Here is a 115,050-nt window from a genome sequence, read left to right as displayed (position 1 = left end):
CAAGGTCACCGGCGCCAAGTGCGTCGACACCACACCGGTGACGCCCGGCGACCCGGAGTTCCCGTACGTCGGGAAGTACATCAACACGCTCAGCCTGGCCCAGGTGCGCTCGCTCGACTGCGGCTCCAAGACGCTGTCGGACAAGCCCGGTCAGCTCGCCGTCCCCGGTGCCCGGATGCCGCTGCTGCGTGAGGTCTTCGCGCTGGTCAACCGCTACCGGGCGAAGGACGTGAAGCTCAACGTCGAGACCAAGGTCGAGGCTGGCGCGCCGACCGAGACCGCCCCCCGTGAGCAGTTCGTCCGGGTCACCGCGGCCGAGATCCGCGCCGCCGGGCTGCTCAAGCAGGTCACCATCCAGAGCTTCGACTGGGGCGCGCTGATGCGCATGCGTCAGGTCGAGCCGAAACTGCCGCTGGTCGCCCTGACCAACTACGACTTCCTGCAGACCGGGCAGCCGGGTAAGTCGCCGTGGCTGGGCGGGCTGGACATCGACGACTTCGGCGGCGACCCGATCACGGCGATCCGCAGCTTCGGCGCGAGCGCCTTCTCGCCGGTGCACGGGATGCCGCAGAACGGCACTGTCACCGACCCGGGCTACAAGCCGTACGTCACGAAGGAGATGGTCGCCCGGGCGCACCGCTACGGGATAAAGGTGATCCCGTGGACGGTCGACGACGTGCCGACCATGACCAAGCTGATCGACGACGGTGTGGACGGCATGATCACCGACTACCCCGACCGGTTGCGCGGCCTGTTGGCGCAGCGCGGTTACCGGCTGCCGAAGGCGTACACAGCGCCGTTCGACATCCAGGCACACCGGGGCGGTCGGGCCACCCGACCGGAGAACACACTGCCGGCGTTCGCGAACGCGCTGTCGAACCGGGCCATCTCCACCCTGGAGCTGGACACCAACGTGACCGCCGACGGCAAGCTGGTGGTGCTGCACGACCGCACCGTGAACGGGTCGCACTGCGTCGACACCGCCCCGGTGCGCCCGGGAGACCGGAAGTTCCCGTACGTGGGCAAGTCGGTGCACGAGTTGACACTGGCGCAGCTCAAGACCGTTGACTGCGGCACGAAGACGCTGCCCGAGCTGCCCGCCCAGGTGCCCGCGCCCGGTGCCCGGATCCCGACGCTGGACGAGGTCTTCGCCCTGGTGAAGGCGAGTGGCCGCACCGACATCGGAATGAACATCGAGACGAAGATCAGCCCGGTGGTGAACGACACCGAGCCGTACCGCAGCTTCACCCGCAAGCTCGTCGACGCGATCCAGCGGGCCGGCTTCACCAGCCGGGCCACCATCCAGTCGTTCGACTGGCGCACCATCACGTACGCCCGGCAGCTCGACCGGCGGATCGGCACTGTCGGCCTGGTCTGGCAGTACGGTCCGGCCGAGTGCGCGACCCTCGCCGACGAGTGCTCGCTCGAGGCGGTCTACGGCAACCCGTCGGTGAAGAGCCCGTGGACCGGTGGACTGGACTGGTGGAAGTACCAGGACCTGGGCAAGCTGACCCGGGCCGCGGGCGCTGGCACGGTCTCCGCCAACTGGCAGGTGCACGACCCGAAGCAGGGCACTGTCGCCTCGACCGACTGGTACCTGCGGGAGAACCCGGCGTACTTCCACGGACCGGACGTTCGGACCCTGCAGACGCGCTACGACCTGAAGGTGATCCCGTACACCGTGGATGACGCGACGGTCATGCAGCGGGTCATCGACCTGGGCGTCGACGGCATCATCACCGACGACCCGGACCTTCTGGTGAGCGTGGCGACCCGCAACGGCCTGCGCTGACCCGTCGACCACCCGATCGCCGGCCGGACTTTTCCGGCCGGCGATCGGTGTTACCTGCTGCCGGGCCTCGGGTAGTCGGGGGTTGTCCCCGCCACGAAAGCGAACCGTGCCGTGGCCGAAACGCGGTAGCGGGGCGAGGGAATGCAGGTACGACTCATCGCATCCTGAGGAGGACCAGATGAGCACGCAGGCTGCTTCCACCCGGCCGATGAACCGGCCCATGAACGACCCGCAGAACCCCGCGTCGATGCGGGACATGCAGACCCAGCAGATGCCGGTCATGCATGACGGGCGCCGCAACGACATGCAGGCACCCGGTACGGAGACCAAGCAGGCGTTCAAGACCACCGAGTTCTGGATCTACCTGATCGCGGTGGCCGCCGTACTGGGCGCGTCGCAGGTCGTCGGTAAGAACTCCGCTGGGGTGGACATCTTCCGGGCCGACAACGCCTGGTTCCTGATCACCCTGCTGACGCTTGGCTACCTCGGTAGCCGTGGCCTCTCGAAGGCTGGCAGCAACTGGCGCAGCGGCGAGGAGCGCAAGGCCCGACACTGACGTTGACAGTGCACAGTGGCCTCCGGGAGATCCTCCCGGAGGCCACTGTGGTGTCTGTAGCGGTTACTCGTCGCCACCGAAGTCGCCGAAGTCGCCCTCGAACGATTCCTCGATCATCTCGCCGGCGATCATGCCGCCGGCGACACCCAGCGCGGCGCCGGCCACCATGCCGCCCATGCCGTGCCCACGGCTGTGACCGTGGCCGTGGCTCGGGCCGTACTGGGAGCGCAGGCTGCCATAGCGGGAGGTGGTTTCGCGCAGCCAGCCGTCGACGACCTGCGCCCAGTCCACCCGGTCAATGTCGGTGTGCGACACCTGGTAGCGACCGAACGCGTCGTGCCCGGCGCTGAGGAACCCGCCGCGCTTGTCGCACTCCAGGATGACCTCCACACCGCGCTGGCTGGTCACGAAGGTCAGCTCGACCTCCCGGATGGTGCTCGCGTACTGCGGGGAGGCGAAGAACTCGATCTCCTGGTAGAACGGCAGCGTCTGCTGCACGCCCCGGATGTGACCACGCTCCAGGTCGGCGTGCTTGAACCGGAAGCCGAGCCGCTGGAACGCCTCCAGGATCCGCTCGTGCACCGGCAGCGGGTGCACCGCCACCTGGTCCAGGTCGCTCTTGTCGACCGCTCGGGCGATCGCCAGCTCGGTGCGCAGACCCATCGTCATACCGTGCAGGCGCTGGCCGTACACGTCGGTGATCGGGGTCTCCCACGGCACCGGCAACTGGAACGGGATCGAGAGCTGCTGCTTCGGGGCGAGCACGAGCGACCCACTGACCGCCATGCGGTGGAACTCCATGGTGCCCGCGTACTCGGTGTCGTGTCCCTCGACCTCGACCCGGGTGACCAGGCCGATCACCACCTGCTCGATGGCTGCCTGAGCGTCACCGCCAACGAGGTTGACCTGCCCGTCGAGGGTCAGGCCGGGCCGGGTGTTGGGGTTGGTCAGCACGGTGTCCACGCTGGGACCGCCCACACCGAACGCGCTCAACATCTTCTTGAAGACCATCGGAACTCCTGTGCGACGCCGACCGCTCCAGGCTGGAGTCGGACGTTGACTCGAACGGCACCCTATCCAGCACCCCTGTGAGATGGCTGTGAAGCGCCAACGTCGTCGTGCCGCGCCGGCGCCCGAGCTCGTCGACGTCGGCCCTTCCAGCCCAGCCTGTCCTCCTCCCGTTCTGGGTCAGCGGAAGGGCGGGTGTCCGTCGGCAGCCTTTGGAGCTGATGTCGCAAACGATTCAGGCGTTCGACCCTCCGAACCGCAGCCTTCCGCGATCTTGCACTTTCTGTCCCGACTTAAGGGGCGATCCACGCATCTCGGCAACCGAAACCGCAAGATCGCCGCAGGGAGCGCGGGGACGCGCGGGGCGCGGGGGGCTCAGTCGGGTTCCACGATCACCAGTTCGCCGACCTGTTCGCCGATCGTGGTGCGTGCCTCCGGCGGCAGCCCACGGTCGGTGATCAGCACGTCGGCGGCCTCCAGTGGGGCGATGGTGGCGATGCCGATCGTCTCCCACTTGGTGTGGTCGGCGAGCACCACGAGCCTGCGGGCCGCGCCGATGAGGCAGCGGTTGACGCCGGCCTCCAGCAGGTTGGGCGTGGTGAACCCGGTCCGTGGGCTGAGGCCGTGCACACCGAGGAACAGCAGGTCGACGTTGAGCGCGCTGATCGCCGCCTCGGCCACCGGCCCGGTCAACGCGTCCGACGGGGTGCGGATGCCACCTGTCAACACGACGGTCTGGTCGGCGCGCGGGTTCTGGTAGAGCGCGTCGGCCACCGGGATCGAGTTGGTCACGACGGTCAGCCCGCGTACGTCGGAGAGCAGCGTGGCCAGCGCGGCGGTGGTGGTGCCGGCGGAGAGCGCGATGGCCATCCCCGGCTCGACCATCGTCGCGGCCCGAACGGCGATGGCGCGCTTCTCCGCCTGCTGGCGGATCGACTTCGCGGCGAAGCCGGGTTCCTCGGCCGAACCGGGCCCGGCGAGGGTCGCGCCGCCGTGCACCTTGTCGACCAGGCCGCGTTCGGCCAACACCTCCAGGTCGCGCCGGATCGTCATGTCGGACACGCCGAATCGGCTGACCAGATGACTCACCCGCACCCCGCCGCGTTGGCGGATCAGATCGAGGATGGCGGTCTGCCGCTGCTGGGCGAGCATGTGGGGAACCTCCTTCGCGCCGTGGCCGTCGTCAGAATCAGGTCCGATCCTCACGGACCACCGCCACCTCACCGGCCGGCAGCGCCAGCTCGCCGGCGCAGTGTCCTCCGGTCAACAGTTCGACGCCGCGCGCCGGCAGGCGTACCTCGGTGTCGGTGTGGTTGATCGCGAACAGCCAGGTCCGGTCGCCGTCACGGCGGCGGACCACCTCCACCCCGGACGGCGCCGACGCCGCCGGGCGAACGTCGGCCTCGGCGAGCAGCCGGGCCACCAGTCGGTCGGTGGCCGGCTCGTCCAGCCGGGTGCCGACATACCAGGCGGCACCGTCGCCCAGCCGGTGCCGGGTGAGTGCCGGCACGCCCGGCAGGGGCCCATCGGTGTACGACGCGAGCACCTCGGCGTCGTCGGCGTGCACCCACTCGGTCCACACGTCGGCGGCGCTGCCGTCGTCGAGGTGGACCTGCTCGCCCTCGCGCAGCGGGAAGAACTCCTCGGTCCGAACGCCGAGCAACTCCCGGAACGCGCCCGGGTAGCCGCCCAACCGGATGTGGTCGTCGGCGTCGACGATGCCGCTGAAGTAGGTGACCGCCGCCGTGCCACCGGCCTCGACGTAGCGGTGCAGCGCGGCGACGTCGTCGTCCCGGACCAGGTAGAGGGTCGGCACGAGGACCAGCCGGTAGCCGCTGAGGTCGGTCGACGGGTGGACGACGTCGGCGGTCACGCCGGCCCGCCAGAGCGAGCCGTACAGGGCGTTCAGTCGGTCGGCGTAGGTGACGTCGACGCTGGGGTGCGAATCCAACTCGACACCCCACCACGCCTCCCAGTCGAACAGGATCGCCACGTCGGCGTCCACCCGGCTGCCGCGTACCTCCGCGAGGGCCTTGAGGTCCGCGCCGAGCTGGCAGATCTCGCGGAACACCTTGGTGTCCGGCCCGGCGTGCGGCACCAGCGCGGAGTGGAACTTCTCCGCGCCGGCACGGGAGGCACGCCACTGGAAGAAGAGCACCCCGTCGGCGCCGCGGGCGACGTGCGCGAGGCTGTTGCGGCGCAGTTGACCGGGCAGCTTGGCCACGTTGCGCGGCTGCCATTGGACGGCGCTGGTGGAGTGCTCCATCAGCAGCCACGGATCGCCGCCGGCGACGCCCCGAGTGTGGTCGGCGGCGAGCGACAGACCGAGGTGCGCCTGCGGGTCGGCCGCGGTCAGGTAGTGATCGTTGGAGACCAGGTCCACATCGTCGGCCCAGGACTGGTAGTCCATGTGCTTGACGTCCATGCCGATCATGAAGTTGGTGGTGATCGGCTGGTGGACCAGCGCCTTCAGGACCTCGCGCTCGGCGCGCAGTTGGGCGCGCAGCTCGTCGGAGGAGAAGCGCAGGAAGTCGAGCTGCTGGGTGGGGTTGGCGAAGGCCGTCACGGTGCGCGGCGGGTTGATCTCGGCCCAGTCGCCGTAGCGCTGACTCCAGAACGCGGTGCCCCAGGCGTCGTTGAGCCGGTCCAGGTCGCCGTAGCGCTCCCGCAGCCAGCCACGGAACGCCTCGGCGCTGACGTCGCAGTAGCAGTGCGCGTTGTGGCAGCCCAGCTCATTGGAGACGTGCCACATGACCACGGCGGGGTGCTCGGCGTACCGGCTGGCGACCGCGCGCACCAGCTCCAGCGACCGCTTGCGGAACACCGGTGAGCTGGGGCAGTACGCCTGTCGTCCACCCGGCCAGAGGATCGTGCCGTCGGCCCGGCGGGGCAGCATCTCCGGGTGCGCGCGGGCCAACCACGGCGGTGGGCTGGCCGTGGCGGTGGCCAGGTCGACCTGGATGCCGCCGTCGTGCAGCAGGTCCAACACCCGGTCCAGCCAACCGAACTCGAACCGCCCCGGGGTGGGTTCCAGCAACGCCCAGGAGAAGATGCCGACGGAGACCAGGTTGACCCCGGCCTGGCGCATCAGGTCGACGTCCTCGGACCAGGTTTCCTCGGGCCACTGCTCGGGGTTGTAGTCGCCGCCGAAATAGATGCTGTCACCCTGCCATCGCCGCATGACAGCTGAGGGTGCACCCGCCGGACCGCGAAAGTCAACAGGTTCCAACATCGCGCTTCTTTCCAACGTTTACCAGGTAACGGCCGTGTCACGACTGGGTTATCAGAGGCGAACTGCCCTCTTGACAGCGCCCGACCGCAGGGTAGCTTGAGGCCCCAATGGCCGTTCGTGTTCGCCAATGTGGATTCTCGGTGGATCTCAATGTGTGATCACGACGCTGGACCTGCCTTCACCACCCCTGAGGCCCTTGGGCGTAGCTCCTTCTCATTCGCAGGAGGCACAGATGTCCCGTCCCCAATCCCAAGCCGAGTACCTGGCTCGGCTCGTACCGCCCTCAGTCGCCGGCATCAACCGACGATCGTTGCTGGCCGGCGCGGCCGGTACGGGCGCGCTGCTCGGCACCGGCCTGCTCGCCGGCTGCGGCGACGACTCCGGCTCCGGGGGGTCCAGCAAGGACGTGTCGCTCGGCTCGAACCAGTCGGACCCGAAGCCGAAGGACGTCCTGGTCAAGGTCACCGACGGCTTCAAGACCTCGTCCGGCGTGCAGGTGGCGGTCAATACGGTCGACCACAACACGTTCCAGGAGAACATCAACAATTACCTGCAGGGCAAACCGGACGACGTGTTCACCTGGTTCGCCGGCTACCGGATGCGCTTCTTCGCGCAAAAGGGCCTGGCCAGCGACATCAGTGACGTGTGGAGCAAGCTCTCCGGCTACTCCGACGCCTTCAAGAAGGCATCCACCGGCGACGACGGCAAACAGTACTTCGTACCGGCGTCCTACTACCCCTGGGCGATGTTCTACCGCAAGTCGGTCTGGCAGCAGTACGGCTACCAGGTGCCCACCACCCTGGACCAGCTCACCGCTCTCGGCGCGCAGATGAAGAGGGACGGCCTCATCCCCATCGCCTTCGCCGACAAGGACGGCTGGCCGGCGATGGGCACCTTCGACATCCTCAACCTGCGCATCAACGGCTACCAGTTCCACGTCGACCTGATGGCCGGCAAGGAGGCCTGGACCTCCGACAAGGTCAAGAAGGTCTTCGACACCTGGGCCGGCCTACTCCCCCTGCACCAGCCCGACAGCCTCGGCCGCACCTGGCAGGAGGCCGCGCAGTCGTTGCAGCAGAAGAAGAGCGGCATGTACATGCTCGGCCTCTTCGTCGGTCAGCAGTTCAGCAACGAGGAGCAGAGCGACCTCGACTTCTTCACCTTCCCCGAGATCGACCCGGCCATCGGCGCCAAGGCGCTGGACGCTCCGATCGACGGCTACATGATGGCCCGCAAGCCCAAGAACGAGGACAACGCGCGCAAACTGCTGGAGTACTTCGGCGGCAAGGACGCCGGCGACATCACCGTCAAGAACGACCCGGCCACCCTGGTCGCCAACACCAGCGCGGACGTCAGCGGCTACACCGCCCTGCAGAAGAAGGCCGCCGAACTGGTCGGGTCGGCCACCGAGATCGCCCAGTTCCTCGACCGGGACACCCGGCCGGACTTCGCCTCCACGGTGATGATCCCGGCGATCCAGCAGTTCATCAAGAGCCCCAAGGACATCGACGGCCTGACCTCGTCCATCGAGAACCAGAAGAAGTCGATCTTCACTGACTGACGGCGGAAGGGGGAGGACATCGTGTCCGACCTGCCCCTGATCCAAGCGGATCGCGCCGTGCCGCCGCCGGCCACGACCACCTCCACCGGTGGTCGTCGTCGGCGGCTACGGCTCCTGTCCCGCACCGACCGCGTGGTCATCACGCTGATGGTGCTCGTCCCGCTGCTGCTCGTCACCGGGTTCGTCTGGATGCCGGCGGCGGCCACCGTGCTGCTCTCCGGCACGAACTGGGACGGCATCGGCCCCCTCAACGAGATCGAGTTCGTCGGCGCTCGCAACTACAGCGACGTGGTGAACATCTACCCGCCGTTCGTGCCGGCGGTCCAGCACAACCTGCTCTGGCTGGCGGCGCTGTTCGTGGTCGCCACCCCGTTCGGCATGTTCCTGGCCGTGCTGTTGGACAAGGAGTTGCGCGGCAGCCGCTTCTACCAGACCGCGCTCTACCTGCCGGTGGTGCTCTCGCTGGCGCTGATCGGCTTCGTCTGGCAGCTGCTCTACTCCCGGGACCAAGGGCTGATCAACGCCGTCTTCGGCAGCAGCATCGACTGGTACGGCGACTCGAACGTCAACATCTGGGCGGTGATGGTCGCCTCCGGGTGGCGACACGTCGGGTACATCATGCTGCTCTACCTGGCCGGCCTGAAGGGCGTCGATCCGTCGCTGCGCGAGGCCGCCGCGGTCGACGGCGCCTCGGAGAGCCGGGCGTTCTTCCGGGTCGTGTTCCCGGTCATGCGGCCCATCAACATCATCGTGCTGGTGGTGACAGTGATCGAGTCGCTGCGCGCGTTCGACCTGGTTTGGGTAGTCAACAAGGGCCGCAACGGGCTGGAGCTGATCTCCGCGCTGGTCACCCAGAACGTGGTGGGTGAGGCGAGCCGGATCGGCTTCGGCTCGGCACTGGCAACGATCATGCTGGTCGTCTCGCTGGTCTTCATCACCATCTACCTGGCGACCGTGATGAGGGAGAACCGGGAATGAGGGTGGACACTCCGGTTCGTCGGCGCAAGCTGACCCCGTTACGGATCCTGCTGCACGGCTTCCTCATCGTCGTCTCGCTGGCCTGGCTCTTCCCGATCGCCTGGGCGGTGCTGACCTCCCTGCGCTCGTACGACTACACCGCAGCGAACGGCTACGTCTCGTTCGGCGGCTGGACCTTCGACAACTACGTCACCGCCTGGCGGACGGCGGAGTTCGGGCAGCACTTCCTCAACTCGGTGTACATCACCGTGCCGGCGGTGCTGCTGACCCTCTTCCTCGCCTCCTGCGTGGCGTTCGTCATCGCCCGGTTCAGTTGGAAGCTCAACCTCGTCCTGCTCGGGATCTTCACAGCGGCCAACCTGCTGCCCCAGCAGGCGCTGCTCATCCCGCTGTTCCGGCTGTTCACCGAGGTACCGCTGCCGGAGTTCATGAGTGACTCGGAGCTGCTCTACGACAGCTACTGGGGCCTGATCCTGATCAACGTGGCCTTCCAGTGCGGCTTCTGTGTCTTCGTGCTCAGCAACTACATGAAGGCGCTGCCCCGTGACCTGTACGAGGCGGCGATGGTCGACGGGGCGAGCATCTGGCGACAGTACTGGCAGGTCACCATGCCGCTGTGCCGGCCGGCCCTGGCCGCGCTGGCGACGTTGGAGGTGACCTGGATCTACAACGAGTTCTTCTGGGCCACCGTCCTCATGCGTACCGGCGACAAGTTCCCGGTGACCAGTTCGCTCAACAACCTGCGCGGTGAGTTCTTCACCGACAACAACCTGGTCTCGGCGGGCAGCGTGCTCGTCGCGATCCCCACCCTGGTGATCTTCTTTATGCTCCAGCGGCACTTCGTTCGGGGCCTGACCTTGGGAGCCTCCAAAGGATGACCATCCTGCACCTGCGCCGCGCGCGGACCAGCCTGGTGCTCGACGCGCGCGGCCCGGGGCTGCCCCGGGTCGTGCACTGGGGTGGCGACGTCGGCGACCTCGACGACGACGGCCTGCGCCAGCTCACCGACGCGACAGTACCGCCGGTGGTGCCGAGCAGCTTCGACGAGCCGACAGTGCTGTCAGTGCTGCCGGAGGCGAGCGCCGGCTGGAGTGGACGGCCCGGCCTGGCCGGGCACCGCGACGGGGCCGACTGGTCCACGGCGTTCCGGTTGGACGGTCTCGACGTCGACCAGCCCGCCGACGGTCCGGCGCGGGTGACCGTCCGGGCGTCGGACCCGGCCGCCGCGCTGACAGTGACCATCGAGATCACGCTCGACCCGTACGGCCTGCTGACCGTTCGGCACCGCCTGCGTAACGACGGCGACAGCGCGTACGAGCTGCGGGAGCTGACGCCGGTGCTGCCGGTGCCGGCGGTCGCCACCGAACTGCTCGATCTGACCGGCCGGTGGTGTCGGGAACGGTCCCCGCAGCGGCACCCGTGGCAGCACGGCGCCTGGGTCCGCGAGGGCCGGCACGGCCGCACCGGGCACGACGCCACTCTGCTGCTGGTGGCCGGCACCGCCGGGTTCGGCTTCGGCCACGGCGAGGTCTGGGCGGTGCACACCGCCTGGAGCGGCGACCACGTCACCTTCGCCGAACGTCGACCCACCGGCGAGTCCACCCTCGGTGGCGGCGAGCTGCTGGCCCCCGGCGAGATCCGGCTCGGCCCCGGCGAGTCGTACGAGTCTCCCCTGCTCTACGCGGTCTGGTCCGACGCCGGGCTGGACGGGCTCAGCGACGTGCTGCACACCCACCTGCGGGCCCGCCCCGGGCATCCGCGCTCCCCCCGCCCGGTGACCCTCAACGTCTGGGAGGCGGTCTACTTCGACCACGACCTGGACCGGCTGCGGGCGCTCGCCGACCGGGCCGCGCAGATCGGCGTGGAGCGGTTCGTGCTCGACGACGGCTGGTTCCGGGGCCGGCGCGACGACACCGCCGGGCTCGGCGACTGGTACGTCGACGACGGCGTCTGGCCGGACGGCCTGCAACCGCTGATCGAGCACGTCACCGGCCAGGGCCTCCAGTTCGGCCTCTGGGTCGAGCCGGAGATGGTCAACCCCGACTCGGACGTGTTCCGCGCGCACCCCGACTGGGTGCTCGCCGTGCCGGGGCGGCTACCGCCGGCCTGGCGTCACCAGCAGGTGCTCGACCTGGGCCGCCCCGAGGCGTACGACTACGTGCTGGAACGTCTCGACACGCTGCTCACCGACCACCCCGGCATCCGGTACCTCAAGTGGGACCAGAACCGCGACCTCACCGAGGCCGGACACCATGGCCGCCCCGGGGTGCATGGGCAGACAGTGGCGGTCTACCGGCTGTTCGACGAGCTGCGCGGTCGGCACCCGGGTGTGGAGATCGAGAGCTGCTCGTCCGGCGGGGCCCGGGTGGACCTGGCCATCCTGGCGCGCACCGACCGGGTCTGGGCCAGCGACTGCAACGACGCCCTGGAGCGGCTCAGCATCCAGCGCTGGACGGGGCTGTTGCTGCCACCGGAGCTGATCGGCACCCACGTCGGTCCGGAGCGCTCGCACACCACCAACCGCGTACACGACCTGGGTTTCCGGGCGGCGACGGCGCTCTTCGGCCACCACGGCATCGAGTGGGACATCGCGTCGATCAGCGCCGCCGAGCAGACCGAGCTGGCCGCCTGGGTGGCGCTGCACAAGCGGCTTCGCCCGCTGCTGCACGCTGGTCGGGTGGTCCGGGTCGACCACCCGGACCCGGCCGTCTGGGCGCACGGCGTGGTCGATCACGACAACACCCGAGCGGTGTACGCGGTGGCCCGGCTGGCCACCTCGGTGACGCAGGTGCCCGGCGCGGTGCGGCTGCCCGGCCTCGACCCGGGCCGGCGGTACCGGGTGCGATCGGTGTCGGGCGTACCGGCCCCGGCGAGCATCGGCCTGTCCCCGCCCACCTGGCTGGCGGGTGGTCTCACCCTCAGCGGGGCGGCGCTGGCCCGCGTGGGTGTGCAGCTGCCCGCGCTGCACCCGGAGCAGAGCCTGGTGCTGGAGGTCGACGCCGTCGACTGAAAAGATTCTGGAGAATCCTCGGCCGGGGTGTCGAGAACGGCCGGGCCTGCTTCTACCTCACTGTGAGAGCACCGACGACGGTGCGCAGGCGTGAGGAGCCAACCATGAAGTACATGCTGCTGATGCAGTTCAGCGCCACCGGGACCGACTTCCCGAGCATCGACACCTGGACCCAGGACGAGGTCCGGGCGCACGTCGCGTTCATGGGCGAGGTCAACGCCAAGCTCACCGCCGCCGGCGAGTGGGTCGACGGGCAGGGCCTCGGCGGCCCGCAGCAGGCCCGGATCGTCCGCGCCGGTGAGGGCGGGGCGCCGGTGGTCACCGAGGGGCCGTTCGCCGAGACGAAGGAGTTCCTGGCCGGCTTCTGGATCGTCGACTGCGAGAGCCCGCAGCGGGCCGTGGAGCTGGCCGCGCAGATCTCCACGGCGCCCGGCCCCGGCGGCCGACCGCTGAACATGCCGATCGAGGTGCACCCGGTGATGTCCGCCCCGGCACAGGAGCTGTGAGGGCTGAACACCGATCCCCGCATCGAGGACCTGCTGCGCGAGTTGGCGCCGCAGGTCCTCGGCGTGCTCAGCCGTCGCTTCGGTGACTTCGCCACAGCGGAGGACGCTGTGCAGGAGGCACTGCTGGGCGCCGCCACCCAGTGGCCGACCGAGGGGCTACCGGCGAACCCCCGTGGCTGGCTGATCCAGGTCGGCTACCGACGGATGATCGAGCTGGTCCGTGGTGAGCAGGCCAGACGCCGCCGGGAGGACCTGGTCGCCCGCCAGGATCCGGACGACCAGCGGTACGCGTCGGCCCCGGACGAGGAGTTGACCGCCGAGCGGGACGACACGCTGGTCCTGCTCTTCCTCTGCTGCCACCCGGCGCTCGTACCGACGGCGGCGGTGGCACTGACCCTGCGCGCCGTCGGTGGGTTGAGCACCGCCGAGATCGCCCGCGCGTTCCTGGTACCCGAGGCGACGATGGCGCAGCGGATCAGCCGGGCCAAGCAGCGCATCCGGGCGTCCGGGCTGCCGTTCCGGATGCCCGAGCCGGCGGAGCGGGCGGACCGGTTGGTCGCCGTACGACAGGTGCTCTACCTGGTCTTCACCGAGGGACACACCAGCACCACCGGCCCGGACCTGCGCCGCGTCGACCTCGCGGCGGAGGCGATCCGGCTGACCCGCGCGCTGCACACGCTGCTGCCGAACGACAGCGAATCGGCCGGACTGCTGGCGTTGATGCTGCTCACCGAGGCACGCGGGCCGGCGCGGACCGGGCCCTCCGGTGAGCTGATCTCACTGGCCGATCAGGACCGCAGCCGCTGGGACGCGACGGCGATCGCCGAGGGCGTCGCCCTGGTCACCCGGGCCCTGCCACGCGGGCCGGTCGGTCCGTACCAGATACAGGCCGCCATCGCCGCCCTGCACGACGAGGCACCGAGCACCGAGCAGACCGACTGGTCGCAGATCCTGGCGCTCTACGAGGTGCTGGAACGCCTGGTCGGCAGCCCGGTGGTGGCCCTCAACCGGGCCGTGGCGACGGCCATGGTGCACGGACCAGCCGCCGGCCTGGCCGCCCTCGACGCGTTGGCCCACAACCCGCAGTTGGCCGGACACCACCGGCTGACCGCCGCCCGCGCCCACCTGCACGAGATGGCCGGTGACCAGGCCCAGGCGATCGTCGACTACCGCGTCGCCGCCGCCCGCACGAGCAGCCGCCCCGAGCAGCTCTACCTGACCATGCGAGCTGCCCGACTGGCCGCCGAGCCCGTAGATCTCCCGTGACAAAGAGATCAACTGGTAGTCCCGCGCGGCGCGACCCCGGCAGCTTCGCCCGCCATAGCGGGCAATCTTGGACACTTTCCGTCAGCGCGGAACGGAAAGTGTCCAAGATCTACCCTGCCAGCCCCACTCCGACGCCTCTACCGGGGCGACCGCGCGCGGAACCGGCGGCACGGCCGAGGGCGGCGGTACTGCCCGCAGCGGCGGCGCGCGTGTGTCGGTGGGTGGTGGGTGGGTGTGTGTGTGTTCTGGGCCCTTTGGAGCTGATGCTGTAAACGATTCATCCACCAGGCCGGGTGCCGGGCGCGGAGCGCGGAGCGCGGGGCGCGGGGCGCGGAGCGCGGGGCGCGGGGCGCGGGGCGCGGGGCGCGGGGCGCGGGGCCAATCCGATGACGAAGTCTGATTCGTCGATGGGGATCTGCGTCGTTGGCGAAGGCTGATCCGTCGCCACGACCGATTCGTTTGTGACATCAGCTCCAAAGGCGTTCTGTGACAGAGGCCGAGGTCGTACGGACGCCACTTGACGGCCGCAGGGACGCCGCGCGACGGGTCGACTCGACGTCGATCGGACGTGGGCGGGCCGGCCGGGCGGGGGCAGCGCCGGCACTAGCCTGTGTGGCGACGGGCTTCATCGACCACGAAGGACCGAGGGGACGCATGGCGTACGTGCTGCTGGGGATCGCCATCCTCGCCGAGGTGGTGGCTACCAGCCTGATCAAGAGCACCGCCGGCTTCAGTCGGCTCTGGCCGACGGTGGCGTGTCTCGGCGGCTATGCGCTGGCGTTCCTCCTGCTGGCCCAGGCCGTCAAGGAGATCCCCGTGGGGGTGGCGTACGCGCTCTGGTCGGGTCTGGGCACCGCGGCCATCGTGGCGATCGGGGCGGTGTTCCTGGGTGAGTCGGTGGGGCTCGCCAAGCTCACCGGCATCGCACTGATCATCGCCGGGGTGGTCATCGTGAACCTGGCCGGGGAGCACTGAGCACTACGGTCTCCGGTGGCCGGGTCTGGCGCGGACCCGGCCACCGGTCCGACGGTCAGCTCGCCGTGCAGCTCACCACCGGCGGGCTGTTGGTGCCGGTCCAACTGCCGAGGAAGCCGAAGCTGGCGCTGGCGCCGGCGGCCAGCCGTCCGTTGTAGTCCGTGTTGCGGGCGGTCACCGTGGTTCCGCTGCTGGTGAGGGCCACATTCCAGGACTGGGTGACGCGCTGGCCGTTGGCGAAGGTCCACCCGGCGGTCCAGCCGGTGATCGCCCTCGCGCCGGCGGTCACCCGTACCTCACCCTGGAAGCCACCCTGCCACTGGTTGGTCACCGTGTACGTCGCCGTGCAGCCACCGTTCGGCGGAGGCGTCGTCGGTGGCGGCGTGGTCGGCGGTGGGGTCGTCGGCGGGGGCGTCGTCGGGGGTGGCGTGGTCGGCGGTGGGGTGCCGCCGAAGACGCTGGCCTCGCGGGCGGTCTGCCGGATGCCGTTGACTCCGTTGAAGAGGCGCTGTCCCCAGTCGGTCAAGCTCGCCGGATTGAAGTTGGTGGCCAGGTCGAGATACTCGACGCCGCCGCCGTTGCCGCTCCACGACCAGCCCAGCCAGCCGATCCCGTTGGCCTGGCTGTACGCGAGGATGGCGTCCTCGTCCGGGTTGCCGTCGGAGTGGTTGAAGCCGAACTCACCGACCACGATGGGTAGCCCGGCAGCGCGGAACCGGCCCAGATAGTCGCTGATCTCCGCGGCGGTGTCGAACACCCCGTACATGTGGATGGAGAACACGGTGTTGCGGGCCGGGTCCGCGGCGAAGACCGACGCGGCGTTGTCGCGCATGGTGAACGACCAGTCCTGCCCCCAGTTCGGCGCGTCCACCATGATCGTGTGGGTCAGTCCGCCGGCCCGCAGGCGCTTGATGGCATTGGCGCTGTCGGTGGCCCACGAGGCGTAGTTCTGGTTGCCGTATGGCTCGTTGCCGATGTTGACGATGACGTACCTCTCCTGGCCGGCGAGGACGTCGGCGAGGCTGAGCCAGTAGTCGACGGCGCGGTCGAGGGTGATCGCGCCGCTCTGCTCGCCGTACCCGGTGGTGTCGTGCACCTCCAGCACGCAGATCAGCCGGTTGGCCTTGCAGAGCGAGATGACGTTGGCGACGTCGGCGTTGGTGTTGCGGGTCCACCGGTCGCCGCTGGACAGCACCACCCGCACGGTGTTCGCGCCGAGCGCCTTCACGTCGGCGAACGAACTGGTCTGCTGCGGGTACCAGGTGTGCGCGTGGTTGACGCCGCGCATGATGAATTCGGCACCATTGGCGTCGTACAACTTGCCGCCTGCGACGGAGAAACCAGCCGCGGCGTGCGCCGGCTGGCCGAACGCCAGCACTGTGACGAGCAACGCGAGCAGTGTCGCGCCGGCGGCGGAGAGTCGAGTCTTCATGGCCTTCCTCAGGGAGGACCCCCGGTGCCCGACAGGGGTGGGGACGTGACAGGGGAAGGCGGCTGCAGCCCGGCAGCCGCGCGCGGCTCCCGGCGCAGGCATCAGCGTAGGACGATGGATTGGTCCTCGCAACCGGTTCAGTTGACGGGCCCGCGGCCCGGACAGCCGTAACGGCCCACGCGGACGCGGGCCGTCACGGGGCGGTCATCCCCACCACAGGATGTGTCGCCATGCCCGGCTCTTAACCGGTTAAGAGCGACGGTAGGCAGGAGGCTGGGATCCGTCAAGCACGAGGACAGCCGAACCGGACGGGAGGGTTGACCGGCGTGCACCGGGGTATCCCGGGAACGATCCGTCAGCGAGAGGGGATACCAGGATGGTCAGCGTCGGCTACACCCTGATGAGCGAGCAGGCCGGGCCCAAGCAACTGGTGGACCATGCGGTACGCGCCGAGGCGGCTGGCTTCGACCAACTGGTGATGTCCGACCACTACTACCCCTGGCTGGACTCCCAGGGCCACTCCCCGTACGCCTGGTCGGTGCTCGGCGCGGTCGCCCACGCCACCTCCCGCGCGGAGCTGATGTCGTTCGTGACCTGCCCGATCCGCCGCTACCACCCGGCCGTGGTCGCGCAGAAGGCCAGCACCATCGGCGCGCTCTCGGACGGCCGTTTCACCCTCGGCCTGGGCGCCGGGGAGAACCTGAACGAGCACGTGGTCGGCGGCTGGCCGCACGTCCAGCAGCGGCACGAGATGTTCGAGGAGGCGTTGCAGATCATCCGGCCGTTGCTCAACGGGGAGACGCTGACCTTCTCCGGCAACCACTTCGACGTGCCCGACGCCTACGTCTGGGACCGCCCGGAACGGCCGGTGCCGATGGCCATCGCCGCGTCCGGTCGACAGTCCGCGACGCTGGCCGCCGAGTACGGCAACGGCCTCATCTCCACCGAACCCGACCGGCACATCATCGAGATGTACGACGACGCCGGGGGCGCCGGCCAGCCCCGCTACGGCCAGGTGGCCATCTGCTACGGCCCCGACGAGGCGGAGTGCCGCAAGATCGTGCATGACCAGTTCCGCTGGTTCGGAATGGGTTGGAAGGTCAATGCCGACCTGCCCGGTCCGGATTCCTTCGCCGCCGCCACCCAGTTCGTCCGCGAGGAGGACGTCGCCGAGGGAATCTCCTGCGGTCCGGACGTGGACGCGCACGTCGAGGCGTTCCGCACGTTCGTCGACGCCGGCTTCACCCACGTGGCGATCATCCAGGTGGGTGGGGAGAGCCAGCCGATGTTCCTGGACTGGGCGCAGGAGCAACTGCTGCCCCGGCTGCGCGAGCTGTGAACCGAGGTGCGGCACCTCGACCGCCCGGGTCGACAGGCCGCAGCGCCGTCGGCGGTTTCGGGCCGGCCGAGCTGCGGCTCGCCATGGCCGCTCCCCGGGCGGCCGGCGGGCTGACCAGCGAGTGGCGGGTCGTCGACGGACTGCGCACCCACACCCGCCGCAGCGCCGACCCGGGGACCGGGGCGCCACCCGTGGTGCTCGTGCACGGCCTGGCGGTCTCGCACCGCTATCTCACCCCGCTGGCCGTCGCGCTCGCCGCCACCCATCAGGTGTACGTGCCGGACCTGCCCGGCTTCGGGCTCAGCGAACACCCCCAGGGCGCGTACGACGTCCGCCGGCACGCCGACCACCTGGCCGCCTGGCTGGCCGCGTACCAGTTGCCGCCGGTCTGCCTGCTGGGGCACTCGTTCGGCGCGGAGGTGGCCGCCGCGGTCGCCGCGACCCACCCCGACGCCGTACGCGCGCTGGTGCTGGCCGGGCCGACCAGCGACCCGGCGGCCCGGTCCCGACGGGACCAGTTCGGTCGTTGGCTGGTGGACAGCCTGCGCGAGGCGCCGCTACAGGCCCCGATCCTGGTGCGGGACGTCTGGAACGCCAGGCCCTGGCGGGTCCTCGCCACGCTGTCGCACTCGGTGCGCAACGCCATCGAGGCGGACCTCGTCCGGGTCAGCGCGCCGACCGTCGTCGTGACCGGCGACCGCGACCCGGTCGTGCCGCAACGGTGGCGGGACGAAGCGACGCGGCTGGTGCCGAAGGCGGCCCTGGTGGTCGTTCCCGGTGCCGCGCACAACGTGGTCACTACCACCCCGACGGCCGTCGCGGACGTGATCCGGCACCTGCTCGCCCCTCATCCCGCACTCACGGACAGGTGAACGTCATGCGCTTCGGCAACACGGAGATCCGCCCGCTCGGCGGGGGCCTCGGCTGCCTCCTGATGATCCTCTTCTCGATCGTGGCGTCGGTGGTGCTGACCATCCTGCTGAATCTGGTGCTCTGAGCCCCGCACGTCTCAACGGCGCAGGCCCAGGCCTTCGAGCACCTCCCGGACAGCCAGCCGGGCCGGGTCGAGCACCGAACGGCGGGCCCAGCGGGCCGCAGGCGCGACGGTGGCCCGCCACAGCCAGCGCAAGCCTCGCCCGAGTGGGCGCAGCAGTAGCCGGTGAAGCAGTCGCAGCACCCGTCCGGCCGTCCGCCACGCGCCGACCACCGCGGCGGCGACCAGCCGACCGACAGGCGTGAGCACAGCGCCCACCCAGTACAGCGGCCACAGGACCAGGTACTTGGCCAGCCAGATCAGCACGCGCCCCAGAACCACGAGGGCCGGGCGCAGCCCATGACGGGTCAACCAGACCAGCACGGGCCAGATCACCATGCGGGCGACCCACACCAGTGGGAGCCACAGCAGATGCCGGACGCACCAGACCAGCGGAAGCCAGACCAGCCGGTGCAGCACCCAGGCCAGCGGGGCCAGCAGCCAGCGGCGCAGGAACCGGCCCGTCGGGCGGAACAGGTACCGGTGCAGCAGTCGGCCGGCAGCCACGATCAGCTCCCAGAGCAGGCGTACCGGCAGCACCACGACCAGCGCCACACCACGCGCGACGGCCGCGACGAGCGGAGGCGCGACGGCGGCCGGCCGCGCCGTGCCCGAGACCGTTGAGTCGGCGGCCGAGCGAGCCCTCGCCGACGCGACCCGGTGATCGTTCGGCGGACCGGGCAGCGGTGAACGGAGGGTGCGGCGGTCGGTCACTGTGGCACGGTAATCGATGCGCGCCACGGCCCTGGGTGGCACCGGCAGCGCGAGCCGACGGATGGCGTCAGCCGGGAGACAACTCCAGCGTGGCGAGCAGCGGATAGTGGTCGGAGGCGGTGGCCGCCGCGCCGTCGCGGATCACGCGACAGCCGTGCGTGCGCCGCGCCACCGCCGGGCTGCCGAGCAGGTAGTCGAGCCTCATCCCGGCGAACTCGGCCCCGCCGAGCCGGGTGGGCACGGTGTGGCCGGCGGCCTCCGGTGCGCCGACGTTGCCCGCCGGCCAGAGGTCGACGAGGCCGGCCGCGAGCAGCCGGGCGATAGCGCGGGTGTCCACGGCGCCGCCGGAGCGACGCAGGTGCCGCCGCCGGTAGAGGGTGGGCATGCCGGCCAGCCGGGCGGTGTGGTCGACGGTCGGGTCGAGCGAGTTGAGGTCACCGGTGACCAGCGTCAGCTGCCCCCGGTCGCGGCGCATCGCGGCGACCAACCAGTCGACCTCCATCCGCCGCCGACCCCCGGAGTACGGGTAGAGGTGGGTCCCCAGCACCGTGAACGGGCCGGCGGACGTGGCCACCACGACGCGGGCGGCGGCGTGGTGGAACGGGCGGCGCACCGACCCCGCGTCGACGACCCGGTACGGGGGCCGGACCAGCACTGCCACCGGCTGCCCGAAGCAGGACCGGGCCAGGTGAGGAATCATCCCCACCCGGCCCGCCACGCTGGCCATCAGCCCGTCCCGGTCGAAGCCGCGCAACTCCTGCAGGGCCAGCACGTCCGGTGCCTGATCGTCGACGAGCTGGACCACCTGATCCAGCCGGTCGAGGCCGCCGCGATCCCGGCCGCCGGTGCGGATGTTCCAGGTCATCACCCGCAGCACGACGGCGACGCCTAGTCGGCTCGGCCGGCCCGCGCCAGCTCGTCGTCGAGGCTGTCCACGTCCTCCGACTCGATGGCCGGTCGGTTGCCTTCCTTCAGGTCCTCGTTGGGGCGGATCACCAGGTAGAGCAACCCGATCCAGAGCGCGGAGAGCAGGATCGCGCCCATGAAGTCGGTCGGGTGGTGCATCCCCCGGTACATCCGGGAGGTGGCCACCCCGACCGGCATGAGCACTGCCAGCCCCACGAAGATCCAACGCCACCACCGGTCGGTACGCGGGAACACGACGAGGGTGATCGCCAGCCAGACGCAGATCGTGGCCGCGATGTGCCCGGACGGGAACGACGAGGTGGGCATCTGCCCGTCCAGGTTCTCCACCGGCGGACGCGGCCTGTCGATCGCGCGGGCCGACGCGAGGAAGAGGGTCAACTCCCCCACCATCGCCAGCGCCACGAAGAGCACCGGGCGCCAGCGCCGCCACACCGCCAGCACCAGCGGGCAGAACACCAGCGAGATCAGCAGGATGGCGTGGGTGTCACCGAACTTGCTCCACCACCAGCTCACGTCGGTCAGCACCTCGGTGTGCCGCTCGGCGAACCACTGCGGCACCCTCGTGTCGAGGGTGTCGAAGAAGGTGCCCTTGGCGTGGTAGCTGACGTACGTGCCGAAGCCGTACAGCGCCCCGAACACGATCACCCAGCCGACCAGCAGCTCGGCCACCGCCGAGCGGGGATGGGCCAGCACGTGTTCCTCGGCCGGGGCGGGGGCGATGTCGTGCCCCGCCTCCGGCTCCAGGCCCTCGGTCAGCGGCGGCACCGGCCGCCCCCGCTCCCGGCGCCACAGTCGGAAGGCGTACGCGGTGACGCCCAGCCAGGCGGCCCCGAGCAGCCAGGCGGCCAGCACGTCGGAGACGAAGTGCACGCCCAGCGCGATCCGGGTCAGCCCGACCAGTGCCACCAGCACACCGACGCCGACGATGGCCGGCTTACGCCAGCGGGGCGCCATCGCCGGCAGGAACACCAGCAGCAGCGCTCCGTACGCGACGAACGAGCCGAGCGCGTGCCCGCTCGGGAAGCTGTTGCCGGGCGCGCTGGCGATCGGCACGTCCACGACCGGGCGGAGCCGGCCGACAAGCGTCTTCAGTGATGGGTCGAGGATCAGGCCACCGACCCCCGTGATGATCAGGTAGACGGCGAGTCGGGGCTGCCGCCGGATCAGCAGCCCGACCACGGCGATCGTGACCAGCCAGATGAGGATCGGCCGGCCGCCCAGGTCCGTGACCGCCTGGAGCACTGTGACCAGCGCGTGGTGCGGGGCGACGAGCCCGTTGAACCACTCGGCGAGCCCGTGGTCGACATCCTGCAACGGGCTCCACCGCACCCGGACGAGCAACAACAGCAGCCCGAAGGCCACCCCGGCACCGGTGACGGCCACCAGACCGGCAATGCTCCGTTCGGCGAAATGACCGATCGGACGGTGCGCCACCTCTTTGACCGCGGTCACCCCGCACCTCCCTTGTCGACTCTGGCGAGGCGCTTTACCCGATCCGCGTCCGTCGTACACGCCGGTGCCGCTAGAGCGCCGACATGTCCCCGGTGTCGTACAGCTCGGCGCGGTCCGGGTCGGGCTCCCACAGATCCGGTTGGGCGGGCTCCCGCGCACCGATGCGCAGCGCCTCCAGTTGGGCGGCGAAGGACAGCCCGCCGAAGAGCGCCATCCCGGTCAGGTTGGCCCAGAGCAGCAGCGCCATCATGCCGGTCAGGGCGCCGTAGGTCTGCCCGAAACCGTCGCTGAACCGCACGTACGCGGCGAGCAGCAGGCTGGCCAGCCACCACAGCGCCGTGGCGATGCCGGCGCCGAACAGCAGCCAGGACAGGCCGGGCTGGTTGCGGCGCGGCGCGTGTCGGAACAGCACGGCGACGGCGACGACGGTCAGCCCGAGGCTCAGCGGGAAGCGGATCACGTCCCAGATGCCGTTGGCGAGTTCGCCCCACTCGTAGTGTTCGCGGACCGAGTCGCCCATCGCGCCGCCGCCGACCAGGATCAGGAAGCCGGCGAGCGCGGGCAGGCCGGCGGTGACGGCCAGCACGGCGGCCCGGAGGTACTTGCGCAGCGCCGGGCGGTCCCGTTCGACGCCGTAGATGCGGTTGGCGCCCCGCTCGATCTGGGCCATCGTGGTGGTGAGCGCGAACAGGCCGGTGAGCAGACCGAGGGTGAGCGCCAGCTCCCCCGCGTCCTCGACGCGTTCGCCATCGCCGAGCAGCTCGCCGACCATCTGCGAACTCTGGCCGGGGGTGAGCGCCAGGACGGTGTCGGCGACCACCCGGCCGCCCTCCTCGACGCCCAGCTCGCTGATCAGGCCGGTGAGGGCGATCAGGAACGGCACCACGGCGAGGCAGAGTTGCAGCGCGAAGGCCCGGGAGTGGCTGAACCCGTCGCCGTAGCGGAACCGGATGAACGCGTCCCGCAGCAGGTGCCAGCCACCCTGCCCGCGCAGTGTGTGCCAGGCGTCGTCGGCGGACAGCTCCTCGTCGGCCATCAGCCGGGTCTCCGGCACGATCCGGGTACTACTCACTGCGGGCTTCCTCGATCAGCTGCTCGCCCCGCTCCCCGGCACCTTGCGCGTCGACGGCCAGGTCGGGGGCGTCCTCGGGCTGGGGGACGCAGAGCCAGAGCGCCTGCGGCCGAACCTCGGCCCGCAACTGCCGGCCCGGGGAGATCAGGTCGCCGTCCAACTCCCGAGGTTGCGCCCGGTTGCTGGTGACCACCACCCGCCGGCCCCGGAAGATCTCGAGCTGCGGCACCTGGCCGCTGCGGCGGATCACCGCCCAGCCGAGCGCGAGCCAGTGCCGCAGGTTGCGCGGGGTGAGCACGGCGACGTCGAGCCAGCCGTCGTCCGGCTCGGCCTCGGTCAGCAGGGTCACGCCGCCCTGCAGCCGGCCGACGTTGGCGATCAGGACCGAACGGGCCCGACGGCGCACCGGCGGCCGGTCGTCGATGCGGATCTGCACCCGCATCGGCCGGTCCCGGAGGTGGCGGGCGGCACCCATCACGTACGCGGGCCAGCCGATGCGGGCCTTGGTGGTCTCGTTGGTGGCTTCGAGCATCTGGGCGTCGAAGCCCATGCCGGCCATCACCGTGAAGTACTTGTCCTCGACAGCGCCGACGTCGAGCAGTCGTCGGCCGCGTTCGACGGCGACCTGCAACCCGGCGGCCAGGTCGGTGGAGAGCCCCAGGTTGGCGGCGAGCAGGTTGCCGGTGCCCTGCGGCAGCACGGCGAGGGCCACGTCGGTGCCGACCAACCCGCTGACGCAGGACATCACGGTGCCGTCGCCCCCGCAGGCGAAGACCAGGTCGACGCCGTCCTTGACGGCCTTCTCGGTCTGGCCGCGACCCGGATCGTCGACTGTCGTCTCGTACCACTGCGGCGCGGGCCAGCCGGCCGCGGTCAGGGCGTCGTCGACGGTCCGGCGCAACTCGTCGAGATCGTCGACCTTGACCGGGTTGACCACCACAGCGGAGCGCAACCCGCCGTCGCCGCCCGAGGGCCGCCTGTCCTGTCCAGCATCCACGGCGCCAGTGTGCAGCACCCGGACGCCTTCAGCGACCCGGCGACCGACGCGCGTCGGAAGTGCCACAGACAGGTTTCAACCCGGCCTCGCCCGTCAGGCCGCCGCCCGCAGGGCGAGCTCCACCCGTCGGCGCAGATCATCGAGGTCGACCCCGGACTCGGTGAGCACCAACGCGCCGAGCCCGTTGCCCTCCCTGAGCACCCCGAGCAGGATGTGCTCGGTGCCGATGTGGCGGTGGCGCAGGCGCAGGGCCTCCCGCAGGGACAGCTCCAGCGCCTTCTTCGAGCGGGGCGAGAACGGCCCGCCGAGGTACCGCTTCCGCCCCCAGCGGCGGCGTGGCGCCGGCACCGCCTCCCGTAGCGCGTCCGGGCCGAAGGACTGCTCGATGCGGGCCACGATCGCGGCCAGGTCGATGCCGATCTCCCGCAGCGCCGCGGCGTCCGCGTCGCCGAGGCCCGCGCCGCCGGTGACGGTGTGCCGGCGTACGCGTTCGCGCAGGTCGTCGGCGCGTACGCCAGCGTCGGCGAGCACCCGGCTGGCCAGCCCGGCGTCGTCGGCGAGCAGGGCGAGCAGGAGGTGCTCGGTGCCGACCGGCCGCTGGCCCTCGACCCGCGCCTCCTCCAGTGCCCGTTTCACCACGTCGCGCGCCCGGTCGGTGAACCGTTCGAACATCACGCCTCCCAGGATGAGTTGACCGCCGGTCGCCCGGCGTGCTTCTTGTGCACTGCCTGCCGGCTGACCTCGAGCGTGTCGGCGATCTCCTGCCAGGACCAGCCCTGTCGTCGGGCGTTGTCGACCTGGACCACCTCGAGCCGCTCAAGGAGCCGGCGTAGCGCGCGGACGGCACGCAACCCGACCCGGGGGTCGGTGCTGCCGGCTGCCGCCGCGAGTTCTGTCGCCTGACTCATGCCGTCAACATACGTTGACAACTGGTGGCTTGTCAACCCTGGTTGACGAGCGCCGGACGCGGCGGATCGGACCCGCCACCGGGCACATCCGACTACCCTCGGTCAGGGACAGCTTGGTCGTGCCGGGCGCGACGCCCGGGAGGTGATATCGGATGGCCGCACCCGCCGACGCAGCGGTGCTGGTCGGCCTCGGGTCGGAACTCGACCTCCCGGTCGTCGAACAGGCCGCGCAGGAGGCCGCCGGACACGGCCGGCCACTGCACCTGCTGCACACCTTCGACTGGCGCGCGGCCTTCGCCGCGGACACCGTCGCCGCACCCCGGGACCAGGCCGAAAAACTGATCACCCGCGCCGCACAACTCGCCCACCAGACCGAGCCGGGGCTGACCGTACGCGGGGAGATCGTCGAGAGCGCGATGCTGCCCACCCTCATCCGCCGCTCGGAGGGCACCTTCCTGCTCGCCGTCGGCGACAGCGGCATGGCGGGCAGCGGTCAGTGTGTTCCGGCCGAGACGACCGCCGTGCAGTTGGCCGCACGCGCCGGCTGCCCCCTGTTGGTGGTCCGACGTGAACCGCCGCCGCAGGGCCCGGTGTTGGTGGGCGTGGACGGCTCGCCCAGCTCACACCTCGCCCTGCAATGGGCCGTGCGGTGCGCGGCCCGCCGGGGCGCCCGACTGCTGGCGCTGCGGGTCGTGGAGTACGACGAGGACACCGACGCGGTCGCCGAGCAGCTCACCGAAGCACTGGCCCGGCACACCGGCCGCGACAACACGGTGCCGACCGAGTGCCGGGTGGTACGCGGCGACCCCGCCGACGTGCTGATCGACACGTCCCGCAACGCGCAGGTGGCGCTGGTCGCCGCCCGCGGCGACGAACCGGGCCGGGCCATGCTGGGCGCCGTCGCCCAGTCCCTGCTCTACCACTCCCCGGCCCCGGTGGTCGTCGTCCGCGGCCTGGCCGAGGCGCCGCTGACCGGGCCCGGCGCCGACCCGGAGCCGGACCAACGGCCCTGACCCGGGGCGTGCGCAGCGGCCAGGCTGGACGCCGGACGCCCCATTCCTACCCGCGAGAGGCAGCATGATGGAGACCGCTCTCGACGTGCACCACGCCCTCACCGACGACGAGCTGCGCCGGCTGGACGCCTACTGGCGCGCCGCGAACTACCTCACCGTCGGGCAGATCTACCTGCTGGACAATCCGCTGCTGCGCGAGCCGCTGACCCCCGACGACATCAAACCCCGGCTGCTCGGGCACTGGGGCACCAGCCCCGGCCTGAACCTGATCTACGCCCACCTCAACCGGGTGATCGTGGCGCGCGACCTCAACGCCATGCTGGTCACCGGCCCCGGCCACGGCGGACCGGCCATCGTGGCCAACACCTGGCTGGAGGGCACCTGGTCGGAGCGCTACCACGACGTGGCCCGCGACGAGGCCGGGATGTCCCGGCTCTTCCGCCAGTTCTCCTTCCCGGGCGGCATCCCCAGCCATGTCGCGGCGGACGTGCCGGGCTCGATTCACGAGGGCGGCGAACTCGGGTACGCGTTGAGCCACGCCTACGGCGCCGCGTTCGACCACCCGGACCTGTTGGTGGCCTGCGTGATCGGCGACGGCGAGGCGGAGACCGGGCCGCTGGCCGGCAGTTGGCTCTCCGACGTCTTCCTCAACCCGGCGCGCGACGGCGCGGTGCTGCCCATCCTGCACCTCAACGGCTACAAGATCGCCAACCCGACAGTGCTGTCCCGGATCCCCGAGGCCGACCTGCTCGACCTCATGCGCGGATCGGGCTACCAGCCGTACGTGGTGGCCGGTGACGAGCCCGCCCGGGTACACCGGGCCCTCGCCGCGACGCTGGACCGTGTGCTGGGTGAGATCGTCGAGATCCAGCGGAGGGCACGCTCCGGAGGCGACGTCGAACGTCCCCGCTGGCCGATGATCATTCTGCGGACGCCGAAGGGCTGGACCGGCCCGCGTGAGGTCGACGGCACCCAGGTGGAGGGCACCTACCGCGCCCACCAGGTGCCCCTGTCGGGCGTACGCGACAACCCGGCGCACCGAGCCGAGCTGGAGCGCTGGCTGCGCAGCTACCGGCCGGAGGAGCTGTTCGACGCGACCGGCGCGCCGGTGGAGGAGCTGCTGACGCTTCCGCCGCGCGGTGACCGGCGGATGAGCGCCAACCCGGTCACCAACGGCGGCGTGGTGCTGCGCGACCTGACCCTGCCGGACTTCCGCGACTACGGCGTGGAGGTTCCCGAACCGGGTACGCCGATCGCCGGCGCGACAGGGGTGCTCGGCCCCTGGATCCGCGACGTCATCAGCGCCAACCCCCAGACGTTCCGGCTGTTCGGCCCGGACGAGGTCGCGTCCAACCGACTGGGTGCGGCGTTCGAGGTGACCGACCGGGCCTGGGTGGCCGCCACGGTGCCAGGCGACGACCACCTCTCCCCCGACGGGCGGGTCATGGAGGTGCTCTCCGAGCACCTGTGCCAGGGCTGGCTGGAGGGCTACCTGCTGACCGGTCGGCACGGCGTGTTCACCAGTTACGAGGCGTTCATCCACATCGTCGACTCGATGCTCAACCAGCACGCCAAGTGGCTGAAGGTGACCCGGGCCATCCCCTGGCGGCAGCCGATCGCCTCGCTGAACTACCTGCTCTCCAGCCACGTCTGGCGGCAGGACCACAACGGCTTCTCCCACCAGGACCCGGGCTTCATCGACCACGTCGTCAACAAGAAGGCCGAGGTGGTGCGGGTCTATCTGCCGCCGGACGCCAACACGCTGCTCGCCACGATGGACCACTGCCTGCGCAGCCGGCACTACATCAACGTGGTGGTGGCCGGTAAGCAGGCCGCCCCGAACTGGCTGACGATGACCGAGGCGATCCAGCACACCCGGCGTGGCCTGGGCATCTGGGAATGGGCCAGCAACGACGGCGGCACCGAACCGGACGTGGTGCTCGCCTGCTGCGGGGACGTGCCCACCCTGGAGACGTTGGCCGCCGTCGAGCTGCTGCGCCAGAACCTGCCGACCTTGAAGGTGCGCCTGGTCAACGTGGTCGACCTGATGCGACTCCAGCCGGACACCGAGCATCCGCACGGGCTGACCGACAACGAGTTCGACACCATCTTCACCCAGGAACGGCCGATCATCTTCGCGTACCACGGTTACCCATGGTTGATCCACCGACTCACCTACCGCCGCACCAACCACGAGAACCTGCACGTGCGCGGTTACAAGGAGGAGGGCACCACGACCACTCCGTTCGACATGGTGATGCTCAACGACCTGGACCGCTTCCACCTCGTCATCGACGTCGTCGACCGGGTGCCCGGGCTGGCCGCCAGCGCCGCGCACCTGCGCCAACGAATGGTCGACGCCCGACAGGCGGCCCGCGACTACACCCGCGAGTACGGCGAGGACGACCCACAGGTCGCCGAATGGCGCTGGGTCCGCGAAACCGACCCGACCACCCCCTGAAGGAGGACGACGTGCGCGACGCGGAGATCCTGGTCGGCTACGACGGCTCCACCGACGCCTCGGTGGCTTTGAACTGGGCCATGGAGGAGGCGCGGCACAGCGGCCAGCCGGTGCGGCTGGCGTACGTCTTCGAATGGCTGACAGTGGCCAGTTGGGTCGGTCCGGGCGTGGCCCCCGGCGTGTGGCCGGACGACACCGCCCGCCGGCAGGTCGAGGACCTGGTCCGCAGGGCCGCGGCGGACGCCACCGCGGCGAACCCCGGGCTGACCATTACCGGCGAGGTGTACGACGGACCGCCCGCGCTGGTGTTGCAGGAACGCTCGGCGGACGCCGGGATGCTGGTGCTCGGCAGCCGGGGTCACGGCGGGTTCGGCGGCCTGCTCGCCGGGTCGACGGCGGTGTCGGTCGCCGCGCACGCCCACTGCCCGGTCGTGGTGGTCCGGGACGGGGCCGACAGCGCCGTGACCGACACGTCGGGCCGCCCGGTGGCGGTCGGGGTGGACGGCTCGGAGCCTTCGCTGGTGGCGCTCGGCTTCGCTGCCGAACGGGCGGCGCAGCGGCAGCTGCCGCTGCGCGTCCTGCACGCCTGGACACCGGGCCCCGGCGGGGCGGCCGGGGTGCCCGACGAGCGGGCCGGCGTGGAGCAGGCGCTGGAGCCGTGGCGGCGGACGTTCCCCGGACTGGCGGTGACCGTCGACCTGGAGTCGACCAACCCGGCGGCGATGCTGATCGAGGCGAGCCGGGACGCGCGGCTGGTAGTGGTCGGCAGCCGCGGCCGGGGTGGGCTGGCTGGAATGCTGCTCGGCTCGGTCAGTCAGCAACTCATCCAGCACGCCCACTGCCCGGTCGCTGTGGTCCGCGAACGCTGATCACGACGTGCCCTTCGGCCGACGGCGGCGTCGGTCAGGCGGCGAGCACGGCGGCCTCCACGGTCGGGTCCAGCCCGATCGAGCTGCGCTGCGGTCGTCCGGCGCGCGGGGGAACCGCACCGACCTCGCGCAGCCAGCGCCAGGTGTCGCCGACGGTCTCGGTCACCGGCCGGCAGGTCAACCCGGCGGCCAGTGCCCGGGTCACGTCCTGCTCCAACAACCCCCGGTACGGGTGCCCGCGCGGCAGCCAGATCGGCAGGTCGCTCCACGGCTGCACCCCGGCGGCGAGGATCGACGCCGGATCGGTCCACCGCAGCCGGGCGTCCGAGCCGATGGCGACCACGCACGCGTCGAGCAGCTCGCCCATCGTGGTCTGCGCCGGAGGACCGACGGCGTTGAACGTGCCGCCCACCCGCCGGGCGCCCGCGTCGAGCATCCACCCCGCCAGGTCGCGGACGTCGACGTACTGCACCGGCAGGTCGGCCGGCGCGGGGGCGAGCACGTCCCCGCCCCGCTCGATGCGCCGTAGCCACCAGGGCAGCCGGCCGATGTCCTCGCCCGGGCCCAGGATCAGGCCGGCCCGGGCGATCAGCGCACGGCGACCGAACACCTCCCGCACGGCGCGCTCGGCACCGGCCTTGAGCTGCGGGTAGTCGCCGTCGACGGCGCCCGGGTCGGCGTCCACCACCGGGGAGTCCTCATGCAACCCCGCCTTGGCATGGTCGGTGTAGACCGAGCCGCTCGACACGTACACGTAGTGGCCGACCGCGTCGACGAGGGCGCGGGCGGCGTCGCCGGCGGCCCGCGGCGCACCGTCCCAGGTGTCCACAGCGACGTCCCACTCGCCGCCGGCCAGCGCGGCCAGGCCGTCCGGCGCGGTGCGGTCACCCCGCAACCGGTGCACGCCGGACGGCACCGTGCCGTGGAGCCCTCGGTTGAACACCGTCACCGACCAGCCGCGGCGCACGGCCTCGGCGACAGCGGCCCCGCCCACGAAGCCCGTACCGCCCAGCACCAGCAGTCTCATGCGCTCCACAGTGCCGGCGTCGACCGGGCAAGGGCACCCCTGTTCACCGGCAGCGGATCTGCTCGTGGCAGAACCTCACGATCGTGCCGCCATTCACCTGTTGCCCGTCGCCGGTCCGGCCAGCACGCTCCTGCGGCGCAGCAGCGCCGCTCGCGCCCGACGGGCCGCCCGCAGGTTCAGGGCCGCCACCGCGCCGAGCAGGAGCACAACGCCCAGCAGCGCCGGCTCCAGTTCGTGACGCAGCAGGCTGATGATCAGCGCGCCACCGCTGAATGCCAGCCAGGCCCCGACGCCGAGCCAGCCGGCGACCACCCGGTCCCGGGCGAACAACGGAGTCCGTCGGGTCACGGCCCAACCACCGAACACCGCCCAGCACAAGCCGATCACCACCAGGACGGCGAAGGCCACGTTGGTACGCGTCGGCAACCCGGGCTCGGTCGCCCAGAGCAGCCCGATCAGGGCGCTCGCGGTGAGACCGGTGAAGGCCAGTGCCAGATAGCCGACCCGCCTGCGCAGCGACAACGGCGCGTCCAGTCGCGCCAGCACCTCTTCCGGAGTCATGCCTCGTACCCCTTCCGCACCAGTTCGTGGCGCAACAACCTGCGGGCCCGGTTGAGCCGCGACTTGACAGTGCCGACGGGTATGCCGCAGATCTGCGCGCAGGCGTCCAGCGGCTGATCCTCCAGGTGGAACAGCAGCAGCACCTCCCGTTCCCGGGCGGGAAGCGCCGCCAACGCCCCGGCCAGCGTCTCCCGGTTGACGACCTCCTCCGCCTCGTCGGCGCCCGGCAGGTCGTCGATCGGTTCGGGTTCCGGGTGGGCGTACGCGTCCCGCAACCGGTTCATCACCGCCCGACGGGCGATGATGAACAGCCACGGGGTGAACCGGTCCGGCTGACGCAACTTCGGCAGCCCCTTGAAGACCGCCAACCAGATCTCCTGCACCACATCGTCGTCGGACCCACCGAGCATCCGCCCGACGTACCGCTCGACCGCCGGATGCCAGCCCTGCACCAACTCGGCGAACGCCTCCCGTTCACCCAACTGGCAGCGGACCACCAGCAACTCATCGCTCATCGGCCCTCCTTCGCCTGTTCAGTCGGCGTCAGAGCCCGGCAGGTTCACGACCCGCCACAGCGAAAACCGGCTCCCGGCGGGTGGAGGTCGCGGCGGTAGACCCTCGTCCAGAATGCAGGAAAGCCACCCCGGGCATGGTCAACGGAGGCGCCGATTGCGAAACTGCTTCAATCTGCATCAGCACAACCCGGACGGAGCAGGGAATGTCCAGCACACCGCTGTCCCTGCCGCAGCCAACCGCGCGGGCACCAGAGTTCGGCCGGGACGCGCTCATCGTCTGCGAGAACCTGGTGCGGATCTACCAGACCGGTTCGATCGAGGTGCAAGCACTGCAGGGCCTGGACCTGGCCGTGGAGAGCGGTGAGCTGGTCGCCGTCGTCGGTGCCTCCGGATCGGGCAAGTCGACACTGCTCTCCATCCTGGCCGGCATCGACGCCCCCACCGCCGGACGGGTCCGGGTCGACAGGTGGAACCTGCTGGCGATGTCCCGCGCGGACCGGGTCGACTACCGGCGGCACACCGTCGGGTTCGTACGGCAACAGACGGCGAGCAACCTGATCCCCTACCTGACCGCACGCGAGATGGTGGACCTGCCGATGACGGCTGCCCGTACCGCGAAGCAGGAGCGCCGGGAACGCGCGGCCGAGCTGCTGGACAGCCTCGGTGTCGCCGACTGCGCCGATCGCCGCCCCGGGCAACTCTCCGGAGGGCAGCAGATGCGGGTCGCGATCGCCGTGGCGCTGGCCAACCAACCGCGGGTCCTGCTCGCCGACGAGCCCACCGGCGAGCTGGACGCCGCCACGTCCGCGGAGGTCTTCGGCGTGCTGCGGGACGTCAACCGGCGCTACGGCGTCACAGTGGTCGTGGTGACCCACGATCCGGAGGTCAGCGGCCAGGTCGAACGGACCGTCGCGATCCGGGACGGACGCACCAGCAGCGAGGTGCTGCGCCGCACCACCACCGACGCGGAGGGCGACACGCACACGATCGCCGAGGAGTACGCCGTGATGGACCGGGCCGGGCGGGTCCAGGTGCCCCGCGAGTTCCGCGAGGCGCTGGCGCTGACCCGACGCGTCCGGCTGGCCCTGGAACCCGACCACATCACGATCCACCCCGACTCGGGAAGCGGCGAATGAGCAGCGAGCCACTGCTGAGCGTGCGCGACGTACACCGGCGCTTCCGCACCGGGCCGACAGTCGTACACGCCCTGAACGGCGTGTCGTTCGACGTGGCCGCCGGTTCGATGGTGGCGCTCGTCGGCCGGTCCGGCTCGGGCAAGACCACCCTGCTCAACGTCATCGGCGGCCTGGACCGCCCGGACGCCGGCACCGTGCGGGTCGACGGCACCGACGTCACGGCGCTCGACGAGGATGGCCTGTCCCGGCTGCGGCGGGAGAAGGTGTCGTACGTCTTCCAGAGCTTCGGGTTGATCCCGGTGCTGTCGGCCGCGGAGAACGTCGCGGCCCCGCTGCGGATGGCCCGCGTCGCCCCGGCCGAGCGTGACCGGCGGGTCGAGTTGCTGCTGGAGCTGATCGGCCTGGCCGACCACGCCGGGCAGCGGCCGGCCGAGCTGTCCGGCGGCCAGCAGCAGCGGGTGGCGATCGCCCGCGCGCTGGCCGCCTCGCCCCAGCTTCTGCTCGCCGACGAGCCCACCGGGCAACTGGACGCCGAGACAGGTCTGTCGGTGATGGCCCTGCTACGCGGGATAGTGGAATCCGAGGGCGTCACCGTACTGGTGTCGACGCACGACGCGGTGATGATGGCCCTGGCCGACAGGGTGATCCGTATCCACGACGGGCACCTCGACGAACAGGCGGCCGGGCAGTCGCACGCGCCAGTGCCAGACGCCGGGTGACGCGACGATGAGGCTGGTCAGCCGGCGCGCCCGCGCGCAGTGGCCGTTGCTGGCAGCCCTCCTCGGGGTCGTCACGATCGGCGCGACCCTGTTGGGTACCTGCACCCTGTTGGTCACCCACACCGCCGAGCGGGCGTTGGAGGTCGCCCTGGCCCGCGCCGCCCCCGCCGCCGTCGACGTGACCGTCTACACCGGCACCGTCGAGGGCCGGGACACGTCGTCCGTCGCCGCCGACACCCGCACCGTGGTGGCCTCCACGCTCGCACCGTTTCCGGTGACGACAAGCGCGCGGGCGTCGACGGTGCTGCGGGCGCTGCCGCCCGCGCTCGCCGCCGGCACCACAGTGCCGGCCCAGGCGTACCTGTCGGGGCTGGACGACCTGCCGACCCGAGCCGAGTTGGTCACCGGGCGCTGGCCACAGCACCCTGGCGACGCGGTGCTGTTGGAGTCCACCGCACAACTGCTCGGCCTCACCCCCGGTCACCGGGTACGCCTCGGCGCCGAGCTGGCCCACGCGCCCGTCCCGGCCGTCGACGTGGTCGTCGTCGGTGTGGTGCGCCCGCTGCCGGGCCGCGGCTGGGACCGCGACCCGCTGGCAGCGGCCGGCTCCGCCACCGGCTACCGGGACGGCCGCTTCCAACAGCCGGTCAACGCCTACGGCCCTTTCCTCGTCGACCTCGCCGACCTGGTCACCACCGGCGCCACGGTCGACCGGCTGGAGGTCACCGCCCATCCGGACCTGTCCGACAGCAACCGCCACGACCTGGAGACCGTGGCTGGGGCCGTCGGCAGTGCCGACGGCCGGCTGGCGGGCACCCTCGGCGAGCGCGTCCGGCTCGCACGTGTCGCCTCCGAACTGCCACTGACCCTGCGGGCCGCCGACGACCAACGGCACGTCACCGCCGCCGTCGTGCTGGCCATCGCCGTCCTCGGCGGTGTCCTGGCCGCGACGGCACTCGTCCTCGCCGGCCGTCTGACCACTGGCATACGCGCCGACGAGACCGCCCTGCGGTCCGCCCTGGGCACCAGCCGTCGCCAACTCGCCGCCACCGCGACACTCGAGGCCGGGCTCGTCGCCGCCGTCGCCGCCGCGATCGCGATACCGGCCTCGTCGGCCCTGCACGCCGGCCTGACCCACCTGCCGCCGCTGGACGGCGCCGGCCTGACCGTCCGGCCGGCGATCGCCGGTGCCCAGGTCCTCGCGGTCGCCGGTGGCGCGCTGGTGCTCGCCGCCGTACTCGTCGTCCTGGCGATCCGGCCCGTCCCGACAGCCGGCGACCAGCGAACCCGCCGCGAACTGCTGGCCCGATCCGGCGCCGACCTGATGCTCGCGGTGTTCGCCGCCGCCGGATGGTGGCAGCTGTACGCGCAGTCCGCCGCCGCCAGCCCACGCGCCGACGCGGTCCGGGTGCTCGCGCCGGCGCTGCTGCTCATCGCAGGCGCCGCCCTGGCTCTCCGGGTGGTACTGCCCGCCCTTCGCGGCGCCGACCGGCTGGCGTACCGCGCCCGAGGGCTGGCACTTCCGCTGGCGGTCTCCGAGGCCGCCCGCCGGCCACAGGCGGTCGCCGCCGGACTGCTCGTCGGACTGGCCTGCGCGGCCGGAACCTTCGGTCTCGCCTTCGACGACACGTGGCACCAGTCGCAGCGCGACCAGGCCGCGCTCGCCGTCGGCACCGACCTGGCCCTCACCCTCAGCACGGCGCCGGTGGCCGGAGACGGCGCGATCGTCAGCGCGGCCACCGCGGGGGCCGTGAGTCCGGCCCTCGACCGTGGCACCGCCGTCGGTCAGTGGCTCGGCAACGCCGGCGACGCGCCGCGCCTGGTCGCCGTCGACACCACCCGCGCCGACGCGCTGCTACGCGGGCGGCTGGACAACGACAGCGGATGGGCGGACGTGGGCGCCACGCTGGCACCACGCACCCGGGTCAACGGCTTCGCCGTTCCGGCTGGCGCCCCACTCGTCCTGACCGGGACCGCCGCCGGCGACATTCCGCTCGTCGTGACGCCCCGGCTGATGCTGCAGGACGCCACCGGCCTCCGCACGTCCTGCACCGGTCCCGCCGTACCGCTCGACGGCCAGGAGTTCCGGCTGCCCGCCTGCGCGACGGCTGACGGGCTGCGCCTCGTCGCGGTCGCCCTGCCGGTCACCGCCGACGCGGTCGGCGGACCCGTCGCCGTCGCCGTCACACTCACAGTGCCGCCCGCCGGGTCGGCCGAGAGGCCCACTGACGGATCGGATTGGACCGCCACGTCCGCGCCGCCGGTCCCGAGCAGGTTGAGCGACCCGACCGTCACGGTGTCCGCCACCCCGACGGGGACCACGCTGCGGATGGCCGCGACCGTCGACCTCGGCGGCGCCGAGGACGCCGCCCGGACCCTCGTCGCCACCGCCTTCCCGAACCCGGGCCCGGTGCCCGTCGCCGTCTCCGCCCGCTTCGCCAGCGAGGTCGGCGCCGAGAACGGCAGCAAGCTCAGCGTCACCGTCGGCATCACCCCCGTCCCGGTCGTCGTCACCGAGGTCGTGCCGACCGTGCCGTCCGCCCCCGGCGCCGTCGCCGTCCTGGCCGACCTGGACACGCTGTCGCGCGCACGTGCCGTCACCGGCGACCTGACGTTCCCGGTCGACGCCTGGTGGGTCGGCCACCCGGCCGGCCCCGATGCCGCCGAGCGGGCCGCCGCCCTGCACCTGGGCACCGTCGCGACCCGTGAGGCGGAGACCGCCCGCCTCACCGGCGGCCCGCTGCTCGCCGGGCTGCCGGCGGCACTCCGCCTCATCGTCCCGGCCGCGGCCCTGCTCCTGCTCGCCGGTGTCGTCCTGCACGTCACCTGTGACCTCCAGGTCCGCGCCGTCGAGGTGACGCGACTGCGCGGCCTGGGGATGACCCGGCGCGGCATCCGGGCCGTGCTGCTCGGCCAGCACGCCGGCGTTCTGCTGCCCCTGCTCGTGGCGGGCGCGGCCGTCGGCGCGCTCGCCACCCGCGTCGTCGCTCCCCTGCTCGTGCGCTCCGAAACCGGTGCCGCGCCCGTCCCGGCCACCCAGCCACACTGGCCGTGGCCAGCCGAGGCCGCACTGCTCGCCGTACTGCTGGCCGGATGCATGCTGGTGGTCGCCATCGTGGTCACCGTCCAGGTCCGCCGGGCCGACGCCGCGCACCTGCGGGTGGCCCCGTGAACCGGTGGCTGACCCGCTGGCGGCCGGCGCTGCACTGGCCCAGCATCCGTGGCCGTGGCCGTACCGACGCCGGACCGTTGCTGCTCACCGCCGCCGTCATCGCAGCCGTCGCGCTGCTCGCCGGGGCCGCGCCGCCGCTGCTGCGCGCCGCCGCCGACAACGCCGTCCAGGACACGGTCCGCCGCGCCGGCAGCGACTCGAACGTCCTCGTACACGCCAACTGGGAACGCGACGACGGGCCGACCGGCGGGCGAGTCCGGATGCCCAGCCTCGCCGAGGCCCTCGACAACTTCCGCGCCCGGGCGACATCCGCGCTCGGGCCCGATCTCGATGCCGCGTTGCTCCCGCCCCTCGCCACTGCCAACGGCCCGATCCTCGACATCACCGGCGGCAGCGCGCCGCGTACCTTCCAGTTCACCTACCTGGCCGGCGACAACGGCGGCCCGGACGTGACCTGGATCGCCGGCAGCCCACCCGGCCCCGCCGTCTCCGACCAGTACGTCGAAATCCCCTACGACGGGCCGCCCTGGCCGGTGCAGGTCGGCCTCTCCGAGGCGGACGCCGCCGCACTCGACCTCGGTCCCGGCGATCGAATTCCGCTCAAGGACGGCCGGGGTCGCGACAAGGACGTCCGGATCAGCGGGATCTACCGACCCACGGACGGCGACGACCCAGCCTGGCGGCTCGCCCCGGCGCTCCTGCGCCCCGTGCCCGGCGCCGACGGCGTGGGGACCACCCGGTTCGCCGGCCTCCTGTCGCGAGAGTCGTTACCGGACGCCCGGCTCGCCGTCGACGAGGACCAACTGCGGCGCACCATCCACTTCGCCCCCGTTCCCGACGCGCTCACCTGGGACGCCACCGCGGCGCTCGCCAGCCAGGTGGTCAAGCTCAAGGCGACCTCCGGCTCGTCGAGCGACCGCGAGCAATCCCTGAAGTGGGAATCGCAGCTCGACGCCGCCCTACGCGAGGCAAGTGCCCGCAACAGCGCCGCTTCCACACAGGCCGCCGTCCTGCTCGCCGGCGTACTGACCGCCACGGTGCTGGTCCTGCTGCTCGCCGCCGACCTGCTGGTCCGCCGCCGTACCCCGGTGCTGAGCGCCGCCCGGCAGCGCGGGGCGGCGCTACCCGACCTCGGTGCGGAACTGATCATCGAGTCCACAGTGGTGTCAGTGTCGGCCGCCGCCGTCGGGCTCGCGCTCGCCCGCGCGGCCGCCCCGGGCGTCTCCTGGACCTGGGCCGTTCCCGTGGTCCTGGCCGGTGTTGTCGCCGGGCCGGCGTTCGGCACCCTCGCCGCCGCCCGCGCCAGCCGTGACCGGCGCCAACCCGCCAACCCGGCCGCTCGGCGCTGGATCCGGGCCACGGGCCAGTTGCGCCGCACCGCAGCGGAGGCCGCCGTCCTGATCGCCGCGGTCGCCGCCTTCGTCACACTGCACCAGCGCGGGCTCCTGCCCCTGGCCTCCGACGGAGACAACGGCGAGCTGACCGGTGACCTCATCCTGCCGATCAGTGCCCTCGCCTTGGGCGCGCTCGTCGGCGCGCTCGTCCTGCTCCGGCTGCTGCCCCTCGGGGCGCGGTTCTCGCTCCGACAGGCCCTACGCTCGCGCCGCCCGCTGGCCGTGTTCAGTGCCGCCCAGGCGGCCACAACGGCCGGGCGCGCGCTGCCGCTGCTGGTTCTGGTCAGCACCACGGCACTCGCGTCGTTCGCGCTCATCCTCGGCGCCACAGTCACCCGAGGCCTGACCGACGGCGCGTGGAGCACCGTCGGCGCCGACGCCCGCCTCGACGTCGGCGCCGACGCCGAGGCCGCCACGCCCGCGCTCGCCGAGCGCATCGCCGCCGCACCCGGGGTAGGGCACGTCGTCGTCGCGCAGGTGACCGACTCCGCACGCCTCTTCACCGAGTCGACGCTGCTCACCCCACGCCTGGTCGTCGTGGACACCGCGGCGTTCCAGCGCCTGCTGGCCACCACTCCGCTGCCCGACGCGCCGGCGCTGGCCCGGCTCACGGCACCCGGTCCTGGCCCCGGGGAGGTCCCAGCGCTGGTCCGCTCGACTGACGGCGGTCTGCGCACCGGCACGCGGCTGCAGCTGCCCCGGGACGGCGCCCCGGCGATCCGTCTCGCCGCCGTCGGTACCGCACCCTCCGTCGGCGGCGTCGACGACGTCGTCGTCGTGGACGCGGCGACCCTCGCCGTCGCCGGGCTGCCCGCCGTTCCCAATACCGTCTGGGTCACCGGCCCCGGCGCGGCGCGGGCCGTGTCGAACACCGGAATCGCCTCCGACGTCGTGCTGCGTGCGGACGTCCTGCGGGCGCAGCGGGTGGCTCCGCTGACGGCGGGGCTGGTACGGCTGGCGTGGACGGTCGCCGCGGTGCTGCTGGCGCTGGGTCTGCTCGGCCTCACGCTCTCCGCCGCCGCCGGTGCGTCGCAACGGTGGCAGACCCTGACCCGGCTGCGGACCCTCGGCCTGCGGCCACGCGACGCCCGCTGGGTCGCCGCCGGAGAACTGCTGCCGCCGGTAGTGGTCACCGCGGTGTGTGGCCCGCTACTCGGGGCCCTGCTCGCACGTCTGACGCTCGGCCCGCTCGACCTGCGGCTGCTCACCGGCCAGGCCGCCGACCCGACGGCTGTCCTGCCGTGGTGGTTGCTGGGTCTGGTGAGCGTGGCACTGCTGGCGACGGCCGCCACCGTCGTACCTGTCGAGTCGGCGCTGCGGCGACGCGACAGGCTGAGCGAGGTACTTCGCGCCGGCGAGTGACCGAGGGTCTCCCGGTGCGGGAAGCAGAAACGGCGAGACCCGTTACCGGAGATCCGGTAACGGGTCATCTGATCCACTTGCAGAGATGGTGGGCGATACTGGGTTTGAACCAGTGACCTCTTCCGTGTCAGGGAAGCGCGCTCCCACTGCGCCAATCGCCCGTGGCGGCCCCGTGGGGCGCATCGCGAGCGGACGACGGGATTCGAACCCGCGACCCTCACCTTGGCAAGGTGATGCGCTACCAGCTGCGCTACGTCCGCACGTCTCCGGCAAGCGCCGGTGACAGGTGAACTCTACCCGATGCCAAGATCGCTTGGAACGGCACCCTGACTGGTCGCGGTTGCGCTGGTCCCCGCCGGGGTACTGAAGGGCTCGACAGCGCACCACACCCCCTTAAGGAGGCTGTCGTGGGTATCGGCACCAGCATCTTCCTGATCGCGCTCGGCGCGATCCTCACCTTCGCACTGGACGCGAGCGTCGGCGGCATCAACCTCGACGTGGTCGGCTGGATCCTGATGGGCGCCGGCGTGCTCGGCCTGATCATGACCACGCTGATCTGGGGTCGCCGCCGCCAGGTCGTCACCACCACCGAGCAGCCGGTGGAGTACCGCCAGGTCGAGGAGCGGCGGGACATCGCCCCGCCGCTGTGACCCGGCCAGACCCACAGCTGGCGGAGCCGCCAGACCACAGTGATTCCGGGCCGGCCGCCTCGCCGAAGGCGGCCGGCCTCTCGCGCCCGTGACCCCGCACGCACCAGACGCCGGGTAGGCGTCGCCGCCGCCGGTGAGTGGACCATCGTGCTCCGGCGTTGCCGGCGGAATCAGAACTCGATGACCAACCGGCCGCGTACCCCTCCGGCTTCCAGGAGCTGATGCGCGCGCGCCGCCTCCTGCGGCGGGAACCGGCCGGCGACCCGCAGCGTCAGCGCACCCTCCTCGGCGAGTCGCCGAAGCAGGTCGAGTTTGTCGCGGCGCCCGTCGTACTCGTGCACGTACGCGGACACCATGTCGATCCTCCGCTGGTCGGCCTGCGCCCGCAGCACCGGATCGGGCCCGCCGCGCAGCAGCGCCACGGCACCACCCTCGCGCACGGCGGGCAGCAACGCGCCACCGAGCAACGCGGTGTCGACAGCGGCGTCCACCCCGTCCGGGGCATGCTCCCGGAAGCGGTCGGCGACACCCGGGCCTCGGGTCACCGTCACGTCGGCGCCGAGCGCCGCTACCAGTTCGGCGTCATTCGGCGCCGCGTCGGCAAACACTCGGTGACCGGCGGCCTTGGCGAGCTGAACCGCGTACCCGCCGACGGCACCGGCCGCGCCGGTCACCGCGAGGGTGCTGCCGGGCGGCAGCCGCAACTGGTCCAGGGCATGCAGGGCGGTCAACCCGTTCAACGGCAGCGTGGCCGCCTCGGCGAGTGACATGCCGGCCGGAGCGGGCACCACCCAGGACTCCGGGAGCACGACCCATTCCGCGTATCCGCCGCCGGCCGCCCGGGTCGGGTTGACCATGGCCATCACCGGGTCACCCGGGGCGAGTGCGCCACTGGTGCCGGAACCCACCTCGTCGATGGTGCCGGCGATGTCCTGGCCGGGCAGCAGCGGGTCGCTGCCGCGCAGTCGCACCGGCGTCATACCGGCCCGGATCAGGGTGTCCGCCGGGTTGACCGACGCGGCGCGTACCCGGATGCGGACCTCGCCCGGGCCCGCGTGCGGCGTCGGGAGCTCGACAACCCGCAGCACCTCGGGCCCGCCGTAGCGCAGCAGTCCGACCGTTCTCATGCTCGACTCCTCATTCGGGTGAACGGCCGACCACCGTGTCCGGCGGTCAGTTCAGGCAGGTGAGCGCGACCTCGGCGTAACGCGTCAGCGCCGCCCGGTCCGGGTTGATGGCACCCATCACCCGCAGGCCCTGGAGGCTGGTGACCAGGAAGCCGGCCAGGTCGGTGGCGCTGCGGTCGGTGGTGATCTGCCCCCGCAGCTGCGCCTCGGCGAGCAGGTCGTAGAGCGCCAACTCCAGGGACTGGGTGGTCGAGCGAAGCCGCTCGGCGACCCGCACGTCCTGGTGCGCCCGTTCCATCGACGCCCCGACGATGAGGCAGGAGAGGTGCCGGCCGTCGCCGGTGATGTCGTCCACCGTGCCGATGAACACCTCACGGATGACCGCCCGCGCGTCGTTGCCCGAGCGCAGCAGATCGACCATCGGTGTGGCGTAGCGCTGCCGGTACAGGTCGAGCACCGCCAGGTAGAGGCCGTCCTTGCTGCCGAACGCCGCGTAGATCGAGCCGCTGCCCAGGCCGGTCGCCTCGGAGAGGTCCCGCATGGAGGTGCCCTCGTAGCCCTTGCTCCGGAACACGTCCATGGCAGCGTCGACTGCGGCGTCGAGGTCGAACTCACGGGTGCGGGCCATGGCTGAACGCTACCCGCTATCTGGAACGATCGACAAAGTACCGCCGGTCACAGCCGCCGCTCCGAGAGCCGTTTCCGCTGGCCGAAGGGTGTGCCGGCCCGCGTTACGATCCAGATCATGGAGCCTCTCGACACGGTGCTGGCCGCGCACCGGGCGTACCTGCTCGGTTGGAACATCGGTGTCGCGGGGGGTCCGGACCTTCCGACCTACCGCAGTGACGTGCCGCACGCACCCCTCAACGGTGTGCTGCGGGTGGTCGGGCGCACACCACGGGACGCGCTCGTCGCAGCCCGGAAGCGCCTGCACGGCGTACCCCGCATCTGGTGGGTCGGCCCGGACAGCGACGCCGGCACCGCGGACGGCCTGGTCTCCCTCGGCGCGGTGCAGGTCGCCCGCATGCCGATCATGACCGTGCGAATCGGGGCGGTGGCCGAGGTGCCGACTCCCGCCGGCATGCAGATCGCCGAGACGACCGACCTCGCCGCGTTCGTCCCGGCCTATGCCAGGGTGTCCGGAATCCCGGCGGACGGTGTGGCGGCGACGATCGAACGGGAGAAGGCGTTCACCGGCGACGGCACCGTGCTGCGCCTGGCCGGTCGCCTCGATGACGGCCGGATCGTCGCGACGGCCGTCGCCTGGATCAGCCATGGTCTGGTCACCCTCTACTTCGTCGGCACCCAGCCAGAGCAGCGCCGCAGGGGCATCGGAGCGGCCATGACCAGGGCGGCGCTCGATCTGGCTGCCGAGCGGGGCGCCCGCACCGCCGCCCTCACCTCGTCGGCCGTCGGCGAGTCGGTCTACCACGGCCTCGGCTTCCGGCCGGTGGGCGAGTTCCGCCTGTTGACCTTCTGAAAGCGAACGAACGACCCGGCGAGCCCGAGTGGATCACGGGGTGGCCGCCCGCCGGAAACCATTGACTACGGGGTTCAGACAGCGTTGTCTTCTACTGGCGCCTGGGGAGGTACGACAGTGATCGACGATGTGTCCCTCGTGTTCTGTGTGACCGCCGACGTGTCGGTGCGCGAGCGGATGGTGCGGCGCCTGGACGGACTCGGCACCCTGGTGATCTGCACCGACCTCGCGGAGTTGCAGGCGATGATCGCCGGGCCGGTCATCAGCGGGCCGGCGAGGCTCCCCACCACCGCGTCCGCCCCCGCTCCAGCCGCTGCCGCAGCCGCTCCAGCCGTCGGCGTGGCCGGCCAGATCAACCTCGGTGACCTCACCATCGACCCGCTCGACCATCGGGTGACGTGGCGCGGACAACCGCTGGCCCTGACGCGACTCGAGCGCAACCTGCTCACCCAACTCGCCACCGCACCGGTCGGAGTCTGGACCTACCAGCGGCTCTTCGAATCGGTCTGGGGCTGCGCGTTCCTCGGCGACACGTCGATCCTGCACTCGGCCGTGAAGCGGTTACGTCGCAAACTGCACGCCGTCGACGACGCACTGCGCGTGCACACCGTGCGAGGCATCGGCTACCGGCTCAGCGTCGACTGATGGCCTGGGGCCTCCGACGCGTTCCGGTGAAACCTCCGACCTTCATCCACCAGGCGGGGATCTCCGGACCGGGACGGTTGTTCGACGACCGACCCGCCTGTTCGAGTTCCTGTCCGAGCGATGCCTTGACCAGCCCGGACAGGACTGTCCTGTTCGGAACAACGGCGAGCCCTTCCCAGCGCCCGGCCTAGCTCGTGACGATCCCTCTGATCCCCTGACGGGTTGGGCAGAACGCCCGTTGCCCTCTCGGGGACCACTCTCGAGGGAGGCACCCGTATGGGACGCACGCCGTTGGCAGCCCGGACCACTGTGGCGCGCGGCGCCGGCTGGCGCCGACTCCTGGCGACGCTGACGGCGTCGGTCGTCCTCCTGTCCACCGCCGCCCTGATTCACGCGACTCCCACCCAGGCAGACCCGAAGGCACCACCACCGGCGCCCGACTCCCCGGCGGCCGACCCGTCGGAGGTGGCCCCCGGCAAACGCGCCGCACTCCTGGGGCCGCGGTGGCGGACCTCGAAAGACCGGGCCTGGGTCACTTCCGGGGACGCGGACGGGCTGCACGTCCTGGTGGCCGACGCGCGGGAGGGCTACCGCTGGCGCACGGCGGCGACCTTGTCCGAGCCGGGCTTCGACACCGACAGGTGGATCGGGAACGCGTGCGTGACCGGCTCCGGCCGGCGTCTCGTCGTGGCCTACGCGCCACGCACCTTCACCAACGAGGCGGCGCTGTTCGACCGGGGGGCGTTCACGGCGGTGGTCGACCTGACCACAGGGGCGGTGGTGAAGCTGCCGGTGCTGTCGTCGCTTGCCTACTTCAGCCCGGCCTGCGGGGTCGACGAGAGCGCCGTACTGACCCAGGCGCGTACGGCCGACCAACCCGGAGACACCGCCACCCGGACGCGGCTGATCCGGGTGAACGCGGCCAGTGGGAGGACCGACACGCCACTGACCCTGGATGGTCAGGTGACCTCCGCCGTTCCGATGGCCAACGGGCAGATCGTCGCGGTCGACGCCAATCGGCTGATCCGCATCGACGGCACGGGTAGACGGGTCGCGGTCGCCGGCACGAGCGGGGTGCCGTTCCGGCTGGTCGCGGGTTCGGACGGGGGTGTGTCCTTCCTCGACCGCGAGGGCGACGTCGCTTCGGTCCGGCGGGTGGGCGCCACCACCGTGACCCGGGCCAGAGCCGGTCAGCGCCGTCCCGCAGGACCAGTGCACACCGTCGCGAGGGGCAGGCTCACCGAGATCGACCTGGCGCCGGGAGCCGGTGGGCGCACGTTCGTCACAGGTGCGGCACGGCGCCCCGACGATGCGGGCCCCACAGGCCCGGTGCGGCTACTGCCCGTACCGAAGGGCGCCGAGCTGTCCACCCTCGGTGGGGCTGCCACCATCACCAACTCCTGGACCCCCGAACACGGTGGTGACAGTTCGGCAGCCCGTACGGTCGGGTTGACCCTGTCCTTCACCTCCACCGGCAAACAGGCCGCGTTCACAGTGGACCCCGGCACCGACCGGACCGCGGCCGCCGGCCGGGACATGCACCCGTCACTGGTCGCGGGAAAACCAGCAAACGCTCGCAAGTCGTCCACGACCACCGCGGCCGGCTCCCCGAGCAATCCGGTCGAGGAGGAGCGGACCTGCTCGGTACCGCGTAACGATCCACGCAACCAGGCGCTCCAGCCCAAGCCACGCCAGGTGGAGTGGGCGGCTAACCAGGCGGTGAAGAACGCACTCACTGTCGCGCGGCCGGCGAACTGGAAGAGCCTCGGCATGCCCGCGTACACGCCGCAGGGGCTGTTCCCACCGGTGCCGCTCGACGGCGGGGGCGCCGTACCCGCGCAGATCCTGCTGGGCATCGCCGCCCAGGAGTCCAACACCTGGCAGGCGTCCAGCAACACCGCCCCGGGCGTCACCGGCAATCCCCTGATCGGCAACTTCTACGGCCGCCAGGTCTACGACGACGACGCCGGGAACGACTGGGACGTCGACTTCGCCGAGGCCGACTGCGGGTACGGGGTCATGCAGGTCACCGACCGGATGCGGCGGGCAGGTCGGGAACGACCTGGTGACGGGCCCGCCCTGCCGTACGAGACGCAGCGCGCCGTCGCGTTGGACTTCGCCGCCAACATCGCCGCCGGGATGACAATCGTTCAGGAGAAGTGGAACGAAACCCGGCGAGCCGGTCTGATCATCCACGGCGGCCAGGCGCATTTCCTGGAGAACTGGTTCTTCGCGTTGTGGGCGTACAACTCGGGGTTCCACCCACAGAGCACTGCCGCCCAGAACAACGGCGCCTGGGGAGTGGGGTGGATCAACAACCCGGCGAACCCGATCTACCCGGCGAACCGGCTGCCGTTCATGGACTCGACGGCGGCCGACGCCTCCAACCCACAGCGATGGCCCTACCAGGAGAAGGTGCTGGGCTTCGCGGCTCGCCCCAACGAGGTGCTGGAGGCCCCGAACGTCCTCGTCGCGCAGTTCCGCCCGGCGCAGTGGAACGGGGGTCCCGTCGCCGGTCCGGTGAACCGACGCGGGGTCAAGCCGCCGGTCAACCTGTTCTGCGATGCCACGAACAACTGCGAGCCCGGCGCGCAGCACGAACCGACCGCGCCCGGCCTCGAAGAGCAACCGCCGGGGCCGTGCGCCCACCGCAACGCCGCCGGCCAGTTCGACCTGAAGTGTTGGTACAACAAGGCGGTCAGCTGGAAGCCGAACTGCCTCGACACCTGCGGCTACGAGTTCATCCGGTTCGACGAGGGATACGCCTACCAGGAGGACGGCACCTCCTACCCGCCACGGTGCACCCGTGACGGTCTACCCACCGGCGCGTTGGTCATCGACGACGTCCCGGCCGACGTCCCCGCCATCCGCCCCAACTGTCCCGGTACGGGTCCCCAGGCCGGCACCTTCACGCTGAACTTCGCGATGGACACCGCAGGGTTGTTCCCCTCGAAGGTGGACTTCCACCAGTTGGGTAGTGGCTTCGGCGGCCACTTCTGGATGGCGCACACCCGGCACCGGGACATGCGCGACGGCAAGCAGAAGGTCTCCGGCACCTGGGCACTCAGCCAGCCGATCCACGGCTGGACCCGGGTCATGGTCCACCTGCCTCAGCAGGGTGCGTGGACCCGGCAGGCCGACTATGTCATCGACCTCGGGAACGGGCAGACCCGTCACCGGGTGGTGAATCAGGCGGTCCAGGCACTCACCTGGGTCGACCTCGGGGTATTCCCGCTCGCCGGCGATGCCCGGGTACGGCTGAGCACCGAAACCGTCGACGGTGACGGTGAGGACGCGGTGGCCTTCGACGCGGTCGCTTTCGTGCCCACCACGAAGCCGTTGGCCAACTACGTGGCGATGGGTGACTCCTACTCGTCCGGTGAGGGCGTCGCACCGTACTTCACCAACAGTGACTACAAGCGTTCCAACGGCGACGTGAACGACTGCCACCGCTCTCGGACCGGGGCCTTTCCCACCCAGGTGAAGCTGCCCGGCCACACCAAGACGATCGCGCAACAGGCCGCCGAGGGCACTGCCTCGTTCGGCTTCATCGCCTGCTCCGGCGCGATCTCACCGGAGGTCAGTCTCGACGCCGCCAACGACCCGCCCGCATCCAGCGACGTCGCTGGGCACACGGTGTGGGGTGACGTCGGTGGCACGTGGGGGCGCAAGTCGCAGAAGAGCGGCGAGGTCATCCAGGTCGACCAGGGGTGGCTCGACGTCGACACCACCCTCGTGACGCTCACCATCGGAGGAAACGACGCCCGGTTCGCCGAGGTCATGCGCAGCTGCATCGCATCCCAGGACTCCTGCTACTCGCCGTCGCACAAGCTCACCCGAGGCAACGGCAAGGTCGATCCCGAAGCACTGCGGGTCTACGGGAAGAAGATCATCCGGGATTGGCTGGGAGAACACCTCGAAGCCACCTACCGGGCCGTCGCCGCCAAGGCCCCCAACGCGCAGATCCTCGTCCTCGGATATCCGCAACTCTTCCCCGACAAGCCCGCCTCGAGCGGCTGCATCGGCATCGAGAAGACCTCCCTGCACTTCCTCAACACCCTCGGCGACCTGCTCAACATCGCCATTGCGAACACCGTCGAGAAGGTACGGCAGGACGGCGTGAACATCCGATTCCTCAACTCGACCCAGACCTGGCGGGAGGGCGTGGCCCACTGGGCGTGCTCCTTCATGACCATCGAGTGGAGCAACGGCGTCATCGCCACTGCCTCCCCGGGCAGTGGCCAGGAGGTGCCGGGCAGGGGCAGCTTCCATCCCACCGCGGAGGGACAACAGCAACTCGCGGCGATCGTCAACAAGCAACTGAACGGTGTGAGTACGGCGGCGACCGTGAAGCAGCGGATCCTCGACTACGTCGCCACCCGGACACCGAAAAACGGACGTTGGGTGGTCAGCGACGCGCAGGCGCTGCACGCCGCCGAGACGTGCCTACGACTCAGCGCCCACGGAGGAGTCGTCGGCGACCCGTGCATGGATCTTCCCCTGATCTTTCCCACGACCGGAAACGCAGCCGGCGCAGCCGAGAATGATCTCGACGCACTCGTCGCCAACCCGCCCTGGGTTCACCTCAACTTCGTCAGCAACACCGAGATGGAAAAGGTGCAGAGCCGGGACTGGATGGACTCCGCGCCATATGCCCAGAGCGCCTGCCCGGATCCGCGTGTGCCCACCGGCCACCAGTGCGACGAGTATCCCTTCTACTCCAGCGCGCTCGCCGCCGCATGGGACTTCATCGAGGGCGAAACGTCACCCAGCTCGACGAAACTCAAGATGATCCCGGCGCCGGAGAACAGAGCCGAGGGCAGCGCGTTGCGGTGGTTCTACCCGACCTGCGGCATACCGACCGGAACATATGTCGGCTCCGCGAACGGTGGCCAACCACTGACGGTCGGCGGCGGCTATCTGACCATCCCGATCGTCACCGACCCGCCCTCCCAGGCGCCGTTCACCTTCTACGTCTGCTGATCAACCAGCCAGAGGAGAGAATCATGCTCAAAACGGTCCGAAGAGTCGTGGCGGTGCTCACGCTCGTGATCACCACGGTGATCACCGGGCTGACGGTGATGGCGCCTCCCGCCTCCGCAGCCGAGTGGGATCCGACGATGCCATCAGAGTGGCGCCGGCGTGCGCTCTTCGCCGGAGGCATTCCGTCGAACCTGCGCCTGGACGTGCAGTACGGGGGCGGACATGGAACGCCTGTTCACCTGTGGTCTTCCAGTAACGCACCGACCCAGGTCTGGGTGGAGGAGGCAGCCGACCAGGGCGGCTTCTACCTGCATCCCGGATTCAACCGTTGGCTCTGCCTCGACTTCGACGGCGACCGGGCGGCCGGAGCAACCCTCAAGGTCAACAACTGCAACGGCTCCGCGTCCCAACGCTGGCACGAGGGTTTCCAGTACGACCACGCCTTCGGCCTGGTCACGCACAGCGACAACCAGTACTGCGTCGATGTCCCGACCAGTAACTTTTCGAGCGGGCAGATCCTGCAGATCTGGGGCTGCAACCAGACCAACGCTCAGCGGATCTATCACGCTGGCTGTTACGAGGATAGCTGCCTGGGACGTAACCCGGAGACCATGGGGTGCGGGCTCGTCTCGCAGGTTCGAGTCGACTTCACTGTCAACAGCAGTCGGGTCACCCTGCACTACTCATCTACCTGCAATTCCAATTGGGGTCGGATGACAGCCGGCCAGGGAATCAATATTGGCAGAAAGGTCCTGATACAGCGGTACTGGCACCGCGTCATCCAAGACCAGTTCTCATCGGATTACCTCCTCGGAGGTCAAACCGGATTTACCTCGATGTACGGCCGGGGTCTTGGCTGGACATTCTCGGTGTGCTTCGACGACACGCATAACGGCGGGCCACTCGAGTGCAGCGGGCTGGTGCGATGAGCCTCCGGGCCGGATAATCCGGATGGCCGGACGCCCGGTCGGGACGAAACCGTCTCGATCGGGCGTCTACTGGCTCTCGACACAAGGCCACACAAACGGAACGGCTCGTTACCGGACTTCCGGTAACGAGCCGTTCACCTGCTGGTGGGCGATACTGGGTTTGAACCAGTGACCTCTTCCGTGTCAAGGAAGCGCGCTCCCACTGCGCCAATCGCCCGTGCTTGTTGCCGAGGTGGGGACGGGATTTGAACCCGCGTACACGGCTTTGCAGGCCGTTGCCTCGCCTCTCGGCCACCCCACCGAGGTTGCCCCCGTCATACGTGGCGGCAGCTCCGAGCGGACGACGGGATTCGAACCCGCGACCCTCACCTTGGCAAGGTGATGCGCTACCAGCTGCGCTACGTCCGCACGCCCCCCGGACGTTCCCGGGTGACGGATGAGAACTTTAGCCGAGTAGGTGTTTGACTGCCAACTCGGGGTCGCCTCGGCGCGTCAGGGGTGGCCGGGGCTGGAGCGGAGTCACTCTCGGCCGGCTTCCTAGGGGGCTGGCCTGATGGCTGAATCCAGCACGGACCGTCACACTCCGACATTCCTCGGCAATGATCGTCATCATCGCGTCGCATGTCCGACCATCGACGTCTCCGCCACCCGGCATCGGGCAGCGGACCTCGATGAACACTCTCCGTGGAACGACAGACGACACCCGAAAGAAGTGTCCGGCTTCCGACTGTCACCGCGCGGATCGGCGCGTGGTGGTAACTGTTCGTGTTCACTCGGATGGGCTACGGTAACGGTCGTGACGAGACGTGCGGCCGAGATCCGCCTGGATGCCCTGCTGCGCACCGCCTGCGACGTGATCGTGGAGCGCGGTCTGGCCAACACCCGGACAGCGGACGTGGCGAATGCCGCGGGCGTGAGTCAGGCGTTGGTTTTCTACCACTTCGCCACCAAGGAGCGGCTGCTCGCGCAGGCCTTCGCGTACGCGGTCGAGCAGGATCTGGCCCGACTCGACGCGGTGACCCGCTCCTCGGCCACACCGCTGACCAAGCTCCGCCGGATCCTCAAGCTCTACACCCCGGCTGGGCGGGCGACCTCCTGGTCCATGTGGATCGACGGCTGGTCGGAGTCGCTGCGTACGCCCGAGTTGGAGAAGGTCTCCCGGCGGCTCGACCTGCGCTGGCGGCAGGACCTGGCCGCGGTGATCACCGCAGGGGTGACCGACGGCACCTTCCAGTGCGCCGACCCCGACGGGGCCGCCTGGCGGATCAGCGCGGTGATGGACGGCCTCGCCGTCCAACTCGCCGTGCACGACCGGGTGATCTCCCGCCGCCAGTTCGGCGAGTGGGTCCGGCTGGTCACCTCCCGAGAGCTCGGCCTGGACCCGGCCGACCTGGACTGAGCTGGGCAACCCAGCAGCGATCCCCCGCACCGGGCCGGGCAAAACGGACTCAGTCCGCCCCGTCGACCGGAACAATCGGCAGCATGGACCTCCTGGAGGCGTACCGCCGGAGCCTGGCCGAATTCATCGACCGGGTGGATCAGATCGAGCCCGGCCAGTGGTCCGATCCGACACCCTGCTCGGACTGGGACGTCCGCACGCTCGTGAACCACGTGGTGACCGAGGACCGGTGGAGCGTTCCGCTGCTCGCCGGCCGGACCATCGACGAGGTCGGCGACCGGCTCGACGGTGACCAACTCGGCGCCGACCCGATCGCGACGGCCCGGGAGGCCGCCGCGCAGGCCGAGATAGCCGCCACCCACCCCGGCACCATCGATCGCACAGTGCACCTCTCCGCGGGCGACACCCCGGCCACCGAGTACCTGCGGCAACTCCTCGCCGAGCACCTCGTGCACGGCTGGGACGTGGCGGTGGCCATCGGCGCACAGCCCCGGCTCGACCCGGACGCGGTGCACGCCGCCGCCCAGTGGTTCGCCGGTCAGATCGACGCCTACCGGCGCAACAAGCTGGTCCACACCGGCGTACGGGTGCCCGACGACGCCGACGAGCAGGACCACCTGCTGGCCGCGTTCGGCCGCGACCCCGACTGGGCGCCGAGCGACTGAGCGAATCTCCGATCTGTTGGTGCGATAGCGGCTCGGGACCTTGCCGCGACCTCGGGAGACTGATATCCACAGATGCGCATGCGTCACCGCGCATCTGTGGTCGGCGACTGGCCGACCACCTCGCTCCCACGAGGAGGTCCCGTGCCACAACCGGAGTGGTCACCCCCGATGAGCCGGCCTCGACGCCGGCTCATCGCCATCCTGGCGACGACGGCGACGGTCGCCGCGCTGCTCCCCACCGGCGTGAGCACCGCGGCCCCCACCGGCGGCGCGGCGTCCGCCGAGCGCCGGTCCGGGCCGTTCGCCGAGGGCCACGCGCCCGCCGACGCCGACAACCGCACCGGTACGGCGGCACCCGACGCCCGCCAACGCGGCCTGGCCCGCGCCGTCGACCCCGACGTCCGGTGGAACCGGCTCGGCACCCCGCAGGCGCTCGGCCCCGGCCGTACCCCGCTGGCCAGCGGGCTGCCCGCCGACCCGGAGGCCGCCGCCCGCGCCTACCTGGCCGCCAACCACCACCTGTTCGGCATGGACGCCGCCACGGTGGCCAGCATGGAACGGGTGCTGGTCCGGCCGATCGGCAACGGCACAGTGGTCACCCTCCGGCAACACTTCGGCGACCTGCCCGCCGGGCCGGACGGCCTCGTCACCCTCGCGGTCGCCGACGGCGCGGTGCTGTCGGTCAACTCCTCGCTGGCCCGCGACACCGGCACGCCGGCGCCGGCCACCCGCACCGCCGAGCAGGCGTACGCCGCCGCGCTCGCCGACGCCAAACTGACCGCCGACGCGGTGGCCAGCCACACCATCCGGTCGGTGGCCGTGCCCACCCCGCTGGACGGGCCACGGGCCGCCTACGAGGTGACCATGATCGGCGCGGACACCGAGCACCCGGCCGCGTTCACCAGCTACGTGGATGGCAGCACCGGGCAGGTGCTGGTCCGCGAGGACCTCGTCGACTTCGACTCCGACAACCCGAGCTGGGCGGTCTTCCCGGCCACCCCGCCCCGCGACCTCGGCCCCGGGCAGGACCCCCGGGTGCGCTGGTGCGGCGACCCGACCCCCGGCTGCCAGGCCGCCTTCCGCGACCCGGCCACCGGCCAACCGTGGGACGTCGACGCGGCCACCGGCACGCCGACCTTCACCTCGCGCGGCAACTCGGCCAACACCGTGTTGTCCTGGGGTGCCGGCACCCCGGTCGTGCCGGCGCCCACCAGCCCGGAACGCCACTATGAGTACCCGTTCACCGACCAGTGGCACCAGGCCCGGTGCAACCCGGGGGTGTTCACCTCCGCACAGCGCAACGACGCGGACGCGTCGATCGCCAACCTCTTCGCCATGCACAACCGGATGCACGACTGGTCGTACCAGCTGGGCTTCACCGAGTCGGCGTGGAACCTCCAGGCGGTCAACCTCACGCCGTCCGGCCTGGGCGGTGACGCCGAGCAGGGCCGCGCCCAGCAGGGCGCGCTGACCGGCAACCGGAACAACGCCAACCAGGGCACTCCGCGCGACGGGCTGCCGCCGACCACCAACATGTACCTCTGGCAGCCGCAGGCCGGCGGGCCGTACCCGCCGTGCGTGGACGGCGACTACGACATGACGGTGATCGGTCACGAGTACACCCACGCGATCACCAACCGGATGATCGCCGGCCCGGACAGCGGGATCAGCGGCCACCAGGGCGGGGCGATGGGTGAGTCCTGGGGCGACCTGCTCGCCGCCGAGTACCTCTTCCAGCACGGACTGCGCGCGCCCGGTGAGACGCCCTTCATCACCGGCGGCTACGTCACCGGCAACCTGGTCAGCGGCATCCGCAACTACGACCTGAGCCGCAGCCCGCTCAACTACTCCGACATCGGCTACAACACCGCCGGCCCGGCCGTGCACGCCGACGGGGAGATCTGGGGCGCCACCAACTTCCGGGTCCGCTCCGCCCTGGTGAAGCGGTACGGCCTCGGCACCCCGCAACGGCAGCTCGACTGCGCGTCGGGCACTGTCGCGGCGAATCAGTGCCCGGGAAACCGGCGCTGGTCCCAGCTGGTCTTCGACTCGTTCCTGCTCCAGGCCGCCAGCCAGGTCAGCATGCTCGACATGCGCGACAACATGCTCACCGCCGACCTGCTCCGTTTCGGCGGCGCGAACCAGGACCTGATCTGGGCCGAGTTCGCGCGCTCCGGCATGGGCCGGGACGCCGCCACCAACGGTGCCGGCGACACCGACCCGACGCCGAGTTTCGCCTCACCGAGCGGCGGCAACGCGACGCTCACCCTGCGCCCGCGCGGGGACAGCGCCGAAGCGCCGATCCGGTTGTACGTGGGGGCGTACGAGGCACGGGCCGTGCCGGTGGCCGACACCGATCCGGCGACGCCGATCCCGGACACCGTGGAGATGGTGGCCGGCACGTACGACCTGCTCGCCGTGGCCCCCGGGTTCGGGCACCAGCGGCTCAGCGTGGTGGCCAAGTCCGGTCAGGACGGATACGTCGACCTGCGGTTGAGCCGCAACCTCGCCTCCGCCGCGTCCGGCGCCACAGTCACCGGCGACGGTGTCAACCTGGACCGGGTCGTCGACGACACCGAGGCGACGAACTGGGCGTCCCTGGACGGGGTCGCCGGCCGGCAGCTCACGGTGGCGCTGCCGGGCGACGCCCCGCAGACGGTCAAGCGGGTGAACGTCAGCGCGATGCTGCGCCCGGCCATCACCGGCGACCCCGACACCGGCGCCCAGAACGCGCTCACTGCCCTGCGCTCGTTCGCGGTGTCCGCCTGCAACGCGACGACCACCGACTGCGCGGATGCGACGCGCTGGCAGCGGATCTACACCAGTGCGGGGGACGCGTTCCCCGGCGGGGCGTACCGGGCGTACAGCCGCGACATCAACCTCCGGACGTTCGCGGTACCCACCACCCTCGCCACCCACCTGCGCCTCGAGGTGCTGGCGAGCCAGTGCACCGGAGGCCCGCACTACGCGGGAGAGCAGGACGACGACCCGGCCACGACGACGGACTGCGCGACCGCCAGCCCGGCCCGGAGCCAGGTCAGGATCGCCGAGTTCCAGGCGTTCTCGAAGTGACACAGTGGGGCCGGCGGGTGTCCGCCGGCCCCACTGCCCTCGATCAGCGGTGCGCTCGGCGCCAGGGATCGGCGGCGGCCGGGCGCTCCCAGCGCCGGTCCACCGGGGGGTCGTCGGCCTCGTCGGTGTCCCCGGCCACGGCCCGGGTCAGGTGCCGCAGCCGCAGCAACAGCCCCACCCCGAGGAAGAGCAGCAGCCCGCCGAGCAGGAAGGCGAGCTGCACCACGCCGAACGCGCCGGACTGCGCGACCGGGCGGTTGGCAGCCGGTGGCGCGGCGTCGGCCGGCTGCTCCGCGAGCGTCTCCTCCGTCGCCGTACTCTCGCCCTCGGCCGGAGCGCTAGCGGATTCGGTGGGCTCCGGCGGGGTCGCCGTCGGCTTCGGCTTGCTGGTCGGGGCGCCGCCCACCCCCACCACCGAGCGGGTGGCGGTCTGCCGGGCCAGCAGGCGAAGGTTGGCGTCGTACGCCTCGGCCGCGAGGGTGACCCGCCCCTGGGTGACGTCCTCGGCGAAGGCCACCCGGTAGCGGGCCGTGACAGTGCGGCCGGGGCAGAGCGTTCCCGGGTCGAGCTGCCGGTCGGTCAACCGGGCCACGTCACCCTCGGTACGGATCTCCAGCGGAAAGTCGCCGTTCTCCTCCACCCGATCCATCTTCACCTGGTCGAGCCGGAGGCCGCCCTGCACGGTGAGCACCATCGACCAGCGCACCTTCGCGCACCTGGCACGCCGATCCGTCTGGGAGACCACAGCGGAGATCGTCCGCACCTGCTCACCGGCGGTGAACCGACCCGGCAGGCCGCTCATCTCGGTGGTGAAGGCCGCCTGTGCCGGGGCGGCCACCGCCAGCTCCACCCCGCTCAGACAGGCCAGCACCACCCCTGCCCTCAGCGCATACCGCCACACCGTCACCACCGCCGTCCGCCGTTCGGTCGCCTCCACCCCGCAACGCTAGAAGCGGGGCACCGCGCCGACCAGACGGGTGTGTTCGCACCGGACGGCAAGGACGGGGTGGGTTTTCACCGCCCGTGGTGAACCGGTCACCGCTCCCCCGCGACACGCCGGGAGTCGGGCCGCTGGGAGAATCACACCGTGTCCGAGCTCTCCAGCACGTTCGTCCGGCTGCACGCCCGGCTGGCCCCGGTCCCCTTCGTTCCCGAGGTGCTGCTGCACCAGGCGGACGAGCCGATCGGCCTGTGGGAGCTGACCGAGGGCGAGTTCTCCACCGACCGGCCGCCGCCGTTCTGGGCGTTCGCCTGGGCCGGTGGGCAAGCCCTCGCCCGTCACGTCACCGACCACCCGGAGCTGGTAGCCGGCCGGCGGGTGCTCGACCTCGCCTCCGGCTCCGGCCTGGTGGCCATCGCCGCCGCCCGCGCCGGCGCGGCGTCCGTGCGGGCCGTCGAGGTGGACGAACTGGCGGTGGCGGCCGTCGCCCTCAACGCCGAGGCCAACGGGGTACGCGTCGACGCCGAGTTCGGCGACATCCTCGACGGCGACGCCGGGGACGCCGAGGTGGTGCTCGCCGGGGACGTCTTCTACAGCGAGGCGATGGCCCGCCGGGTCCTGCGGTTCCTGTTGCGCGCCGCCCGGGCCGGCGCGCCGGCGCTGGTCGGTGACCCCGGCCGGGCGTTCCTGCCCCGGGACCGCTTCGACGAGGTGGCCGGGTACGACGTGCCGGTGCCGGAGGCGCTGGAGAGTGTGCGGGTGAAGCGCACCACCGTCTGGCGGCTGCGAGCCGGGCTGCCGGGGGCCTCCGGCTAGCGTGTCCGGGTGCTGTTCCGCAGCTGGGCGCAGGTGGCCGACCCCGCATGGCCGGACGTGGCCCGGGTGCCGGACCACGTCGGCGGCACCCACCTGGTCGTGACCCGGCACGCGCTGGTCCGCCAGGTCCTCGCCGACCCGGTCACCTACCGGCCGGACAACGCGCTGGACGCGGTGACACCGATGCCGGTGACCGCGCTGCGGGTGCTCGCCGGGCACCGGTTCCGGTTGCCGCCGACCCTGGCGAACAACTCGGGCGTCAGCCATCCGCAGATCCGGGCGATCGTCGCGGAGGCGTTGCACCCGGCCCGGGTGGCCGCGCAGCGGCAGTGGCTCACCGCACTGGTCCGCGACCGGGTCACCCGGATCGGCGCCGCGCTCGACGCCGGCGAACCGGTCGACCTGTACGCGGACCTCGCCGCCGACCTGCCGCTGCTGGTGCTGGCCCGGCTTGTCGAGTTGCCGGACGCGCCGGTCGGCGCGGTCAAGGAGTTCGCCCGCGCCGCGCTGGAGTTGTTCTGGGCACCCCTGGACGCCGACCGGCAGGTGGCGCTCGCCGCCGAGGTCGGCCGGTTCCACCGGGTACTGCGGGACTTCGCGGCCACCGGTGGCGGTCTGGCCGCTGAGTTGCGCGCGGCCGGGCACCCGCCGGACGTGGTGGTCGGCGCGCTCTTCTTCCTGTTGGTCGCCGGGCAGGAGACCACCTCGCAGTTCCTCACCCTGCTCCTGCACCGGCTGGCCGGCGAGCCAGTGGTCCGGGCCGGCCTGCGTAGCGGCGAGGTAGCGGTGGCCGACGTGGTGGAGGAGGGGTTGCGGCTGGAACCACCGATCGTCACCTGGCGGCGGGTGGCGACGACGGAGAGCACGCTGGGCGGCACACGGGTGCCGGCGGGCAGCAGTCTCGTGCTGTGGCTGGGCCGCGCCGGTCGGGACCCGGCGGTGGTGGAGTCGCCCGACGAGTTCCGTCCGGGTCAGCGTGGATCGCGCCGGCACCTGGCGTTCGGGGCGGGGGCGCACCGCTGCGTCGGGGACGTGCTGGCCCGAATGGAGGCGGCCGTGGTGGTGGCCGAGGCCGCGCCGCTGCTGGACGGGGTGACGGTGCTCCGTCCGCCCTGGTGCCCGGACAATCTCACCTTCCGGATGCCGGACGCGTTCGTGGTCCGCCGCTCCCCCGGGGTCACCGGATCCTGACATCCGCTCGGTATGTTTCCGGGCGTGTCAGCCATCCCCACCCGTCGGATCCCTGCCGTCGTAACGCTTCTGGCCCTGCTGGCGTTGACTGCCTGCACAGTCGGTCCCAGCCACCCGGCGCACGCTCGGCAGGTCACGGCGGCCCAGCCGACTCCGTCCGCCTCGGCACCCACCCCCTCGGCCTCGCCGTCCCCGACCGCGAAACCCGCGTTCAAGAGCCTGGCCTGGTACGTGTCCCAGGTGCCGACGTTTCCCGAGGCCCCGCAGCCGCAACCGGTGGCGCTGCCCACTACCGGTTCGGCGGCGTTCTGGCACCGACTGCCGACCGACCAGAAGGTCGCCTTCATCACCATCGACGACGGTGGGCTGGCCCGCCCGCCGGGGGTGATCGACTTCATCTGGGAGGCGCGTATCCCGGTGACGATGTTCCTCAACTCGCCGGCGGCGGCGGAGCACACCGACTACTTCCGGCAGATCGAGGCGGTGGGCGGGGTCGTGGAGAACCACACCATCTCGCACAACTCGCTGGCCGGCCGGTCGTACGACTACCAGAAGCAGGAGATCTGCGGCGCCGCCGACAAGCTGGAGGGGCTGTTCGGCAAGCGGCCCACCCTGTTCCGGCCACCGTTCGGCGAGCATGACAGCACCACGCTGAAGGCCGCGCACGACTGCGGCGCGAAGGCGGTCTTCCACTGGACCGAAACCGTCCACGAGGGGAAGGTGCGCTACCAGACCCCGGAAAAGGTGGTCCAACCCGGCGATGTGCTACTGATGCACTTTCGCCCGGCGCTGATGGACGACCTCCTCGCGGCACTGAAGGCGATTCACCGGGCCGGGCTCACCCCGGCACTGCTGGAGCAGTACGTACGGTGATCGGCCCGTCGCCGACCTGACGAAAGTCAGGGGCGGGTGGTGCCGTTCGGGCGCGGCGGGGCGCCCGGCCGCTCGCCTAGCGTCAGCACATGATCACATTACGTGGGTTGACGAAACGGTTCGGCCCGACAGTCGCTGTCGACGCGTTGACAGTCGACATCGCGCCCGGCCGGGTCACCGGCTTCCTCGGCCCCAACGGCGCCGGCAAGTCCACCACCATGCGGATGATCCTCGGGCTGGACCGTCCCACCGCCGGGCAGGCTCTGGTGGGCGGGCGCGCGTACCGGGAGCTGCGCCGACCGCTGCACGAGGTGGGCGCGCTGCTCGACGCCCGGGCCATCCACCCGGCCCGGTCCGGCCGGGCGCACCTGCGTGCCATGGCGCACAGCAACGGCATCCCGGCCCGCCGGGTCGACGAGGTGCTGGACACCGTCGGGCTGGACGGACGGGCCGCCGGCAAGCCCGGCCGGGCCCTCTCCCTCGGCATGGGTCAACGACTCGGCATCGCCGGGGCGCTGCTCGGCGACCCGCCGGTGCTGATGTTCGACGAGCCGGTGAACGGCCTCGACCCGGACGGGGTGCGCTGGGTGCGGCAGCTGACGCGCTCACTGGCCGACGAGGGGCGGACGGTCTTCGTCTCCAGCCACCTGATGAGCGAGATGCAGCTCACCGCCGACCAGCTCGTGGTGATCGGCCGGGGACGACTGCTCGCCGACTCGCCGATCGGCGAGGTGATCGCCCGCAGCACGGTAGCGGTCCGGGTCCGCAGCCCGTACCCGGACGGGCTGGCCGCGCTCGCCGCGCGCCTCACCGCCGCCGGGGCGAGCGTCGAGAGCGCCGACCGCGACGCGCTGACCGTCACCGGCGCCACCGCCGACCAGGTCGGCGACCTGGCACACGAACTGGGGGTACGCCTGCACGAGCTGAGCGCGCACGCCGCGTCGTTGGAGCAGGCGTTCATGGAGTTGACCGCCGACAGCGTCGAGTACGCCGGCGGTCCGACCGAGGGTGGGCAACGATGAGCACGCAGACCGACGCGGGCACCCGCCCCGCCAGCACGCCGGCCGCTGGTGCGTCGGCCACCTTCCGGGGGGCTGTCGCCGCCGAGTGGACCAAGCTCTCCTCGGTGCGGAGCACCTGGTGGACGGCACTGGCCGGGCTGCTGGTGATGTTCGCGAGCGCCGGCCAACTGGCCATCTACGTCGCCAACGACAACACGAACGACGACCCGACCGACGACCGGGGGATCGTCACCGTCGGCAGCGTGCTGATCGACTCGGTCGAGCTGACCCAGTACGTGGTGCTGGCGCTGGGCCTGCTGGCGATCACCGCCGAGTTCACCAGTGGCACCATCCGCACGACGTTGCAGTGCACCCCGTCGCGCGGTCGGGTGCTGCTGGCCAAGGCCGCGGTCGCCGGTGCGGTCACCTTCGCGCTCGGGCTGGTGCTCGGCGGCGTCGGCGCCCTGGTCGCCCGACCGGTGCTCGGCGAGTGGGGCAGCGCCCCCGCCGCCGACACGATCGGCGACATCGTGGCGGTGGCGACCTACCTGGCGCTGATCGGCGTGCTCGCCCTGGGTCTCGGCGCCGCGCTGCGCAGCGCGGTGCTCACGCTCACAGTGCTTCTCGCCACCCTGATGATCGTGCCGCTGTCCCTCCAGGAGCCGGACATCGACGTGTTGAACCGCATCGCCGACGTGTTCCCCGGTGTGGCCGGCGGGCACTTCCTGGCCGGCGACACCGAGCCGTACCCGCCAGTGGTCGGGCTGCTCCTGCTCGCCGGATGGGCGGGCGCCGCGCTGCTGCTGGGCCGGGCCGCCCTGCGCCGCCGCGACGCGTAGGGCCGGCGAGCTGGGCGGGGGCCGACCGGTCCCCGCTCAGCCGTCGACCAGCCCCGCCTCGTACGCCAGGATCGCCGCCTGCACCCGGTTGCGTACGTCCAGCCGGGTGAAGATGCTGGTCAGGTAGCTCTTCACCGTGCCCTCCACGAGGTGCAGCCGGCGGGCGATCTCGGCGTTGGAGAGGCCCGCCCCGACCAGGGCCAGCACCTCCCGTTCCCGCTCGGTCAGCCCGGCGGCACGTTCCCGGGCGGCGGGTCGGCGGGCCAGCCGGTCGGCCCCCAGCTCGATCACCCGGCGGGCCACCCTCGGCGAGAGGTACGCCCCGCCGTCGGCGACGGCGTGCACACCGGCGATCAGCTCACGCGGGTCGCCGGCCTTGAGCAGGAACCCGCTGGCACCGTGCCCGAGCGCCCGGGCCACGTGGTCGTCCTCGCCGAACGTGGTCAGCATGATCGTCGCGGTGTTCGGCACGACCCGGCGGATCTCGGCGGCGGCAGCCAACCCGTCCAGCCGCGGCATCCGGATGTCCAGCAGCGCGACCCTGGGTCGGTGGGCCCGGACCAGCTCCACCGCCGCGTGCCCGTCGCCGGCCTCGGCGACCACCTCGATGCCGGGATCACTGGCGAGGATGGCCCGGACACCGGCCCGGATCATCGCCTCGTCGTCGGCCAGCACCACCCGGATCGGCGGTGCCCCGGTCGTGTCGGTGTCCACTACGCGATCCACTCCTTGCTGACCAGTCGGCCGTCGGTGAAGCAGAGCCGCCAGGTCGGTGCGGCGAGGGGGAAGTTGCCGTCGGTGTAGTACTCGCAGCCGGCCCGGTCGAGAGGTGTCGGGCGTTCCAACTGCCGCCGGGGCAGCCCGACCAGCTCGGACCGGGCCGCGCCGACGCGCATCTGGTCGAAGGTGGCCCGGTCCAGCACCGTCCCGGCGGTCGCCACCGGGTAGTAGACGAACGAGAGCACCAGGGCGAAACCGACCGGGGCGACGAGCGCCACCAGCAGGCTGCGCCGAACCCGCCGCCGGGCGTCGTGCAGCCGCCGCTCGGCGTCCACCGGCCGCTCCGCCGGACCCTGTCGCTCGTCGGACCATGGCGTCGGCCCGGCCTCGACCACCGACCCGATCGCCTCGGGCGGCGGTGCGGTGGCCGGCAACACCGCCCGTACCGCGAACCCGCCGTCGGCCCGGTGGCCGGCGTCGAGCGTCCCGCCGGCGAGGCGGACCCGCTCGGCGAGGGCGAGCAGCCCACTGCCCTGCGACGGCGGAGCGGGCAGCGGCCCGGCCGGCGGAGCGTCGTTGACGACTGTCACCTCGACCCGGTCACCGTCGCGGGCGAGGCGCACGTCGACCGGGGCGCCCGGCGCGTACCGGGCCGCGTTGGTCAGCGCCTCCCGGACGATCCGGTGCGCCGCGTGACCGGTCATCGCCGGCAGGTCCGCGACCGCCGGGGCGGCGTCCAGCCGTACCGCCATGCCGGCCTCCCGGGCCCCGTCGACGAGGTCCGCCACGGTCTCCCCGCTCGGACGCAGCGACGCGCCAGCCTCCTCGCGGAGCACCCCGATGATCTCGTGCAGTCGCTCGGTGGCGGCGGAGACGCTGGCCCGCAACTCCCCCGCCGCGGCCCGGTGCCTGTCGTCCAGGTCGGCGGCGACCTCCAGGGCGGCGGCGCGCAACGCGATCAGGCTGAGGTCGTGACCGAGCGAGTCGTGCATCTCCCCGGCGATCCGGGCCCGCTCCCGCAGCCGGATCCGCTCGGCGGCACCCCGCTGCTCGCGGGTCAGCGCGTCGACGTGCCGGCGACCGGCGTCGGTCAACTCCTGCTGCTGGCGCCGGTACCGGCCGACCAACCAGGGGAACACGGCGGCGAAGAGCAGCACCGAGGCGAGCAGGAACCAGGTCGCCGCGCCGGCGCCGAGCAACCCCAGGTTGAGCGCCGTGCCACCGGCCGTGATCAGCACGAAGACCATGATCGCCGGACCCACCGTGGCGCTGCGCCGCCCGGCGAGATAACTGAAGACCGGAATGGCGAACACGAAGTTGCCATCGACCAACGACCCGAGCACCGCCAGCACCAGGGCGACCAACGGCTGACGTCGACTCGCCGCCACCGCCACACCGAGCAGCAGCAGCTTGCCGACCAACAGCGGCAACGTGTACCGCGTATAGGGCGGGCTGGCCTCGGCGTAGCCGACCGGGGCGGCCACCACCGCAAAGAGCAGCACGTCCAGCAGCAGGTGACGCCGCCGGTGCAGCCAAGCCGACGGCGGGGAGTCGAGGATCCGCACGGCGGTCAGGCTACCCACGCCCGACCTGGGCGGACACCGACGAAAGTCAGGTGTTCAGCCGCTCTCCTCGGCCCAGACCCGCCAGTCGTCCAGCACGCCGTGCAGGGCCGGGGTGAGCCAACCCGGCGCGGAACGCCGGAACACCCCCGGATCCATCGCGCCGGCGCCATCGGGCAACGCGCCGAGCAGGTTCGGCACCAGATCGGTGAGGTTCGTCCAGTGCACCAGCTCCGGCCGGGCCGGCCAGGCACCGATCACCACACCGGCCGGCACCGCCCTACGGTCCAGCGCCTCCAGAGTCAACGCCGTGTGGTTGAGCGTGCCCAACCCGGCGCGGGCGACCACCACCGCTGGCGCGCCGAGCGACACCGCCAGGTCGGCCATCGTCCACGGCTCCCCCGACGGTCGCAGCCCCATCGGAACCAGCAACCCGCCCGCGCCCTCGATCAGCACGAGGTCGTGCTTGTCGGCCTCCGCGCGGACGGCGTCCACCGCCGCGTACAACTCCAGCGGCGGCAGGTCGGCGACCCGCGCGGCGGCCAACGGGGCGAGCGGATCCGGGTAGCTGGCCAGGGTCCGACCGGTCAGCGGCGCAGCCAGCCGGTTGACAGCGTCCACGTCGCCGGGCTCACCGCCCGCCGTACCGGTCTGACCCGGTTTGACCACCGCCACCCGCAGCCCGGCGGCCTGCGCGGCGGCCGCGATCGCCGCGGTCACCACCGTCTTGCCGACCTCGGTATCCGTCCCGGTGACCAGCACCGACCCCGCCCACCCGGTCATAGCGGCACCTCGGTTCGCGACTGCGGGGCTCGCAAACCCGGCTCACTCCTCGCGCTCACGGCGCCACCTCGGTTCGCGACTGCGGGGCTCGCAAACCCGGCTCACTCCTCGCGCTCACGGCGCCACCTCGGTTCGCGACTGCGGGGCTCGCAAACCCGGCTCACTCCTCGCGCTCACGGCGCCACCTCGGTTCGCGACTGCGGGGCTCGCAAACCCGGCTCACTCCTCGCGCTCACGGCGCAGAGTCCACTATGACGTCCAGCGCCCGCTCGAACGCCGCCCGCGGCACCCCCGCGCTCACAGTGAGGCGCAGGCGGGACCGGCCGTCCGGGGTGGACGGTGGCCGGAAACAGCCCACCGCGACGCCCCGGTCCCGGCAGTCCGCGGCCCAGGCGGTCGCCGCCTCCGGCCCCGGGGCGGTCACCGAGATCACCGCCGCGTCCGGGGCGGAGACGGTCAGCCCGGCCGCGCGCAGTCGACCGACCGCCAGTCCCACCCGGTCGGAGAGTTCGACGCGCAGGTCGTTGCCGGCCTGGGCGAGCCGCAGCGCCGCGTGCACACCGGCGGCGACCGCCGGCGGCAGTGCCGTGTCGAAGATGAACGTGCGACCGGTCTCGACCAGATGTCTGACGAACTCGGCCGGGCCGGCGACGACGCCACCCGCGCCACCGAGCGCCTTGGACAGGGTGGCGGTGACCACCACGTCCGGCTCGCCGGCCAGCCCGACGGCCGCCACCGCGCCCGCGCCGGCCGGGCCGGTCAGGCCCAGCGCGTGCGCGTCGTCGACCAGCAGCAGCGCGCCGTGACGGCGGGCCACCGCGTGCAACCGAGCCAGTGGGGCGAGATCACCGTCGACCGAGAAGACCGACTCGGTCACCACCACCGCCGGGCGGCCGGGAGCGGCCGCGAGCGCGGCGGCCACCGCGTCGACGTCGGCGTGCGGCGTGACCACCGTCTCCGCACCGGAGATGCGGCAGCCGTCGATCAGCGACGCGTGGTTGTGCGCGTCGGAGACGAGCAGCGTCCGAGGTTGGACGAGCGCCCGCAGCGCGCCGAGGTTGGCCAGGTAGCCGGAGGAGAAGACCAGGGCGCCGTCGGTGCCCAGCCACCGGGCCAGATCGTCCTCCAGCAGCCGGTGCGCGTCGGTGGAGCCGCGAACCAGTCGCGAGCCGGTAGCCCCCAGCCCGTACGCCGACAGGGCCGTCGTGGCCGCGGCGATGACGTCCGGGTGGGTGGCCAGGCCGAGGTAGTCGTTGCCGGCCAGATCGGTCATCTGATCGTCGGCCGGACGCGGATGCAGTCGCCGGGTGAGCCCGGCCTTCGCCCGCAGCTCCGCGCGGCGGTCGAGCGCCGCCAGCCAGTCCGCCACCGTCACCCTCCCCCGCTGTGCGTGCCGGTCAGCCCGACACCCGCCGGGCGAAATTACCACCCGCCGCCACCAGCCCGACGATTCCACTCGGTGCGAGGTGCCGACCGGGCCGCCAGGTCATTCCGGCTGATCGAGGGCTCTCGCACAGGCCTAGTAGGGTACGAGCCATGCCAGAGATCCTCGACCAGGCCCGGACCCAGGTCCTGGGTGACGGTGTCGGCCTCGATCAGGCCGGCATCCTCGCCGTGCTGAACCTGCCCGACGAGCACCTGCCCGCCGCCCTCCAGCTCGCTCACGACGTGCGGATGCGCTGGTGCGGCCCGGAGGTCGAGGTCGAGGGAATCGTCTCGCTCAAGACCGGCGGGTGCCCGGAAGACTGCCACTTCTGCTCGCAGTCGGGCCTGTTCACCTCGCCCGTGCGCTCGGTCTGGCTGGACATCCCGTCGCTGGTCGAGGCGGCGAAGCAGACCGCAGCGACCGGGGCGACCGAGTTCTGCATCGTCGCCGCGGTCCGCGGTCCGGACGCCCGGCTGATGAAGCAGATGCGCGAGGGCGTCGCCGCCATCAAGGCGGCTGTCGACATCCAGGTCGCCGCGTCGCTGGGCATGCTCAGCAAGGAGCAGGTCGACGACCTGGTCGACATGGGTGTGCACCGCTACAACCACAATCTGGAGACCTGCAAGTCGTACTTCCCCAACGTGGTCACCACGCACTCGTGGGAGGAGCGCTGGGAGACGCTGCGGATGGTGCGCGACTCCGGCATGGAGGTGTGCTGCGGCGGCATCCTCGGCCTCGGTGAGACCATCGAGCAGCGGGCCGAGTTCGCCGCGCAGCTCGCCGAGCTGAACCCGCACGAGGTGCCGCTCAACTTCCTCAACCCGCGTCCCGGCACCCCGCTGGGTGACCGTCCGGTGGTGGAGGGCAAGGACGCGCTGCGGGCCATCGCCGCGTTCCGGCTGGCCATGCCGCGCACCATCCTGCGGTACGCCGGTGGTCGCGAGATCACCCTCGGCGACCTCGGCACCCGTGACGGTCTGCTCGGCGGCATCAACGCGGTGATCGTCGGCAACTACCTGACCACGTTGGGTCGACCGGCGACGGCCGACCTGGAGCTGCTGGACGAGCTGAAGATGCCGGTCAAGGCGCTCTCCGCCACGCTGTGACGACAATGACGACGACGGAGCTGTGGTGCGACCGGTGCGGTGAGTCGACGACGGCCACCGCCCACCCGGCCTGCGCGTCGGCCCGCCAGTTGGAGCCGCCCCGGTTCTGCCCCCGCTGCCGTCGCCGGATGAAGGTGCAGGTGCTGCCGGTGGGCTGGGCGGCAATCTGCGTCGAACACGGCGAGATCCGGGGCTGAGCCGGTGCTGCGAGGGCGGGCGGTGACCCTACGACCGGCGACGGCCGCGGACGTGCCGGCCCTCGCCGCGATCCGGGCCGACCCTGAGGTACGCCGGTGGTGGCGGGGCGGCGACGACCTGGCCGACTCCGTGCGCGCCGACCTCGCCGACGACGACCTGCACGTGTACGCGATCGAGCACGACGGTCGGGTGATCGGCGCGATCCAGTGGTACGCCGAGGCGGACCCGGACTACCGGCACGCCAGCCTGGACGTCTTCCTCGACCCGGCGGAGCGCGGCGCGGGTCTCGGCGGTGACGCCATCCGCACCCTGGCCCGACACCTGATCGACGAGTACGGTCACCACCGCTTCACCATCGACCCGGCCGCGGCGAACAGCGCCGCCATCCGGGCGTACGCGAAGGTCGGGTTCCGTCCGGTGGGGGTGCTGCGCCGCTACGAGCGCGGCGCGGACGGCCGCTGGCACGACGGCCTGTTGATGGACCTGCTCGCCGACGACCTGGTGGAGTGACTCAGCCGTCCCACAGCAGGTGGCCGTCGGGCAGTCGGCGGGCGCCCTCGGCCGGCCGGTGCGGGCTGAGGCGGCCGTCCGGCATCAGGTGCGCCACGGGAACTCCGCCGCCCAGCGTCGCGACGTCGGCGATCAACCGCCGGTGGCAGCGCCACCACACGCTCTCGCTGCACATGATCGCGGTGGTCCGACGATCCGCAGCGGCGAGCACCTCGGCGAGCGCGTCGTCGAACTCGGCCGTCCGCGTGTGGGCGGCGTACGCCCGGAACGCCGCGACCGTCCACCAGGTGTCCGGCTCCGGCTCCCCGGCGGGGACGTGCCGTCGTCCACCGAGCCGCGGCTCCCAGCGGTAGTCGACGCCCCACTCGGGCAGCCACAGTTCGAGTTCCTCACGGCGGACATCCGGGTTGGTGCGACTGGCCGGGTATCGCCGGACGTCCACCACCTGGGCGATCCCGGCCCCGGCCAGCAACTCTCCCAGCCGGCCCCGATCGGCGGCGCCATGCCCGACGGTCAGCAACTCCCGCACGATCGTGAGGTGCCCGAAATCCCGCCAACCTATCCACCCGGGTTGCGCCGGCGCGGGCCGGGCCCCGGGATGGAGCCCGATACTGCTCCATTTGCGGCATTTATCCCATAACAGCCACATCGGGCTTATCGTGCCTGAGGTGAGAGTGGAGACGAGGGGACCAGACACGAGCGCCGGCCCGATCCTCGCGGGCCGGTTCCGTGGCGACATCGAGGGGCTACGAGGGCTCGCGCTGGTGCTGGTGCTGGTCGGGCATGCGGGCATCTCCGCGCTCCCCGCCGCGTTCGTCGCCGTTGACGTCTTCTTCGTGATCTCCGGGTTCCTGATCACCGGACTCCTCGTCGACGAGATCCGCCGGACCGGCGGAATCCGCATCGTCGACTTCTACGCCCGACGTGCCAAGCGGTTGCTGCCGGCAGCCACCGTCGTCCTCGTGGCGAGCCTCCTGCTCACCTACCTCTTCCTGCCCCCGATCCGGTGGTCCGAGACTGCCCGGGACGCCCTGGCCAGCGCCGTCTACGCGATGAACTGGCGTCTGGTGGAGCAGTCGACCGACTATCTGCGCTCCGAGGAGGCCCCCAGCATCCTCCAGCACTTCTGGTCGCTCGCCGTGGAGGAGCAGTTCTACCTGGTGTGGCCGCTGCTCCTGCTCGTCGTCGCCCTCCAGGTTTCGCGCCGCACGTCCCGGCACGCCGACGCGCGGCGTCCGATCCCGGGCGGTCGGCCGGGCCGACACCGCAGACCGTTCCTCGGCGACCGGATGTCCCAGTGGCTGCTCGCCGCCTTCGCCCTGGTCGGCATCCCGTCGCTGGCCTGGTCGATCCACCTGAGCCAGACCGAACCCGCGCGGGCGTACCTCGTCACCACCACCCGGATGTGGGAACTGGCGTTGGGCGGCGGTCTGGCGATCCTGGGTGGACACCTGTCCCGGCTGCCGCGTCCCGCCGCGATAACGCTCGGCTGGGCCGGTATGGCCACTGTCGGCCTCGCCGCGACGCTGATCCGACCGGAGACCGCGGCCTACCCGGGATATCTGGCGTTGCTGCCCACCCTCGGCGCGGTCGCGATCATCGCGGCCGGGCCCGGCGCCGGACGATACGGACCGGCTTTCCTGCTCAACAGGCGGCCGACGCGCGCGGTCGGTGCCGTGTCGTACTCGTGGTATCTGTGGCACTGGCCGCTGCTGGTGGTGGCCGAAGCCCGGTGGGGGCCGCTGGGAACCACCGCCGGCCTCGCGATGATCCTCTGTTCGGCCGTCCCGGCGGTGCTGACCTACCACCTGGTGGAGAATCCGTTCCGGTACGCGCAGTTCTCCAAGGCCCGCGTGCTGCGCATGGGACTGGCAGCCACCAGCGTCACCGTCCTCACCGGAATCGGGTTGCAACTGGCGGTCCGGCCACCGGTCTCGGCCCAGGCACCACTCGCCGGTGCCGCCCCGCCGGGCGCGTCATCCGGAGGCGAGCGGGCAGCGGCACCGGTGGACCGGTTCGCCCGCATCACACCCGATCCGCTCGAGGCCCGCGACGACCTGCCCGACGTCTACCGGGACGACTGCGTCACGCAGGCGCAGGAGGCAAGCCTGCGCAGCTGTACCTACGGCGACAGTGACTCGGCGGTCGAAGTGGCACTGGCCGGCGACTCCCACGCGGCGCACTGGGTGCCGGCCCTACAGGCCATCGCCGCGGAGCGCGGCTGGCGGCTGGTCACCTACATCAAGACGACCTGTTCCTTCCTGACCGCGCCGATCAGCATCGCCGGACGGCCGGATCCCAGCTGCACGGAATGGAACCGCAATCTCCGCACCGCGCTCACCGGCGAGCGGCGGCCTCGGCTGCTCATCGTCTCCAGCGTGACCCAGATTCCGCTGGTGGACGGCAGCCCTCCACCACCGGGCACGGCGACGACGGACGCGCAGACGGCCGCGCTATCGGAGACGTGGTCGGAAATGACCAGGGCCGGCCTGCCGCTGGTGGTCATCCGGGACACCCCGTCGTTCACCGTGGACATCGCCGAGTGCGTCTCGGCGAATCGCGAGCGGCTCACCGCCTGCGCGCAGCCCCGGGAGCGCGCGCTCACCTGGGGCATACCGCAGGAGCGCGCCGCGACGGCGGTGCCCGGCGTGCGCCTGGCCGACCTCAACGACGCCATCTGCCCCACCGAACCATGCCCCGCAGTGATCGACGGGCTGCTCGTCTACCGGGACGCGCATCACCTGACCGCCACGTACGCCCGCAGCCTCGCCCCGCGGCTGCACGACCGGTTGCGTCAACTCGTGCCACAACACCTGCCGTAGGCAAGCATCACCGCAGCTCGTGGACAGTTGCCGTTCCGCGCGGAACGGTAACTGTCCACGATCTCGTCGCGGTACCGGTCAGGCGATGGCGCACTGGGTGTTGTTGACGGTGAAGGCTGTCGGTTTCGGGTTGGCGCCGCTGTACGTGCCGTTGAAGCCGAAGCTCACCGACGCGCCCGGGGCGATAGTGCCGTTGTAGGACAGGTTCGTGGCGGTGACCGCCGCGCCGCTCTGGCTGATCGTCGCCGACCAGCCCTGACCGACGCTCTGCCCACCGGGGAAGCTGAACCGCAGGGTCCAGCCGTTGATCGCTGTGGCGCCGGTGTTGGTGATCGACACGTTGGCGGTGAAGCCGCTGCCCCAGTCGGTGGTGGCGTACCCCACCGTGCAGGTGCCGCCGACCGGCGGTGCCGCGGTGGTCACCGCGACCGGCGTGGACGCCGCGGAGGCGTTGCCCGCCGCGTCCACGGCCACCACGTAGAACTGGTAGGCCGTCGAGGCGGTCAACCCGGACACCGCCTGGGTGGTGCCGGTCGGCGAGCCGACCAGCGCGTCGGTGGCGCCAGCCTCACGGTAGACCCGGTAACCGGTGACGCCCACGTTGTCGGTGGACGGGGTCCAGGCCAGTGTGAGCCCGGTGGCGGTGACGGCCGAGGCCACCGGCGTGCCGGGGGTGCTCGGCGCTGTGGTGTCGGCGGTGCCGGCCGGTGGCGTGGTCACGCTGAGCTTCGGCGAGGCGGCCGACTCGTTGCCCGCGCCGTCGCGCGCCACGATGGTGTACTCGAACGTCCGCTCCGGTAGCAGGGTGGTGATGGTGATCGAGTTCTCGGTGACCCGTCGGGTCGCCACCACGTCGTTACCGACCATGAACTCGCGGACGTCGTACCCGGCGAGGCCGCTGCCGCCGCTGTCGGTGGACGGCGCCCAGGTCAGGGTGACGGTGCGGGGGCCGAGGTTCGACGCCACCGGGGTACCCGGGACGGTCGGCTTCGTGGTGTCCGGTACGACAGGGCCCGGCTCCTCACCCCAGACGCGGGTGGCGCCGGAGTAGAGCGGCACCTTCCGGTTGGGCCCGGCGGTGGCCTGGTACGACGGGTCGTTGGTCGGGTCCCAGGTGCCGCCCTCGGGCACGCCGATCTTGAACTGGACCTCCATCCGGTGCTGCGACTGGCCCGCCGGGGCGATGGTGTGCCCGGCGCAGTCCACCTCGACGTACCAGATGTCGCCGCTGAACTGCTTGGCGGTGGTCGGGGACGGGCAGCCCTGGGTGTAGCCGGCGGTGACCTGTACCGGGCCGGTGCCGTCGGGCCGGAAGTAGTACCGGAACCGGCCGTCGGTCAGCGCGCGGGCCGGGAACGCGGACTTGTTGTAGACCATCACCTTGAGCCCGGTGGCCCGAGGTTCGGCCTGCGTCACAGTGGTCTCCACTGTCAGCTCGTCGATGTCCGGCGTCTCGGCGACCGGGAAGTTCGCCAGTGGCGTGCCGCCGTACTCGGAGGTCAGCCGAACCAGCGCGGACGTGAAGCCGGCGTTGTAGTCGGTGGCCACCTCGTTCATCACGTAGTCCGAGCGGCTGTCGCTGTACGCGTCGTTGGCCGAGGACGGGCCGCCGACCAGCGCGCCGTAGAGGGTGTGCCGGGTCTCCACCGGCACGGTCTGGCTGTCCCACCAGGAGCCGTGCGCGGTGCGGTGGTGCGGGTTCTTCGGAGAGTTGGCGCCGAACCCGATGACGTAGCTGGAGTTGCGCGGGTTGTCGCCGAGCGCGTAGTTGATCTGCCGGACGGCGAAGTCGTGGTAGCGCGCCTTGCGGGTGGTGTCGGTGGTCTTGTCGCTGTAGACCAGCGCGGCGAAGGAGGTGTTCGCGGCGTAGCGCAGCGCGCCCCAGGAGTCGAGCACCGCCATTCCACCGGGTGAATACGGAACCCGCTGCCCGTTCACCCCGACGGTCCAGTAGTCCAGCCACCGGTTGGCGTCGTCGACGTACTTCTGCTTGCCGGTCAGGTTGGCCAGCAGCACGTACGCGCCGAACTGCTTGTTGTCCCAGGCGATGGTCCACTTGTAGGAGCGGGTGGTGGACTGGTTCTCGGTGCCGAGCTTGTCGTACTCACTCTCGGCCTTGGTCAGGTAGCTGGCCTCGCCGGTGGCCCGGTGCAGCCAGATCGCGGCCCAGACCAGCTCGTCCTGCCAGCCGCTCCACGAGCGGTAGAAGCTCGTGGCGTCGGTGATGCACTCGTGGTAGGCCTTCCGCACCGTGTCGGCGAAGGTGTAGAGCTGCCGGGCGTGCCCGAGCAGCTTGTCCGCGTAGGCGGCGTCGGTGGGCCGGAACACCATCGAGGACGCGGCCATCGCGGCCGCCGTCTCCCCCGCCAGGTCCGCGCCGCCGCAGCTCGCATCGATCTTGTACGCGGGCCGCGCCATCTGCATCACCTCGGCCGGACCCCACCACTTGTGGTCGTCGTCGCCCTTGCCGACCTGCCCGTAGAGGACGTTTGCCGACGGGTGCGCCTTGATGAAGTAGTCGTTGACGAAACGCAGGTTGTTGAGCAGGTGCGGCAGTTGCCCGGACGAGGTGTAGCCGCTGCGGTACTCGACAGCGCCCCAGGCGAGCATCGTGGCGCTGAACGCCATCGGGAAGCCGAACTTGACGTGGTCGCCGGCGTCGTACCAGCCGCCGGTGAGGTCCACGCCCGCGCTGGCGCCGTCGGTGAGCGCGCTGTCGCCGCGCCAGGAGACCCGGTTCCAGTCGGGCAACCGGCCGGACTGCTGCGCCTCGTAGAAGAGCAGCGACTTCTGCAACGCCTCGGCGTAGTTGTAGGTGGCCGCAGGCGCGGCCGAGGCAGGCCCGGACGGTGGCGCGGTCACCGCGAGGGACGCGCCGGTGAGCAACGCGACGCCGAGGGCCAGCAGCCGCCGCGGCCAGGGCTGGTCGGCGGCCGGCGACCGGCCGGGCTGGCCGCTGAACGGCCGGGTCAGGTGGCGCATGGCGGACTCCTGTCGGAGGCGCCGCCGGCGGTCGCACCGACGCGGGACGGCGTACGGGCGGCACGGCCACCGGCGACAGCGGGGTGGCGGTGTGACCACGGGTCATGGAAGCGCTCCCATGGATAACCGACAATGTAATGGGCGGGTCGGCGGTTGGGAAGCCCGCCGATCGGGGTGGACACGCGCCGTGCCGCTCTCGTACTAGCGAGTAACATTGCGGAGCATCTCACACCATCGACACAGGTCGATCCGTGCTCGACGTTTGCGCACGTCACGACGGAAGCCTCCGGAAAAATCCTCGCGCCATTCGAGCGCTTCGAAGGCCAGCCAGACAAACGTACTGTTGCTGACCCACTACGAAGCGCGAGACAGTACCGCTCACCAGCGGTGCCGTCGACGCCGCCGCTCCCTGGTCAACCCTGAGGAGAAGCGATGGCACGACGACTCGCCGACGACACCGCCTGGACCGACATCCTGGCCCGCGCGGTGGCCGCCACCCCGGAGGCGTTCGGCGCCGAGGTAGACGGCGTCACCACACTGCACAACCTGGTCGAGGGCGAATGGCGAGCTGTCGGCCAGCCAGCCCCGGTCCGCACCCCGGTGGACAACACCATCCTCATCAACCTGCCCCGGGTCGACGCGGCCACCGCGCGCGCCGCTGTCGCCCACGCCGCCGACGCGCACCGGGCCTGGGCCCAGACCCCGCTGGCCGACCGCAAGGCCCGGGTCGACGCGGCAGTGGACTCGCTCACCGCCCACCGCGACCTGCTCGCCCTGCTGCTGGTGTGGGAGATCGGCAAGCCGTGGCGGCTGGCCTGCGCCGACGTGGACCGGGCGCTCGACGGTGTCCGCTGGTACGCGGGCGAGATCGACCGAATGCTCGCCGACGGCCGCGAGCCGCTACCCGGCCCGGTCAGCAACATCGCGTCGTGGAACTACCCGATGAGCGTGCTGGTGCACGCCGAACTGGTGCAGCTCCTGGCCGGCAACGCGGTCATCGCCAAGACCCCCTCCCAGGGCGGCGCGGTGTGCCTGACCGTCGCGCACGCGCTGATGCACCGGGCCGGCCTGCCCGCCACGCTCGTCTCCGGCAGCGGCGGGGAACTGTCCGAGGTGCTGGTCCGGGCGCCCGAGATCGGCGCGGTGGCGTTCGTCGGCGGCCGGTCCAACGGCGGCAAGGTGGCCGCCGCGCTGCTCGACAGCGACAAGCGGCACTTCATCGAACAGGAGGGTCTCAACGCCTGGGGCATCTGGAACTTCTCCCAGTGGGACCTGCTCGCCACGCACCTCAGGAAGGGCTTCGAGTACGGCAAGCAGCGCTGCACCGCTTACCCCCGGTTCGTGGTGCAGCGCGACCTGGTCGACGAGTTCCTCGACATGTATCTGCCGGTCGTCCGCTCGGTCCGCTTCGGTCACCCGCTCGCCGTCGGCGACGACTGGGCCGCCGGTGACCCGCTGCCCGAGCTGGACTTCGGGCCGCTGATCAGCGCCGCCAAGGCCGACGAGCTACGCCGCACCGTCGACGAGGCGGTCCGCGGCGGCGCGATCCCACTACACCGGGGCAAGCTCTCCGGCGCGCCGTTCCTTCCCGGGCAGGACACCTCGGCGTACGTGGCGCCGTCGGTGCTGCTCGCCCCGCCCGGACGGTCCCGACTGATGCACGCCGAGCCGTTCGGGCCGGTCGACACGATCGTCGTGGTGGACACCACCGACGAGCTGCTGGCCGCCATGAACGCCTCCAACGGCGCGCTGGTGGCCTCGCTGGCCTGCGACGACACCGACGAGGCCGGCAAGCTCGCCGTGGACCTCCAGGCGTTCAAGGTGGGCATCAACAAACCGCGCTCACGCGGCGACCGGGACGAACCGTTCGGCGGCCGGGGGGCCTCCTGGAAGGGCGCGTTCGTCGGCGGTGACCTGCTGGTGCAGGCCGTCACAGTCGGCGGGAACAGCCGGCTCTACGGCAACTTCCCCGACTACAACAGCTACCCCACCACCTGACAGTCGCATCGGAAGAGGCCCCCTTGTGGACGTTCGCCGCGCACAAGGGGCCCCCGTCGGGCCCTAGACGCCAGGCGTGGAGAACACGTCCTCTCGGTCCGCCCTGAGGGCGACAGCGAGCGGGACGGTGAGGGTGAGCAGCCCGCCGTCGCGCTCCACCGCAGCGGGCCGGCCCAGCCGGTGCAGCGTCCGCAGCATCGGGTCGTTGGTGGCCTGCACGTGCAGCACCAGCGCCGCGTACCCGGACCGGTCGGCGTGCTGGACCACCCGGCGCAGCAACGCCGAGCCGAGCCCACGCCGCTGCCAGTCGTCCCGCACCAGCAGCGCCACCTCGGCCTCGTCGCCCTCGCCGAGCAGGTTCGCCATGGCGACCACCGACTCGGCGGTGCCGTCGGAACCGGTGGTGCTGGCGATCAGCGTCAGCCCTCGGCTCGGCTCCAGCAGTCGACGCACGCGGGCCGGCTGCGGCAGCGACGCCCCGCCCAGGTAACGCCGCTGCCGGCTGCGCGGTGAGCACGCCTCGTGCAGCTCCACCACGCCGGACAGATCGTGGGCGCTGGCCGGCCGGACGGCCACCTCGGCGCCGTCGGGCAGCACCAGTGTGACCTGTTCGGCGGCCCGGCGCGCCACTGTGGCGGCCAGTTCGACAAGGGCCTGCGCCCGCGCGTACTCCGCCGGGGTGAAGTCGGGCGCGACCCGGCGCAGCGCGAACGAACCGCCCGCCGGGTCGGCCAACAGCATGGTGGCGCCGGTGATCCCCCGTTCGCCGCCGACCGTCGCCGGCCGCCAACTGACGACGTGGGCGGCGAGCAGGGTGCGCAACGCCTCGCCCGTCGCGTCCGGGTCACGCACCAACCGGTTGGCCAGCCCGAGCACCCGGGTGGGCTGGTCGGCCAGACCACGCGCCTCGCTGCGCGCCACCCAGCAGTCCCGGCCCCGACCACGCTCGACCGCGGCGATCAGCTCGGCCTCGTCGAGCGCGTCCGGCGCGTCGACCAGGAAATCGTCCACCGCGCCCTGCTCGGTGGGCTGCACCTGCACGGTGAGGATGTTGACCCCACGCAGCGCCAGGCTCGCCGTGAGCACCGACAGGTAACCCGGTCGGTCGTCCACAGTCGCTCGGATCCGCCACAACGTCATGGTTGGCTCCCTTCCCCGGTAAGAGCCTCACCCCCGCCTGTTGCCGCCCGGTTGCCCGGCGGTGTCGGCCCGGGAACTCCTCGGGCCGCTCAGGGGCCGGCGACCACCGGCGGCGCACCGACGAGATCGAGTCGATCACCGAGGATCACCGCGCAGGCGCGGACGAGCTGGGTGAGCCGATCCACCTCGGTGCTGTGAAACGCCGCGGCGGAGAGGGTCTCGCTGCGTTCGCGCGCCACCACCAGCACCAGGCCCGCCCGGCCGAACGGCGCGATCGCGTGGTGCGTGCCGTCGGGCGTGGTCATCGACCGTCCCCGCAGCGGGGTCACCTCCGGCAACCGCGGGGGTACGGGGGCACGCCAGCTCGCGTGCCCCACAGTCGCCCCGCCGCCCCCGCTCCGCGAGGCCCAGTCGACCGGCACCATGGCGGCCACGGCCCAGTCGGCCGCCAACAACCCGGGCACCGCGTCGACCAGGGTGGCCAACCCATCGGCCGGGTTGGCCGCGACCTGGGCCAGCAGCTCCGCGTCCTGGCCGGTGGTGGTGGGCGCGCCGATCGCCCGCCACACGCCGTCCACCCGCACACCCGGTATCGCCGCCAGGCCAGCCAGCAGCCGCTCCACCCGCGCCGCACCCGGCCAGACGACAGTGAAGTCGTCCACCGCGCGCCCGCCGAGCCGTTCGAGGACCACCACCTGGACGATGTCCGCCCCGGAGACGCCCAAGGTACGGGCGACCTGACCGAGGGTGCCCGGACGGTCCGGCAGGGTGACCCGAACTCGCAGCAACATGTCTGTCCCTCCGCTCGGCGGGCCGGCAAAGATCGGCCGGCAGGCTGAACCCAGCCTGGTAGTTGACCATTTCGTCCCTGTTGCAGGGGCATGTCCCGAGCGGAAATTCCGACCTTGACAACGTGAGCGGGCTGCCATCAACTAGTCGGATGAGCGATCCGGCCGTCGACGCGTCACGGCCGGGGGCCGTTCCCGTCTCCCCGGCCGGGCTGGCCCTGGACCGTCTCGCCGATCATCTGGCAACGCACCGACCCGAGCTGGCCGTCGGGCCGCTGCGTGCCACGCTGATCGCGGGCGGCAAGTCCAACCTCACCTACCTGCTGCGCCTCGGCGACCGCGAGGTGGTGCTGCGCCGCCCACCGCTGGGCCACGTACTGGCGACAGCGCACGACATGGCGCGCGAGTTCCGGGTCATCTCGGCGCTGGCACCGACCGAGGTGCCGGTCCCGGGGGCGCTGCTGCTCTGCACCGACCCCGAGGTGATCGGCGCGCCGTTCTACCTCATGGAGCGGATGCCCGGCGAGGTGTTCCGCACCCGCGCGCAGACCGACCCGCTGGGCGACGAGCGCCGCCGGGCCCTCGCGATGGCGATGATGGACACGCTCGCCGCGCTGCACAGCGTCGACCCGTCCAGCGTCGGGTTGGCTGACTTCGGCCGCCCCGAGGGCTACCTCGCCCGGCAGGTCCGCCGCTGGGCCGGGCAGCTCGACCGCTCCCGCAGCCGCCCACTGCCCGGCATCGACGAGCTGCGTGATCTCCTCGCGACGACCGCCCCGGAGGGCGCGAACGCCGGCCGGATCGTGCACGGCGACTACCGACTGGACAACCTCCTCGCCTCGGCCGACCCGGTCACCGTGCACGCGGTGCTCGACTGGGAGATGGCCACCCTCGGCGACCCCCTCGCCGACCTGGGGCTGCTGCTGACGTACTGGGACGTGCTCGGTGGCAGCGAGACCGCCGCGGGCAACCCCGTCGCCGACGGGCTCGGCCCGCGCGCCGGCTTCCCCACCGGCAGCGAGCTGATCGACAGGTACGCCGGACGCAGCAGTGTCGACGTCGGGCCGTTGCACTGGCACGTGGCGCTGGGCTGTTTCAAGCTCGCTGTCATCTGCGAGGGCATCCACTACCGCCACACGCTCGGGCAGACGCTCGGCGAGGGCTTCGACCGGATCGGCGAGATGGTGGCACCGCTGGTCGCGCACGGGCTGACCGCCGCCAGGGAGCGGTGATGGACTTCTCATACGACAGCCGGACCGAGGAGCTGCGCGACGAGCTGACCCGGTTCCTGACCGAGCACGTCTACCCGGCCGAGGCCGTGCACGCCGAGCAGGTGGCCGTCGGGGACCCGTGGTCGCGTACCCCGGTGTTGGCCGAACTGAAGGCGGAGGCCCGCAAGCGCGGCCTGTGGAACCTCTTCCTGCCCGACCCGCGCTACGGCGCCGGCCTGACCAACCTCCAGTACGCCCCCCTGGCCGAGCTGACCGGGCGAAGCCCGCACCTCGCGCCGGAGGCGGTCAACTGCGCGGCACCGGACACCGGCAACATGGAGCTGCTGGCCGAGTTCGGCTCTGAGGCGCAGCAGAAGCGGTGGCTGATGCCGCTGCTGGAGGGTGAGATCCGCTCGGCGTTCTGCATGACCGAGCCGGAGGTCGCGTCCTCCGACGCCACGAACATCGCCACCCGGATCACCCGGGACGGCGACGAGTACGTGATCAACGGACGCAAGTGGTGGTCGTCCGGGGCCATGGACCCGCGCTGCGAGATCTTCATCGTGATGGGCAAGACCGACCCCAGCGCCGACCGGCACCGCCAGCAGAGCATGGTGCTGGTCCCCCGGGACACCCCCGGGGTGACAGTGCGCCGGGGCATGACCGTCTTCGGCTACACCGACGGTTCACACGGCGGGCACGCCGAGATCGACTTCACTGACGTCCGGGTGCCCGCGGAGAACCTGATCGGCGCCGAGGGCACCGGCTTCGCCATCGCCCAGGCCCGGCTGGGGCCGGGCCGGATCCACCACTGCATGCGATTGATCGGAATGGCTGAGCGGGCATTGGAGCTGCTCTGCAGGCGGGCGCTAGGGCGGATCGCGTTCGGCCGACCGCTGGCCGAGCAGGGCGTGGTCCGGGAGTGGATCGCCGAGTCCCGGGTCCGCATCGAGCAGGCCCGGCTGCTGGTGCTCAAGACGGCCTGGCTGATGGACACCGTCGGCAACAGGGGCGCGCACACCGAGATCCAGGCCATCAAGATCGGCACGCCGGCGATGGCGGAATGGGTGATCGACAAGGCCATCCAGGCCTACGGCGGCGCCGGTGTCAGCCAGGACACGCCACTGGCCGCCCTCTGGGCGCAAACCCGTACCCTGCGCCTCGCCGACGGCCCCGACGAGGTGCACCGCAACTCCCTGGCCAAGCGCGAACTCCGCCGCTGGGCCCCCACCCCCGCCTGACCGCCGGGCAACAAAACCTGCCCCACGCACACCCCGGGCCCGCACACCCCCACACCCCACGATCGCGCTCGATCCTGGATGTGGTGGTGTGCGGTCGCCGGGAGGCCCCTCGATCCAGGATCGAGCGCGATCTTGCCTGCGAACCTCATTGATCATGTGCTGGCGGATCGCCATGCCGGAATCGTCCAGGCCAACCCCATGATCGACACGCGCCGTTCGGATCCCCTGGGGGTACCCGGGGGGTTAGGCGGAGGCCCGGTGGACCAGTTGGGTGTCCAGGAGGATGTGGGAGGCGGGTAGCTCCTCGCCACGGATCCGGGCCACCAGCAGGCGGGCCATCTGCCGGCCCATCTCCTCCACCGGCTGAAAGACAGTGGTCAGCGGCGGTTCGGCCTGTCGGGCGATGGTCGCGTCGTCGAAGCCGATCACCGCGACGTCCTGCGGCACGCGGCGGCCGGCCTCGCGCAGGGTACGCAGCGCGCCGAACGCCATGAGGTCGGACGCGACGAAGACCGCGTCCAAGTCCGGGCAGGCGTCCAGTAGCCGGCGCATTCCGGCCGCGCCGCTGCCCTCGCTGAAGTCGCCGTACGCGATCAGGTCGGGGTTGACGCTGGCGCCGGTGGCCTTGACCGCGTCGGTGTAGCCGGCCAACCGGGCCAGGCCGGCACCCATGTCCTGCGGACCGGCGATGGTGGCGACGCGTCGCCGCCCCTGCCTCGCCAGGTACTCCACCGCCTGCCGCGCCCCGCCAACGTTGTCCACGTCGACAAACCAGGCCGGTTGGGCGCCGGGTTGCAGCATCCGGGCGGGCCGACCGCCGAGCACGGCGGGCAGGCCACGTTCCTCCAGCAGCGTCGGCAGCGGGTCGGAGTCGTGCAACGACAGCAGCAGTACGCCGTCGACGTGCTGGTTGGTGAGGTGGTGCTCGACCCGTTCCCGCTCCACCGGCGACTGTGCCATGGCCAGCCAGAGCTGCATCGGCGTCTCCAGCAACCCGGAGCTGATCCCCCGCACGATGCTGGCGAAGAACGGCTCGGTGAAGACCCGCTCGCCGGATTCGGAGACCACCAGCGCGACGGAGTCGGTGCGCTGGGTGACGAGCGCACGGGCGGCCCGGTTCGGCACGTACCCCAGCTCTGCGATGGCCTGTTGGACAGCGGCCCGGGCCTCGGGGCTGACCTGGGGCGAGCCGTTGACCACGCGGGAGACCGTGCCCCGACCGACGCCGGCACGCGCCGCGACCGCGTCGAGGGTCGGGCGCCCGAGCGACCGGGTGCGCTGCGTTGTCATCGTCTGCTCCTCCGACGGCGGGCGGACCCGGCGCCACCTGCGAGAGGTGGACGCCGGGGCCGTCCTGATGGCTGGCCCGAGCCTATTGTGCGGCCAGACCGTTGCGCCGGATCACCGAGGCGTACCACTTGGCGCTGGACTTGGGGGTGCGGACCTGGCTGTCGTAGTCGACGTGGATCATGCCGAACCGCTTGGTGTAACCCCAGGCCCATTCGAAATTATCCATCAGCGACCAGGCAAAGTATCCCCGCAGGGGCACTCCGGCGTCGATCGCCTCGTGGGCGGCGCGCAGGTGGGCGTCGAAGTAGGCCAGCCGATCGACGTCGTCGACCTGCCCGTCGACCACCGAGTCGACGAACGCGGAACCGTTTTCGGTGACGTACAGGGGCAGGTCGGTGTAACCGTTCACCCGACGCAGCGTCTCGGTCAGGCCCGGGGCGTCGATCTCCCAGCCCATGTCGGTGACCGGAACGCCACGGGTGACGAACCGGACGTCCTCGCTGCCCGGCCAGCACGAGGGGGCCGGGTCGGCCTCCACGCCCTCGACCGGCGCGGCGACCACGTGCCGGCTGTAGTAGTTGACCCCGACCAGGTCCAGCGGCGTGGAGATGGTCGCGAGGTCGCCGTCGCGCACGTGCGCGAAGTCGGTCACCGTGCTCAGGTCGGCCACCAGGTCCTCCGGGTACGACCCGCGCAGCAGCGGGTCCAGGAAGAACCGGTTGGCCAACCCGTCGATCCGCCGGGCGGCGTCGGAGTCGGCGGGACTGTCACTGGCCGGGTCGACCGGGTAGAGGTTGACGGTCACGCCCGCCTCGGCGGCCGGCCGGGCGGCCCGCAGTGCCTGCACGGCCAGGCCGTGACCGAGCATCAGGTGGTGTCCGGCACGCACCGCGTCCGCTCCGTTGGTGCGGCCGGGGGCGTGCACGCCGGAGCCGTAGCCGAGGAACGCTGAGCACCACGGCTCGTTCAGCGTGGTCCAGTAGCGCACCCGGTCACCGAGCGCGTCGGCCACCAGCGTCGTGTAGTCGGCGAAGCGGGCGGCGGTGTCCCGCGCCGGCCAGCCGCCGGCGTCTTCCAACGGCTGCGGCAGGTCCCAGTGGTAGAGGGTGAGCCACGGCTCGATGCCGTTGGCGAGCAGCTCGTCCACGAGTCGCCGGTAGAAGTCCAGGCCGCCCGGGTTGGCCGCGCCGGTGCCGGTGGGCTGCACCCGGGACCAGGAGACCGAGAAACGGTACGACTTCAGGCCCAGCTCGGCCATCAGCGCGACGTCGTCGCCGAGGCGGTGGTAGTGGTCGCACGCGACGTCCCCGGTGTGCCCGGCGACGACCCGACCCTCGGTGTGGCTGAAGGTGTCCCAGATCGACGGGGCGCGGCCGTCCACGGCCGCCGCCCCCTCGATCTGGTACGCCGCCGTCGCGGCCCCCCAGAGGAATCCGGGTGGAAAGGTCAGCCCGGGGCGCTCGTCGAGGACGTCGACGGCGGGTGGGCTGGCGGGGTTGCTCACGACTTGACGGCACCTTCCATGATCCCGCCGATGATCTGGCGGCCGAACACGAGAAAGACGATTACCAGGGGGATGGTGCCGATCGCCGTGGCGGCGAACACCTGGGAGTAGTCGGTGTAGTAGGCGTACGAGAGGAAGGAGAGCGAGACCTGCAGGGTCGGGTTCTCCGGGGTGAGGATGGCGTACGGCCAGATGAACGAGTTCCAGGTCTCCATGAAGGTCAGCAGACCGAGCACGCCGGCGGCGGGACGTAGCGCGGGCAGCACGATGCTCCAGTAGATCCGGAACGTGCTCGCCCCGTCGACGCGGCCGGCCTCGATCAGCTCGTCGGAGATGGCCTGGCTGGCGTACTGCCGCATCATGAACACGCCGAAGGCGCTGACCAGGAACGGCACGGTGACCGCGTAGAGGGTGTCGTACCATCCCAGGTCCTGCATCATGGACCAGAGCGGGATGAGCCCCATCTGGGTCGGGATCATCATGGTGACGATGATCGCCAGCAGCAGGACGTTGCTGCCCCGGAACTTCAGCTTGGCGAAGGCGAACCCCGCCAGTGAACCGGTGAGCACCACCGACACGGTGACCACCGAGGAGACGATGATCGAGTTCATCATGCCGGTGAGGAAGTTGGCGGCGTCGTTGTCGAGCACCCGCCCGAAGTTGTCACCGAACGCGCCGCCGGGGGTCAGCGGCGGCGGCACGTCGTTGATGTTGTCCAGGCTGCGACTGCCGATCACCAGCATGTAGTAGAACGGGTAGATCGACAGCAGCGCCGCCAGGACGAGCGCCACGTAGGTCAGCGGGCTGGTGCGCCACAGGCGCTGGGAAGCCGAGATCATCGATCTCTCCTCACTTCGCCGAGCGGCGGACGAGTAGGAAGTTGAACAGCGACACCACGATGATGATCATGAAGATCGCCCAGGCGACCGCGGCTCCGTAGCCGGCGGTGTTCAGGTTCACGATGCCCATCTCGTACATGTACATGGCCAGCGTCTGGAACTCCCGCTGGTTGCCGCCGATGATGTTGCCGTTGCCGAAGAGCAGGGGCTCGGTGAAGAGCTGCATGCCGCCGATCGTGGACAGGATGACCACGAAGATGAAGGTGGGCTTGAGCATGGGCAGGGTGATCTGCCAGAACTGTCGCCACGGACTGGCGCCGTCGATCTCCGCGGCCTCGTAGAGGTCCTTCGGGATCGCCTGCATGCCGGCGAGCAGGATCAGGGTGTTGTACCCGGTCCACCGCCAGTTGACCATGGAGGAGATGGCCGTCCAGGAACTCCACCGGTGCCCGTCCCAGTCGACCGGGTCGACACCGACGAAGCTGAGCAGCCAGTTGAACAGGCCGAACTCCCGCTGGAACAACATCCCGAAGACGATCGCGACCGCGGCCACCGACACCACGTTCGGCATGAAGATGGCCATCCGGAAGAAGGTCTTGGCGCGCAGGAGGGTCCGGTTGAGCAGGTTCGCCAGGAAGAGGGCGAGCAACAACTGCGGGATGGTCGACAGGGCGAAGATGCCGAACGTGTTGACCAGCGCGTTCCAGAAGTACTCGTCGGACACCAGCCGGGTGTAGTTGTCGAAGCCGATGAACGTGTGCTCGCCGATCATGTCCCAGTCGTGCAGCGACATCCAGGCGGTACGCACCATCGGGTACAGCCCGAATATGCCGAAGATCAGGAAGAACGGGGCGATGTAGAGGTACGGCGAGTACTTGACATCGAGGCGGTTGAGTAACCTTCCCCGTCGACGTCGGCGATCGACGTCGGGAGAAGGCGGTGCTGCTGGCGACGGCCGTGCCGTCGTGGCCGACAGGCTCATGCGAATTTCCTTTTCCGGCGAGGCCCGGGGGCCCTCGCGCAGGGCGCTACGCGGAGGGGACCGGCCGGTGGCGTCCGGGAAACCCCGAACGCCACCGGCAGGGAATCACTCAGAAGGCACCCTGAGTCTTGGCGTCCTTCGTGAACTGCTCCCAGGCCTTCGCCTTGTCGGCCTGCCCGTTCTCGAACGCCCGCAGGGCCGGCTCGAGCGCGTTCTCCTTGACCGCCTGGTGCTTCGGGCCCAGGTGGGTCGGCTGGATCTTGGCGACGCTCTCCCCGAAGATCTTGCCGGTCGGCGCGTTGCTGAAGTACTCGTTGGTGTAGCTGATGAACGCGTCGTTCTTCAGCGCCTCCAGGTTGGTCGGCAGCGGGCCCTTGAGCTTGAATGCCTCGACCTGGCTCTTCGCGTTGGTCAGGTACTCGGCGAGCTTCGCCGCCTCCTTCGGGTACTTGCTCTGCGCCGGAACCGCGAGCCACGAGCCGCCCCAGTTACCGCCGCCGCCCGGCACGGACGCGACATCCCACTTGCCCTTGTTGGCCGGACCGGAGTTGTCCGACACGATGCCGAGCATCCAGGACGGGCAGAAGGTGGCCGCGAAGGTGCCCTGCTTGAAGCCACCAGACCACTCCGGCGACCAGGTGGACGCCTTGGCGGAGATGTCCGCCATCGAGGTGGCGGTGTCCCAGGCGTTCTTCACCGCGGGGCTGGTGTCCGCGATGATGTTGTCTTCCTTGTCGTAGAACAGGTCACCGTTGCCCTGGAAGAGCACACCGTTGGAGACGGCGGTGATCGAGTCGATGAACGCCTTGCCGCCGGTGCCCTGCTTGTACTTCAGACCGGCGTCGTGGAAGCCCTTCCAGTCCGGCCAGAGCGCCGACACCTGGTCGCGCTCGGTGGGCAGGCCGGCCGCCTGGAACAGGTCCTTGCGGTAGCAGACGGCGAGGCTGCCGACGTCGGTCGGCAGGCCGATCAGCCGGCCGTCCGGCGCCTTGCCCAGCTCCCACTTCCAGGGCAGGTATTCCTTCGAGTGGTCGGCGACCAGCGGGGTGAGGTCCGCCCAGTTGCGCGCGTTGGGCTTGAACTCGTTGAGGATGCCCTCTTCCAGGGCGGTGACGTCCGCCGCGCCCTTGCCGGTGGCCAGGTAGCGGACCAGCTTCGGCCGGTACTCACCGAGCTGCGCGGTCTTGCGCAGCTCGACCTTGATGCCGGTGTCCTTCTCGTACTGCTTGACGAGCTCGTCGTAGCCCATCTCGCCGAAGGTGTCGACGACCAGCTTGGCGGGCTTCTCGCCGGCCGCCGGCTTGTCGTCGTCGTTGCCGCAGGCTGCGAGACCGCTGACCGCGGTGATCGCGGCCAGGGCAGCGGCCGCCAGGCGGGTACGCCGCGTGGTGACACTCATTCGCTGACCCCTCTTTCCGGTGGTGAGGCTGATGTGTGTGGTGGGGGTTGCTCATCGCGCCGGGCCGGGGTCCGTGAGTGACACACACCACCTCCGGGAGCGCTCCCATGAGATTGCCGGCGGGTAACGGGAGTGTCAATAGGACGTTGGGAGCGTTCCCAGATCGTTACCGCTGACCACTCCCATCGCACCCACCCCAACCACACCCCCCGCCCCACCTCGGTGATCAAGAGGTTTCGGTCAGGAAAGGTGGCGCCGCTGACGCAAACTTCTTGATCAACAACCACCCGGCCCCGGAGGGCCGGGCGGGGGCGGTCAGCAGAAGCGGCGCAGGAGGGTGGTTGCGCGGGTGGGGTCGAATCGGGACGGGTCGAAGGTCGAACCCGCCCAGTCGCGCAGCATCGCGTGGCGGGAACCGGCGGGGTCGGCCGTGGCGTCCTGGTCGTCCAGGGCTTCCAGGAGCGCCTGGTAGCCCAACGGCCCGCCGACACCCTCCGGCGGGCAGGCCCGCTCGCCGGCCAGGCAGACCGGGTACCGCTCGTCGGGGTCGGCGGTCAACGCGTCCTCCACGACCAGGTCGTGCTCCCACCAGTCGCCGAAGTCGTACGTGTAGGAGAACCGGCTGCCCTTACCGAGCACCGCGTCGAGCCGCACGTCCAGCTCGTCGTGCAACGCCAACTCCCCGTCCGGATCCGGCTCGCCGTACTGCATCGCGTCGATCTCGAACGAGTGCAGGTGGCAGTCCCGCCAACCCATCGCGTGCTGCACCACCCGGTGTAGCCGGTCCAGCGTGTAGCCGGCCGGCACGAGCACCCGGCGCCACACCGGCGGGCGGCTCCCGGCGAGGGACATCTTCAGCTGGAAGATCTGACGCGACATGCTGTCCTGTCCTCCCGCGGCTTAGGCTGCGAGCATGATCTGCCGAGCGTGCCGGGCCCGGCGACACGACGACTGCCCGGGCCGGAACTGGTGCGACTGTCAGCACCGTACCGCCGAACCCACCCCTCCGGTCACCGGTCCGGCCGGCGAATGACCGTCGGAATTCCGATCCGACGGCTCTGGCCCGAGCCGTCGACGCAGCCGCTCGACGACGCCACGCTGACCGCCCTCTACGGCCGCGCCGACGAGCCCCGACTGCGGATGAACTTCGTGACCAGCCTGGACGGCGCGGTCACCGTGGACGGCTACTCGGCCGGGCTCTCCGGCGAACCGGACAAGCGGGTGTTCGGCCTGCTGCGGATGACCTGCGACGCCCTGGTGGTGGCCGCCGGCACACTCCGCCACGAGGAGTACCGGGCGGTCCGGCTCAACGAGCGCCGCCGTGACTGGCGTCGCGACAATGGGCTGGCCGAGTACCCGACGCTTGTGGTCGTCTCCGGTTCGCTCGACCTGGATCCGGCGCAGGCCGCCCTCGCCGACGCGCCGACCCGCCCTGTGGTGCTCACCCATGCCGACGCCGACCCGCCGCCCGGGCTGACCGACGTCGCCGACGTGCTGCGCTGCGGCGCCGAGCGGGTCGACCTGGCCGCCGGTCTGGCCGAGCTGCACCGCCGCGGGCTCACCCAACTGCTCTGCGAGGGCGGCCCACACCTGTTCGGCGCGCTCACCGCCGCCGACCTGGTGGACGAGCTGTGCCTCACCGTCTCGCCGCTGCTGGCCGGGCCCGGCCCCGGCCGGATCACCGCCGGCGACGCCGCACCGCCCCGGCACCTGCCACTGCGCCACGTGCTCGCCGCCGAAGACGGCGTCCTCCTGCTCCGCCACGCCCGCCCGTGACCCGCCGTCGCCCGGTCGCACACCCACCGTCGTGAGTGTGACGGCGCATGGTGTCGTCCGCCGCGTCGCGTGGCGACCTGTCGTACTCCTCGGGCAGGATGCAGGGCATGCGCGCCGACCGTGATGCCCGACCGACCCGAGCCGCCCGATGACCGACGCCGAGCTCGACAGCCCGGGCGAGGTGGTCGGGCGGGTGCTGGGCACCGCCGACGCCACCCCGTTGCAGTTCTGGACGGCCGTGGCGCCCGGCAGTTACCTCCAGCTCGACGACGTGGTCGTCACCCGACGGGAGCTGCCGGACCGGGAGCCGGTGACGATCGCCGGGGTGGTCACCCAGGTCCGCGCTCGGCACGAGGGCGCGCAGTTCGAGTCCGACGTGTTCGCCATCGCCGACGGCACGCTGCCCGCGCAGGTGCAGGAGGCGGCCGAGGTGACCACCACCCGGGTCGATCCCGAGCTGTACGTGCCGCCGACCCCGGGCGCGGTGGTGCACCGGGCCGAGGGGGACGCCCGGGCCCGCGCGCTGCACTTCGACCGGATGGAGCGACGCATCCCGATGGGGATGGGTCGCGACGGGGTCCCGGTCTACCTCAACGCCGACTTCCTCGACGGCAGTCGGGGTGCGCACGTCTCCATCTCCGGCATCTCCGGGGTGGCCACCAAGACCAGCTTCGCCACGTTCCTGCTCTACTCGGTGTTCCGCTCCGGCGTGCTGGGCGGCGACGCGGTCAACGCCAAGGCGCTGATCTTCAACGTCAAGGGTGAGGATCTGCTCTTCCTGGACCACCCCAACACCCGCCTCGACGAGCCCACCCGCGCGGCGTACGCGAAGCTCGGGTTGAGCGCCGGCGCGTTCCCCGACGTGCGGGTGTACGCCCCACCCCGGGTCGGCGACTCGGCCGGCACGCCGGATGTGAGCAGCCGGCTCACCGGTGTCGACAGCTTCTACTGGACGCTGAGCGAGTTCTGCACCGACCGCCTGCTGCCGTACGTCTTCGCCGACGCCGACGACGAGCGCCAGCAGTACACGATGGTGGTCCACTCGGTGGCCGCGCACCTGGCCCGCTACGCCCAGCCCGCCGACGGCGGGGTGAGCATCGACGGGGTCCGGCTCGGCTCCTACGGCGATCTGGTCGACCACATCGTCGATCAGCTCAACGACGACGAGACCCGCTCCGACTGGGCGGGCAGCGCGGTGGGGCTGGGCACCGTCAACGCGTTCGCCCGGCGGTTGATCGGCAGTAAGAAGGACCTGGCCCGGCTGATCCGTGGCGACCTCGCCACCCGCCGCCCCCACTCGATCAACACGAGCGAGTCGGCCCAGGTCACTGTGGTCGACCTGCACAACCTTCCCGACCGCGCGCAGCGGTTCGTGGTCGGTGTGACGCTCAAGAGCGAGTTCGAGCGCAAGGAGAAGTCCGGCACCGCCAAGCCGCTGCTCTTCGTCGTCCTCGACGAGCTCAACAAGTACGCCCCCCGGGAGGGCTCCTCGCCGATCAAGGAGGTCCTTCTGGACATCGCCGAGCGGGGCCGTTCGCTCGGGGTGATCCTGATCGGCGCGCAGCAGACGGCGAGCGAGGTGGAGCGGCGGATCGTCACCAACTCGGCGATCCGGGTGGTCGGCCGGCTCGACCCGGCCGAGGCGTCCCGCCCGGAGTACGGCTTCCTGCCGCCCGCACAGCGCCAGCGGGCGTTGCTGGCCAAGCCGGGCACCATGTTCGTCAACCAGCCGGACATCCCGGTGCCGCTCTGCCTGGAGTTCCCGTTCCCGGCCTGGGCCACCCGGGTCTCCGAGGCGGGCCGGGCACCATCGGAGACGCTGCGCTCGATCACCCAGTCCGCCGACCCGTTCGCCGTGGTGGGCTCCGGCGGCGGCACCGACGACGACATCCCGTTCTAGGGAGGGCCGGCACAGGTGAGCGCGAGGAGTGAGCTTGCGAGCCCCGCAGTCGCGAACGGAAGGCCAGCTCAGCAATGAAGATCCTGCACACCTCCGACTGGCACGTGGGAAAGGTGCTCAAGGGGCAGTCCCGGGCCGACGAGCACAAGGCCGTGCTGGCCGGGGTGATCGAGATCGCCCGTGCCGAACAGCCGGATCTGGTGATCGTCGCCGGTGACCTCTACGACACCGCCGCGCCCAGCTCGGAGGCGACCCGCCTGGTCACCAGGGCGTTGACGGCGCTGCGGCGGACCGGCGCGGACGTGGTGGCGATCGGGGGCAACCACGACAACGGCCCGGCGCTGGACGCGCTGCGCCCGTGGGCCGATGCCGCCGGCATCACCCTGCGCGGCGGGGTGCGGGAAAATCCGGACGAGCACGTCATCGACGGCACCACCGCCGGTGGCGAGCGGTGGCGGCTGGCCGCGTTGCCGTTCCTGTCCCAGCGGTACGCGGTGCGCGCGTTGGAGATGTACGAGCTGACCGCCGCGGAGACCAACCAGACGTACGCCGACCACCTGGGCCGGGTGCTGGGGCGACTGACCGAGGGCTTCACCGAACCGGACCGGGTGCACCTGGTCACCGCGCATCTGACGGTGACCGGCGCGGCCACCGGTGGTGGCGAGCGCGACGCGCACACCGTGTTGGGCTACGCCGTTCCGGCCACCGTCTTTCCGGCCACCGCGCACTACGTGGCGCTGGGTCACCTGCACCGGGCGCAGCGGGTCGCGGGTCCGTGCCCGGTGCGGTACAGCGGCAGTCCGCTCGCTGTGGACTTCGGTGAGCAGGAGAACATCCCCTCGGTGACGATGGTCGAGGTGACGGCCAGCACCGCCGCCCGGGTGCGGGAGGTGCCGGTGACGGCGGCGAGCGCGCTGCGCACGGTGCGGGGCACCCTCGCCCAGCTCGCCGAGATCGAGGCACCGGACGCGTGGCTGCGGGTGTATGTGCGGGAGCAACCCCGCGCCGGCCTGCGCGAGGAGATCCAGGAGCTGCTCCCCCGGGCCCTGGAGATCCGGATCGACCCGGAGCTGTTGGCCGCCCCGGGCAGCGGCGCGCGCATCGCCCAGCGCTCGGGGCGTTCGCCCCGGGAGTTGTTCGCCGACTACCTGGACAGCCGGGGCCACGCCGACGAGGGTGTCCGGGAGCTCTTCGACGAGCTTTTCGAGGAGGTCGAGCACTGATGCGTCCGATGCGGTTGGACATGGCCGGGTTCACGGTCTTCCGGGACGAGACCACTGTCGACTTCACCGACGCCGACTTCTTCGCGCTGATCGGCCCGACCGGTTCGGGCAAGTCGACGGTGCTGGACGCCATCTGCTTCGCCCTCTACGGCATGGTGCCCCGCTGGGGTGGCGCCCGAGGGTTGGCGAACGCGCTCGCGCCGTCGGCGACCGAGGCGCGGGTGCGGTTGGTCTTCGAGTCCGGCGGCGCCCGGTACGTGGCGACCCGGGTGGTCCGTCGGGACGGCCGGGGCAACGTGAAGACCGCGAACGCCGGGTTGCAGCTCATGCCGGCCGGCTTCGACGTGACCAAACTGGACACCGGGTTGAGCCCGGACGATCTCGGCGAGGTGGTGGCCGGCACCCCCGCCGAGATGGAGCAGGCGGTGCTGGAGGCGGTCGGGCTGCCGTACGAGCAGTTCACCAGCTGCGTGGTGCTGCCACAGGGGCAGTTCGCCGATTTCCTGCACGCCAAGCCGGCGACTCGGCAACAGATCCTGGTCAACCTGCTCGGCCTCGGCGTCTACGAGGACGTGCAGAAGAAGGCGACGGCGCGCGCCGCGCAGGCGGAGGCCCGGCTGGAGGCGGTCGATCAGGTGCTCGCCGGGTTGACCGGCGTGGACGACGAGGCGTTGGCCGAGGCCGACGCCCGGGTGGAGCGGATGGCCGAGCTGGCGGCCGCGGTGGCCGAGGCGGTGCCGGAGCTGGCTGCGGCCCGGGTCACCGCACTGGAGGCCGCGGCGGCGCTGACCGCGCTGGACGACGAGCTGACAGTGCTGACCGGGGTGCGCGCGCCGGCTGGGGTGACCGCTGTCGCTCGCGCGGTCGCGGCGGCGCGGGCCGACGCCGAGGCGGCTGCGGCCGGGGTGTCGCTGGCCGAGGAGCGGGAGGACAAGCTGCGCGGTGAGCTGGCCGCCGCCGGTGACGAGAGCGCGCTGCGGCTGCAACTGCGGGCGTACGACGATCGGGATCGGCTGTCCGGTGAGGCCGACGCGGTCCGGGCGACGGTGCGCGCGGCGAATGAGGAGCACGCCGCCGCGGTGGCGGCGTTGGCCGCCGCACGGGTGGTCGCCGAGCGGGCCGACGTCGAGCTGGAGGCGGCCTTCCGGGCGCACGAGGAGGCGAAGGCCACCGACCTGGCGGTGAGTCTGCGGGTGCACCTGCATGCCGGTGCCGCGTGCCCGGTGTGTGAGCAGCCGGTGGCCGAGGTGCCGGCGGTGCCTGCCGATTCGGCGGTGGCCGCCGCGACGGCGGCGGGCAAGGCCGCGCGGGCCGCGACAAAGGCCGCGCAGGCGACGGTGCAGGAGCGGGACACGGCGGCGCGGGAGTTGGAGCGGCTGCTGGTGCAGGCGCGAGCCCGGCAGGAGCAGATGGAGGCCCGGCTGGCCGAGCTGGACGGGCAGCTCTCCGGTGCGGCCGAGCCGGCCGTGTTGCGCCGGGAGTTGGCCGAGCACGCCCGGTTGCGACGCGCGTTGGAGGAGGCGGCGACGGCGGTCCGGGCCGGCCGCGAGGCCGCTCGGCAGGCCCGGGCCGGGGTGGATGCCGCCGAGGAGCGGCTGCGGGCGGCGTGGCGGGCCTTTGACACCGCCCGGGACGGGTTGGCGCGGTTCGGCCCACCGGCGACCGATCGGGACGACGTGGCTGCCGCGTGGGCGGCGCTGACCGAGTGGGCGACCACCGAGGCGGACCGACGCCGCGCCGAGCGGGCCGGTCGGGCCGCCGCCGTGGCGGAGGCCGAGTCGGTGGCCGACGGGGTGCAGCGGGGCATCGCGGGCATCTTCGCCGCCGCCGACGTGCCGGTCGGGGACGATCCGGTGCACGCGGCGACGGTGGCGGTGGAGCGGGCCGACGCCGACCGGCGGCGGCTGCACGAGCGTCGCGAGCAGGCCGGGACGTTGCGCGAGCAGCGGGCGGGGCACGAGCGGGAGGCGCAGGTGGCGCGCGCGCTCGCCGGGCACCTGCGGGCCAACAACTTCGAGCGGTGGTTGCTGGCCGAGGCGTTGGACCTGCTGGTCGACGGCGCGTCGGGGATCCTGCGCGAGTTGTCCTCCGGGCAGTACGAGCTGGTGCACGACAAGGGCGAGTTCGTGGTGGTCGACCACCACGACGCGGGGCTGCGTCGCGGCGTGCGCACCCTCTCCGGGGGTGAGACGTTCCAGGCGTCGCTGGCGCTGGCGTTGGCGCTCTCGGAGCAGTTGGCGGGGATGTCCACCACGGCGGCGAGTCTGGAGTCGATCGTCCTGGACGAGGGTTTCGGCACGCTCGACGCCGCCACCCTGGACACGGTGGCGGCGACCCTGGAGAACCTGGCGGCCCGGGGCGATCGGATGGTCGGCGTGGTCACCCACGTGCCGGCGTTGGCCGAGCGGATCCCGGTCCGCTTCGAGGTGCGCAAGGATGCCCGGTCCGCGCGCGTGGAGCGGACGGGCCGGTGAGCGCGAGGAGCGCAGCGCAGCGGAGCCCCGCAGCCGCGAACGAAGGACCAGCCCGGTGAGCGCGAGGAGCGCAGCGCAGCGGAGCCCCGCAGCCGCGAACGAAGGACCAGCCCGGTGAGCGCGAGCGACCCTGCGTTCTTCGTGGATTCGTGGGACCCGGCGTACGGGGCGTCGTTCGAGGCGTCCGCCGCCGGGCCGGCCGCGCCGAGCAGCGCGCAGGTCGACGCGGACGTGGAGTTGCCCGCCGTGGACTGGCGGGCGATCGGGGTACGCCCCGGGGTGCGGGCACCCGACGTGGTGTTGCTGGTCGACGGGGTTCGCCGCATCGACGCGAGCATCTGGACGGCGGAGACCGACGGCCTGTCGTTCCCCGGGTTGGCCGCCTCGTACGCGGCCGGCGTGGTCCGGTGTGACCTGGGGCGGGGTGCGGCGCAGTTGGCGGGCACCCGGGTTGGTCGGGGCCTGTTCACGGCGAGCCCGTCGGCGCGGGATGTGGTGGCGGGCGCGATCCGTTACCCGGTGCACCGGGTGGGTGGCACCGGTGAGCTGGCGAAGCTGCCGGCCGCCGTGCAGGGCCCGCTGACCGCGTTGGAGGTGGCGGTGTCCGACGCCGCCCGGGTCGACGGTGACCTGTTGGTGGTGGACGGCCCGCTGCGCAGTCGTCGGCAGTTGCCGCGCACCCTGGGCTACATCAAGACGCAGCACAGTCAGTACCTGGATGCCCGGCTGACCGCTGTGGTGACGGGCATGGCGTCGGGTGAGCGCTCCCCGGTGTTCCGGCTCGGCACCGCCTGGGGTGGTTGGTCCTGGTATTTGCGGCTGCCGGTGGCGATCGGCGCGCCGTGGGCGGGCGTCGTTCGGGTGGAGTGCTCCGCCGACCTGCCCGTCGAGGCGGCGATCGAGCTGGCCGACCTGTCGCTGGTGACACTGCCGCGTTTCGCTTCCACCCCGTACAAGGATCCGCGGGCCCCGCAGAACCTGATCCCGATCGCCGGCCTGGAGCGCCGGCTGCGGGCCCTGCTCGGCGATTCCCGGCTGCTGCACCGTGCGTTGACCGCCGCGGCCCGCGCCGCCCGATGAGCGCGGATACTGGTTCCGGTGGGTCGTAAACGGGCGGGTGACCGGGTCGTCGAGCAGGTGGACACCGGGCTGGCGGAGCTGGTGCCGGCTCCGGACCGGGCCGGCTCGTGGACGCTGCTGCTGGACGGCGCGCCGCAGTCGCACGTCGACCTGACCGACCCCACCCACCTCGAGTTCGAGTACGTGCGGCGGTTGGCCGCCGCAGTGGATCTGATCGCGCCGGCCGGTGCGCCGCTGCGGGTGCTGCATCTGGGTGGCGGCGCGCTGACCCTGCCCCGGTACGTCTCCGCCACCCGACCCGGGTCCACCCAGCGGGTGTCCGAGGTGGACGGCGCGCTGGTGGAGCTGGTCCGTCGGGCGTTGCCGTGGCCGTCCGACGCCCGGTTGCGGGTCCGGGTGGAGGACGCCCGGGCGGTGCTGGCGTCCACCCGGGAGAGCAGCTACGACGTGGTGGTCGCCGACGTGTTCGCCGGTGCGCGTACGCCGGCCCACCTCACGTCGGTGGAGTACGCGGCCGAGGTGGCCCGGGTGCTCCGCCCCGCCGGTTGGTACCTGGCGAACCTGGCCGACGGTCCGCCGCTGCGGCACGCCCGTGGTCAGGTCGCCACTGTCCGTTCGGTGCTGCCGCAGGCCTGTCTGGTCGGGGACGCGGCGGTGCTGCGTGGACGCCGGTACGGCAATCTGGTGCTGGTCGCCGGGCGGTCCACACCGCCGGTGCCGGAGCTGACCAGACGCGCTGCCGGCGACTGGTTCCCGGGCCGGGTGGTGGCCGGCGACGACCTGGACCGCTTCGTCGGTGGCGCGCAGATCGTCCGGGATGCCGACGCGACCGGCTCCGATCCGCCACCGCCTGGCCTGTTCTCAGTCCGCCGCTGACCGTCCACTCGACAACGCGCCGTAGATATTTTCGCCGATTGTTGATCCGTTGGGGCCGGTGCTGCGTACCACCGGGCGGCCCACCTTGTGGGCCGGCGTTGGTCACGGACGATCCCGGAGGTCTGCATGCACGCGGTGGCGGCCGGTTGGCATGGCGACGCGGTACGCGCTGACTGGTTGTCGGCGCGACCCTCGTCACGGTCAACCTCGTCTGCCCGGGGGGTCGACTCGCGGGCGACGCCTCGCCAGAATGGTCCGGTGACGCCGCGACCGGCGCCCGGGCGCCATCAGGCGACGACAACCGAGGCCAGCCACTCCGACCAGTTGATCCGTCAGCTCTACGCCGAGCACGCCGGCCCGTTGCTGATGTTCGTCATGCGCCTCACCGGGGGGGACCGGCAGCGCGCGGAGGACATCGTCCAGGAGACGCTGCTGCGGGCCTGGCGCAACGCGCACCGCCTGGGCACCCAGGGGCAGGGTTCGCTGCGGCCGTGGTTGGTCACCGTGGCCCGCCGCATCGCCATCGACGAGCACCGCAGCCAGGAGGCCCGGCCGCCGGAGACGTACGACCGGGACCTCACGGCGTTCGCCGAGGCGGACAGCACCGACCGGGTGCTGCGGACCATGACCGTGGCGGACGCGCTGCGTACGCTCAGTCAGTCGCACCGGGAGATCCTGATCTCGACGTACTTCCGGGGGCGGACGGTGCCGGAGGCCGCCGAGGAGTTGGGCCTGCCCCTCGGCACCGCCAAGTCGAGGGTCTACTACGCGCTGCGCGCGCTGCGCACGGCTCTGCAGGAGCGGGGGGTGACAGAATGAGCCGGCCGGACCACATGGACGTCGCGGCGTACGCGCTCGGTGTGCTCGACGAGCAGGACACTGAGCGGTTCGAGGAGCATCTCGCCACCTGCTGGGCGTGCGCGGCCGAGTTGGAGACGATGGTGCCGGTGGTCGGGCTGCTGTCCGACATCGACGGCGAGACGATGATGGCGATGGAGCAGACGGCGACCGACCCGGCCCTGCTGGACCGGACGCTCGGCGCGGTCCGGGCCGACCGGCGGCGTACCCGGTTTCGTCACATGCTCGCGACGGCCGCCGCGGTGGTGGTCTTCGGCGGTCTGACCGGGTACGGCTTCGTCAGCGTGACCGGCAACGAGCAGGCGCCGGGGGTGCTCGCCGAGTCGACGCCGAGCGCGCCCACCCCGCCGACGAGCGCGCCGACGGCCGCGCCGAGCGGCCCGGGTGTGGGCGGCACCGAGGTGGAGGGCGACCAGGTCGAGGCGACCGACGCGACCACCGGTGTGCAGACCACCATGTTCCTGGTGACCAAGGACTACGGCACCCGGATCAATTTCAGCCTGCGGAAGCTGCCCGGCCCACGCATCTGTCGACTGGTGGTGGTACGTAAGAACGCCACCACCGAGGTCATCTCGACCTGGTCGGTGCCGGAGGGCGGCTACGGCACCAACACCCGGCCGCAGGGTCTCGAACTGAGCGCCTCGACGTCGGCTCTGCCGAAGGACATCAAGCAGCTCCAGGTGCAGTCGGTGGATGCCAACGGCGTGGCGAGTCCGCTGGTCACCGTACCCATGTAAGAGTGCCTGCCGCATCGGCGCCGGTCATTGTCACAATGACCGGCGCCGATCTGTCGTTGGCGAAGGGTCCCCTCGCGGGGGCGTACGCATGGGAGCACTGAACGGTTCAATCGGTTTACGTGAAATTGACCACTGTTACTACTTCAACCTTGACAGCCCGCCCGCCGTACCTATGGGTGAACTGTCAAGAATGAGGAGGGCACGTGGCACAGATGAAGCGGACCGTCATCGTCGCGAGCGCGATGGTCGCACTAACGGCCTGCGCTCCCGCGGGTTACGACGGGGCGAACTCGAGCGCGGCCGAGCCGGTCGCCGTCGCCGCGGCCGAGCCCACCGCGACGGTTGAACCTGAGGCCTCGGCTACCCCGGAGGCGCCCGCCGCCGACGCCCCGCCCGCGGACGTCGACCTGACCGAGAAGTTGGTCGGCAAGAGTGTGGCCCGGATGGGCAAGGTGGTCACCGACCAGGACGGCTGGATCCTGTACCGCTTCGACAAGGACACCGCCGACCCGCCGTCGTCGAACTGCGTCGACAAGTGCGCCGAGGTGTGGCCCCCGGCACTGACCGACGGCAACCCGGAGCTCACCGGCGTCTCCGACGACAAGGTCGGCAGCGTGACCCGGCAGGACGGCACCCGTCAGCTCACCATCGCCGGCTGGCCGGTCTACCGCTACATCGGTGACAAGAAGCCCGGCCAGTGGAAGGGCCAGGCTGTCGGTGGCACCTGGTTCGTGGTCCAGCCGGACGGCAAGAAGAACCTGAGCTGCCTGCCCAAGGGCACCCCGAAGGCGGTCGCACCGCCGGCGGACAGCGGCTCGAACGACGCCGGAGGCTCCGGCTACTCGTACTGAGCCTGGTCGCCCACGAGGGCACGGTGGTCGGTCGTCGCCGGGGAGGGCGCGACCGGCCACCGTCATGTGCGGAGGTCCGGTGCCGCCGTCATCGACCCCCGGCCCCGGACAGCCGACGGTTGCGCTCACTACCCCGCTCGAACTGGCTGGCGACGGGGAAGTATGCGCCAAGGAACGCCTCGATGATCCTGGCTTGGTCCTCAGCCGGCACGTCGCCGTCGTGGTAGTCGTTGAGACAGAACACGTCGAAGGCTCGGCCGGCCAACAGATTGTCCAGCCGCAGCAGGTGCGCGGCCAGCCCGACGTTGGCGAAGGTACAGCGGATCGCCCCTCCCGTCGTCCGTCCGCTCATCAAGCCGAAGTGATGCGCCAGGGACGAGAGCATGGATACGTCGTCGGTGGAACGGATGCGGTTGGCTGCCGTCTGCCGGACCGACTCCGGAAACGCCGCTTCGATGTCGTAGAGGGTGCTGCGTCGGTGCGCGTGCGGAGCGTGCAGGAACGCGTGGATCAGCGTCTTGCCGAACGCTCCCTCCAGCAGACGCCGGTTGTTCTTGGCGGCCACCGCGAACGCCTCGTCGTCCGGACTGGGAGGCGTGAGCGGGATCTGGGTCGGGCTCTTGAACGCCTTGGGCAGCCCACCCGGGTCGAAGAACATGTCGGGTCCGAAGAGCCGGCCGAAGAAGACGTCGTCGTTGAGGTAGACGAAGTGCTCGGACAGCCCTTCGATGTGATGCAGTTGAGTCTCGATGGCGTGGGAGTTGAACGTCGGCAGGACGCTCCGGTCGGCGAAGATCTCCTGATGGTCGACTATCCGGACCTTCGGATGCGCGGTGTCGAGCCAGTCCGGCACCTGGCCATCGGTCACGATCCAGATCCGGTTCACCCACGGCGCGAAGAGATCGACCGACCGTAGCGAGTATCGCAGCTCGTCCCGACTGCGGAAACGTTCGGCGCCCTGCAGCGCACCCTCTTCGGCGTACCCGATCCCCAGTGCCTCTGCGCGGCGGCGCGCCCAGACCGGGTCGGCCCCGTCGACCCAGGTGTAGACGAGGTCGATGGGGAAGGTGATCTCGTCGGCGAGCCGTCGCGTGAACGGTTCGACGGATCGGTAGTTCCGCCCCCCGACCGTCACCACGGCCGGAGTGAGGGATTCGGCGGCCAGCCGGTCCCCCACCAACGTCCGGCTCGGGCCGCAGAGGTCCGATCCGTCCTCGACGGTCTGCCAGAACTCGACGGCACACCCGTAGATGGTGCCGAGCCGTAGCGTCTGCGACTGGGTCATCGCCGGTTCGAAGACCCGCAGCCAGGCGGCCGTGGCCATGGCGGTGACCCCGATCGTGGCTGCCGCCGGCCAGACCCCCATCGTGCGGTTCCGCTGGTCGAAGGCTTCCACGTAGACGGGCCGACCGGCGTGCCGACGGGCGAGGGCGGCAACGACGGACTGCCGGGTCTCCTCCCGTACGGCCACCCGGAAGGTCGGCGACATCTGTCGGACGAGGAAGTAGTCGATGCCTGCGGCGTCGAGGCTGTCCACTGTCAGGTCCAGATTGTCCCGCGCGACCTCGTACGGCGTGGAGTCCCGGAGGCGCGTCAACTGCCCCCGTGTCCAGAGCAGGTCGTCCCGGCCGGCCTCGACTCCGGCCGCCCATGCTTCCACGTCGACCTCGCCGACGCTGCGGGCGACGGCCTTTGACGGCACGACGTTCGGCGCCGCCCTCCGGGCCTGCTGCGCGGCCACCGCGGCCAGTCGCCGATCCGTCCAGCCCGGGCGGTCACGGTCGGCGAGCAGGTCGGCGAAGAGCCGCTCCCACTGTGGCATCACCTTCTCGACGGAGAAGCGCTCCACATCGCGCAGTGCGGCATGCCCCATCATGTGCCGCAGACCATCGTCCTCGACGAGCTTCCGCAGTGCGGCGGCGAGTTCATCGATGTTGTCGGGGGCGACCAGGAACCCGGTTTCGCCATCCTCGATCACCTCACGCGGCCCGTTGGGGCAGTCGTACGCCACCACCGGGACGGCAGCGCTCATCGCCTCGATCAGGGTGAGGCCGAAGGACTCGACGCGGGACGTCACCATCGCCACCGACGCCTTGGCCCACTCGTCCTCGATGCTCTCCGTCGGACCGAGCAGGTGAACCTGATTGCCGAGTTTGAGGCCGGCGATGCGCTCCTCCAGCCGCGCCCGTGAACCGCCTCCGAAGATGCGCAGCCGCCAGTCGGGGTGGTCCGGGGCGATCTGGCCGAAGGCGGCGATCGCATGCTCGAACTGCTTCTCCGGGCTCAACCGACCCGCCATCACGACGGTACGGGTCTCCCGTGTCGACCGTGGTCGGTAACCGTCCTCGATCGGGTTGGGCAGCACGACCAAGCGGGGAGCAGCGTCCACCAGCAGTTCGGCGAACCAGTCCCGGGTGGGGCGGGAGAGCAGCGCGATCGCGTCGGCCCTGGCGGCGAAGAGCCCGAACGGCTCACCGGAGGAGCCCCGAAGTTCGGCGACGCGGTGCTCCTGCGCGACGATCACCACCCGTCGGGGGAGCAGCGTCGCGGCGACCGCGAGCAGTGCGGGGGTGGTGGTAACCACCACGTCGGCGTCGATCTCGCCGAGTACGCGTTCGAGTTCGAGGTCGGACAGCGCGGAGAACGCGCCCTCCCAGTGGCGCCGGACCAACGTGCTGGGCGCGGCGGCCAGCGCCTCGGCGACGGCGTCGGGCATCCCACCACGTACCGGCCGGGTCACGCCCCCGCGAGTGTCGAGCAGGTGCACCAGCTTCACCGCGGGGTCAACCTCGAAGGGCATCTCGTCGCGGGTGCGGAGGACACCGATGACCTCCACCTCATGCCGATGGGCCAACCAGTTCGCCTGTCGCAGGACGGTGCGTTCGGTGCCACCGATGGCATCGGCCCAGGTCAGCAGATAGGTGATCTTCATGATTTGCCGTCCGTCGGGCGGGATTGGATGGGGAGGCAGGCCAGGGCGAGGCTGCCGGCCGGCGTGAAGTAGGGGCGGACGCGGACTGAACGGCCGGGCGCGGCCCAGACGATCGCCGCTGGCGGCCGGAGGGACTTCTTGGGGTTGGTGAGATCGTGCAGCACCGTGCCGACGCGCAGCCGGCGTGGCCCGGCGTACAAGCGGACGTCGAAGGTCCGCTCCCGAACGCGCCCCGTCTCCGTCATGGGCGACAACGGCAGAGCGAATCGCAACAGGTCCGGGCCCACCGGTTCGCCGCCGATGCGGAACGACTCGCCGCCGCCCCGCGGCTCCAACCCGACCTCCACCGGCCCGTCGGCGTGCCAGCCGACCGTTCGCACGTCCAGGCTCGCTCCGGTCCAGTCGAGTCGGACGTCGGTCAGCTCGGCCAGTGCCCCGGGGGCCGCGACGGCAAGCGTGAGCCGGCCGGCCTGGTCGGTCAGCGGTCGGTACCGGTGTCCCGAGTCGGGGCAGGGCGGCGTCGACACTGTCGGTCCCGCAGGTCGTTCGGTCAAGCCGCCGACCACCCGGACGGGATCTCCCCCGCCGCTTTCGCTGATGAGGCGACACTCCACCCGCCACGGATCACCCGGGGGCAGATCCAGTCCACCCGGCCGGCCGCAGAGCAGGACGGCGGCGGACGCGGCCAGACCTCCGCTGGCCCGCCGTAGGTCGGCAGGCACGGTCAGCCGCGTACTCCCACGGACGAGGTGCAGTTCGGCGCCGACGACATCGGCGGCGAGCGCACTCGGCACCTCAAGGTCCAGGTTGAGGGTGTGACCGTCGAGCACACCCACGAAGCGTGCCTGGATCGACGGTCCCGCCGGCAGTGCGGCCCGGAAGATCCGCCGGGGGGCCGGTGTCTGGACGGCGCCCTTCAGCTGCGTCACCTGCCGGCTCAGTTGCCGGTCGGCTCTGCGCAGGGCGACCCTCAGCCGTGGCCAACGCCGCAGCGCGTCGGACGCCAGATCGCGTAGATGCGCCCCGTTCATGCCTGTCCCGCTCATGCCCGTCTCCGCCCGTTCCCTGTGGCCGTCCACTCACCGAACTGTTCGCCACTGCCCGCCCGCCGCTGCCTGGCCGTCCAGAGCCGTCCATCCACCCCGACAACACCAGCCACAACTCGTCCGTCGGCGTCCACCGCCACCGCCGGGGAGCCGACGAAGAGGACACCGGAGGTGGACCACGCGGTGGACACCCCCCGCCCCGCCGGCTGCCAGGACAGGCTGGTCGTACCTGTGTCATCGCGTTTGACCAGGACCGTCCCGCCCGGATCTCGTGGGACCGCCGCCGCGGCCACCGGCCCGAAGCCGCCCCGGCCGTCGAGGCTCGCCGGGTTGACCGGCCAGCCACCGCCGACCCGTTGCCGCAGCGCCAGCACCCGACCGCTCTCCGCCTCGCGGAACACCAGCAGCAGCCGGCCCCCGGGCTCCTCCACCACGGTCAGCGGACCCGCCGGGGCCGGAACGGACAGCATCGATGGCCGTTCGAACGGCGCGTCGACAGTGGCCTGGCGCCAGTGCAGCACCGCTTTGTCGGTCCCCGCGAACAGCTCGATGCGACCGTCGGCCGCGCTCGTAACCGCGAGCCCCTCCTGCACGACACTGCCGCCGAGGTCACGCCAGGGGCCCCAGGTGTCCGGGCCGGTCTGCACGCGGCTGCTCACGCCGCGCCCGAAGTTTCGGACGAACACCTGCACTCGACCGTCGGCGCCGACAGCGGCAACCGGCATGCCCATCTCCAGCCGCCGGACCTCCGCGTCGACCGCGCCGTCCGCCGGGTTTCCCAGGTCCACCCAGGGCCCGAACGGTCCGCCCGGTTCCGACTCCACAGTGGTCACCAGGACGCGTCGGTGTCCCTCCCGCGCCAGGTCGAGTACCTGCCGGACACCGAAGAGGTGGATCCGGGCGTCGGCGCCCACAAGCGCGTACAGGTGCGGCACCAGCCCTGCCCCGTCGACCAGATCGGGCCCACGCCACTTCCCGCTGCCGGGTCGGGTCTCCCGCCACACCGATGCCCGGTCCCCGAGGACCCCGAACGCGGCGAGCCGCCCGTCGGCCTGTCGGAGCAGCCAGGAGCCGCTCCCGGGATAGCGGGGATGGGTGCTCTGCCCGTAACCGGGCACGTGGCCCTGATCGCCGACCTGGTAGTCGCCGCAACCCACCGGGTCCCCGCAGTCCCGGGGGACGCCTCCGTAGATGTCCAGCAGCGCCTTCTTGGCGGCGAACGCCTCCTGCCCAAGGTTGCGCGGCCAGTGCCGGTTGTAGTAGCCCCGGTAGCTCTCGCGTAGGACCGGCCGCCCGCCGGCCTGTTCGTAGCGTCGTACCGCCTCAAGGGCGAAGTACGCGCTGGCCGTGTGCGTGAGGTGGTCGGAGTAGGCGATCTTTCCGCTGGCGGCGTCGTAGGTCTTGTGGTCCGGATCGGGGTCGAGCAACCGCACGACGGTCGGCTCGACCTCCCGCAGCAGCGCCGTCAGCGCGGTGAGCAGTTGCTCCCGGTCGTACTCGCCGACAGCCTCCAACGGGCTGCCCGTCGGCCGCAGGGCCGGCAGGGCCGGCAGGCTCCCCTCCCACAACGCGCTGAGCCACCGGGGCGGCTCGTCCCCGACGGCGTCCTGCGTTCTCAAATTGAAGAAGACCAGGCGTACTGCGGGCGCGCCGACCAGTGTGGCGATCTCGACCGGCAGGCCACCCGCCAGCACCTGAGCGACCCGCGACCAGGCGGCCCTCCGATCGCCGAGAGCCATCTGTGCGTACGCCGCCCGGATGCCGTTCTGGCGAGCTGCGGCGTAACCGGCGAAATCAACGGGAACGGCGCGGCGATCGGGGTGGTTCTGGGGAGCGTTGCGGCCGTCGGACTCACTGGCGGTGAGATAGACCGCGGTGACCGGGGAACCGTTGTCGATCGCATGCTGCACGGCGGGGTTGAGGAAGAAGAGGTCGTCGTCGGGGTGCGCGACGACCTGGAGATAAGCCGCGAGGTGACGCGACGACGTGGGATTGGCCCTGCCGACACCGTGTCTCAACCAGAACATGGCGTCACTGCCGGCACAGGAGAGCGGCGACGGTCGCCGCGAGACGGCGCGGATCGTGGACGGCAATCATGTCAGGCCTTCTCCCACGGGCTGGACACTGGAAAGTAGGTGTCCAGAAAGGGCGTGATGATCGCGAGCTGGGCGGCCAGGTCCTCCTCGGACGAGAAGGCGTCGTTCAGACAGAAGACGTGCCGGTCCCGCCGGGCCAGCAGGTGCGCAAGCCGCGCGGGAGTGTCGGGATGGGACAACTCGGCGATGGCGTACTCCAACTCGCCAGGCACGGCCCGACCGGTCTGGAACGCGTAGTAGTGGTGCAACGAGGAGGCGATCGAGATGTCCGTCAGGCCACGGAACCGGCTGGCGGCGGTCCCGCGGTGTGGCAACGGGAACTCCTGCTCGATCTCGTAGAGAACGCTGCGCCGAAGCGCATGCGGCATGTGCTTCATCTTCTGGTTGAGGACGGTTCCGAAGCGTTCGGCGATCAGCGCGCGATTGTTCTTCCCAGCCGCCGAGGACGGGATGTCCTCGGCACTCGGGGTGCCCGGCGGCACCAGCGCTGGCGACGGGAAGAAGCGGGAGATGCCGTTGGCCAGGAAGAAGTCCTGAGGCAGCACCTCGGTGCCGAGGAAGACGTCGTCGTTGAAGTACAGGAAGTGCTCAGAGAGCCCGTCGATGTGGTGCAGCTGGCTCTCAATCGCGTGGGAGTTGTAGGTGGGCAGCACCGACGGGTCCGTGAAGATCTCCCGGTGGCTGACCACCCGGAGCCCCGGCGCGGACAGCTCAAGCCAGGTGGGCACCTGGTCGTCGGTCACCAGGTAGATGTTTCGCACCCAGGGTGCGAACAGGTGCACCGAGCGCAGCGAATAGCGGAGTTCGTCGCGGCTGAGGAACCGAGCCGGGCTCGCTGCCTCCGCGTGGTAAGGAGTCCCGGTCACGTCGGCGCGCCGACGCAGCCAGTCCGGATCCGTACCGTCGACCCAGGTGTAGACGACGTCGATGGGGAAGGGCACGTCATCGGGGCACCGCCCCGCGAACTCCTGCCGACTGCGAACGGTCACGCTGGCGGTCGGCGGCACCAGGCCGGTGAACAGGGACTCGGGCACGAGGACCGGAGGCGACGACACCTGGACCTGCTCCGCCACCGGGTTACGACGCGGGGCGACGAGCGTGTCCCCCTGCCGGGTCCAGAACTCGACGTCGCAGCCGTACGCCAGCCCCAGCACCAGCCGATGCCGGGGGTCGGTCCAGTACCAGGTCAGCCGCACAACCGGGGCGTCCGCAACCCGCTCCCACGTCTTCGGCTCGAAGCCCGGGGCCGGGGGCCGCTCGCCGCTGGCCCGGGGTACGGAGACGTAACCGGGCACTCGGGCGCAGGCCGCCGCGAGCGCGTCGTACACCCGGCTGCGGTCGCCGGCGTCAACGGCGACCACCGACGCCCTCGGTGACCGCCCGCGGACGCGAAAGTAGTCCACGCCAGCCTCGTCGAGCGCTGCCGTTACGGCCGTCAGATTCGCCGTCCTGGCGCCCAGCGGCGTGACAGCCGGGTCGACTCTCGCGATCCGCGACCCGCGGTCGGCCGTCACGACCGCCCGATCACCACCCGCGAGCAGTTCCGGTTGCCGCCGGGCCAGCCGCTCGCTACGGCGTCCCGCCACCTGGGCGTCCCGGGACGCCCGGGCGACCCACTGCTTCAGCTGGTGGCGCGCTCGCGGACTCACCTTCGTCGCGATGGCACGGCGGGTCTGCGCGCTCAACACCCGGCGGTAGACGTCAACGAGCCCCGACGGTTCACCGAGCGCCCGTGGCGGCTCGGACGACGGCTGGGGTGCGGGGCGTACCAAGCTGAACTCCACTGGGGACGGTGTACGGAAACACTGGCTGGGCGGCGCGGTCGGGTCAGCCGTCCGGCCTCGTCACGACGGCCTTGAAGTCGGTGACCGTGTTGAGCATGTTGTTGGGCATGGTGGGCGCGTCGACCGGGGTGCCCCGACGGGCATCCGGCACCGGACGGTACGAGCGCCGCCACAGCTCCCCCGCGCCCACGTTCCGCCGCTCCGCCACCACGTCGTCCGGCAGCTCGAACGGGGCGGGGAAGGGCAGGTAGCGCGGCAGGAAGTCGGCCAGCATCCGCTCCTGCTCGGCGAACGACCGAGGGTCGGAGTCGGTGTCGTTGAGGCAGAACACGTCGCGGTGCCGGCGACCCAGCAGTTCGGCCAGCCGGGCGGGGGTCGAGGGGTGACCCAGGTCGGCGTACTCGTACTCGATGTCGCCGGGGACGGCCTGCGCGGTCAGGAACGCCCAGTACTGGTGCAGTGACGACGGGATGGACAGGTCGCCGTGGTGCCGGAACCGGTGCCGCGCGGTGGCCGCCACCTCGTCCGGCAACATGCCCTCGATCTGCTGCATGATGCTGCGGCGCAGCGCGAACGGGGTGTGCTTCATCTTCTGCGTGATGGTCACACCGAACTGCCGTTGGATGTGCCGACGGTTGTTCTTTCCGGCGGCCTTCACCGGCGGGTCCTCCGGCTTCGCCTCCCCCAGGCCGAACTGGGCCGGCGAGGGGAAGAACTTCGCGATCCCGTTGGCGTGGAAGAAGTGGTTAGGCAGCAGCGGACGACCGAGGAACACGTCGTCGTTGAGGTAGAGGAAGTGTTCGGCCAGGCCGTCGATGCGGTGCAGGCGGGACTCGATGGCGTGCGAGTTGTACGACGAACGGCCGCCGAGGTCGGCGAAGAGCTCGGCGTGCGAGATGACCGTGATCATCGGATGGCTCGGGTCGAGCCAACTCGGCAGCTGACTGTCGGTGATCAGGAAGATCCGCCGCAGCCAGGGCGCGAAGCTGTGCAGCGAGCGCAACGAGTACCGCAGCTCGTCGCGGTTGTGGTAGCGCGACGAGTTCGCGGCGACCGCGTGCAGCGGGCCGTCCGGAGCGCCGAGCGCCAGCGACTTCCGCTTCAGCCACTGCGGGTCGGAGCCGTCCACCCAGGTGTAGACGGCGTCGATCGGGAAGCCGACCCGGTCCGGCGCCCGGACGGCCAGGTCCCGGCGGGTGCCGTAGGTGTGGTCGTCGGCCTCGGGCACGAAGTGGCTCATCAGCGCCGCCGCCACCCGGACCGGCTGGGCCCGGGCGGGGGCCTCGTCGACGACTCCGTTGCGTCGGGGAGCACGGACCATGTCCCCGTGCCGGCTCCAGAACTCGATCTCGCAGGCGTATTGGGCGCCGAGGACCACCCCGGCGCGGGTGTCGGTCACCGGGAAGCAGACCTGGATCACCTCGGTCGGGGCGCCGTCCGGTTGGTCCCGACGGGGCTGGACCTGCACCACCCGGACGTCCGCGCCGGACAGCGTCGGCGCGGTGCGGACGAGGCGTTGCACAGCCGGCCGTTGGTCGTCGAGGACCGCGACGGTGCTGCGCAGGTGGTCGTCGTTACGAATGCAGTGGTATTCGATGCCGGCGGAGTGCAACGCGGTGGTGACGGCGGTGAGGTTGCGGTGCCACTGCTCCAACGGGGTCGCCGTGGCGACGACCTCGGCCCGGGTCCGAACGCCACCGTCGGTCACGGCCACCCGGGCGCCGAGGTGATGCACCGTGTCGCCGCCGCGCGGTCGGGAGAGCGTCTGCACCAGGCCGATCCGCCGGTGTGCGGGCAGCAGACCCAGCAGCCGTCGCCGTGCCGACGACGGTAGGAGTCGATAGATCTTCAGGGCGATCACGCGCTGGGCCGTCCGCTCGGGACGGCCCACTCGTCAGTGGGCACCCGTCAGCCCTGCGGACGGGTAGCGAGGTGAGATCCCACTCGCGATGATTCGACACAGACTCGCGCAGCCATCACTGCATGCCCTTCCACAGATCCCCCGTTGACACTGCGTGGCGATCCGGCGTCGGCCGCGCGACGCCTGGTGGCGGCTGTCGGCGGGACACCGGTCTCCGGGCCGAACCGGGTTCTCCCGCGAGTGGGAGTTGCTGGCCGCCGCAGGTGGCCCGGGGCAGTGCGTTTACCTGCAGGCAATCAAACAACCACATGATCGATACCTGACCCACCGCCAAAAATGGCATAAGGGCGGTATGCGCCTGTTCGCCAAGATAATCCTGGCCATTCGGGTGGTTCAATGACACCGGGACGGTCGGGCGAACGTATCCCCGCGAAGCTCCTCAACCGCGAGCGGGACCGGTACGGCGGTCGCCAGCCCTCCCGGTGACCTGGCAGAGTGACGGGGTGACCGAGACCGAACCCGCCGCGACCAGGGTGCTGCACCCACCGGTCGGCTATCGGCTGACCGCCTCGGTCCGGGCGCTCACCTTCAGCCCGTACGATCCGTGCGCCCGGGTGGCGGCCGGCACCTTCTGGTGGGCCACCCGCACCCCTGACGGTCCGGCCACGCTCGCGCTGCGGCCGGCTGGCGGCGAGTTGCTCGCCGAGGGGTACGGGCCCGGAGCGGAGCACGTCCTCGCCCGCGCCGACGCGATCGCCGGGCTGCGCGACGACCTGACCGGCTTCACCGAACTGGCAGCGGCGCACCCGCTGGTCGCCCGGCTGGCCCGGGAACACCGGGGCCTCCGGATGCCCGCCACCGGGGAGGTCTTCCCCCGACTTCTGCGCGCGGTCTTCGAGCAGAAGGTCACCGGCAAGGAGGCCTACCGGGCGTACTCGGCGATGGTGCGGCACTTCCGGGAGCCGGCTCCCGGCCCGTTGCAGCCGCTGCTCCTGCCGCCCGAGGCAGCCACCGTGGCCGCGGCCCCGTACTGGGTGTTCCACCCGTTCGGGGTGGAGCAGCGCCGAGCCGACACGCTCCGTCGCGCCGCGGCGCTCGCCGACCGCCTGGAGCGCAGCACCGACGCCGCCGACGCCACCCGCCGGCTGACCGCGATTCCCGGCATCGGGCCGTGGACGGCCGCGGAGGTGGTCCGGATCGCGTACGGCGACCCGGACGCGGTCAGCGTCGGCGACTACCACATCCCGAACACCGTGGCCTGGGCGCTGGCTGGCGAACCGAGGGGCGACGACGCCCGGATGATGGCCCTGCTGGAGCCGTTCCGAGGTCACCGGGGCCGGGTGTGTCTGCTGCTGGAGGCGGCCGGCATCCGGGCACCGAAGTACGGCCCGCGCGCCCCGATCCGCTCGTTCGCCCGATTCTGAGTCGCTCCGGCGCCCTGGTGGTCAGCGAGCCGCGCAGAGCCGACGCAGGGTACGGCCGAGCCACCAGGCATACGTGTGCTGCACGGCCCGGACCGCCGGGCCTCCGGCGCGGGTGAACCAGCGGTCGGGCAGGCTGAACGCGCGGACCTCGAACCAGGCCGCGCCGGTGTCGTCACGGACGACCTCGAACGCCTCCTCGCCCCGCTCCGGGTGCCCGGGCAGGGTGCCGTAGCCGAAGCCGGCGAGCGTGGGCGAGTCCGCGCTCCAGACCACCTGGCACGGCCCCCAGAGGCGGGCCGGGCCGACGCCGAGGCCGGAGGCCACCAGCACACCGGCGGTGGCCCGCGGCGCGTCGGTGCGGATCCGGACGCCGGCGGCGCGGTGCAGCCGCCAGCTCAGGACCGCGTCGGCGGCGGTCTCGAAGCAGCCGGCGGGCAACGGATACCGGTGGCGCAGGTGGTGGTACCCGCCGGGCAGCGGCCCGTGCCGGGTCGACCCCACCTCCGGGTACGTCAGCTCGGCCACCGTTACCCCCTCGACCTCGACCGGACACGGGTCAGGGTACGGCCGGCGCGGTCGGGCCGCCCGTCGATGGCAACGGCGGCTGTGGTGTGCTGCCCCGATGAACGCCGAGGCGAGCATCGTTCCGGCCGGTGTCGTGGACGCCGGCGAGATCCTCACCGTGCAGCGCGCCGCGTACCTGAGCGAGGCGCAGCACTACACCGACCCGTTCCTGCCACCGCTGACCGAGACGTTGGACGAGGTGGCGGCGGTGCTGGCCGGCCCGAGCATCGTGCTCGCCGCCCGGTTGGGGCACCGGCTGGTCGGCTCGGTGCGGGCCCACCTGGCCGGGGACACCGCGCACGTCGGCCGCCTCTCGGTCGCCCCGGACCAGCAGGGGCGGGGTGTCGGGGCGCAACTGCTCAGCGCCGTCGAGCGGGCCTGCGCCGGCCGGGCGGCCCGCTTCACCCTGTTCACCGGCGCGGACAGCGCGCGCAACCTGCGGTTGTACCAGCGGCACGGCTACCGGATCGTGGCGCACCGCCCGGACCCGAACGGCATCCCGTTGGCAGTGCTGGAGAAGCCGGCCGTCAGCCCCGCTCGCAGCGACGCCTGAGCCCGTCGGCCTCCATCCGCACGTAGCGGCGGAACAGCCCGCCGTACAGCCGGCCGATCAGGCCGGACAGCGGGCCGGACTGGCTGAAGGCCAGCTCGACGCGGGTACGCCCGTCGGGCAGCGGCAGCAGCCGGTGTTCTGCAGTGGTCCGCACACCCGGCGCGTCGGAGACCCAGGCGAACTCCCGCCGCTCGGTCAGCTCGGTGACCCGCCAGACCGCCGGCCGCAGCTTCGGCTGGGTCAGTCGTGCGGTAGCGCCGACGGTCAGCGGACCCGGCTCCCCCCGCTCGGCCCGGGTCACCGAGTCCGTCCACTCGGGCCAGCGGGACACGTCGACAAGCACCGCCCAGACCTGCTCGGCATCCGCGGCGATCTCGGTATCGGCCTCGAACCGCATGGTGTCCCCTTCCCGGCGGCGCCGCTCGGCACCGCCACGGGTGCAGACGAGGCCGCCGGGAGCATTGTGACACCGGAGCTCGATCCCGTCCGGCCCTCCTCAGTGGAGGCACATCGAGCCTGGCAACCGGCAGTTCCCGGGGCCACACCGCACGACGCCGACCGCGCGGATCAGGCGGCCTCGCGCAGGTCGGCCAGGGTGAGCGGGGTACGCCGACGCAACAGCTCCTCCAACTCGGGCACCGAGCCGACCTCTCCGAGCACGTTCCGGCCGCCGCCGAACCGCTCCGGGTAGCGGCGGGTCAGCCGGAACCGGTAGCGGCCCCGGATCAGCTCGACGCTCACCCGCCACCGCCCGCAGCAGCCACAGACCCACTCGGACACCTCGCGAAAGTAGCTCTGACCTGGGGTTATGCGATTCGCCCGGTGGGGACGAGCGACGCGTAGGGGGACACGCCACCCCGCCATCCACGGTGATCTGCCTCACGACTGTCGGCACCGTCTGATTGACTGGTCGGCGTGGACCTGCCGATCAACCCTCCGGTCGAGCCGATGCTGGCCAAGAGCGTTCCCAAGCTGCCCAGCACGCCCGGGGTGACCTACGAGCCCAAGTGGGACGGGTTCCGGTGCATCGTGTTCCGCGACGGCGACGAGGTCGAGTTGGCCAGCCGGGGCGGCAAGTCGATGACCCGCTACTTCCCCGAGGTGGTCGAGCAGGCCCGCCGACAGCTACCGGAGCGGTGCGCGGTCGACGGGGAGTTGATCGTGATTCGGCGCGACGGGCCGAGCGGCCAGCCACGGCTGGATTTCGAGCTGCTGGCCCAGCGCGTCCACCCGGCCGCGTCCCGGGTGAAGATGCTGGCCGAGACCACCCCTGCCGACTTCGTCGCGTTCGACCTGCTGGCGATCGGTGACGAGGCCCTGCTCGACCAGCCCTACCCACGCCGCCGGGAGCGGCTGGTCGAGGCGCTGGCCGGGGTCCGCCCGCCGGTGCACGTCACCCAGGTCACCACCGACCCGGACACCGCGCGGCGCTGGTTCGACGTCTTCGAGGGCGCCGGGCTGGACGGTTTGATCGTCAAGCCGGCCGACCTGCCGTACGAGCCGGGCAAGCGACTGATGTTCAAGGTCAAGCATGCCCGCACCGCGGACGCGGTGGTGGCCGGCTTCCGCTGGCACAAGTCCGGCCCGGTGGTGGGCTCGCTGCTGCTCGGCCTGTACGACGACGCCGGGGTCCTGCACCACGTGGGCGTGAGCGCGTCGTTCAGCATGGCCCGCCGCGCGGAGTTGCTCGACGAGCTGGCGCCCTATCGGGACACCGGCGGGGAGCACCCATGGGTGCACGGCGACCACGAGCGTGGCCAACGCATCCCGGGTGGGGTCAGCAGGTGGACCGGCACCAAGAACCTGGAGTGGGAGCCGGTGCGCCCGGAGCTGGTGGTCGAGGTGGGCTACGACGCCATGGAGGGCGAACGGTTCCGGCACACCGCGCAGTTCGTTCGGTGGCGCCCGGACCGCGACCCCCGATCCTGCCGCTACGACCAGCTCGACCGACCGATCCGCTTCGACGTGGACCAGGTGCTGCGCGGCGACCCGACGGCCACCGTGGACCGAGCCGCCACCGGCTCGGCGTAGCCTGGCCGTCGACCCGATTCCGGAGGACCACGTGACCCGCACCGCCGACCAGCCTCGGATGGCGTCCAGCCGCCGGGTCCGTCGTACTCTGGCCGCCTTCGTCGTCGCCGCGCTGCTCACCGCCGGTTGCACGCTGCCAGCGTTCGCGCCGCGCACCGAGGTGGAGGGCGCGGCCGCCCCGACCGGCAGCGCACCGAACTGGAAGCCCTGCCCGGAGGTGCCCGACGAGTTGGTCGGGCGGAGCGCACCGAACATGCGCTACGAGTGCACCCGGATCGCGGTGCCCCGTGACTGGGGCACCGGCGGCGGGGCGAGCGCCGGCCCGGGCGCCGGGCAGACCTTCGAGATCGCCCTGCTGCGCGCCCGGTCCACCAAGCAGCGCGACCGGGTGGGTTCGTTGGTGATCAACCCGGGTGGTCCGGGTGGTTCCGGTGTCGACACCGCCGTCTACCTCTCCTTCGGCTCCCAGTTCGGCGGGCTGCCCGCCTCGATCACCGAGCGCTTCGACATCGTCGGCTTCGACCCGCGCGGGGTCTCCCGGTCCAGCCCGGTCAAGTGCATCTCCGACGCCGACCTGGACGCCAGCTTCGGTTTCGACCCGGACCCGGCGAGCCAGTCGGCGTTCGACGGCTTCGTCGGCCTGAGCCAGCGGATCGGGCGCGGCTGCGGCGACCGCTACGGCGACCAGTTGCCGCTGTACGGCACCGAGCAGGCCGCCCGCGACATGGACGCGGTACGCGCCGCCGTGGGCGACGACAAGCTGACCTACCTGGGCTACTCGTACGGCACCCTGCTTGGTGCCACCTACGCCCAGCTCTACCCGCAGCGGGTGCGGGCGCTGGTGCTCGACGGCGCTGTCGACCCGCAGCAGCGGCTGGTCGAGGGCTCGGAGAGCCAGGCCCGCGGCTTCGAACGGGCCTTCACCAACTTCACCCGCTGGTGCGCGGCGAACGCCGGCCGCTGCCCGATCGCCCCGGACGCCCGCGCCGCTGTCACCTCTGCCATCGACAAGGCCAAGGTCTCCCCGGTACGCGGCGCCGACGGGCGGGAGGCCACCGCCGGCTGGGTGTTCTACGCCGTCATCTCCTCGCTCTACACCGAATCCGGCTGGCAGGAGCTGGCCCGGGCGATCGACAAGCTCGCCGAGGGCGACCCGAAGGACGTGTTCCGGCTCGCCGACGCGTACGCCGGCCGGGAGGACAACGGCCACTACTCGAACCTGTTCGACGCCAACCTGGCCATCAACTGCGCCGACGAGACGGAGAAGCCGAGCCGGGAGCAGATCCGGCGGTTGCAGTCCGAGTGGCGCGGGAAGTACCCGCTGTTCGGGCCGGCGTTGGCGGTCGGCATGCTGAGCTGCGTCGAGTGGCCGGGCGGGCGTGACCCGTACCCGACCGGGAAGGCGAACGGCGCGCCGCCGATCGTGGTGGTCGGCACCACCGGCGACCCGGCGACGCCGTACGAGCAGACCCCGCGGCTCGCGTCGATGCTGGGTGTCGGTCGGGTGCTGACCTGGGAGGGCGAGGGGCACACCGCGTACCCGCAGACGTCCTGCATCACCAACGCTGTCGACGCCTACCTGATCGACCTGACCGTGCCACCGGAGGGGCAGCGCTGCCCGGCCCGCTGACGGGCTGGGTCGGCGGCAGTGGGGGCAGATCGATCCCCTGCCGGGTGGCCAACTCCTCCAGCAGCGCCCGCATCCGGCGCACGTCGGCCTTGAGCTGTTCCTGCTCCTCATGCTCGAAGGCGTTGTCGTCGACGATGAGCCGGCTCGCGAAGTGCGCGGTGATCAGCGGGATGACCAGCAGCACCATCGTCGAGATGAGCAGCGCGGCCAGTGTGCGGCCCGCCCAGGTGGTCGGCGAGATGTCGCCGTATCCGACGGTCGAGGCGGTCACCACAGCCCACCAGACGGCATCGGCCGGGCTGCGCTCCTCGACCTCCCCGTAGATGACCCCGGCCACCACGATCATCAACAGGTACGAGGTGATCAACGTGCGGGGCGAGTTCGCGAACCACACCAACGCGCGGTACACCCAGCGGAACGGCAGTAGCACTAGCTCCATGCCGCCCCATGCTGCCCGTTGCCCGCAACCGGCACAGGCCCATTCGCCGGTTTCGCTGTGTCAGGATCACCGGCATGAGCGACGTGACCTACCGGGAGGCGGTCCGGGCCGACCTGTCCACCGTCATCGCCCTGCTCGCCGACGACGTCCTGGGTAAGGCCCGCGACTTCACCGAGGTCGACGAGGCGTACGAGAAGGCGTTCGCGGACATCAGCACCGATCCGCGCAACCAGCTCATCGTGGCCGAGCAGGATGGCGAGCTCGTCGGCTGCCTGCAGATCACCTACATCCCCGGCCTCGGGCGGCACGGCAGCGAACGGTCCCTGATCGAGTCGGTCCGGGTCCGCTCCGACCGGCGTGGTCAGGGGCTGGGCCGGGAGCTGATGACCTGGGCCGTCGACCAGGCCCGCGAGCGTGGCTGCGCGCTGGTGCAGCTCACCACCGACAAGACCCGCGCGGACGCGCACCGCTTCTACCTGGGCCTCGGTTTCGTGGCCAGCCACGAGGGCATGAAGCTCGCGCTCTGACCCGGCGTCGCGTCCACCCGGCGGGGCACTCCGGGTTCGACGATGCTCGGCTGGGCTACCTGCTGATCCCGCTCGCCGGGTCGCCTGCTGACGGCCCGGAGCGCACCGACCGGCCCGAACACGACCGGCCCGACCAGACGCGGTAGGGAACGCCTCGCCCTACCGCCGGGCCAACGCTCTGGGGCTGATGTCGTAGACGAGTCACCCCCGGCGATTCGTCTACGACATCAGCTCCACAGCGAGCGCCAAAGCGCCGCACCCGCGACGGCGTGGGCCAACGTCGGGCCACTGCCCGGCAGCGTCAGCCGTCGACCAGACGGCCGTCGCGCAGGACGAGCACCCGGTCGGCAAGGTCGATCAGGGCCGGGTCGTGCGTGGCCACCAGCGCCGTCATGCCGCGGGCGTGCACCACCGCGCGCAGCAGGTCCATGATGGATCGGCCGGTCTCCGAATCGAGCTGACCGGTGGGCTCGTCGGCGATGAGCAGGTCCGGTTCGTTGGCCAACGCCCGGGCCACAGCGACCCGCTGCTGCTGCCCACCGGAGAGCTCGTACGGGCGCTGCGCGGCGTGTCCGCCCAGGCCGACCAGTTCCAGCAGCACCGCGACGCGTTCCTCCCGCTGCGCGGCCGGCACCTGCGCCAGCCGCAACGGCACGCCCACGTTCTCGGCGGCGGAGAGGATCGGCACCAGTCCGAAGGTCTGGAACACGAACCCGACGGTGCCCCGGCGCAGCCGCAGCAGCTCCGCCTCCCCGGCCGAGGTCACCTCGTGCCCGGCGACCACCACCTGGCCGCTGTCCGGCCGGTCCAGCCCGCCGATCAGGTTCAGCAGCGTGGTCTTGCCGGCCCCGGACCGACCTCGGATGGCGACCAACTCGCCCCGGTTGGCCGTGAACGACACGTCCCGCACGGCGTGCACGGCGTGCTCTCCACGGCCGAAGGTCCGGCTGACCCCACTGACCCGGACCACCTCGCCGGAGTGCGCCGAGGGCGTACCGCCGAACCCGGCCGCGCCGGTCACCATCATGTTCTGCCGGCTCATGCCCGCGCCCCCCGCTCGTCCGAGGCCCGGTCGCCGGGCCGTACCTGCACATGGTCCGGCTCCAGGTCGAGCCGGACCCGCTCCTTCAGCGAGAGCGCGTCGACGAACGCCGCCGGGAGCTGCATCCGACCGTTGCGGTCCAGCACCGCGTACTCCTCGCTGACCAACTCCGTGTTGCCGTCCGCGTCGATCCGCGCGGTCCGGCGTACCTCGGAGGCGGTCCGGCCGTCGCGGATCGCGACGGTCCGGCGGACCTGCGTGGCCACGGCGTGGTCGTGGGTGACGACCACGATGGTCACGCCCAGTTCCGCGTTGATGGTGCGCAACGCCGCGAAGACCTCCGCGCCGGTCGCCTCGTCCAGCTCACCGGTCGGCTCGTCGGCGAAGAGCACCTCCGGGTCGTTGGCCACCGCCACCGCCACCGCGACCCGCTGCTGTTCGCCGCCGCTGAGCTGCCCGGGGCGCCGGTCCGCGCAGTAGCCCACACCGACCAGGTCGAGCAGTTCCCGGGCCCGCTCCCGGCGGGCCTTGCCGCTGCGCTTGCCGGCCAACTGCATCGGCAGCTCGACGTTCTCCAGCGCGTTGAGGTACGGCAACAGGTTGCGGCCGGTCTGCTGCCAGACGAACCCGACCAACTGCCGGCGGTAGCTCAGCCGCCGCTTGGCGGAGAGCGAGAGCAGGTCGTAGTCGGCTACCCGGGCGATACCGGCGGTCGGAGTGTCCAGGCCGGAGAGGATGTTGAGCAGTGTCGACTTGCCCGAACCGGAGGCACCGACGATCGCCACCAGCTCGCCCCGGTCGATGACCAGGTCGAGCCCCTGCAGGGCGACCACCTCCACCCCCTCGGTCTTGAAGATGCGCACCAGGCCGTCGCAGACGATGTGCCCGCGGAGGCGGTCCTGCCCGCCGGCCCGCTCGGCGGCGCGAAGCGCTGCCCGCTGTTGCAGGGCGGCCAGGTCAGGCACCAGTGGAGTCTGGGCGGTAGCGGTCATCTCAGCTCTCCTCTCCGAGCCGAAGCACCTCTCCGAGGCGCAACCGGCGATTGTTCAGGGCCTCGACGGCGACCGCGAAGCCGAGGGCGACCGCCCCGAGCGCGAGCACCGCGGCGACCAGGCTGGGCTCGAACGCCACCCGGACGGGCACACCACTGGTGAACGCGGACAGGCCGAGCACCGGGTTGAGCAGTAGGGGCAGTACCGCACCGACCAGCGCGCCGGTCAGCACCGACACCGCCACCAGCGGGGTCAG

General features: G+C 71.5%; 94 protein-coding genes, 5 tRNA genes and 2 pseudogenes (2 of these 101 running past the window's edge). 52 read left to right on the top strand and 49 right to left on the bottom strand.

Annotated features, from left to right (window positions below; all coding sequences use genetic code 11):
• Both OHB44_RS09560 and OHB44_RS09555 read left to right on the top strand, forming a co-directional pair.
• A protein-coding gene (locus OHB44_RS09560) for a glycerophosphodiester phosphodiesterase family protein (protein ID WP_330440369.1) crosses the window boundary here: on the top strand, positions 1 to 1,792 show its 3' portion. The gene continues 251 nt to the left of window position 1, outside the view; the window shows 1,792 of its 2,043 coding nt (coding positions 252-2,043); its start codon lies beyond the left edge, outside the window; its stop codon occupies positions 1,790 to 1,792.
• Between the two features lie 178 nt (positions 1,793 to 1,970).
• Entirely contained in the window at positions 1,971 to 2,348 is a 378-nt protein-coding gene (locus tag OHB44_RS09555) for a hypothetical protein (protein WP_266303271.1), read from the top strand.
• 63 nt (positions 2,349 to 2,411) lie between these two features.
• On the opposite strand, the gene OHB44_RS09550 is transcribed toward OHB44_RS09555, so the two are convergent.
• The 3 genes from OHB44_RS09550 to OHB44_RS09540 all read right to left on the bottom strand — a co-directional run bounded on the left by OHB44_RS09550 (position 2,412) and on the right by OHB44_RS09540 (position 6,537).
• Positions 2,412 to 3,359 (bottom strand): sporulation protein, encoded by a 948-nt coding sequence (locus OHB44_RS09550; RefSeq protein ID WP_330440368.1) that lies wholly within the window; start codon positions 3,357 to 3,359, stop codon positions 2,412 to 2,414.
• Positions 3,360 to 3,731: 372 nt separating this feature from the next.
• On the bottom strand, positions 3,732 to 4,508 hold the full coding sequence (locus OHB44_RS09545) for a DeoR/GlpR family DNA-binding transcription regulator (RefSeq protein ID WP_266303273.1): 777 nt from the start codon (positions 4,506 to 4,508) through the stop codon (positions 3,732 to 3,734).
• A 37-nt stretch (positions 4,509 to 4,545) separates the two neighbouring features.
• A complete protein-coding gene (locus tag OHB44_RS09540) occupies positions 4,546 to 6,537 on the bottom strand; it encodes a beta-galactosidase (RefSeq protein ID WP_330440367.1) in 1,992 nt (663 codons plus the stop codon).
• Between the two features lie 283 nt (positions 6,538 to 6,820).
• Here OHB44_RS09540 and OHB44_RS09535 point away from each other — a divergent pair, with 283 nt between their 5' ends.
• The 7 genes from OHB44_RS09535 to OHB44_RS09505 all read left to right on the top strand — a co-directional run bounded on the left by OHB44_RS09535 (position 6,821) and on the right by OHB44_RS09505 (position 14,884).
• Complete coding sequence (locus OHB44_RS09535; protein WP_238686594.1) at positions 6,821 to 8,149, top strand: ABC transporter substrate-binding protein; 1,329 nt, start codon at positions 6,821 to 6,823, stop codon at positions 8,147 to 8,149.
• Positions 8,150 to 8,170: 21 nt separating this feature from the next.
• Positions 8,171 to 9,127: a carbohydrate ABC transporter permease gene (locus OHB44_RS09530; RefSeq protein WP_238686595.1), complete on the top strand. Its 957-nt coding sequence runs from the start codon at positions 8,171 to 8,173 to the stop codon at positions 9,125 to 9,127.
• Positions 9,124 to 10,005, top strand: a complete 882-nt coding sequence (locus OHB44_RS09525) for a carbohydrate ABC transporter permease (protein ID WP_266303275.1) — start codon at positions 9,124 to 9,126, stop codon at positions 10,003 to 10,005. The genes OHB44_RS09530 and OHB44_RS09525 overlap by 4 nt, the downstream gene beginning before the upstream one ends.
• A complete protein-coding gene (locus OHB44_RS09520) occupies positions 10,002 to 12,137 on the top strand; it encodes an alpha-galactosidase (RefSeq protein ID WP_330440365.1) in 2,136 nt (711 codons plus the stop codon). The genes OHB44_RS09525 and OHB44_RS09520 overlap by 4 nt, the downstream gene beginning before the upstream one ends.
• 104 nt (positions 12,138 to 12,241) lie before the next feature.
• Complete coding sequence (locus OHB44_RS09515; RefSeq protein ID WP_238686598.1) at positions 12,242 to 12,643, top strand: YciI family protein; 402 nt, start codon at positions 12,242 to 12,244, stop codon at positions 12,641 to 12,643.
• A gap of 63 nt (positions 12,644 to 12,706) precedes the next feature.
• Positions 12,707 to 13,909, top strand: a complete 1,203-nt coding sequence (locus OHB44_RS09510) for an RNA polymerase sigma factor (RefSeq protein ID WP_442932660.1) — start codon at positions 12,707 to 12,709, stop codon at positions 13,907 to 13,909.
• Positions 13,910 to 14,563: 654 nt separating this feature from the next.
• Positions 14,564 to 14,884: a DMT family transporter gene (locus OHB44_RS09505; RefSeq protein ID WP_112585076.1), complete on the top strand. Its 321-nt coding sequence runs from the start codon at positions 14,564 to 14,566 to the stop codon at positions 14,882 to 14,884.
• 55 nt (positions 14,885 to 14,939) lie between these two features.
• On the opposite strand, the gene OHB44_RS09500 is transcribed toward OHB44_RS09505, so the two are convergent.
• On the bottom strand, positions 14,940 to 16,316 hold the full coding sequence (locus OHB44_RS09500) for a cellulase family glycosylhydrolase (RefSeq protein ID WP_238683256.1): 1,377 nt from the start codon (positions 16,314 to 16,316) through the stop codon (positions 14,940 to 14,942).
• Between the two features lie 376 nt (positions 16,317 to 16,692).
• Here OHB44_RS09500 and OHB44_RS09495 point away from each other — a divergent pair, with 376 nt between their 5' ends.
• Together OHB44_RS09495 and OHB44_RS09490 are read left to right on the top strand one after the other, a co-directional pair.
• On the top strand, positions 16,693 to 17,655 hold the full coding sequence (locus OHB44_RS09495) for a TIGR03557 family F420-dependent LLM class oxidoreductase (protein WP_238683257.1): 963 nt from the start codon (positions 16,693 to 16,695) through the stop codon (positions 17,653 to 17,655).
• Positions 17,652 to 18,527, top strand: a complete 876-nt coding sequence (locus tag OHB44_RS09490; protein ID WP_330440364.1) for an alpha/beta fold hydrolase — start codon at positions 17,652 to 17,654, stop codon at positions 18,525 to 18,527. Before OHB44_RS09495 ends, OHB44_RS09490 begins: the two co-directional genes overlap by 4 nt.
• 137 nt (positions 18,528 to 18,664) lie before the next feature.
• On the opposite strand, the gene OHB44_RS09485 is transcribed toward OHB44_RS09490, so the two are convergent.
• The 8 genes and pseudogenes from OHB44_RS09485 to OHB44_RS09455 all read right to left on the bottom strand — a co-directional run bounded on the left by OHB44_RS09485 (position 18,665) and on the right by OHB44_RS09455 (position 24,758).
• A complete protein-coding gene (locus tag OHB44_RS09485) occupies positions 18,665 to 19,402 on the bottom strand; it encodes a hypothetical protein (protein WP_330440363.1) in 738 nt (245 codons plus the stop codon).
• A gap of 67 nt (positions 19,403 to 19,469) precedes the next feature.
• A complete protein-coding gene (locus tag OHB44_RS09480; protein ID WP_330440361.1) occupies positions 19,470 to 20,279 on the bottom strand; it encodes an endonuclease/exonuclease/phosphatase family protein in 810 nt (269 codons plus the stop codon).
• A gap of 11 nt (positions 20,280 to 20,290) precedes the next feature.
• Complete coding sequence (locus OHB44_RS09475; protein ID WP_266303281.1) at positions 20,291 to 21,781, bottom strand: phosphatase PAP2 family protein; 1,491 nt, start codon at positions 21,779 to 21,781, stop codon at positions 20,291 to 20,293.
• A gap of 70 nt (positions 21,782 to 21,851) precedes the next feature.
• The gene (locus OHB44_RS09470; protein WP_238683262.1) at positions 21,852 to 22,853 is read right to left on the bottom strand and encodes a YihY/virulence factor BrkB family protein; all 1,002 of its coding nucleotides are present in this window, start codon (positions 22,851 to 22,853) and stop codon (positions 21,852 to 21,854) included.
• A complete protein-coding gene (locus OHB44_RS09465; protein WP_238683263.1) occupies positions 22,846 to 23,850 on the bottom strand; it encodes a diacylglycerol/lipid kinase family protein in 1,005 nt (334 codons plus the stop codon). Before OHB44_RS09465 ends, OHB44_RS09470 begins: the two co-directional genes overlap by 8 nt.
• Before the next feature lie 120 nt (positions 23,851 to 23,970).
• Positions 23,971 to 24,150: pseudogene (locus tag OHB44_RS33460) on the bottom strand (Clp protease N-terminal domain-containing protein); the annotation flags it as partial.
• A 189-nt stretch (positions 24,151 to 24,339) separates the two neighbouring features.
• A pseudogene (locus tag OHB44_RS33455) lies at positions 24,340 to 24,522 on the bottom strand (Clp protease N-terminal domain-containing protein); the annotation flags it as partial.
• Positions 24,522 to 24,758, bottom strand: coding sequence for an HTH domain-containing protein (locus tag OHB44_RS09455; RefSeq protein WP_030336062.1), 237 nt, complete (start codon positions 24,756 to 24,758; stop codon positions 24,522 to 24,524). The pseudogene OHB44_RS33455 and the gene OHB44_RS09455, both read right to left, overlap by 1 nt.
• A 152-nt stretch (positions 24,759 to 24,910) precedes the next feature.
• On the opposite strand from OHB44_RS09455, the gene OHB44_RS09450 reads away from it, so the two are divergent.
• The 3 genes from OHB44_RS09450 (at position 24,911) to OHB44_RS09440 (ending at position 29,101) form a co-directional block, all read left to right on the top strand.
• The gene (locus tag OHB44_RS09450) at positions 24,911 to 25,771 is read left to right on the top strand and encodes a universal stress protein (RefSeq protein ID WP_238683264.1); all 861 of its coding nucleotides are present in this window, start codon (positions 24,911 to 24,913) and stop codon (positions 25,769 to 25,771) included.
• Between the two features lie 67 nt (positions 25,772 to 25,838).
• Positions 25,839 to 28,232 carry a phosphoketolase family protein gene (locus tag OHB44_RS09445; protein ID WP_330441206.1) on the top strand — a complete coding sequence of 798 codons (2,394 nt, stop codon included), beginning with the start codon at positions 25,839 to 25,841 and terminating at the stop codon, positions 28,230 to 28,232.
• 11 nt (positions 28,233 to 28,243) lie between these two features.
• The gene (locus OHB44_RS09440; protein ID WP_238683265.1) at positions 28,244 to 29,101 is read left to right on the top strand and encodes a universal stress protein; all 858 of its coding nucleotides are present in this window, start codon (positions 28,244 to 28,246) and stop codon (positions 29,099 to 29,101) included.
• 34 nt (positions 29,102 to 29,135) lie between these two features.
• Here OHB44_RS09440 and OHB44_RS09435 read toward each other — a convergent pair whose 3' ends face one another.
• From OHB44_RS09435 to OHB44_RS09425, 3 genes are all read right to left on the bottom strand, one after another.
• On the bottom strand, positions 29,136 to 30,128 hold the full coding sequence (locus OHB44_RS09435) for an NAD-dependent epimerase/dehydratase family protein (RefSeq protein ID WP_330440358.1): 993 nt from the start codon (positions 30,126 to 30,128) through the stop codon (positions 29,136 to 29,138).
• A gap of 93 nt (positions 30,129 to 30,221) precedes the next feature.
• Complete coding sequence (locus tag OHB44_RS09430) at positions 30,222 to 30,689, bottom strand: hypothetical protein (RefSeq protein ID WP_330440356.1); 468 nt, start codon at positions 30,687 to 30,689, stop codon at positions 30,222 to 30,224.
• On the bottom strand, positions 30,686 to 31,204 hold the full coding sequence (locus OHB44_RS09425) for an RNA polymerase sigma factor (protein WP_330440355.1): 519 nt from the start codon (positions 31,202 to 31,204) through the stop codon (positions 30,686 to 30,688). Before OHB44_RS09425 ends, OHB44_RS09430 begins: the two co-directional genes overlap by 4 nt.
• A 203-nt stretch (positions 31,205 to 31,407) precedes the next feature.
• On the opposite strand from OHB44_RS09425, the gene OHB44_RS09420 reads away from it, so the two are divergent.
• From OHB44_RS09420 to OHB44_RS09405, 4 genes are read left to right on the top strand one after another with little or no spacing between them, the layout of a single operon-like run.
• Positions 31,408 to 32,340, top strand: coding sequence for an ABC transporter ATP-binding protein (locus OHB44_RS09420; protein ID WP_238683266.1), 933 nt, complete (start codon positions 31,408 to 31,410; stop codon positions 32,338 to 32,340).
• The gene (locus tag OHB44_RS09415; protein WP_330440353.1) at positions 32,337 to 33,059 is read left to right on the top strand and encodes an ABC transporter ATP-binding protein; all 723 of its coding nucleotides are present in this window, start codon (positions 32,337 to 32,339) and stop codon (positions 33,057 to 33,059) included. The genes OHB44_RS09420 and OHB44_RS09415 overlap by 4 nt, the downstream gene beginning before the upstream one ends.
• 7 nt (positions 33,060 to 33,066) lie before the next feature.
• A complete protein-coding gene (locus tag OHB44_RS09410) occupies positions 33,067 to 36,231 on the top strand; it encodes an FtsX-like permease family protein (RefSeq protein WP_330440351.1) in 3,165 nt (1,054 codons plus the stop codon).
• Positions 36,228 to 38,987 carry an ABC transporter permease gene (locus tag OHB44_RS09405; protein WP_330440348.1) on the top strand — a complete coding sequence of 920 codons (2,760 nt, stop codon included), beginning with the start codon at positions 36,228 to 36,230 and terminating at the stop codon, positions 38,985 to 38,987. Before OHB44_RS09410 ends, OHB44_RS09405 begins: the two co-directional genes overlap by 4 nt.
• Before the next feature lie 86 nt (positions 38,988 to 39,073).
• Here OHB44_RS09405 and OHB44_RS09400 read toward each other — a convergent pair.
• Positions 39,074 to 39,148, bottom strand: a tRNA-Val gene (locus tag OHB44_RS09400).
• A gap of 26 nt (positions 39,149 to 39,174) precedes the next feature.
• Positions 39,175 to 39,247: transfer RNA gene (locus OHB44_RS09395), tRNA-Gly, on the bottom strand.
• A gap of 147 nt (positions 39,248 to 39,394) precedes the next feature.
• Here OHB44_RS09395 and OHB44_RS09390 point away from each other — a divergent pair.
• The gene (locus OHB44_RS09390; RefSeq protein WP_091400768.1) at positions 39,395 to 39,637 is read left to right on the top strand and encodes a DUF6458 family protein; all 243 of its coding nucleotides are present in this window, start codon (positions 39,395 to 39,397) and stop codon (positions 39,635 to 39,637) included.
• Positions 39,638 to 39,807: 170 nt separating this feature from the next.
• Here the strand turns inward: OHB44_RS09390 and OHB44_RS09385 are convergent, their stop codons facing one another.
• Together OHB44_RS09385 and OHB44_RS09380 are read right to left on the bottom strand one after the other, a co-directional pair.
• The gene (locus OHB44_RS09385; protein WP_330440347.1) at positions 39,808 to 40,764 is read right to left on the bottom strand and encodes an NADP-dependent oxidoreductase; all 957 of its coding nucleotides are present in this window, start codon (positions 40,762 to 40,764) and stop codon (positions 39,808 to 39,810) included.
• 46 nt (positions 40,765 to 40,810) lie between these two features.
• Complete coding sequence (locus OHB44_RS09380) at positions 40,811 to 41,392, bottom strand: TetR/AcrR family transcriptional regulator (RefSeq protein WP_112585044.1); 582 nt, start codon at positions 41,390 to 41,392, stop codon at positions 40,811 to 40,813.
• A gap of 117 nt (positions 41,393 to 41,509) precedes the next feature.
• On the opposite strand from OHB44_RS09380, the gene OHB44_RS09375 reads away from it, so the two are divergent.
• From OHB44_RS09375 to OHB44_RS09360, 4 genes are all read left to right on the top strand, one after another.
• Positions 41,510 to 42,244: a GNAT family N-acetyltransferase gene (locus tag OHB44_RS09375; RefSeq protein WP_266303290.1), complete on the top strand. Its 735-nt coding sequence runs from the start codon at positions 41,510 to 41,512 to the stop codon at positions 42,242 to 42,244.
• 177 nt (positions 42,245 to 42,421) lie between these two features.
• Positions 42,422 to 42,889 (top strand): winged helix-turn-helix domain-containing protein, encoded by a 468-nt coding sequence (locus tag OHB44_RS09370; protein WP_442932692.1) that lies wholly within the window; start codon positions 42,422 to 42,424, stop codon positions 42,887 to 42,889.
• 276 nt (positions 42,890 to 43,165) lie between these two features.
• Entirely contained in the window at positions 43,166 to 47,872 is a 4,707-nt protein-coding gene (locus OHB44_RS09365) for a golvesin C-terminal-like domain-containing protein (RefSeq protein ID WP_330440343.1), read from the top strand.
• 23 nt (positions 47,873 to 47,895) lie between these two features.
• Positions 47,896 to 48,801 (top strand): ricin-type beta-trefoil lectin domain protein, encoded by a 906-nt coding sequence (locus OHB44_RS09360; protein ID WP_238683273.1) that lies wholly within the window; start codon positions 47,896 to 47,898, stop codon positions 48,799 to 48,801.
• Between the two features lie 142 nt (positions 48,802 to 48,943).
• On the opposite strand, the gene OHB44_RS09355 is transcribed toward OHB44_RS09360, so the two are convergent.
• From OHB44_RS09355 to OHB44_RS09345, 3 genes are all read right to left on the bottom strand, one after another.
• Positions 48,944 to 49,018, bottom strand: a tRNA-Val gene (locus OHB44_RS09355).
• Positions 49,019 to 49,031: 13 nt separating this feature from the next.
• Positions 49,032 to 49,102, bottom strand: a tRNA-Cys gene (locus OHB44_RS09350).
• 34 nt (positions 49,103 to 49,136) lie between these two features.
• Positions 49,137 to 49,209 (bottom strand) — tRNA-Gly (locus OHB44_RS09345).
• A gap of 388 nt (positions 49,210 to 49,597) precedes the next feature.
• Between OHB44_RS09345 and OHB44_RS09340 the strand changes: the two genes are divergently transcribed.
• The 3 genes from OHB44_RS09340 (at position 49,598) to OHB44_RS09330 (ending at position 53,937) form a co-directional block, all read left to right on the top strand.
• On the top strand, positions 49,598 to 50,200 hold the full coding sequence (locus tag OHB44_RS09340) for a TetR/AcrR family transcriptional regulator (protein WP_266303292.1): 603 nt from the start codon (positions 49,598 to 49,600) through the stop codon (positions 50,198 to 50,200).
• An 83-nt stretch (positions 50,201 to 50,283) separates the two neighbouring features.
• Complete coding sequence (locus tag OHB44_RS09335; protein ID WP_238683274.1) at positions 50,284 to 50,865, top strand: TIGR03086 family metal-binding protein; 582 nt, start codon at positions 50,284 to 50,286, stop codon at positions 50,863 to 50,865.
• Between the two features lie 141 nt (positions 50,866 to 51,006).
• A complete protein-coding gene (locus OHB44_RS09330) occupies positions 51,007 to 53,937 on the top strand; it encodes a M36 family metallopeptidase (protein WP_330440341.1) in 2,931 nt (976 codons plus the stop codon).
• Positions 53,938 to 53,980: 43 nt separating this feature from the next.
• Here the strand turns inward: OHB44_RS09330 and OHB44_RS09325 are convergent, their stop codons facing one another.
• Positions 53,981 to 54,874 carry a hypothetical protein gene (locus OHB44_RS09325; protein WP_330440340.1) on the bottom strand — a complete coding sequence of 298 codons (894 nt, stop codon included), beginning with the start codon at positions 54,872 to 54,874 and terminating at the stop codon, positions 53,981 to 53,983.
• A gap of 150 nt (positions 54,875 to 55,024) precedes the next feature.
• Between OHB44_RS09325 and OHB44_RS09320 the strand changes: the two genes are divergently transcribed.
• The 5 genes from OHB44_RS09320 (at position 55,025) to OHB44_RS09300 (ending at position 59,597) form a co-directional block, all read left to right on the top strand.
• Positions 55,025 to 55,693, top strand: a complete 669-nt coding sequence (locus tag OHB44_RS09320; protein WP_238683276.1) for a class I SAM-dependent methyltransferase — start codon at positions 55,025 to 55,027, stop codon at positions 55,691 to 55,693.
• Positions 55,694 to 55,702: 9 nt separating this feature from the next.
• Entirely contained in the window at positions 55,703 to 56,884 is a 1,182-nt protein-coding gene (locus OHB44_RS09315) for a cytochrome P450 (RefSeq protein WP_238683277.1), read from the top strand.
• A gap of 24 nt (positions 56,885 to 56,908) precedes the next feature.
• A complete protein-coding gene (locus tag OHB44_RS09310) occupies positions 56,909 to 57,757 on the top strand; it encodes a polysaccharide deacetylase family protein (protein ID WP_238683278.1) in 849 nt (282 codons plus the stop codon).
• Between the two features lie 89 nt (positions 57,758 to 57,846).
• Positions 57,847 to 58,779 carry an ATP-binding cassette domain-containing protein gene (locus OHB44_RS09305; protein WP_266303295.1) on the top strand — a complete coding sequence of 311 codons (933 nt, stop codon included), beginning with the start codon at positions 57,847 to 57,849 and terminating at the stop codon, positions 58,777 to 58,779.
• Entirely contained in the window at positions 58,776 to 59,597 is an 822-nt protein-coding gene (locus tag OHB44_RS09300) for an ABC transporter permease subunit (RefSeq protein WP_238683280.1), read from the top strand. The genes OHB44_RS09305 and OHB44_RS09300 overlap by 4 nt, the downstream gene beginning before the upstream one ends.
• Before the next feature lie 36 nt (positions 59,598 to 59,633).
• On the opposite strand, the gene OHB44_RS09295 is transcribed toward OHB44_RS09300, so the two are convergent.
• From OHB44_RS09295 to OHB44_RS09280, 4 genes are all read right to left on the bottom strand, one after another.
• Positions 59,634 to 60,251 (bottom strand): response regulator, encoded by a 618-nt coding sequence (locus OHB44_RS09295; protein ID WP_442932691.1) that lies wholly within the window; start codon positions 60,249 to 60,251, stop codon positions 59,634 to 59,636.
• A 59-nt stretch (positions 60,252 to 60,310) separates the two neighbouring features.
• Complete coding sequence (locus tag OHB44_RS09290) at positions 60,311 to 61,882, bottom strand: sensor histidine kinase (protein ID WP_330440338.1); 1,572 nt, start codon at positions 61,880 to 61,882, stop codon at positions 60,311 to 60,313.
• Positions 61,883 to 61,936: 54 nt separating this feature from the next.
• Complete coding sequence (gene bioD / locus OHB44_RS09285; protein WP_091400737.1) at positions 61,937 to 62,662, bottom strand: dethiobiotin synthase; 726 nt, start codon at positions 62,660 to 62,662, stop codon at positions 61,937 to 61,939.
• Between the two features lie 232 nt (positions 62,663 to 62,894).
• Positions 62,895 to 64,031 carry an 8-amino-7-oxononanoate synthase gene (locus OHB44_RS09280; protein WP_330440337.1) on the bottom strand — a complete coding sequence of 379 codons (1,137 nt, stop codon included), beginning with the start codon at positions 64,029 to 64,031 and terminating at the stop codon, positions 62,895 to 62,897.
• Positions 64,032 to 64,198: 167 nt separating this feature from the next.
• Here OHB44_RS09280 and bioB point away from each other — a divergent pair, with 167 nt between their 5' ends.
• The 3 genes from bioB to OHB44_RS09265 are packed head-to-tail and all read left to right on the top strand — an operon-like array spanning position 64,199 to position 65,902.
• On the top strand, positions 64,199 to 65,194 hold the full coding sequence (gene bioB / locus OHB44_RS09275) for a biotin synthase BioB (protein WP_238683283.1): 996 nt from the start codon (positions 64,199 to 64,201) through the stop codon (positions 65,192 to 65,194).
• A 5-nt stretch (positions 65,195 to 65,199) separates the two neighbouring features.
• Complete coding sequence (gene bsaP / locus OHB44_RS09270; protein WP_238683284.1) at positions 65,200 to 65,391, top strand: biotin synthase auxiliary protein BsaP; 192 nt, start codon at positions 65,200 to 65,202, stop codon at positions 65,389 to 65,391.
• A 4-nt stretch (positions 65,392 to 65,395) separates the two neighbouring features.
• A complete protein-coding gene (locus OHB44_RS09265) occupies positions 65,396 to 65,902 on the top strand; it encodes a GNAT family N-acetyltransferase (protein WP_238683285.1) in 507 nt (168 codons plus the stop codon).
• A gap of 1 nt (position 65,903) precedes the next feature.
• On the opposite strand, the gene OHB44_RS09260 is transcribed toward OHB44_RS09265, so the two are convergent.
• On the bottom strand, positions 65,904 to 66,431 hold the full coding sequence (locus OHB44_RS09260; RefSeq protein ID WP_266303298.1) for a DUF488 domain-containing protein: 528 nt from the start codon (positions 66,429 to 66,431) through the stop codon (positions 65,904 to 65,906).
• A gap of 139 nt (positions 66,432 to 66,570) precedes the next feature.
• Here OHB44_RS09260 and OHB44_RS09255 point away from each other — a divergent pair, with 139 nt between their 5' ends.
• A complete protein-coding gene (locus OHB44_RS09255; protein WP_330440335.1) occupies positions 66,571 to 68,724 on the top strand; it encodes an acyltransferase family protein in 2,154 nt (717 codons plus the stop codon).
• Positions 68,725 to 68,802: 78 nt separating this feature from the next.
• Here OHB44_RS09255 and OHB44_RS09250 read toward each other — a convergent pair whose 3' ends face one another.
• Positions 68,803 to 71,706 carry a glycoside hydrolase family 9 protein gene (locus tag OHB44_RS09250; protein ID WP_330440334.1) on the bottom strand — a complete coding sequence of 968 codons (2,904 nt, stop codon included), beginning with the start codon at positions 71,704 to 71,706 and terminating at the stop codon, positions 68,803 to 68,805.
• Between the two features lie 432 nt (positions 71,707 to 72,138).
• Between OHB44_RS09250 and OHB44_RS09245 the strand changes: the two genes are divergently transcribed.
• A complete protein-coding gene (locus tag OHB44_RS09245) occupies positions 72,139 to 73,704 on the top strand; it encodes an aldehyde dehydrogenase family protein (protein ID WP_266303301.1) in 1,566 nt (521 codons plus the stop codon).
• A 63-nt stretch (positions 73,705 to 73,767) separates the two neighbouring features.
• Here the strand turns inward: OHB44_RS09245 and OHB44_RS09240 are convergent, their stop codons facing one another.
• Together OHB44_RS09240 and OHB44_RS09235 are read right to left on the bottom strand one after the other, a co-directional pair.
• The gene (locus tag OHB44_RS09240) at positions 73,768 to 74,844 is read right to left on the bottom strand and encodes a GNAT family N-acetyltransferase (RefSeq protein ID WP_330440331.1); all 1,077 of its coding nucleotides are present in this window, start codon (positions 74,842 to 74,844) and stop codon (positions 73,768 to 73,770) included.
• A gap of 89 nt (positions 74,845 to 74,933) precedes the next feature.
• Positions 74,934 to 75,635 carry an amino acid-binding protein gene (locus tag OHB44_RS09235; RefSeq protein WP_238683291.1) on the bottom strand — a complete coding sequence of 234 codons (702 nt, stop codon included), beginning with the start codon at positions 75,633 to 75,635 and terminating at the stop codon, positions 74,934 to 74,936.
• Between the two features lie 149 nt (positions 75,636 to 75,784).
• Here OHB44_RS09235 and OHB44_RS09230 point away from each other — a divergent pair, with 149 nt between their 5' ends.
• Positions 75,785 to 76,864 (top strand): phosphotransferase family protein, encoded by a 1,080-nt coding sequence (locus OHB44_RS09230; RefSeq protein ID WP_238683292.1) that lies wholly within the window; start codon positions 75,785 to 75,787, stop codon positions 76,862 to 76,864.
• Positions 76,864 to 78,084, top strand: coding sequence for an acyl-CoA dehydrogenase family protein (locus tag OHB44_RS09225; RefSeq protein WP_238683293.1), 1,221 nt, complete (start codon positions 76,864 to 76,866; stop codon positions 78,082 to 78,084). Before OHB44_RS09230 ends, OHB44_RS09225 begins: the two co-directional genes overlap by 1 nt.
• Before the next feature lie 243 nt (positions 78,085 to 78,327).
• On the opposite strand, the gene OHB44_RS09220 is transcribed toward OHB44_RS09225, so the two are convergent.
• The 6 genes from OHB44_RS09220 to OHB44_RS09195 form a co-directional block, all read right to left on the bottom strand.
• Positions 78,328 to 79,374: a LacI family DNA-binding transcriptional regulator gene (locus OHB44_RS09220; protein WP_238683294.1), complete on the bottom strand. Its 1,047-nt coding sequence runs from the start codon at positions 79,372 to 79,374 to the stop codon at positions 78,328 to 78,330.
• A gap of 82 nt (positions 79,375 to 79,456) precedes the next feature.
• The gene (locus OHB44_RS09215) at positions 79,457 to 80,878 is read right to left on the bottom strand and encodes a GH1 family beta-glucosidase (protein WP_266303305.1); all 1,422 of its coding nucleotides are present in this window, start codon (positions 80,876 to 80,878) and stop codon (positions 79,457 to 79,459) included.
• The gene (locus OHB44_RS09210; RefSeq protein ID WP_238683296.1) at positions 80,875 to 81,717 is read right to left on the bottom strand and encodes a carbohydrate ABC transporter permease; all 843 of its coding nucleotides are present in this window, start codon (positions 81,715 to 81,717) and stop codon (positions 80,875 to 80,877) included. Before OHB44_RS09210 ends, OHB44_RS09215 begins: the two co-directional genes overlap by 4 nt.
• Before the next feature lie 10 nt (positions 81,718 to 81,727).
• Positions 81,728 to 82,699 (bottom strand): carbohydrate ABC transporter permease, encoded by a 972-nt coding sequence (locus tag OHB44_RS09205; RefSeq protein ID WP_238683297.1) that lies wholly within the window; start codon positions 82,697 to 82,699, stop codon positions 81,728 to 81,730.
• A 109-nt stretch (positions 82,700 to 82,808) separates the two neighbouring features.
• On the bottom strand, positions 82,809 to 84,098 hold the full coding sequence (locus OHB44_RS09200) for an ABC transporter substrate-binding protein (RefSeq protein WP_238683298.1): 1,290 nt from the start codon (positions 84,096 to 84,098) through the stop codon (positions 82,809 to 82,811).
• A 315-nt stretch (positions 84,099 to 84,413) separates the two neighbouring features.
• The gene (locus tag OHB44_RS09195) at positions 84,414 to 84,977 is read right to left on the bottom strand and encodes a plasmid pRiA4b ORF-3 family protein (RefSeq protein ID WP_266303306.1); all 564 of its coding nucleotides are present in this window, start codon (positions 84,975 to 84,977) and stop codon (positions 84,414 to 84,416) included.
• A gap of 150 nt (positions 84,978 to 85,127) precedes the next feature.
• Between OHB44_RS09195 and OHB44_RS09190 the strand changes: the two genes are divergently transcribed.
• From OHB44_RS09190 to OHB44_RS09150, 9 genes are all read left to right on the top strand, one after another.
• Positions 85,128 to 85,874 (top strand): pyrimidine reductase family protein, encoded by a 747-nt coding sequence (locus OHB44_RS09190; protein WP_330440329.1) that lies wholly within the window; start codon positions 85,128 to 85,130, stop codon positions 85,872 to 85,874.
• A 148-nt stretch (positions 85,875 to 86,022) separates the two neighbouring features.
• The gene (locus tag OHB44_RS09185) at positions 86,023 to 87,774 is read left to right on the top strand and encodes an ATP-binding protein (protein WP_330440328.1); all 1,752 of its coding nucleotides are present in this window, start codon (positions 86,023 to 86,025) and stop codon (positions 87,772 to 87,774) included.
• A gap of 74 nt (positions 87,775 to 87,848) precedes the next feature.
• A complete protein-coding gene (locus OHB44_RS09180; protein WP_112675573.1) occupies positions 87,849 to 88,997 on the top strand; it encodes an exonuclease SbcCD subunit D in 1,149 nt (382 codons plus the stop codon).
• On the top strand, positions 88,997 to 91,471 hold the full coding sequence (locus tag OHB44_RS09175) for an SMC family ATPase (protein WP_330440327.1): 2,475 nt from the start codon (positions 88,997 to 88,999) through the stop codon (positions 91,469 to 91,471). Before OHB44_RS09180 ends, OHB44_RS09175 begins: the two co-directional genes overlap by 1 nt.
• A gap of 114 nt (positions 91,472 to 91,585) precedes the next feature.
• The gene (locus tag OHB44_RS09170) at positions 91,586 to 92,551 is read left to right on the top strand and encodes a hypothetical protein (protein ID WP_238683303.1); all 966 of its coding nucleotides are present in this window, start codon (positions 91,586 to 91,588) and stop codon (positions 92,549 to 92,551) included.
• 18 nt (positions 92,552 to 92,569) lie between these two features.
• A complete protein-coding gene (locus OHB44_RS09165; protein WP_330440326.1) occupies positions 92,570 to 93,427 on the top strand; it encodes a spermidine synthase in 858 nt (285 codons plus the stop codon).
• A gap of 126 nt (positions 93,428 to 93,553) precedes the next feature.
• Positions 93,554 to 94,246 carry a sigma-70 family RNA polymerase sigma factor gene (locus OHB44_RS09160; protein ID WP_238683305.1) on the top strand — a complete coding sequence of 231 codons (693 nt, stop codon included), beginning with the start codon at positions 93,554 to 93,556 and terminating at the stop codon, positions 94,244 to 94,246.
• On the top strand, positions 94,243 to 95,022 hold the full coding sequence (locus OHB44_RS09155; protein ID WP_266303311.1) for an anti-sigma factor family protein: 780 nt from the start codon (positions 94,243 to 94,245) through the stop codon (positions 95,020 to 95,022). Before OHB44_RS09160 ends, OHB44_RS09155 begins: the two co-directional genes overlap by 4 nt.
• 203 nt (positions 95,023 to 95,225) lie before the next feature.
• Positions 95,226 to 95,873: a hypothetical protein gene (locus tag OHB44_RS09150; protein WP_238683307.1), complete on the top strand. Its 648-nt coding sequence runs from the start codon at positions 95,226 to 95,228 to the stop codon at positions 95,871 to 95,873.
• Positions 95,874 to 95,961: 88 nt separating this feature from the next.
• On the opposite strand, the gene OHB44_RS09145 is transcribed toward OHB44_RS09150, so the two are convergent.
• The 5 genes from OHB44_RS09145 to OHB44_RS09125 all read right to left on the bottom strand — a co-directional run bounded on the left by OHB44_RS09145 (position 95,962) and on the right by OHB44_RS09125 (position 105,592).
• Positions 95,962 to 98,805, bottom strand: coding sequence for a stealth conserved region 3 domain-containing protein (locus OHB44_RS09145; RefSeq protein ID WP_266303312.1), 2,844 nt, complete (start codon positions 98,803 to 98,805; stop codon positions 95,962 to 95,964).
• Positions 98,802 to 99,851, bottom strand: a complete 1,050-nt coding sequence (locus OHB44_RS09140) for a hypothetical protein (protein WP_330440325.1) — start codon at positions 99,849 to 99,851, stop codon at positions 98,802 to 98,804. The genes OHB44_RS09145 and OHB44_RS09140 overlap by 4 nt, the downstream gene beginning before the upstream one ends.
• A complete protein-coding gene (locus OHB44_RS09135) occupies positions 99,848 to 101,878 on the bottom strand; it encodes a PIG-L family deacetylase (protein ID WP_330440323.1) in 2,031 nt (676 codons plus the stop codon). The genes OHB44_RS09140 and OHB44_RS09135 overlap by 4 nt, the downstream gene beginning before the upstream one ends.
• A gap of 71 nt (positions 101,879 to 101,949) precedes the next feature.
• Positions 101,950 to 103,731: a stealth family protein gene (locus tag OHB44_RS09130; protein ID WP_330440322.1), complete on the bottom strand. Its 1,782-nt coding sequence runs from the start codon at positions 103,729 to 103,731 to the stop codon at positions 101,950 to 101,952.
• A gap of 43 nt (positions 103,732 to 103,774) precedes the next feature.
• Positions 103,775 to 105,592, bottom strand: coding sequence for a stealth family protein (locus OHB44_RS09125; protein WP_330440321.1), 1,818 nt, complete (start codon positions 105,590 to 105,592; stop codon positions 103,775 to 103,777).
• Between the two features lie 503 nt (positions 105,593 to 106,095).
• Between OHB44_RS09125 and OHB44_RS09120 the strand changes: the two genes are divergently transcribed.
• On the top strand, positions 106,096 to 107,016 hold the full coding sequence (locus OHB44_RS09120) for a DNA-3-methyladenine glycosylase family protein (RefSeq protein ID WP_238683313.1): 921 nt from the start codon (positions 106,096 to 106,098) through the stop codon (positions 107,014 to 107,016).
• A gap of 21 nt (positions 107,017 to 107,037) precedes the next feature.
• Here the strand turns inward: OHB44_RS09120 and OHB44_RS09115 are convergent, their stop codons facing one another.
• Positions 107,038 to 107,541, bottom strand: coding sequence for a DUF1990 family protein (locus OHB44_RS09115; protein WP_330440318.1), 504 nt, complete (start codon positions 107,539 to 107,541; stop codon positions 107,038 to 107,040).
• 97 nt (positions 107,542 to 107,638) lie between these two features.
• Here OHB44_RS09115 and OHB44_RS09110 point away from each other — a divergent pair, with 97 nt between their 5' ends.
• Positions 107,639 to 108,133 carry a GNAT family N-acetyltransferase gene (locus tag OHB44_RS09110; protein WP_330440317.1) on the top strand — a complete coding sequence of 165 codons (495 nt, stop codon included), beginning with the start codon at positions 107,639 to 107,641 and terminating at the stop codon, positions 108,131 to 108,133.
• Here OHB44_RS09110 and OHB44_RS09105 read toward each other — a convergent pair.
• Together OHB44_RS09105 and OHB44_RS09100 are read right to left on the bottom strand one after the other, a co-directional pair.
• Positions 108,108 to 108,530 (bottom strand): SRPBCC family protein, encoded by a 423-nt coding sequence (locus OHB44_RS09105; RefSeq protein ID WP_330440316.1) that lies wholly within the window; start codon positions 108,528 to 108,530, stop codon positions 108,108 to 108,110. The two genes, OHB44_RS09110 and OHB44_RS09105, sit on opposite strands and share 26 nt — an antisense overlap.
• A 170-nt stretch (positions 108,531 to 108,700) precedes the next feature.
• On the bottom strand, positions 108,701 to 108,913 hold the full coding sequence (locus OHB44_RS09100) for a hypothetical protein (protein ID WP_330440315.1): 213 nt from the start codon (positions 108,911 to 108,913) through the stop codon (positions 108,701 to 108,703).
• A gap of 135 nt (positions 108,914 to 109,048) precedes the next feature.
• Here OHB44_RS09100 and OHB44_RS09095 point away from each other — a divergent pair, with 135 nt between their 5' ends.
• Together OHB44_RS09095 and OHB44_RS09090 are read left to right on the top strand one after the other, a co-directional pair.
• Positions 109,049 to 110,164 (top strand): ATP-dependent DNA ligase, encoded by a 1,116-nt coding sequence (locus tag OHB44_RS09095; protein WP_330440314.1) that lies wholly within the window; start codon positions 109,049 to 109,051, stop codon positions 110,162 to 110,164.
• A gap of 58 nt (positions 110,165 to 110,222) precedes the next feature.
• Positions 110,223 to 111,794, top strand: coding sequence for an alpha/beta hydrolase (locus OHB44_RS09090; RefSeq protein WP_238683391.1), 1,572 nt, complete (start codon positions 110,223 to 110,225; stop codon positions 111,792 to 111,794).
• Here OHB44_RS09090 and OHB44_RS09085 read toward each other — a convergent pair.
• The gene (locus tag OHB44_RS09085) at positions 111,721 to 112,233 is read right to left on the bottom strand and encodes an ion channel (RefSeq protein WP_330440313.1); all 513 of its coding nucleotides are present in this window, start codon (positions 112,231 to 112,233) and stop codon (positions 111,721 to 111,723) included. The genes OHB44_RS09090 and OHB44_RS09085 overlap by 74 nt on opposite strands.
• Positions 112,234 to 112,307: 74 nt before the next feature.
• Here OHB44_RS09085 and OHB44_RS09080 point away from each other — a divergent pair, with 74 nt between their 5' ends.
• The gene (locus OHB44_RS09080) at positions 112,308 to 112,760 is read left to right on the top strand and encodes a GNAT family N-acetyltransferase (protein WP_330440311.1); all 453 of its coding nucleotides are present in this window, start codon (positions 112,308 to 112,310) and stop codon (positions 112,758 to 112,760) included.
• A gap of 301 nt (positions 112,761 to 113,061) precedes the next feature.
• Here OHB44_RS09080 and OHB44_RS09075 read toward each other — a convergent pair whose 3' ends face one another.
• The 3 genes in view from OHB44_RS09075 to OHB44_RS09065 are tightly spaced (at most 14 nt apart) and all read right to left on the bottom strand, a layout consistent with a single transcriptional unit that may run on beyond the window.
• Positions 113,062 to 113,784 (bottom strand): ABC transporter ATP-binding protein, encoded by a 723-nt coding sequence (locus OHB44_RS09075; RefSeq protein ID WP_238683392.1) that lies wholly within the window; start codon positions 113,782 to 113,784, stop codon positions 113,062 to 113,064.
• Between the two features lie 14 nt (positions 113,785 to 113,798).
• Positions 113,799 to 114,794, bottom strand: a complete 996-nt coding sequence (locus tag OHB44_RS09070) for an ABC transporter ATP-binding protein (protein ID WP_238683320.1) — start codon at positions 114,792 to 114,794, stop codon at positions 113,799 to 113,801.
• Position 114,795: 1 nt separating this feature from the next.
• Positions 114,796 to 115,050 carry the 3' portion of an FtsX-like permease family protein gene (locus tag OHB44_RS09065; protein ID WP_330440308.1) on the bottom strand. It continues 2,454 nt past the right edge of the window, so the window shows 255 of its 2,709 coding nt (coding positions 2,455-2,709); its start codon lies beyond the right edge, outside the window — the gene reads right to left on this strand; its stop codon occupies positions 114,796 to 114,798.

Origin of the sequence: Micromonospora sp. NBC_00821 (assembly GCF_036347035.1) — a bacterium.
Lineage (GTDB): Bacteria > Actinomycetota > Actinomycetes > Mycobacteriales > Micromonosporaceae > Micromonospora > Micromonospora hortensis.
This window is presented reverse-complemented; position numbering and strand designations above follow the sequence as displayed.

What these genes read in the sequence shown, in the direction of transcription:
- OHB44_RS09180 (WP_112675573.1), top strand. Translation starts at nt 87,849, where the DNA reads ATGAAGATCCTGCACACCTCCGACTGGCACGTGGGAAAGGTGCTCAAG.
- OHB44_RS09505 (WP_112585076.1), top strand. Translation starts at nt 14,564, where the DNA reads ATGGCGTACGTGCTGCTGGGGATCGCCATCCTCGCCGAGGTGGTGGCT.
- OHB44_RS09520 (WP_330440365.1), top strand. Translation starts at nt 10,002, where the DNA reads ATGACCATCCTGCACCTGCGCCGCGCGCGGACCAGCCTGGTGCTCGAC.
- OHB44_RS09230 (WP_238683292.1), top strand. Translation starts at nt 75,785, where the DNA reads ATGAGCGATCCGGCCGTCGACGCGTCACGGCCGGGGGCCGTTCCCGTC.
- OHB44_RS09195 (WP_266303306.1), bottom strand. Translation starts at nt 84,977, where the DNA reads ATGTCGCGTCAGATCTTCCAGCTGAAGATGTCCCTCGCCGGGAGCCGC.
- OHB44_RS09515 (WP_238686598.1), top strand. Translation starts at nt 12,242, where the DNA reads ATGAAGTACATGCTGCTGATGCAGTTCAGCGCCACCGGGACCGACTTC.
- OHB44_RS09185 (WP_330440328.1), top strand. Translation starts at nt 86,023, where the DNA reads ATGACCGACGCCGAGCTCGACAGCCCGGGCGAGGTGGTCGGGCGGGTG.
- OHB44_RS09540 (WP_330440367.1), bottom strand. Translation starts at nt 6,537, where the DNA reads ATGCGGCGATGGCAGGGTGACAGCATCTATTTCGGCGGCGACTACAAC.
- OHB44_RS09155 (WP_266303311.1), top strand. Translation starts at nt 94,243, where the DNA reads ATGAGCCGGCCGGACCACATGGACGTCGCGGCGTACGCGCTCGGTGTG.
- OHB44_RS09205 (WP_238683297.1), bottom strand. Translation starts at nt 82,699, where the DNA reads ATGAGCCTGTCGGCCACGACGGCACGGCCGTCGCCAGCAGCACCGCCT.
- OHB44_RS09070 (WP_238683320.1), bottom strand. Translation starts at nt 114,794, where the DNA reads ATGACCGCTACCGCCCAGACTCCACTGGTGCCTGACCTGGCCGCCCTG.
- OHB44_RS09335 (WP_238683274.1), top strand. Translation starts at nt 50,284, where the DNA reads ATGGACCTCCTGGAGGCGTACCGCCGGAGCCTGGCCGAATTCATCGAC.
- OHB44_RS09450 (WP_238683264.1), top strand. Translation starts at nt 24,911, where the DNA reads ATGGCCGCACCCGCCGACGCAGCGGTGCTGGTCGGCCTCGGGTCGGAA.
- OHB44_RS09550 (WP_330440368.1), bottom strand. Translation starts at nt 3,359, where the DNA reads ATGGTCTTCAAGAAGATGTTGAGCGCGTTCGGTGTGGGCGGTCCCAGC.
- OHB44_RS09085 (WP_330440313.1), bottom strand. Translation starts at nt 112,233, where the DNA reads ATGGAGCTAGTGCTACTGCCGTTCCGCTGGGTGTACCGCGCGTTGGTG.
- OHB44_RS09415 (WP_330440353.1), top strand. Translation starts at nt 32,337, where the DNA reads ATGAGCAGCGAGCCACTGCTGAGCGTGCGCGACGTACACCGGCGCTTC.
- OHB44_RS09245 (WP_266303301.1), top strand. Translation starts at nt 72,139, where the DNA reads ATGGCACGACGACTCGCCGACGACACCGCCTGGACCGACATCCTGGCC.
- OHB44_RS09145 (WP_266303312.1), bottom strand. Translation starts at nt 98,805, where the DNA reads ATGAAGATCACCTATCTGCTGACCTGGGCCGATGCCATCGGTGGCACC.
- OHB44_RS09535 (WP_238686594.1), top strand. Translation starts at nt 6,821, where the DNA reads ATGTCCCGTCCCCAATCCCAAGCCGAGTACCTGGCTCGGCTCGTACCG.
- OHB44_RS09220 (WP_238683294.1), bottom strand. Translation starts at nt 79,374, where the DNA reads ATGACAACGCAGCGCACCCGGTCGCTCGGGCGCCCGACCCTCGACGCG.
- OHB44_RS09370 (WP_442932692.1), top strand. Translation starts at nt 42,422, where the DNA reads ATGGTGCGGCGCCTGGACGGACTCGGCACCCTGGTGATCTGCACCGAC.
- OHB44_RS09425 (WP_330440355.1), bottom strand. Translation starts at nt 31,204, where the DNA reads ATGAGCGATGAGTTGCTGGTGGTCCGCTGCCAGTTGGGTGAACGGGAG.
- bioD (WP_091400737.1), bottom strand. Translation starts at nt 62,662, where the DNA reads ATGACCGGGTGGGCGGGGTCGGTGCTGGTCACCGGGACGGATACCGAG.
- OHB44_RS09190 (WP_330440329.1), top strand. Translation starts at nt 85,128, where the DNA reads ATGACCGTCGGAATTCCGATCCGACGGCTCTGGCCCGAGCCGTCGACG.
- OHB44_RS09385 (WP_330440347.1), bottom strand. Translation starts at nt 40,764, where the DNA reads ATGAGAACGGTCGGACTGCTGCGCTACGGCGGGCCCGAGGTGCTGCGG.
- OHB44_RS09365 (WP_330440343.1), top strand. Translation starts at nt 43,166, where the DNA reads ATGGGACGCACGCCGTTGGCAGCCCGGACCACTGTGGCGCGCGGCGCC.
- bioB (WP_238683283.1), top strand. Translation starts at nt 64,199, where the DNA reads ATGCCAGAGATCCTCGACCAGGCCCGGACCCAGGTCCTGGGTGACGGT.
- OHB44_RS09210 (WP_238683296.1), bottom strand. Translation starts at nt 81,717, where the DNA reads ATGATCTCGGCTTCCCAGCGCCTGTGGCGCACCAGCCCGCTGACCTAC.
- OHB44_RS09360 (WP_238683273.1), top strand. Translation starts at nt 47,896, where the DNA reads ATGCTCAAAACGGTCCGAAGAGTCGTGGCGGTGCTCACGCTCGTGATC.
- OHB44_RS09495 (WP_238683257.1), top strand. Translation starts at nt 16,693, where the DNA reads ATGGTCAGCGTCGGCTACACCCTGATGAGCGAGCAGGCCGGGCCCAAG.
- OHB44_RS09075 (WP_238683392.1), bottom strand. Translation starts at nt 113,784, where the DNA reads ATGGTGACCGGCGCGGCCGGGTTCGGCGGTACGCCCTCGGCGCACTCC.
- OHB44_RS09200 (WP_238683298.1), bottom strand. Translation starts at nt 84,098, where the DNA reads ATGAGTGTCACCACGCGGCGTACCCGCCTGGCGGCCGCTGCCCTGGCC.
- OHB44_RS09380 (WP_112585044.1), bottom strand. Translation starts at nt 41,392, where the DNA reads ATGGCCCGCACCCGTGAGTTCGACCTCGACGCCGCAGTCGACGCTGCC.
- OHB44_RS09455 (WP_030336062.1), bottom strand. Translation starts at nt 24,758, where the DNA reads ATGAGTCAGGCGACAGAACTCGCGGCGGCAGCCGGCAGCACCGACCCC.
- OHB44_RS09240 (WP_330440331.1), bottom strand. Translation starts at nt 74,844, where the DNA reads ATGACGTTGTGGCGGATCCGAGCGACTGTGGACGACCGACCGGGTTAC.
- OHB44_RS09555 (WP_266303271.1), top strand. Translation starts at nt 1,971, where the DNA reads ATGAGCACGCAGGCTGCTTCCACCCGGCCGATGAACCGGCCCATGAAC.
- OHB44_RS09305 (WP_266303295.1), top strand. Translation starts at nt 57,847, where the DNA reads ATGATCACATTACGTGGGTTGACGAAACGGTTCGGCCCGACAGTCGCT.
- OHB44_RS09105 (WP_330440316.1), bottom strand. Translation starts at nt 108,530, where the DNA reads ATGCGGTTCGAGGCCGATACCGAGATCGCCGCGGATGCCGAGCAGGTC.
- OHB44_RS09410 (WP_330440351.1), top strand. Translation starts at nt 33,067, where the DNA reads ATGAGGCTGGTCAGCCGGCGCGCCCGCGCGCAGTGGCCGTTGCTGGCA.
- OHB44_RS09175 (WP_330440327.1), top strand. Translation starts at nt 88,997, where the DNA reads ATGCGTCCGATGCGGTTGGACATGGCCGGGTTCACGGTCTTCCGGGAC.
- OHB44_RS09090 (WP_238683391.1), top strand. Translation starts at nt 110,223, where the DNA reads ATGGCGTCCAGCCGCCGGGTCCGTCGTACTCTGGCCGCCTTCGTCGTC.
- OHB44_RS09525 (WP_266303275.1), top strand. Translation starts at nt 9,124, where the DNA reads ATGAGGGTGGACACTCCGGTTCGTCGGCGCAAGCTGACCCCGTTACGG.
- OHB44_RS09225 (WP_238683293.1), top strand. Translation starts at nt 76,864, where the DNA reads ATGGACTTCTCATACGACAGCCGGACCGAGGAGCTGCGCGACGAGCTG.
- OHB44_RS09435 (WP_330440358.1), bottom strand. Translation starts at nt 30,128, where the DNA reads ATGAGACTGCTGGTGCTGGGCGGTACGGGCTTCGTGGGCGGGGCCGCT.
- OHB44_RS09545 (WP_266303273.1), bottom strand. Translation starts at nt 4,508, where the DNA reads ATGCTCGCCCAGCAGCGGCAGACCGCCATCCTCGATCTGATCCGCCAA.
- OHB44_RS09375 (WP_266303290.1), top strand. Translation starts at nt 41,510, where the DNA reads ATGGAGCCTCTCGACACGGTGCTGGCCGCGCACCGGGCGTACCTGCTC.
- OHB44_RS09295 (WP_442932691.1), bottom strand. Translation starts at nt 60,251, where the DNA reads ATGATCCGGGCCGGTGTCCGGGCCATCCTCGCCAGTGATCCCGGCATC.
- OHB44_RS09135 (WP_330440323.1), bottom strand. Translation starts at nt 101,878, where the DNA reads ATGTTCTGGTTGAGACACGGTGTCGGCAGGGCCAATCCCACGTCGTCG.
- OHB44_RS09235 (WP_238683291.1), bottom strand. Translation starts at nt 75,635, where the DNA reads ATGTTGCTGCGAGTTCGGGTCACCCTGCCGGACCGTCCGGGCACCCTC.
- bsaP (WP_238683284.1), top strand. Translation starts at nt 65,200, where the DNA reads ATGACGACGACGGAGCTGTGGTGCGACCGGTGCGGTGAGTCGACGACG.
- OHB44_RS09430 (WP_330440356.1), bottom strand. Translation starts at nt 30,689, where the DNA reads ATGACTCCGGAAGAGGTGCTGGCGCGACTGGACGCGCCGTTGTCGCTG.
- OHB44_RS09500 (WP_238683256.1), bottom strand. Translation starts at nt 16,316, where the DNA reads ATGAAGACTCGACTCTCCGCCGCCGGCGCGACACTGCTCGCGTTGCTC.
- OHB44_RS09110 (WP_330440317.1), top strand. Translation starts at nt 107,639, where the DNA reads ATGAACGCCGAGGCGAGCATCGTTCCGGCCGGTGTCGTGGACGCCGGC.
- OHB44_RS09080 (WP_330440311.1), top strand. Translation starts at nt 112,308, where the DNA reads ATGAGCGACGTGACCTACCGGGAGGCGGTCCGGGCCGACCTGTCCACC.
- OHB44_RS09140 (WP_330440325.1), bottom strand. Translation starts at nt 99,851, where the DNA reads ATGAGCGGGACAGGCATGAACGGGGCGCATCTACGCGATCTGGCGTCC.
- OHB44_RS09160 (WP_238683305.1), top strand. Translation starts at nt 93,554, where the DNA reads ATGCACGCGGTGGCGGCCGGTTGGCATGGCGACGCGGTACGCGCTGAC.
- OHB44_RS09300 (WP_238683280.1), top strand. Translation starts at nt 58,776, where the DNA reads ATGAGCACGCAGACCGACGCGGGCACCCGCCCCGCCAGCACGCCGGCC.
- OHB44_RS09250 (WP_330440334.1), bottom strand. Translation starts at nt 71,706, where the DNA reads ATGCGCCACCTGACCCGGCCGTTCAGCGGCCAGCCCGGCCGGTCGCCG.
- OHB44_RS09445 (WP_330441206.1), top strand. Translation starts at nt 25,839, where the DNA reads ATGGAGACCGCTCTCGACGTGCACCACGCCCTCACCGACGACGAGCTG.
- OHB44_RS09420 (WP_238683266.1), top strand. Translation starts at nt 31,408, where the DNA reads ATGTCCAGCACACCGCTGTCCCTGCCGCAGCCAACCGCGCGGGCACCA.